Genomic DNA, 112,826 nt, shown 5'->3' on the forward strand with positions numbered 1-112,826 from the left:
TATACACACTTTCCAGGCGTGCTCCTTCAGCCACTCGGACACCTCACCATATTGTCATCCCGTTGTTGTCGGGACGGGCGCTAATGTAAGGAAAAGCCGAACTGCCGTCAACTCACTTTTTCAGTAATGTCGTGCGTTTAGACAAACTTCAGGCAACCTGATTCCTAAATGCACGGAAACCGTCTTTTTTATCAGCAACGCGGATGACGATGAAATTTGTTATGCTGGCAATCCAGTTGAAAATGAAAATAAAACAGCGCAATAAAAGGCAGGAATGACTATGGATATTATTTTCTATCACCCCACTTTTGATACGGCTTACTGGATTAAAGCACTTTCAGCGGCGCTGCCGGGCGCACGGGTACGTGAGTGGAAACGCGGCGATAACGACCATGCTGACTATGCGCTGGTCTGGCACCCGCCGGTAGAAATGCTGCAGGGCCGCGAGCTGAAAGCCGTATTTGCCCTGGGCGCTGGCGTGGATTCGATCCTCAGTAAACTGAAAGCCCACCCGGAAATGCTGCCGGAACATGTTCCGCTGTTCCGCCTGGAAGACACCGGCATGGGTCAGCAAATGCAGGAGTATGCAGTGAGCCAGGTGCTGCACTGGTTCCGCCGTTTTGATGACTATCAGGCGTTGAAACAGCAGGCCCGCTGGGAGCCGCTGCCTGAGTACCCCCGCGAGACCTTCACGATTGGTCTTCTCGGGGCCGGCGTACTGGGATCGAAAGTGGCCGAAGCCCTTGCCCCGTGGGGGTTCCCGCTGCGCTGCTGGAGCCGCAGCCGCAAGGATTATCCGGGCGTTGTCAGCTTTGCAGGAACACAGGAGCTGCCAACGTTCCTGAAAGACACCCGCGTGTTGATAAACCTGTTGCCAAATACTGCTGAAACCGTGGGCATCATCAACGGCGAACTGCTGAACCAGCTGGCAGACCAGAGCTACGTCATGAACCTCGCGCGTGGCGTTCACCTTGTGGAAGCCGATCTGATTAAAGCTCTGGACAGCGGTAAGCTGAAAGGTGCAATGCTCGATGTCTACAGCCGTGAACCGTTGCCAGAAGAAAGCCCGCTGTGGGCGCACCCGCGGGTGGCGATGACGCCGCACATCGCGGCGGTCACGCGGCCTGCCGAAGCCGTGGCGTACATTTCTCACACCATCAGCGAGATTGAAAAAGGAAAAACCGTCACCGGGCAGGTCGACAGACAGCGTGGATACTGACAGTAACCCGGCGTTAGCCGGGTTTTTGCTAATATTCGCCGCTGATAACTGCTATCCTTTGAAAAAATAGCCGAGGAGAGAAAGATGTATCCCGTTGACCTGCATATGCACACCGTCGCCAGCACTCACGCCTACAGCACCCTTCATGACTACATCGCGCAAGCAAAGCGTAAAGGCATCAAGCTGTTTGCCATTACCGATCACGGTCCTGATATGGCTGATGCACCGCACTACTGGCACTTTGTGAATATGCGTATTTGGCCACGCCTGGTAGACGGCGTCGGGATACTGCGCGGCATCGAAGCGAACATTAAGAATACTGACGGTGAAATTGACTGCACCGGCCCGATGCTGACCTCGCTGGATTTAATTATTGCCGGCTTCCATGAGCCGGTTTTTGCGCCGCAGGACAAAGAGACCAACACCGCGGCGATGATTGCCACCATTGCCAGCGGCAATGTGCATATCATCAGCCATCCGGGAAACCCGAAGTACCCTGTTGATATCGAGGCGGTTGCGCAGGCTGCGGCGAAACACCGCGTGGCGCTGGAGATAAACAACTCCTCTTTCGTTCACTCCCGCAAGGGAAGTGAAGCTAACTGCCGCAACATTGCTGCGGCGGTACGGGATGCTGGCGGCATGGTAGCCCTGGGATCCGATTCACACACGGCGTTTACCCTCGGCGATTTCAGCGAGTGCCTGAAGGTGCTGAATGACGTTGGGTTCCCGGAGGAGCGGATCCTGAACGTCACCCCGCGCCGCATGCTTGATTTTCTGGAATCGCGCGGAATGGCGCCGATCGATGAATTTGTCGACCTTTAATTACGTAACGGAATAAAAAAATGAATGAGTTTTCCATCCTCTGCCGCGTGCTGGGTACGCTCTATTATCGTCAGCCGCAGGATCCGCTGCTGGTTCCGCTCTTCACGCTGATTCGTGAAGGGAAGCTGGCGCAGAACTGGCCGCTGGAACAGGATGCGTTACTGGAGCGGCTGCAGAAAAGCTGCGATATGCAGCAGATTTCAACCGACTACAATGCCCTGTTTGTGGGCGACGAGTGTCGCGTTTCGCCGTATCGCTCTGCGTGGCAGGAAGGCGCAACGGAAGCGGAAGTGCGCGCCTTTTTATCCGAGCGCGGTATGCCGCTGACGGATACCCCGGCCGACCACATCGGGACGCTGCTGCTGGCGGCCTCCTGGATTGAAGATCATGCGGGTGACGATGAAAATGACGCCATCCAGACCCTGTTTGAAGAATACCTGCTGCCGTGGTGTGGCACCTTCCTCGGTAAAGTGGAAGCGCACGCGACGTCTCCGTTCTGGCGAACACTGGCCCCGCTGACCCGTGACGCTATTGCCGCGATGTGGGATGAACTGGAAGAAGAGAACGAAGAGTGATCTGAATCACATAAGTTCTGCAACGATACATTTCAGCTTGCACATAATGTGCTCATGATCGCATTTTCATGGCGCGCTTCTGCTAATATGCGCGCCATGAACATATTACTCTGCATTGCACTTACAACAGGCATTCTCTCCGGGCTGTGGGGATGGGTGGCCGTGTCTCTTGGTTTGCTGAGCTGGGCCGGTTTCCTGGGCTGCACTGCCTATTTCGCCTGCCCTCAGGGCGGCCTGAAAGGGCTGTTTATCTCAGGCTGTACGTTGATGAGCGGTGTTGTCTGGGCGATGGTGATCATGAAGGGCAGCGCGCTGGCACCGCACCTCGAGATTCTGGGGTATGTCATGACGGGCGTGGTGGCCTTTTTGATGTGCGTTCAGGCGAAACATCTTCTGCTGTCGTTTGTCCCGGGTACCTTTATGGGCGCCTGCGCAACCTTTGCAGGGCAGGGTGACTGGCAGCTGGTGGTGCCATCGCTGGTGCTGGGCTTACTGTTTGGTTATGCGATGAAAAACAGCGGCCTCTGGCTGGCTGCCCGGCGGGAGCGAACGCAAAACGCCACGGCACTCAGTGAATAAAAAAAAGGCGAGATAACGTTCTCGCCTTTTTTATGCGCGTCGGATCAGGATTCCGGCGGAACGGACATTTCGCGGTATTTTACCAGAACCGGGTTTTTCGCTTCGGCCTTGTTCTGCAGATCCCACAGTCCGCGGTCGATCCCGTCGTTAATCAGGAAGATGACCCCCGTTTCGATGGCGGACATCAGACACATCATCACCGGTTCGTTAGAGGTATAGCCAATTTCACCCTCAAGCAAGCGCTGGTAGTCGATGAAGCGGAACACCCCAGCCTGCACCTCATACGAGAGGATGGTTTTGCTGGTGGTGACCGACGACAGCACCTCCCCGGTACTGACGTTGACCACGCGCAGGTTCACCGCTATTTGATCAAGTTGATACTGGGTATCTGCCCCAATACCAAAATAGCGCGCACCCACGCCGCCGGATTTAACGTTGGTTTCATAACCGATTATCGAGCCTTCGATCATGACGTTGGCCGCCGCCAGCGATTGCAGCGGCATACGGTTGTTATTCGCCACGGTGCCATTTTCCTGCGCGGCACGAATGATTTTACGCTCGTTCAGCAGGTTCTGTAGCCCCTGACGTTCCAGCGGAATAAACCAGCGTGAATCCTTCAGAGCGGTGACCAGCATCGCGGTGGCGCTTTGCGGCACAGCCGTAGAGAAGTTACTGGCCGGATAAGGCTTAAACTGTCCCGTTTCATCCTGAATATTGTAAACCGAGACGAATATCTTTCCGGTAGGCGACGGGAGATGCGTTAAATCACGATAGCTCTGGGCCCGAGGCATTAATGTCGGTTTTGCACCTTCTTTTGGCGGAGCAGTTAAACATCCGCTTAATAAGCACACTGCAACAATTAACAGGAAGCGCTGCATGGTCGTTGTCCTTATTTCGTGGTTGTTTAGAAATCAGCGGCGTTATTTTGTAAACCGGACACCTGGATGGTGGATGTTTTCCCCGTTTTACGATCCGTCACGTTGAGCTGAAGCTGTCCGTCTTTATTGGCAATATCGACAATAAAGTCATTCGTCACCATTCGCCCGGGTTTACCGGTATTAATATTGGTGAGTAAGCCGCCTAAAATCTGTGATTGAATCGCCTGGGTGAAGTTGTCCAGCGCGGAGGGCGTATCAACGCTGTAGTCCTCATAGCTGGGGTCTTTGTACGAGTTTTGAGCCTGAGCTTCGTTGAGCAGAAACGCCCCGTTGTTAGGGTTGCCACCAAAGTTAGGGTTACGAAACTGGAACGTCATATTCCCGGCCCAGCTTACAGGTGTAATAAGCATTAACGAAACCACTGCATATGCAATACGCATGACAGCCTCCGAATAGTGGGTGACTAGAATTCGTCTTTTGCTAAATCGCGGGTGCTTAATAGCGCTTTATCTATTTGCAGGCGATTAATAGCGTCTTCAGTTTGTGCCAGTGCTAAGTCAACGTTTTTATCGAAGTCTATTCTGGTGGGAAATAAAAATGTCTGGTAAATAACGTCCTGATTGGCCGTTATGGTTATCCAGCTTCCCCATCGCGCACTGGGCCGTTCGTTAATCGTGATATTTCCAGGATACGACGTGTCCCATTTATCGCTAAAAGCACGGTAAAAATTGTGCCCGACGGACGAGACGGTGTGGTCAGTTAACAGCCCGGGAACTTCAACCTCTACGGCCTGGAGGTTCCCGGCAGCGAGCAGAATGCCCGCTGCGGCAATCCAACTCAACGTGCGTTTCATATTATTAACGCCTGAGGTTATCGTTTGCCCATGACACCGCCTGGGTCCGGTTTTTAACGGCTATCTTCTTGAAAAGATTATAAAGATGCGTCTTTACCGTATTTTCGCTGATAAATAACGAACGGGCGATTTCAATATTGGAGGCGCCTATGCGCAACTTGTTGAGGATCTCTTTCTCACGGTGAGTAAGAAGGGCAGATTCTGAACTGTTGTAGCGATAGTTTCCGGAATGGGTGATGAGATAGCTGGCAAGCTTCTGCGAAAAATAACATTCACCGCGCAATATCCCCTGCAGCCCTTCAACGACACGGCCTTCCTCTTCAGTGACGTAAAAAACGCCATTGATATGCGGCCAGCTTTCAATGTCTCTGAACGGATACTCATCAGGGGTATTCAATAACAGCACGCGGATATTATTGTTTTTCCTGCTTAAGTTATCTTGCCAGTAATGGATAAGCTTTTTATCTGCTTCCATCATATCGAGAAGAATAATGCTGCCTGAGGCAATATCATCAAAAGAGCGTTGAATATTGTGCAGTTTACCGTTCAGTGCAAGCGATTGCTTTAAATGCTGTAATAAAGCAGTCGCTTGTAAAGAAGGCTTGGTGATCAACAGTAATGTATGACCCTGTAAACTATGGACTTCATTAAACATGATGAAACCCCACTTTTTAGGACACCTGGCAGCTGCCCTCTTAATTAAAAGAGGGCACCAGAAGTACTGACAGATGTTGCACTGCTGTGTGTAGAATCAGACCATAACCTCCAGCAGGAGGTAAATATAAAACGAATTGCTTACTTCTGATTTCAATCTAGCTATTACGAATTTTAAAGCAAGTGTTAATGGTGTAACAAGATGTAAAAATCAATATTAATTTGTGAAAATCGAAGCGAGGAATTGCGGGGATTTGATAGGAAAGTTGTACAGATAAATAATTGTGGACAGTTTTTAAAAATCATACAAATAAATGTATACCGATGATTTTAATACGATATATTTTTTCCCTCTCTCTTCTGTAAAGGTATGAGTCACCAAAAAAATCTACGCCATAAAAATCCATGGGAATCGTCTTAAGAAAACGCGCTTTGTGTCACGACGTGAACAGGAATGTGTTCAGCGAAGCGGTAAAAAGGCCTCGGATAAGGCTCGGTGGCTGTTTTGCTAGCGGTATGCAGGGCTGAAAGAAAACGCGCAATTAAAGCTTACGTTATCTGAGTGCAGCGCTTTTTGGCTTTAATTAATACTTTGAGGTGATGCCTTAAATAAAAATAAGCCGCGCGGGTGAGATATTTAAAATGTTTCGGCGGACATACTCATCACCGTAACGACGCGTTAACAAAATGATGAATGAGTTAACACGAGGTCACATCACTGTTGATATATAGCCAGGTCCAGGGTGACAACATGAAAAACAGCTCGTTATTTATGATGTTTACATTACTGGGAGTGCCTGGGTTTGTCACCGCGGCAGGTTCAGATTTAGCACATGCTGAATATAACTTCGCGGTGAATGAATTAAGTCGTTCCTCATTAAATCAGGCAGCCATTATTGGTCAGCAGGGCGTAAATAATGACGCTCAGGTTCGGCAGGGCGGTTCTAAATTACTGTCTGTTGTCTCCCAGGAGGGGACAGGAAACCGAGCGAGAGTTGATCAATCAGGGACTTATAACTTTGCCTATATCGCGCAGAGTGGCAGTTCGAACGATGCGAGTATTACGCAAGGGGCATTTGGTAACACGGCGATGATTATCCAGAAAGGCTCGGGTAATAAAGCCAATATTACGCAGTACGGTACGCAGAAAACCGCAGTTGTAGTGCAAAGACAGTCGCAAATGGCCATTCGCGTTATTCAACGCTAGCTGTTTCGCGGCGACTTTAATCAATCCGATGGGGGTTTACCATGAAATTTATCAAAGTGGCAGCACTTGCAGCAATCGTCGTTTCAGGTAGTGCTATGGCAGGTCTTATTAATCAAGGCGGCTGGGGTCATGGTGGCGGTCATAATAATAATGGTCCTGATTCAACCCTGAGCATTTACCAGTACGGCGGCGGTAACTCAGCTCTTGCACTGCAATCAGACGCCCGGGATTCCTCCCTGAGCATCAGCCAGAGCGGTGGCGGTAACGGCGCGGATGTCGGACAAGGTTCCGATGACAGCACCATTACCCTGACCCAGAACGGTTTCGGTAACAGCGCAACGCTCGATCAGTGGAATGGTAAAGACTCCACAATGACCGTGAGCCAGTTTGGTGGTGGTAACGGTGCGGCGGTTGATCAAACGGCTTCCGGCTCTACTGTGACTGTTCAGCAGGTTGGCTTCGGTAACAACGCGACAGCGCATCAGTATTAAGACAAACTTCAGTTCGACATAAAACAGGGCCTGCGCCCTGTTTTTTTTCGGGAGTTCATCATGCATACCTTAGTCCTCCTTGCTGCGCTCTCCAGCCAAATTACCTTCAAAACCTCGCAAGAGGGCGAGATGACCACCATCATTCCGCAGGTCACCCTGACGCACGCCTGTCTTTGTCAGGTACATATTGATTTTAGCCGCCATGGACTGGGGGGCAACAGCACCTCGACGCAGCGAAATACCTTAAATATTCCCGCCAATCAGCCGATAGATCTTTCACGCCTGAGCGTTAATATTCACGCCCTCGACTCGGTAACGCTTGTAGTGACTGTCTCCGACGGCGAATCGTTACATTTAACGCAACGCTGGCCGTCCTCTGAGTGATGACGTCATAATATTCATCAAATCAATAATTTGTGTGAGATGGCGCCACCCGGGAGTTATTACTATGATCATGAGAGCGGCGCTACGTGGCCGCAAGGGATCAGAGTGACGTTTTGGCTGTACCAAGGAACATATCAACCCCTCAAGGACGATTTATCATTGAGGAGCTACCGATGGCTGCGTCCATTTCCCGATTCATCTCTGGCATTGCTTTTATCTGTACCGCTGCGCTAACTCCCGCGATGGCGGCCACCACGGCGCAGGGCGGCGTGATCCACTTCCGCGGGCAGATCGTGGAAGACCCTTGCGTGGTAAACCCTCAACATCAGAAATTTGCGTTAACCTGCCCTCAAAACGGGCGGATGCAAACAACGCACATCAGTTATCAGGATGCCCTGGATGGACATCACACGTCTGCAAATACGGTGCAGGTCAGCATGAAGTACCTGGATCCAGAGAAGAAATTAGCGGTCGTTGAACTCGACTACCGTTGAGTCTTTCTTGCCCCCATCTCAGGCCGGGGGCCATTCAAATCCCTTTTTCATTGAATTCCCTCTGCTATACACTGAACCGAAAGGTGGAGAGCAGGGGGAAATATGAAACCACAAATAGAGATCGTCCAGGGCGATATCACCACGCTACGGGTTGACGTGATCGTCAACGCGGCAAATCCATCGTTAATGGGGGGCGGGGGTGTTGATGGTGCCATCCATCGGGCTGCCGGACCGCAGCTGCTTGAAGCCTGTAAGGTGGTGCGCCAGCAGCAGGGCGAGTGCCCGCCGGGGCATGCTGTCATTACGCTCGCGGGCGATTTGAACGCCAAAGCCGTCATCCACGCCGTGGGGCCTGTCTGGCACGGTGGAGACCGCAACGAGGCCAGCATACTGGAAGAGACCTACCGCAACTGCCTGCGCCTCGCGGCTGATAATGGCTATAACACCATGGCGTTTCCGGCCATCAGTACGGGCGTGTACGGCTATCCGAAAGCCGAGGCCGCCAGGATAGCCGTGAACACGGTTTACCACTATCTCTCGCTCAAGCCTGTGCCGGAGAAGGTCATTTTTGTCTGTTTTGATGAAGAGACGGCGCGTCTGTATGGGCAGATGCTGATCCAGCGCGAGCAGGAGTTAGGTATCGGATAAAAAAAGCGGCGCCAGATGGGCGCCGCTCTGCTATCAGGCTTTAACCTGCGGTTTGCCGGAGAAGAGGAAACGCAACAGCGGGATCCGCAGGTGGATCTCGTACAGCACAATCGCAATCCCTATCACAAAGACCAGCCCGGTAAAGAAGCCCACCGTATTCGAGGCAATGTGCGGGGTGATAAACGCCCCGAAGAACAGCGTTAACGGGTGATGCACCAGATAAATAAACAATGACGCATTGACGAAATAAGTGACGCGGCTGGATTTAAAATTCAGCAGGCGATGGCCCAGGGCGAATACCACGTTCACCATCCACAGCCCCATGAGCGTGGTAATCACGCTCTCGGTTTCATACATCCACGCGTCGCCGCTGCCGTAGCGTTGGTTCAGCAGATAGGCTGCAAACGCCAGCGCCGCGCCCGCCGCACACCACGGAGAAGGGGTCGTGAAGAGCGATTTCAGCTGCGGATAGATAAACGCCAGCGCCCCAATCAGGAAGAAGGGGAGGTAGAACAGCGTTTGCATAACGACGAAATTAAACAGCCCGTCGCTCAGAATCGGTGGGTAGACGATAAACAACGTGCGTCTGATGGCGGCATAGATTATGCCCAGCACCAGAAAGAGCAGCGACAGTTTGCCGAGGGTAATGTTGGCAAAGAACGCATCGGATTTTTCGCTGACGTGGCGGCGCAGCCGGGAAAAGATCACCAGACTCACCGTAGTGAGCACGACCAGCACCAGCAGGAACCAGAGGTGAGAAACAAGTTCCCAGACCAGGGTGTTGTACTTCTCATACAGCGAAAGCGTAGGCCAGTTTGCCGCCTTACCGTTGACATACTGCAGCATAATAAATTGCGGCAGCGTAAGCAGGGGAATGGCGGTTAACATCGGGATGCCCACGCGCTCCACGCGCACCTTCCACCAGCGCTTAAGCGGATAGCGCAGGAAAAGCATGTAGGAGAAGTAGCCCGAGATGACGAAAAACACCTGCATACGGAAGGCGTGAATAAAGTCATTAAACAGCGTAAGCCACCAGGAAGGTGCAAGGCTGTTAACGTGCCAGGTGTGGCTCGAGTAAATCAGTGAAATATGGAACGGGATCCCTAAGAGCATCAACCATGCCCGGATCGAGTCGAGGAAATATTCGCGTTGTACGGGTGTTGTGCTCATATAACTTTGTGCATTCTCAGACTTTTCGCCTTATCCCTAAGACTCATAATGGTTACATTCGGAGCCAACCCTACACCAAGACCGACACCCTGTCTCCAGGATAAGCACGCAAAGTGAAAAGCGGGTTCTTTCATTTGCTTAATCCATGAGCCAGCGAGCTGAACAAAGCAGTGATAATGTTGTCGGATTGCCTGAGTTTCCATTAAAATGGATCGGATCGATATAAGCACACAAAGGGGGAAGTGCTTACTTATTATGAAACATAAACAACAAATGATGAAAATGCGTTGGTTGGGTGCTGCAGTGGTGTTATCACTGTATACCTCATCGGCTCTGGCCTTTAACATCGATGACGTCGCAAAACAGGCAAAATCGATGGCGGGGAAGAGCTACGAAGCGCCGAAAAGTAACTTGCCCTCCGTTTTCCGCGACATGAAATACGCGGACTATCAGCAGATCCAGTTCAACCATGACAAAGCGTACTGGAACAACATTAAAACCCCGTTCAAGCTTGAGTTTTATCACCAGGGTATGTATTTCGACACCCCTGTTGCCATCAATGAAGTGACGGCGACCGCGGTCCGTAAAATCAAGTACAGCCCGGATTATTTCAATTTTGGCGACGTACAGCACGACAAAGACACGGTGAAAGACCTCGGCTTCGCAGGCTTCAAGGTGCTTTACCCGATCAACAGCAAAGATAAAAACGACGAAATCGTCAGCATGCTGGGCGCCAGCTACTTCCGCGTGATTGGCGCAGGGCAGGTGTACGGGCTTTCCGCGCGTGGCCTGGCCATTGATACGGCATTGCCATCCGGTGAAGAGTTCCCGCGTTTTCGCGAGTTCTGGATCGAACGTCCTAAACCTACGGACAAACGTCTGACGATTTATGCGCTGCTGGACTCCCCTCGTGCGACCGGCGCTTATCGCTTCGTGATCATGCCGGGCCGTGACACGGTTGTTGACGTGCAGTCCAAAGTGTACCTGCGCGATAAAGTAGGCAAGCTGGGCGTGGCACCGCTGACCAGCATGTTCCTGTTCGGCCCTAACCAGCCGTCTCCGGCAACCAACTTCCGCCCTGAGCTGCACGACTCCAACGGTCTCTCCATCCATGCCGGTAACGGCGAATGGATCTGGCGTCCGCTGAACAACCCGAAACATCTGGCCGTCAGCAGTTTCGCTATGGAAAACCCGCAGGGCTTCGGTCTGCTGCAGCGTGGCCGTCAGTTCTCTCGCTTTGAGGATCTGGACGACCGTTACGACCTGCGCCCAAGCGCCTGGGTAACGCCGAAAGGTGACTGGGGCAAAGGCAAAGTCGAGCTGGTTGAAATTCCAACCAACGATGAAACCAACGACAACATCGTCGCTTACTGGACGCCGGATCAGCTGCCGGAAGCCGGTAAAGAGATGAACTTCAAGTACGCGATTACCTTCAGCCGTGACGAAGATAAACTGCACGCGCCGGACAATGCGTATGTGATGCAGACGCGTCGCTCTACGGGCGATGTGAAGCAATCTAACCTTATCCGTCAGCCGGACGGCACCGTCGCGTTTGTGGTGGATTTCACCGGCCAGGACATGAAAAAACTGTCCCCGGATACCGCAGTGACCGCCCAGGCCAGCATCGGTGATAACGGTGAGATTGTGGAAAATGCTGTGCGTTATAACCCGGTAACCAAAGGGTGGCGTTTAACCCTGCGTGTGAAAGTGAAAGATCCGAAACAGACCACTGAAATGCGTGCTGCGCTGGTCAGTGAAGATCAGCCACTGAGCGAAACCTGGAGCTATCAGCTACCTGCCAATGAATAATACAACTGAATATATTGATGCGATGCCGCTGACGGATATTGAAAAAGCGGCACTGCCCAGGAGCGACATTCAGGCGGTGCATGCCGCCCTGGATGGTGAACATCGTCACTTTACCCGTGAGGATGATTCACCGCTCGGGTCAGTCAAAATGCGTCTGGAGCGTACGTGGCCGGACTCGCTGGCAGAAGGGCAGCTGATTAAGGACGATGAAGGGCGCGACCAGCTTCAGGCAATGCCAAAAGCAACGCGTTCCTCAATGTTCCCCGATCCCTGGCGCACCAACCCGGTGGGCCGCTTCTGGGATCGCCTGCGCGGGCGTGAAGTTACGCCGCGCTATCTGTCCCGTTTGACCAAAGAAGAGCAGGCCTCTGAGCAGAAATGGCGTACCGTGGGTACGCTGCGTCGCTATACCTTACTGCTGCTGACGCTGGCGCAGACGGTCGTTGCGACGTGGTACATGAAGACCATCCTGCCTTATCAGGGCTGGGCGCTGATTAACCCTGCTGACATGATAGGCCAGGATATCTGGGTCTCCTTTATGCAGCTGCTGCCGTATATTCTGCAGAGCGGCATCCTCCTGCTGTTCGCCGTGCTGTTCTGCTGGGTATCGGCCGGGTTCTGGACCGCGCTGATGGGCTTCCTGCAGCTGCTGATGGGCCGCGACAAATACAGCATTTCCGCGTCGACGGTCGGGGATGAACCCCTGAATCCCGAGCATCGTACCGCGTTGATTATGCCTATCTGTAACGAGGACGTTGACCGCGTATTCGCGGGTCTTCGCGCCACCTGGGAGTCCGTTAAGGCGACCGGTAACGCGGCGCATTTCGACGTCTACATTCTTAGCGACAGCTACAATCCCGATATCTGCGTGGCAGAGCAAAAAGCCTGGATGGAGCTGATTGCGGAAGTGCAGGGCGAAGGGCAGATCTTCTATCGCCGTCGTCGTCGTCGCGTGAAGCGTAAAAGCGGTAACATCGATGACTTCTGCCGTCGCTGGGGCAACCAGTACAGCTACATGGTGGTTCTGGATGCTGACTCGGTGATGAGCGGCGACTGTCTGAGCGGCCTGGTTCGCCTGATGGAAGCTAACCCGAATGCCGGGATTATTCAGTCCTCGCCAAAAGCGTCCGGGATGGACACGCTGTACGCACGCTGCCAGCAGTTTGCGACGCGCGTTTACGGGCCGCTGTTTACCGCGGGTCTGCACTTCTGGCAGCTGGGTGAATCCCACTACTGGGGTCACAACGCCATTATCCGCGTGAAGCCGTTTATCGAGCACTGTGCGCTTGCGCCGCTGCCGGGCGAAGGCTCCTTCGCAGGCTCTATCCTGTCGCATGACTTTGTTGAAGCCGCGCTGATGCGCCGTGCAGGGTGGGGCGTCTGGATCGCCTACGATCTGCCAGGCTCCTACGAAGAATTGCCGCCGAACCTGCTGGATGAACTGAAGCGTGACCGCCGCTGGTGTCACGGTAACCTGATGAACTTCCGCCTGTTCCTGGTGAAAGGGATGCACCCGGTTCACCGTGCGGTCTTCCTGACGGGCGTGATGTCTTATCTGTCTGCACCGCTGTGGTTTATGTTTCTGGCGCTGTCGACGGCGCTGCAGGTTGTCCACGCGCTGACGGAACCGCAATACTTCCTGCAACCGCGCCAGCTGTTCCCGGTGTGGCCGCAGTGGCGTCCGGAACTGGCGATTGCGCTGTTTGCGTCGACCATGGTGCTGCTGTTCCTGCCAAAACTGCTCAGTATTGTGCTGATCTGGTGTAAAGGCTCTAAAGAGTACGGTGGTTTCTGTCGCGTGACGCTGTCGCTGCTGCTGGAAGTGCTGTTCTCCGTCCTGCTGGCACCGGTACGTATGCTCTTCCACACCGTGTTTGTGGTGAGCGCGTTCCTGGGCTGGGAAGTGGTCTGGAACTCGCCGCAGCGTGACGATGACTCCACGCCGTGGAGCGAAGCCTTTATGCGTCACGGTTCGCAGCTGCTGCTGGGGCTGGTGTGGGCGGCCGGGATGGCGTGGCTGGATCTGCGTTTCCTGTTCTGGCTGGCCCCGATTGTCTTCTCCCTGATCCTGTCGCCGTTTGTGTCGGTTATCTCCAGCCGCTCAACGGTTGGCCTGCGCACTAAACGCTGGAAGCTGTTCCTGATCCCAGAAGAGTATTCCCCGCCGCAGGTGCTGGTGGATACCGACCGTTATCTCGAGCTGAACCGCAGCCGCTCGCTGGCAGATGGCTTTATGCACGCGGTGTTTAACCCGTCGTTTAACGCCCTGGCCACCGCAATGGCTACTGCGCGTCATCGTGCCAGCCATGTGCTGGAGATTGCCCGCGATCGTCACGTTGAGCAGGCGCTGAACGAGACGCCGGAGAAACTCAACCGCGACCGTCGTCTGGTACTGCTGAGCGATCCGGTAACAATGGCGCGCCTGCACTACCGCGTCTGGTCTGCGCCGGAGAGATACTCGTCGTGGGTGAGCCACTATAATGAGCTGAAACTGAATCCGCTGGCACTGAAGGCGAAGTAACGCTTCTTTGCCCGGCGGCGCGACGCTTGCACGGGCCTACACATAAACGTAGGGCGGGTAAGCGAAGCGTCACCCACTAAATAAAATACCGGCTTAATCGCCGGTATTTTTTATGAGGTAAGGCATGAAAATAATCGCAGTGGTGGTCATGGCGATGCTGCTCAGCGGCTGCGGCAGCATCATCAGCCGTACCATTCCCGGGCAGGGCCACGGGAATCAGTACTACCCCGGCGTCCAGTGGGATGTTCGCGACTCAGCGTGGCGTTACCTTACGGTGCTCGATCTGCCGTTCTCGCTGATCTTCGACACGCTGCTGCTGCCCATTGACGCCAGCCACGGCCCATACGAATAAGCGTTAATTAACGCTCGTCCCACTCATCCGCTGCGGCCTGGCCCTCTTCGGTATCCAGCGGCGGTTCGAGCTGAAACTCACCTTCATCCCATTCGTGCAGCGTATTCTCTTCAAGCCACTCCTGACGCAGTTCGATTTCATCGTAGTCGCCGTCAAAGACAGCCTGTGCACCTTCACCACTCAACACCGGCAAACATTCTCCGTCCTGGCCATCATCGGCAAAGAACTCGGCCTGCCACATAATATCGCCATCCTGCAGCACATATTTTTGAATGTTGAGCTGTTGCACGTCAGCATCTTCTTCCTCAAGGCCGGGTTTATCGGCGAGGAACTCTTCGCGAGCGGCATCAATAGCTTCTTCCAGCGTGGCGTACATGGTCATCGGTGTCTCCCTGTTTTTCGATAAGGTATTCAGGGAAAGAATAGCTGAATATGAGATTTTGCAAGTATGAATGCGTAAATAAGCCGTCACGCTTCTGACTTATTCGCGGGTGTGCGTAACGCCCGTGACAGGCTGAACCACGAGTACACGGCGTTAAACAGCACGACGCATGCCGTCACGATAAAGACGGTACGGAATCCGAAAGTGGCAGAGACCCCCGCGCCGACAAGCGGCCCGGTGACGTTGCCGATATCGCGAAATGACTGGTTATAGCTGAATATCCGCCCGGAAATTTGGTTGGTGGAGTTATAGACCAGCAGGGTTTGTACCGCAGGAAGCAATGCGCCATCCGCCGCGCCCAGTAAAAAGCGCAGTACGCCCAGCTGCCACGGGGACTGTACCATCGACATCGGGATCAGTAGCAGGACAGAAATCACCAGGGCGCAGATCAGGATCTTCTCCGGCCCAACCCGATCGCCCAGCTTGCCAAGCCGCGGCGCGCTCAGAAGCGCTGCCACACCAGGTACCGAGGCGATAAGCCCGCTGATAAACGCGATATTACTGACATTACCGGCAAGTTCACGTACGTAGAGCGTGAGGATGGGGGCGATCGACCCGGTTGCCACCTGGATAATCATGGTGGTGACGAACAGACTTAATACCAGCCTGGGGTTTTTTAACGACCCCAGCACATCCCGGGCGTGGAGCATCTCTTTTTTGGGCACGGGGGTGAAGTTTTCGCGAATACAGGCAAGCGTAACGATAAAGCAGAGGAACAGGACGCTGGCGGTAATAAAGAATACCGGACGCAGGCCGTAGGTGTCCGCCAGCAGGCCGCCCGCAAGCGGCCCCAGCAGTGCGCCGCTCACGCCGCCGGTCGACAGCGTACCTAACGCCCAGCCGCTTTTATGGCGGGGGATCTGTGTGGCAATCAACGCATTGGCATTCGGGACAAAGCCGCCCAGCAGGCCAAGCAAGGCGCGCAATATCAGGAACTGCCAGACGTTCTGCGCCACCCCCATCAGCAGCATAATGATCGCCATCCCAAGCGCGGAGCGCAGCAGCATGATCTTTCGCCCCTTACGGTCGGCAAGACCGCCCCAGAACGGCGACGCAATGGCGGAAAACAGAAAGGTAATACTGAATACCAGCCCGGACCACATATTGAGCTCGCTGTGGCCCGTCACCCCCAGCTGTTCAACGTAAAGGGGGAGGAAGGGCATCACGAGGCTAAAGGCCGCACCGGTAAGAAAACAGCCAAACCAGGCAACCGCGAGGTTACGTTTCCAGTTTATGGGGGCATCTGAGGGTGACATAACGTTCCGCATGATGAGGTGCAGCGCACCGTGAGCAGTAGGGTAATAAGCCTGCTAATTATGCGCCTGGGTTAGGGTTGTCGCAATGTCGGGGAGCGTTTAAAGCTAAAACAGGTGCGGCCAGAGGCTGGCCGCATCAGCATTAATAGCGAGAAGGTACGCCTTCGGGGCGCGTTTTAAAGCGGCGATGCAGCCACATGTACTGCTCCGGGGCGAGCATGATGCACTTCTCGACCACGCCGTTCATCCAGCGAGCGGTGGTTTCCGCGTCGTCCAGTGGGGGAGCCATTTCTGGCTCCAGCATAATCAACTGATAGCCTGAACCGTCCGGCTTGCGGCGGGGCACAAACGGAACAATTGCCGCTTTCGACATTCGCGCCAGCATCCAGGTACCACTGGTGGTTGCAGCCTGCTCAACGGCGAAAAAGGGTACGAACACGCTGGCTTGACGACCGTAGTCGTGATCGGGGGCATACCAGATCACTTCGCCTGCTTTTAAGGCGCGGATCATGCCCTTGAGATCTTTTCGGTCAATCATGCTTTTATTGGAACGCATGCGGCCCCAGGTCTGCAGTAGATCAATCACCGGGTTATCATTCGGACGGTATACGCCAATGCCCGGGGCCTGCATGCCAAACATCCGCGCGCCAATCTCGAGCGTCAGGAAATGGATGCCGATCAGCAGCACGCCGGTCTGATTAGCCTGAAGGGTATGAACCGGCTCCATGCCGGTGCCGGCCACTTCCGTCCAGCGCGCCATGCGTTTATCGGACCAGAACCACGCCATGCCCGTCTCCATCAGGCCCATGCCGACGGATTCGAAATTCTTCACGACCATCTCATGACGTTCGGCTTCGCTCATCTGCGGGAAACACAGTTCCAGGTTGCGCCAGGCGATCCGCGCGCGGCGTTTCATCAGATGCCGGGCGAGATGCCCCAGCCCTTTCCCCAAACGGAAAATGACAGGATAAGGAAGTTGTACGATAAGCCACAACAAGCCAATGCCTAGCCAGGTTAACCAATAACGGGGGTGTAGGAGGGCGGCAGTAAATTTGGGTAACTGGGTCATGTCTGTCCTGTGTTCTAACGTCCTGAGTGGCCATTGTCTCATTTTTTGAGGCATAGCCAAAATATCTGTCATCGAAACGCGCACGAATGCAGCAAATGTTAAGCCTGATTAATCAGACAGGGAGAAATGTAGCGTAAATTGTATGGATGTAAATTGTTATTGTTTGCTATATCATGCCGACCGAATTTTATTTCTCTAACGATTGCAGGACTTGTACACCATGCCAGTGTTACACAACCGCGTGTCGAATGAGATGTTGAAAGCGCGTATGTTGGCCGAGACCGAACCGCGTACCACCATCTCATTCTATAAATACTTCACCATCGTCGATCCGCAAGCGACCCGTGACGCCCTTTACCAGGCCTTCACGGCGCTGAACGTTTTCGGCCGCGTCTACCTGGCGCGTGAAGGGATCAATGCCCAGATTAGCGTGCCGGAAAGCAACGTGAGCGTCTTTCGCGAGCTGCTTTACGGCTTTGATCCAGCGCTCAACGGGCTGCGCCTGAACATTGCCCTCGACGATGACGGTAAATCCTTCTGGGTACTGCGCATGAAGGTGCGCGAACGCATCGTGGCTGACGGGATCGACGATCCGAGCTTCAACGCCAGCGATGTGGGCGACTATCTCAAAGCGGCTGAAGTGAATGCGATGCTGGACGACCCGGATGCGGTGTTCATCGATATGCGTAACCACTACGAATACGAAGTGGGGCATTTTGAGAACGCGATGGAGATCCCGGCCGACACGTTCCGCGAGCAGCTGCCGAAAGCCGTTGAGATGATGCAGGAACATAAAGATAAAAAAATCGTGATGTACTGCACCGGCGGGATCCGCTGTGAAAAAGCCAGCGCGTGGATGAAACACAACGGTTTTAATAAGGTCTGGCACATTGAGGGCGGCATCATCGAGTATGCCCGCCGCGCCCGCGAGCAGGGGCTGCCGGTACGCTTTATCGGAAAAAACTTCGTGTTTGATGAGCGCATGGGCGAGCGTATCTCCGAGGATGTCATCGCGCAATGTCATCAGTGCGGTGCGCCGTGCGATACCCACACCAACTGCAAAAACGATGGCTGCCATCTGCTGTTTATTCAGTGTCCGGCCTGTGCCGAGAAGTTTAACGGCTGTTGCAGCGAGGTGTGCAGTGAAGAGAGCGTGCTACCTGAAGAGGAACAGCGTCGGCTGCGCGCGGGTCGTGAAAATGGCAATAAGATTTTTAACAAATCCCGCGGTCGTTTAAATACCAAACTGGGCATTCCTGACCCCGAATAACCGTCACGCCCGGCATAGCGAGAGCCTGCCGGGCGTCATTATTACGACTTCTGCTGAACGCCTTCCACAGAAATAATCAGGTCCACGTCCTGAGACGCCGGGCCTAAATCCGTCGTGATATTAAAATCTTTCAAACGAATTTTACCGGTTGCTTCAAAACCAGCGCGTTTACCACCCCAGGGATCGTCACCCTGGCCGATTAATTTCGCATCAAGGGTGACCGGTTTGGTCACGCCATTGAGAGTAAGGTTGCCGGTAATATCCAGCTTGTCGCCATCCTTTTTCACTTCAGTCGACGCGAATGTTGCCTGCGGGAATTTCGAGACGTTCAAAAACTCCGCGCTGCGCAGATGTTTATCACGTTCCGCGTGGTTGGTATCGACGCTGTTGGTATTAATGGTCACGTTCACTTTATCAGAGGCCGGGTTTTTCTCGTCAAAGGTAAAGGTACCGTCGAAATCATTAAAGCTGCCGTACAGCCAGCTATAACCCAGGTGCTGAATGCGGAAATTGACGAAGGCGTGCTGGCCTTCTTTATCAATTTTGTAATCAGCGGCCACGGCGGAACCCGTGGTGAATAACAGGGAACCTAATGCGATACCCAGCAGGCGTTTTTTCATTTTATGCTCCAGAGTCAACTGACGATCGGCCAAGCATGCGCTTAAGCGTGTCGTCTTTATCGATGAAATGGTGTTTAAGGGCAGCAAGCCCATGCAGGACGGACAGAATAACCACGCTCCACGCCAGCCATAGATGAATAATGCCCGCGATATCTGCCTGTGAACCCGCATCGGCCAGGGTAGCCGGAACGTCAAACAGGCCAAACACGCTGATGGGTTTGCCATCTGCTGTGGAAATTAAATAGCCGCTAATCAAAATGGCCAGCAGCAGCGCGTAGAGCGTAATGTGCGCGGCGGTTGCGCTCAGTCGTGTGAATTTGCTGTGGCTGTCGGGTGCCGGTGGTGGCGGGGAGATATGTCGCCAGATAATCCGTACCACCAATCCCATCATCAGCAGTACGCCAATGCTTTTATGCAATTCAGGCGCCTGGTGATACCAGCCGTCATAATAGCTTAACGTGACCATCCAGAGACCCAGCCCGAACATGGCATACACCGCCAGAGCGAATATCCAGTGTAAAAGCATGGATATCATTCCGTAGCGATGGGGAGAGTTACGCAATTGCATGAAAATTACCATTCTGAATAATTTGAACAATAAAAATGAACGGCTGGAAAAGATTATGCAACTTAAAAAATGAGATAATGATATTTATTTAATTTATTTCAGGTAATTTGAATGTCTTCTTTGAATGTATTTCAGTAGCTTCGTTCAATATTTTATGGAGAATATTGGAGGGAGATGGATTAACTCAATTAACCTAAAGTAATGTCAATATTTGTAAGCCCGCGCATTCAGTAAAACATCACATAAATAAAATCGATCAGCGCCAGCAGCGACCACAGCAGGATATAGAGCATGAAATGCTCACGGATATTATTAATAAGATAGCTAACGATCCTGCGCATCATTCCCCGCGAGTAAGCAAAGTCACAGGCCCCGGACATCCGGAGCCTGCGGGATATTATCGGTCAAAACGGGCGAGCGAGAAGGGAGTGAGATCAAACTGCGGCGTAATACCCTGGGCAAACTGGGCAGCAATTTCACCGAGAACAGAGGCAAACTTAAAGCCATGCCCGCTCAGGCCGGTGATGAGCAAGGTATTGTCATGGCCCGGCAGGCGATCGATGATGAAATCTTCATCCGGCGTGTTGTCGTAAGTGCAGGCTGCGCCGTAAAGCAAGCCACCGACACCCGGCAGAATATTGCGCAGGAACATAAAGGCTTCTGAACCATCCTGCGGGTAAGCGCCAAAAGGTTTGCGCTCATCCGGTGAGGCGATGGTCTGCCCGCCGTTATGCTTGCCGATTTTCAGCGCGTCCTTTTCAGAAGGGAAGCCGTAGAACTGGTCGCCGTTAGGCAATTCGCCGGTAAACGCCGGGAATTTATTCTGGCTGCTGTAGCGGCCGTCGGACTGGAACCATGAGAAGACTTTACGCACCGGCTGAATGGGCAGGTCCGGCAGCAGTTTGGTCACCCACGTCCCTGCGCTGACAAGCAGGCGCGCGCCGTCGTAGTCGCCTTCAGGCGTCGTCACGGTCACGCCATCAGCATGATGGGTAATACCGGTTACCGGGCAGTTAAACAGTTGCCCACAGCCTGCTTTTGCGGCCAGGTCGATCCAGGTCTTGATGGCGGTTTCACAATGCAGGACGCCGGAGTGCGCTTCATAAAGCCCGATATAGTCCTCCGGCACGGTGATTTCCGGCCAGCGGCTCATCACGCCCTGCGCATCCAGACGCTCAACCTCAAGGTGAAAAGCTTTCGCGCTCTGTTCCACCGAGGCGAGAAACGCAGAGTGGGCCGGGCCCAGGTTCACGACGCCGGTGCGCTCAAAAATGCGCTCTTCCGTCTGCTTCGCCAGTTCGTCCCACAGCGTCTGGGCACGCAGAACCAGCGGCACATAGCGCTCGCCTTCGCCGTAGGCATGGCGGATAAGGCGGGTATCGCCATGATGGCTACCTTCTGAATGCGGGGGAAGGTGGGCATCAATCATCAGCACCTTCAGGCCTGCCTGCGTGGCGTAATAACCTGCGGCCGATCCAACGGAGCCGCTACCAATAATGATCAGGTCGTATTTCATGGTCATCCCGTTAACTAACGCTTTGTTAGCAGAGTAATTAACATCGGCAGGTTATACAAGGGAGAAATAAATAAGGCACCCCGAGGGTGCCTGTTGAGTGAAAAGTGGGCATAAAATTAATGTCGTTTATACTCATTTTCCTGGTAGTCGCCAGATTCTATTTTGGCAATACCTGCCTCTAAAATAGAAATAAACTGACGGGCGACGTCTGTTGTAAGCCACAGCGTCTGTCCAACTTCCGCTTCTTCACGGTTGAGTTGACTTGGGGTCTGGTAGTGCAAACGCAGCATCAGCGCGTCGTAGCTGTCTACGGTGCTGATATCCCAGCCGACAAGCGGATGGGTCTGGATGACTTCACTATTCTTTTCCATTATAACCCCCTAAATGCGTGTTAGAAGACAACGGCTTTGAGGTTCAATGCATGTTTTTCTGAAAGCATCTTCAGTATATCAATAGATAAGGGTTCTTATGGGAAAAATAAATAGGTAGCAACACATTTTTCTGCATTTTAGGATTGTTCGAGCAATAAAACGCCATCTTGTTCACGATTTTTTAAGAAGATGCTGAATTAATCTGAACTAAAAATAAATGGGATGAAAAAAAGCCGGGGCGACCCGGCAAAAAACACAATGAGGGAGCAAGTGTTAATCGGTGATAAACCAGTCGTCAGCGCTTTCCCAGGTTTCCTGTAAAATTTCAGTGATACGCTCTTTATCTTCTTTAGCACCACCGATAACCGACAGGTTGTTCGCGGTCGCATAACGCACCGTTACGGGATTATCGTGATCGGGAAAATTTTCGTGAATACGACGGGATAGCTCGCCTGCCAGTGCATCAAGCGCGCCGGCAGGCAGAACGGTGGTTTTGGCAATGGTGACTTCAATACGCATAAATGCCCCCTGTGTAATATACTGTGCATTTATACAGGTATATTAGTGTTTTGACAACACGGGGGCGGGGTTTTTTAGCGTTTGACGGTCCACTGTACGGTTTCACCGGCGAGGAAGGGGATCAGCGTGTCATCCGTAAGCGCGATCGCCTCTTCAACCTGGCTCGCTTTGCGATCCAGCTCAATGAAGGTCTCATTGACCGGCAGGCCGTAGAAACGGGGGCCGTTCAGGGAGCAGAACGCCTCGAAATGCTCAAGGGCATTCATCTCTTCAAATACGGTGGCATAGCTCGCCAGGGCGGTAGGGGCGTTAAAACAGCCTGCGCAGCCGCAGCTTGCCTCTTTACGGTGGCGGGCATGCGGCGCGGAGTCGGTGCCGAGGAATGCGCGGGAGAACCCGCTGGCAACCAGCTCACGCAGCGCCTGCTGGTGGATGTTGCGCTTGAGGATCGGCAGGCAATAGAGGTGAGGGCGCACGCCACCGACCAGCATGTGGTTGCGGTTGAACATCAGATGCTGAGGCGTGATGGTAGCGGCAATCAGCTCATTGCCGTCGCGGACATACTCTGCCGCATCTTTGGTGGTGATATGCTCAAACACCACTTTCAGCGCGGGCAGGCGCTGGCGAAGCGGCTCCATCACCGTCTCGATGAACCGGGCCTCGCGGTCGAAAATATCGATATCCGCATGGGTCACTTCACCGTGCACCAGCAGCGGCATGCCCAGCTTCTGCATGCGTTCCAGCACCGGCATGATGGCATCAATGCTGGTCACGCCGTGGCTGGAGTTGGTGGTGGCATTCGCCGGGTAAAGTTTAGCGGCCGTGAACACCCCTTCGTTAAACCCGCGCTCCACTTCGTTCGGATCGAGAGAATCCGTGAGATAGCAGGTCATCAATGGCGTGAAATCATGTCCTGCCGGGACCGCATCCAGAATGCGCTGGCGATAGGCGATGGCTGCATCGACGGTGGTGACGGGCGGAACCAGGTTTGGCATGACAATCGCGCGGCCATAAATTTCGCTGGTATAGGGCACGACGGTTTTGAGCATATCGCCATCACGCAGATGGATATGCCAGTCGTCAGGGCGGCGGATTTTAAGAACCTGGGATTGTGCAGTCATGGAAGCTCCGGCTTGAAAAGGATCAGTCATAAGAGGGCTGTTTTTGCCGGACACAAATCATAAGCGGAAACGTTTTCGTTTGCACACTTTTCCGTAAAAAAAAGGGCGCCTGAGCGCCCTGATGTTAATCGGTGAAAGGAATAATAATTTCGCCGGGTTTTACCTCAATGCCCTTGGCATACTTTTTAGCAAGCGACTCGCCCTTGCTCTTGTCTTCGCTGAGAACGTAGGCCGGCTGCTGGTTGAAGTAGTTGCGCAGCGACTGATTCAGGTAAGGCATGAGCGTCTGCAGTACCGGCTTCATCTTTTCCGGTGAGACAACCGCATCGACCACTTCCATCTCCTGAAGGAAAATGGCCCCTTTCTCTTTATTAAAGACCGGCAGCGCCTTCAGTTTGAGTTTGATATTGGCTTTCTGATTACCAAAGAGGGAGGTCATGTCCAGACTGGCGTCACCGGTAAGCGTGACTTTATTCGGCTCTTCACGTCCGATCTGGCTGACGAGATTGCTGAGGACGATGTGTGCGTCGGCAAGGCCCGGCACGCCAATGTCTTTGGAAAAGTTGTTATGTTTTTCCAGCGCCTGATTGATTTCCTGCTCACTGACGGTGTATTGGGTAAGCTGATTGCAGCCTACCAGCAAACCACTGACGATCAACGCAGCGGCAATAACAATTTTCTTCATAGTGTTCCTCAACGAAAAATCGGCGCTTCTGTCCTGTGGCGTCAGTATGTCAGTGTAAAATGGCAGAAACCAGCAGAAAAAACTGATAAGCGCGGCGGGAGGGGCCTCCCGCCGACGTGAGGTATTACGCGCCAGGCTCGAGCATGCCGCGCGCGCTGCGCTTCTGGCTGAACTGCCACCACAGGGCAATGAAGGTGATAAACCCCACCACGCCGAGCATGACCCAGGGCAGTTCCGGCTGGCTCATCGCTTTGCCCGCATCGAACAGCCAGCCACCGCCCGCATAGCCCAGCGCGCCACCCAGCGCCAGGCCCAGACGGCTGAACCCCATATAGCTGCCGCGCGCCCGTGCATCCGCCAGCGAGGCGCTAAGGGTTTCACGGGCCGGTTCGGCGATAACAGAGCCGATGTAGAACGTGCAGATAAGCGTAAACAGCTGCTGAAGCGAGCTCACTAAACCGATGGGCATCATGCTCAGCGTCATGATCAGCAGACCCGCCATCAGGCGGTGCTCAAGACGAAAGCGCCGTTCACTCCAGCGGGCAATCGGATAGAGCAGCGTGAGCGACAGGCAGGCTTCAATGGCGTACATCCATTTGACCGCGGTCGGCGTACCGGCGATGTCATTCACCATGATCGGTAGCATCAGCATCACCTGAACCGCCAGCATGTAGTAGCCGGTCAGGGTTAATACATAGGTCACAAAACGTTTATCGTTCAGCACGCGCCCAAGCCCTTCGCGCACCGGCGCTTTCACCGTCGACAGTTTCCACGCGGGCAGATACAGCCCGTTAAACAGCGCACACAGGATAAAGAGCACGGCACCGGTCGCGCAGACCAGACGGAAGTCATACTGCAACAACCAGCTTCCCAGCAGCGCACCCACAACCGCGCCGGCGCTGTCCTGCATCATCAGAATGGAGAAGAAACGCCCCCGGTGCTGCGGACGAATTAACTTCACCACCAGCGCGGTACGCGGCGGGTCGAACAACGTGCCGCCAATGCCGGAGAGGAAGCATGAGAACCACAGCACCCACGGCTCATGGGCGATGGCCATCGTGGCAAAGCCTGCCGCACGTAGCAGCATGCCGGTGACGATCATCGGTTTTGCGCCAAAGCGGTCGGCGATTGCGCCGCCAAACACGCCTAACCCTTGCTGAACAAGCTGGCGTAATCCCAGCGCAATACCGACCATTAATGCCGCCCAGCCCATTTGATCGACAAAACGGATCGATATCAGGGGAAACACGACAAAAAAGCCGAGCACGACCAGCATGTTATCGACGAGCAGGAAATATTTACCCAGGCTCCTGGCCTGTGATACGCGGGACATTTTCCCTCCAGGGAAAATAAGAAGGTGAGCACGCTAACATTCTGCGGTGTCGCCGCGCGTTTTCCCACCCCCGGGCGTGACAATATTTTTTTATCAAAAAGGTGCTTTGATAGAGAGTTCTCATCGAAAGTTGTGAAAAGAGGTGAAAATGGTATGTCACTGTTTTCACAGACGGCACTGCCGCAGGTATAGTAAAGCTAACAGGTAGAGCAGAAGCGACGGGAAGGAGTGGTATCGATGTTTGGCTATCGCAGTAATGTGCCAAAAGTGCGTCTGACAACGGACAGGCTGGTTGTTCGTCTGGTGCACGAGCGTGATGCCTGGCGTCTGGCGGATTATTACGCCGAGAATCGCCAGTTTTTAAAACCCTGGGAACCCGTTCGGGATGAAAGCCATTGCTACCCTTCCGGCTGGCAGGCGCGGCTCAGTATGATCGCGGAATTTCACAAGCAGGGGAGCGCATTTTATTTCGCGCTGCTGGATCCTGATGAAAAAGAGATTATCGGCATCGCCAACTTCTCTAACGTGGTGCGCGGGTCGTTTCACGCCTGCTATCTCGGCTACTCCATCGGCCAGAAATGGCAGGGGCAGGGTCTGATGTACGAAGCGTTAACGGCGGCAATCCGGTATATGCAGCGCACGCAGCATATCCATCGCATTATGGCGAACTACATGCCCCACAATCAGCGCAGCGGTAGCCTGCTGGCGCGGTTAGGGTTTGAAAAAGAAGGGTACGCCAAAGACTATTTGTTGATCGACGGTGAGTGGCAGGATCACGTCCTGACGGCGCTCACGGCTCAGGACTGGACGGCGGGTCGTTAAGGAGAAAAGATGAAATATCAGTTGAACGGTGCCGAAGCGCGCGTCATTGGATGCTTGCTGGAAAAACAGGTTACCACCCCGGAACAGTATCCGCTGTCGGTCAATGCCGTGACCATGGCCTGCAATCAGAAGACCAACCGTGAACCGGTGATGAATCTCGGGGAACATGAGGTGCAGGATTGCCTGGATGCGCTGGTCAAGCGCCACTACCTGCGAACGGTGAGTGGTTTCGGCAACCGCGTGACCAAATATGAGCAGCGCTTTTGCAACTCAGAATTTGGCGATTTGAAACTGAGCGCGGCAGAAGTGGCGGTGATTACCACGCTGTTGCTGCGCGGGGCGCAAACGCCTGGGGAACTGCGCACGCGCGCAGCGCGGATGCATGAGTTCCGCGATATGCAAGAGGTTGAGCAGACGCTCGAAGGGCTGGCCTCACGTGAAGACGGGCCATATGTGGTACGCCTGCCGCGTGAGCCGGGCAAGCGTGAAAGCCGCTATATGCACCTGTTTAGCGGAGAGGTGGATACGTCAACGGCAGCGGCAGAGCCTGACCTGGCAGCGGCGGATAACGGCCTGGCGGCGCGAGTGGCGGTGCTGGAAGACGAGGTCGCCGGGTTGAAACAGCGTCTGGATGCACTGCTGGCACATTTGGGGGATTAACGGTGGCAAAATTACGTGTAGGGGTAGTGGGGCTTGGCGGTATAGCCCAGAAGGCCTGGCTGCCGGTACTGAGCGTGGCGGCGGACTGGACGCTGCAGGGAGCGTGGTCGCCCACGCGTGAGAAAGCCGAGCGTATCTGCGAAACCTGGCGAATGCCCTGTGCGAGCTCTCTGCAGGATCTGGCTCGCGAGTGCGATGCGGTGTTTGTGCATACCTCGACAGCAAGCCACTATCAGGTGGTCAGCGAGCTGCTCAACGCCGGCGTTCACGTCTGTGTCGATAAACCGCTGGCCGAAAACCTACAGGATGCCGAACGCCTGATTGAACTGGCGGCACGCAAAAACCTGACGCTGATGGTCGGTTTCAATCGCCGGTTCGCGCCGCTCTATCAGCAACTGAAAGCGCAGCCCGGCACGCTGGCGTCATTACGTATGGACAAGCACCGAACCGACAGCGTCGGGCCTCAGGATCTGCGTTTTACCCTGCTGGACGATTATCTTCATGTGGTGGACACCGCGCTGTGGCTGACAAACGGTAACGCGCAGCTGAAAAGCGGGACCCTGCTGACGAACGACCAGGGGCATATGCTTTATGCCGAGCATCATTTCGCCGCGGAGCATCTGCAGGTGACGACCAGCATGCATCGCCGCGCCGGCAGTCAGCGCGAATCCATTCAGGCCGTGGCCGATGGGGCGCTGTATGACATTACCGACATGCGCGAATGGCGCGAAGAGAAGGGCAGCGGCGTGGTGACGCTGCCTGTTCCCGGCTGGCAAAGTACGCTGGAGCAGCGCGGGTTTGCCGGTTGCGCGCGCCACTTCATTACCTGCGTGCAAAATCAGACGGTTCCGGAAACGTCGGGCGAGCAGGCCATCATGGCGCAGCGTATCGTGGAAAAGCTCTGGCGTGACGCCATGAGTGAATAATTGTCTGTAACATCTGCCGATAGTAATTCCCTTAAATCCGGGTAGACTACTCGCTTCATCAACGCCTGCACTGCAGGCGTTTTGCCGTATGGTTGTGGAAATTCACGTTAATGAACTTATTAAAATCGCTGGCGGCAGTCAGCTCGATGACCATGTTTTCTCGCGTGCTGGGCTTTGCACGCGATGCCATTGTGGCACGGGTTTTTGGCGCAGGGATGGCAACTGACGCCTTTTTCGTCGCATTCAAGTTACCGAACCTGCTGCGCCGTATTTTTGCAGAAGGGGCTTTCTCGCAGGCGTTCGTGCCAATCCTTGCGGAATACAAAAGCAAGCAGGGCGAAGATGCCACGCGCGTCTTCGTGGCCTACGTCTCGGGCCTGTTAACGCTGGCGCTCGCCGTGGTTACGGTTGTTGGGATGCTGGCGGCACCGTGGGTGATCATGGTAACTGCCCCCGGTTTTGCCGATACGGCCGATAAATTTGCCCTGACCAGCCAACTGCTGCGCATTACCTTTCCTTATATCCTGCTGATCTCGCTCGCCTCGCTGGTGGGGGCCATCCTTAACACCTGGAACCGGTTTTCCGTTCCGGCGTTTGCGCCGACGTTCCTTAACGTCAGCATGATCGGGTTTGCTCTGTTCGCGGCGCCGCACTTCAACCCGCCGGTGCTGGCGCTGGCCTGGGCCGTGACCGTAGGCGGCGTGCTTCAGCTTGCCTACCAGCTTCCGCATCTCAAAAAGATTGGCATGCTGGTCCTGCCGCGCGTCAGTTTCAAGGATGCCGGAGCGATGCGGGTGATCAAGCAGATGGGGCCGGCGATTCTCGGCGTTTCCGTCAGCCAGATCTCCCTTATCATCAACACCATTTTCGCCTCTTTCCTGGTCTCCGGCTCGGTTTCGTGGATGTACTACGCAGACCGTCTGATGGAGTTCCCGTCTGGAGTCCTGGGCGTGGCGCTGGGGACCATCCTGCTGCCGTCGCTGTCGAAAAGTTTTGCCAGCGGCAACCATGATGAATATTGCCGTTTAATGGACTGGGGCCTGCGTCTTTGCTTCCTGCTGGCGCTGCCAAGCGCGGTGGCGCTCGGCATTCTGGCGAAACCGCTCACCGTGTCGCTGTTCCAGTACGGCAAGTTTACCGCGTTTGACGCCGCCATGACCCAGCGGGCGCTGGTGGCCTACTCGGTCGGCCTGATGGGGCTGATTGTGGTGAAAGTTCTGGCGCCGGGGTTCTATTCACGTCAGGACATCAAAACGCCGGTGAAAATTGCCATCGTGACGCTGATTATGACCCAGCTGATGAACCTGGCCTTCATTGGCCCGCTGAAGCATGCCGGGCTGTCGCTATCGATTGGTCTGGCGGCCTGTCTGAACGCCGGCCTGCTCTACTGGCAGCTGCGTAAGCAGGATATCTTTACCCCGCAGCCCGGCTGGATGCGCTTCCTGATCCGTCTGGTCATTGCGGTACTGGTGATGGCGGCGGCGCTGATCGGCATGCTGTATGTGATGCCTGAGTGGTCGCAGGGGACCATGCCATTGCGTCTCATGCGCTTGATGGCCGTCGTGGCAGTCGGCGTAGTGGCTTACTTCGCCACGCTTGCGGTGCTGGGATTCAAAGTCAAAGAGTTCGCCCGCCGCACGGTATAAACGCAAAAAGGGGAGTTCACCGAAAGGTGCTCCCCATTTGATGATGTGGCGCTAACGCGTCAAATCGAAATCTTTTTCCCGCCCGTTACGCGCGCGCTGGATGCCTGACCATCTGCACCATACAGACCTGTCTCTTTATGCGGTTTTAAAACCTCAAGCGCCTGCTGATTACGAATAATCTGCCCTTCCAGCAGCCAGCCATTGTGCTGGTTGAGATCGCGAAGGTGCTGGGTTTTTTCAGTAATGGTCTGCCAGCGCTCAAGGATCTCATCGTTGGCGCTGCGCTGAGGATCTTGCTCTGCACGACGTTGCTGCTCGAGATAGTCCAGCGTCGCCAGCAGCGAACTTTTATCTTCGGTAATGCGTTGTAACGCACTGCCGTTGACCTGTCCGGAAGACAGGTGCTGCTGTTCTGCGTCCATAACCGTTTTCAGGTCATTCAGGACAACCGTCATTTGATCCAGTATTTCTGACAGTCGACTCATACGGTTAGTTACTCTGCAGGAAACTCTGTGCATCCTGAATCAGCGCATCAGCAATTTTGCTGGTGTCCATTTTCAGTTCGCCGTTACGGATCGCCGTTTTCAACGCTTCAACACGTTCCATGTTGATGTCGTTGCTGCCGGGCTGCATCAGTTTGGCCTGAGCGTCGCTGAGGGTCACGCTGGTGCTGTGGGCCGTGGACGGTTTTTCCAGACGCGCTTTCTGTGGCGTAGCGTCATTCGTTTCGCGAGGCTGTACAGTGCTAACCGGCTTCAGGGCTGATGTACGATCAATGCTCATAGTGGTGTCCTCATCGAGGGTTCGCGGCGTTTGCGCCTGACATCATCATTTGTTGATTATTTATCGGCAGTCGCCGCGAAATCTTTAAAAGATTATAGGTTAATCAGAATATTCCCATCAGAACCGACGGTTCCACTGACCACCTGGCCCGAGGACATTCTTACCCGGGCATTTTGCGCCACGGCCGCATTGTTCAATGCCTTCCCTTCACTGTTGATGCTAAAGCCGTCACCGTTAGCCACAACCATCACCTGCTGACCCGCCTTCACCCGCCACGCCTGACGGATCATCGAGAGCTGGATTGGCTGGCCTGGGGCAACGTCCCGCAGGCTTACGGCGTCCTGCGCCTGGTTAATATCCAGCATCGTTCGCGGAGGCAACTGGTCAAGACGGCCGCGTTTTAACGTCACGCTGCTGGCCTGCAGCTGGCTTCCCCGAACAATCGGCTGAGCGGCGACAACATAATTCCCCGTCGCCTGAACCGCAACCTGCAAATAGCGTTTTTCATTCGGACAGCGGGCCTGCACGTTCACATTGCCCCACAGCTTTGCGCTGCCGGTCACGCTGAAAGAGGGGGTTTCGCAGGACGGCAGAAGGTTGGGCGGCATGCGTACGCTGACGGTCACTTCATCGCTAAAACCGGCCAGCTGCTGGGCAAAATAAGCGTTGAGCTGTGCCTGCAAATCTTCTGCCTGCGCCAGTGGGCTTAAAAACAGTAAGGTTGCCGCCAGGCCTTTCGTTAACGTCCGCATCGCAAGTTCCACCGTGTCCAGAGTTTGAAGGATTTTACCCGCAGTGGATTTCCATCAACGCAATAAATAGCGACGCATTTTGCGCTTATTCCTTCGATAGGGGTGACGGGTTGAGATTTAAGCTGTGAACTGAAATTTTCCCATCAGCGGAGGAGACATGCTCGATAAACTCGATGCCGCGCTACGTTTTCAGCAGGAAGCGCTCAATTTACGCGCCCAGCGGCAGGAAATCTTAGCCGCCAATATTGCCAACGCCGATACCCCAGGGTACCAGGCGCGCGATATTGATTTTTCCAGTGAGCTTAAAAAAGTGATGGAGCGTGGACGTGCCGAAGGAACGGGTGTGGCACTTGCCATGACATCCTCACGCCACATTCCCGCTCAGGCAATGACCGCACCGACAGCCGATTTACTTTACCGCATTCCCGATCAGCCCTCGCTTGACGGTAACACCGTCGACATGGACCGGGAGCGCACACAGTTTGCCGACAACAGCCTGAAGTACCAGATGGGCCTGACCGTTCTCGGCGGGCAGATCAAAGGCATGATGAACGTCCTGCAGGGGGGCAACTGATAAATGGCCTTGCTGAACATTTTTGATATCGCCGGATCGGCGCTAACGGCGCAGTCCAAACGCCTTAACGTCGCGGCCAGTAACCTGGCGAACGCCGACAGCGTGGCCGGTCCTGACGGACAGCCTTATCGTGCGAAACAGGTGGTCTTTCAGGTGGATGCTGCACCGGGCGCGGCGACGGGCGGCGTGAAAGTTTCTGATGTGGTGGAGAGCCAGGTACCGGACAAGCTGGTGTATGAGCCGGGTAATCCGCTCGCGGACGCCAACGGGTACGTGAAAATGCCGAACGTGGACGTCGTGGGTGAAATGGTGAACTCCATGTCCGCCTCGCGCAGCTATCAGGCAAACGTCGAAGTGCTTAATACCGTGAAGAGCATGATGCTCAAAACACTCACTCTCGGCCAGTAAAGGAGACACGAATGTCCATTGCCGTAAATGTGAATGACCCGACAAACTCGGGTGTCGGCGGCACCAGCAGTGCCACGGGCTCCAGCTCCCTGACGGGAAGCAACGCCAGCGATCTGCAAAGCAGCTTTCTGACGCTGCTGGTGGCCCAGCTGAAAAACCAGGACCCGACCAACCCAATGCAGAACAACGAACTGACCACGCAGCTTGCGCAGATCAGCACCGTTAGCGGCATTGAAAAGCTCAACACCACGCTTGGCTCGGTCTCCGGGCAAATCGACAGCAGCCAGTCGCTGCAGGCGGCGAACCTGATTGGCCACGGGGTGATGATCCCGGGCACGACGATCCTCGCGGGCAGCTCCACAACCGATGGCAACACCACCACGTCCACCACGCCGTTTGGGGTTGAACTCCAGCAGCCGGCGGACAAAGTGACGGCGACCATCACCGATGCCAACGGCGCGGTGGTTCGCACCATTGATATTGGTGAACTGAAAGCGGGCGTCCATACCTTCACCTGGGATGGCAGCATGACGGACGGCACCACGGCACCAAACGGTTCGTATAAGGTCGCGATCAGCGCCAGCAACGGAACCACCCAGCTGGTCGCCCAGCCGCTGCAGTTCGCGCTGGTTCAGGGCGTGATCAGAGGTAGCGACGGCAACAAACTGGATTTGGGTACCTCGGGTACCACCACGCTCGACGAAGTTCGGCAGATTATCTAAGCCTTAACACTTATCAGGAGTAAGTCATGGCCTTTTCTCAAGCGGTCAGCGGCCTGAATGCTGCGGCCACCAACCTGGACGTCATTGGCAACAACATCGCCAACTCCGCGACCTATGGTTTTAAATCCGGCTCCGCCTCATTCGCCGACATGTTTGCCGGTTCCAAAGTCGGCCTGGGTGTGAAAGTTGCTGGCATCACTCAGGACTTCACCGACGGCACCACCACCAATACCGGTCGCGGTCTGGACGTGGCGATCAGCCAGAACGGTTTCTTCCGCATGGTGGATGCAAACGGTTCTGTCTTCTATAGCCGTAACGGCCAGTTCAAACTGGATGAAAACCGTAATCTGGTGAACATGCAGGGCCTGCAGCTGACCGGCTACCCGGTGGCGGGTACACCACCAACCGTGCAGACCGGTGCGAACCCGCAGGCGATCAGCATTCCGACCACGCTGATGGCGGCGAAGTCCACCACCACGGCGTCCCAGCAGATCAACCTCAACTCCACCGATACCGCGCCAACTACCGCGTTCGATGCGACTAACCCGGATACCTATAACAAAAAAGGGACCGTCACTGTTTTTGACAGCCAGGGTAATGCGCACAACATGAACCTGTATTACGTCAAGGACGCGACGCCGGCTAACTCCTGGAAAGTGTATGCCCAGGACGGAAGCGTGGCGGGCAGCCCGGTCTCTCTGGCGACCACGCTGACCTTTAACGCCAGCGGCGTACTGACCGGCGGCGGCAATGTCAATATCACCACGGCGACGGTGACCGGCGCAACCCCGGCCACGTTCGCGATGAGCTTCGCAAACTCCATGCAGCAAAACACCGGTGCAAACAACATCGTGGCGACCAACCAGAACGGCTATAAGCCGGGCGATCTGGTGAGCTACCAGATCAACGATGACGGCTCCGTGGTGGGTAACTACTCCAACGAACAGACTCAGGTACTGGGTCAGATCGTGCTGGCAAACTTCGCCAACAACGAAGGGCTGAAGTCAGAAGGGGACAACGTCTGGTCTGCAACGCAGTCTTCCGGCGTGGCGCTGCTGGGTACGGCGGGTTCCGGTAACTTCGGTACGCTGACGAACGGCGCGCTGGAAGCCTCGAACGTGGATCTGAGTAAAGAGCTGGTGAACATGATCGTCGCGCAACGTAACTACCAGTCGAACGCGCAGACCATCAAAACCCAGGATCAGATCCTCAACACGCTGGTTAACCTGCGTTAAGCGGCTAACAGGAACGCGCAATGGATCACGCAATATATACGGCGATGGGCGCGGCAAGCCAGACGCTCAATCAGCAGGCCGTTACCGCCAGCAACCTGGCCAACGCCTCCACGCCCGGCTTTCGTGCGCAGCTGAATGCGCTGCGCGCGGTGCCGGTAGAAGGGCTTTCTCTGCCGACGCGTACGCTGGTCACAGCCTCCACGCCCGGTGCGGATATGACGCCGGGCCAGATGGACTACACCTCGCGTCCGCTCGACGTGGCGCTGCAGCAGGATGGCTGGCTGGCCGTGCAGACGGCAGACGGCAGCGAAGGGTATACCCGCAACGGTAATATCCAGGTGAGCGCGACCGGGCAGTTGACCATCCAGGGGCATCCGGTCATGGGCGAAGCCGGTCCGCTGACCGTGCCTGAAGGCTCAGAGCTGACCATCGCGGCAGACGGGACGATCTCGGCGTTAAACCCGGGCGACCCGGCGAACACCGTTGCGCCCGTCGGACGTCTGAAGCTGGTTAAAGCCGACGCACGGGAAGTACAGCGTGGCGATGACGGGATGTTCCGTCTGACCCAGGCGACCCAGGCGACGCGCGGTGCGACGCTACAGGCCGACCCGAGCATCCGCGTCATGTCGGGCGTGCTGGAAGGCAGTAACGTCAAGCCGGTCGAAGCCATGACCGATATGATCGCCAGCGCGCGTCGCTTTGAAATGCAGATGAAGATCATCAGCAGCGTCGATGAAAACGCGAACAAAGCTAACCAACTTCTGGCAATGAGTTAACAGGACTTCCTATGATCAGTTCTTTATGGATCGCGAAAACCGGCCTCGACGCACAGCAAACCAATATGGACGTGATTGCCAACAACCTGGCAAACGTCAGCACCAATGGGTTTAAGCGTCAGCGCGCGGTATTCGAAGATTTGCTTTACCAAACCATTCGCCAGCCGGGTGCGCAGTCTTCTGAGCAAACGACGCTGCCGTCCGGTTTGCAGATTGGTACCGGCGTACGCCCGGTTGCCACCGAGCGTCTGCACAGCCAGGGCAACCTGTCCCAGACCAACAACAGCAAAGATGTGGCGATCAAAGGCCAGGGTTTCTTCCAGATCCAATTGCCTGACGGAACCTCGGCGTATACCCGCGACGGCTCCTTCCAGGTGGATCAGAACGGCCAGCTGGTCACGGCGGGCGGTTTCCAGGTGCAGCCTGCGATTACCATCCCGGCCAACGCCCTGAGCATCACCATTGGCCGTGACGGCGTGGTGAGCGTGACCCAGCAGGGCCAGGCGGCCCCGGTTCAGGTTGGGCAGCTCAACCTGACCACCTTCATGAACGATACCGGTCTGGAAAGCATTGGTGAGAACCTCTACACCGAGACGCAATCCTCCGGTACGCCAAATGAAAGTACGCCAGGCCTCAACGGCGCGGGTCTGCTGTACCAGGGCTATGTCGAAACCTCTAACGTCAACGTTGCGGAAGAGCTGGTGAATATGATCCAGGTCCAGCGCGCGTATGAAATTAACAGTAAAGCAGTGTCGACGACCGACCAGATGCTGCAAAAACTGACGCAACTCTAAGGGGTCGCCCGGTGCGGTGAACGCCGCGCCGGTGCCCTTTTTTCAAAGATGAAGGCAATGCAAAAAAACGCGGCGTTTCGTTATCCAATACTGACCGTTCTGGCCGTCACCCTCAGCGGGTGTGCCTGGATCCCGTCTAAACCGTTGGTGCAGGGTGCGACTACCGCCCAACCCGTTCCTGGCCCCGCGCCCGTTGTGAACGGCTCCATTTTCCAGACCGCGCAGCCGATTAACTACGGTTATCAGCCGCTGTTTGAAGACCGTCGCCCGCGTAATATCGGCGATACCTTGACCATTGTGCTGCAGGAAAACGTCAGCGCGAGCAAAAGCTCGTCTGCCAATGCCAGCCGCGATGGCAAAACCAATTTTGGCTTCGATACCGTTCCTCGCTACCTGCAGGGCCTGTTTGGCAATGCGCGTGCCGATGTCGAGGCGTCTGGCGGCAATACCTTTAATGGTAAAGGTGGCGCGAACGCCAGCAATACCTTCAGCGGTACGCTGACGGTCACGGTTGACCAGGTTCTGGTTAACGGCAATTTACACGTTGTGGGTGAAAAGCAGATCGCGATCAATCAGGGCACTGAGTTCATCCGCTTCTCCGGTGTGGTTAACCCTCGCACCATCAGTGGCACCAATACCGTGCCGTCCACTCAGGTGGCGGATGCGCGCATTGAGTACGTCGGCAACGGCTACATCAACGAAGCGCAAAACATGGGCTGGCTGCAGCGCTTCTTCCTTAACTTATCGCCGATGTAAGCGAGGTGACCTATGTATAAATTCCTCTTCGCCATGGTGTTGGCTCTGGGCGCGACCTGCGCCCACGCCGACCGCATTCGCGATCTCACAAGCGTACAGGGCGTGCGAGAAAACTCACTGATCGGCTATGGCCTGGTCGTGGGGCTGGACGGGACGGGCGACCAGACCACCCAGACGCCTTTTACCACCCAGAGCCTGAACAACATGCTCTCCCAGCTCGGTATTACCGTGCCGACTGGCACCAACATGCAGCTGAAAAACGTGGCGGCGGTAATGGTGACCGCCTCCTTCCCGGCGTTTGCGCGCCAGGGGCAGACCATCGATGTCGTGGTTTCGTCGATGGGTAACGCCAAGAGCCTGCGCGGCGGTACGCTGCTGATGACCCCGCTTAAAGGTGTCGACAGCCAGGTGTATGCGCTGGCGCAGGGGAACATCCTGGTCGGCGGGGCGGGTGCATCGGCGGGCGGCAGCAGCGTGCAGGTTAACCAGCTTAACGGCGGGCGTATCACCAACGGGGCAATCATCGAACGTGAACTGCCGACCCAGTTTGGCTCCGGCAACACCATTAACCTGCAGCTGAACAACGAAGATTTCACGATGGCGCAGCAGATTGCGGACACCATCAACCGCAGCCGCGGCTACGGCAGCGCCACCGCGCTGGATGCCCGTACCGTGCAGATCCGCACCTCGACGGGCAACAGCAACCAGGTACGCATGCTGGCAGACATCCAGAATATGGAAGTCAACGTGCCGGTACAGGATGCAAAAGTGATTATCAACTCGCGCACCGGGTCGGTGGTTATGAACCGCGAAGTGTCGCTGGACAGCTGTGCCGTGGCGCAGGGCAACCTTTCGGTCACGGTTAACCGCAGCGCCAACGTCAGCCAGCCGGACACGCCGTTTGGCGGTGGTCAGACGGTGGTGACGCCGCAAACGCAAATCGATCTCCGCCAGAGCGGCGGTTCGCTGCAGAGCGTGCGCTCCAGTGCCAACCTCAACAGCGTGGTACGCGCCCTCAATGCGCTCGGCGCGACGCCGATGGATCTGATGTCCATTCTGCAATCGATGCAAAGTGCAGGCTGTCTGCGTGCCAAACTGGAAATCATCTGATGCTGACCGATAGCAAACTGCTGAGCAGTGCCGCCTGGGATGCCCAGTCGCTTAACGAGCTGAAAACCAGCGCCGGGAAAGATCCGGCGGGCAATATCCGTCCGGTGGCTCGTCAGGTCGAAGGGATGTTCGTGCAGATGATGTTGAAAAGCATGCGTGAGACCCTGCCGAAAGACGGGCTTTTCAGCAGCGACTCAACGCGTCTGTACACCAGCATGTATGACCAGCAGATTGCGCAGCAGATGACGTCCGGAAAAGGACTCGGTCTGGCCGACATGATTGTCAAACAGACCGAAGCCGCGCAGGGCATTCAGCCGGAGAACCCGCCGCAGGTGCCGATGAAGTTCGACCTGGAAACGGTGACCAGTTATCAGAATCAGGCCATGACGCAGATGGTGCGCAAGGCGATTCCGAAGCCAACGCCGACCAGCGATGAGCCGCTCACCGGCGACAGCAAAGACTTCCTGGCGCAGCTTTCACTGCCCGCACGCCTTGCAAGCCAGCAGAGCGGCGTGCCTCATCACCTGATTCTGGCGCAGGCCGCGCTGGAGTCCGGCTGGGGGCAGCGGCAGATCCGTAAGGAAAATGGCGAGCCGAGCTTTAACATCTTTGGCGTGAAGGCAACCTCCAGCTGGAAGGGGCCAACAACGGAGATCACCACCACCGAGTACGAGAACGGTGCGGCGGTGAAGGTGAAAGCCAAATTCCGCGTCTACAGCTCCTACCTTGAAGCCCTGTCGGACTATGTGGGCCTGCTGAGCCGAAATCCGCGCTATACCGCCGTGACTCAGGCCGCCACGCCAGAGCAGGGGGCACAGGCGTTGCAGAATGCCGGCTACGCGACCGATCCGAACTACGCGCGCAAGCTCACCAGCATGATCCAGCAGCTGAAATCGATGGGTGAGAAGGTCAGCAAGGCCTATAGCACAGATATCGAAAATCTGTTCTGAAAGTTCTCAAGTCCCGGTGGAGGCTGCCGATAACCTTCATCAGGACGCGTGTCTGAAAGTCTAAAAGGAACCCCCATGTCCAGTTTGATTAACAGCGCCATGAGTGGCCTCAGTGCTGCACAGGCGGCACTTAATACCGTCAGTAACAATATTTCAAGCTACAACGTGGCAGGGTATACCCGCCAGACCACTATTCTGGGCGCCTCGAACAGCACCCTGACCGGCGGTGGCTGGGTGGGTAACGGGGTTTATGTCTCCGGCGTACAGCGTGAGTATGATTCGTTTATTACTAACCAGCTGCGTGCGGCGCAAAACCAGAGCAGCGGCCTGACGACGCGCTATCAGCAGATGTCGAAAATTGACGACGTGCTCTCGGATACCACCAACTCCATTTCCACCACGCTGCAGGATTTCTTTAAAAGCCTGCAGACGCTGGTCAGCAACGCGGAAGATCCGGCTGCGCGCCAGACGGTCCTCGGCAAGGCTGACGGGCTGGTAAACCAGTTCAAGGTTAATGATCAATACCTGCGTGACCAGGATTCTCAGGTCAACACGGCGATTTCGACCAGCGTCGATCAGATCAATAACTACGCGAAGCAAATCGCGAACCTCAACGATCAGATTTCTCGTCTGACCGGCGTGGGCGCAGGGGCGTCGCCAAACAACCTGCTCGATCAGCGTGACCAGCTGGTCAGCGAGCTGAATAAAATTGTTGGGGTGGAAGTCTCTGTTCAGGACGGCGGCACCTACAACGTTTCGTTCGGCAACGGTTACAGCCTGGTTCAGGGCAGTAAAACGAACCAGCTGGCAGCAGTCGCATCAAGTGCTGATCCTACGCGTACCACGGTGGCGTATGTCGATGACGTGGCGGGCAACGTTGAAATTCCTGAAAAATTGCTCAACACCGGTTCGCTGGGCGGGCTGTTAACGTTCCGTTCAGAAGACCTGGACAACGCGCGTAACACCCTCAACCAGCTGGCGCTGGCCTTTGCGGACGCGATGAACACCCAGCACGAAGCGGGTTTTGATGCTAACGGCGATGCCGGCGGCGCGCTGTTTAACATGGGTTCCCCTGCTGTGGTGACCAACAGCAAAAACTCACTACCAGGCGCAACGATGACCGCCAGCGTAACGGACAGTTCAAAGGTGCAGGCGACGGACTACAAGTTCGAATTCAACGGCACGGACTGGACGGTAACGCGACTTTCTGACAAGACCTCTTTCACCGCGACACCGGATGCCAGCGGTAAGATGACCTTTGATGGCCTGACCGTGAACGTCAGCGGCACTGCTGCAAACAAAGACAGCTTTACCGTGAAGCCGGTCGTGAACACCATCGTCAATATGAGTCTGGCGATCAGCGATGAATCTAAGCTTGCCATGGCTTCTGCGGCCGACGGCGGCGAAAGCGATAACCGTAACGGTAAGGCGCTGGTTGACCTGCAAAACAGCAAAGTGGTGGGCGGTAACAAGACGTTCAACGATGCCTATGCGGCGCTGGTCAGTACCGTGGGCAGCACGACGGCCTCGCTGAAAACCAGCAGCCAGACCAAAGCCAATGTCGCGACACAGTTGAGCAACCAGCAGCAGTCTATCTCTGGCGTCAACCTCGACGAAGAGTACGGCAACCTTCAGCGCTACCAGCAGTACTACCTGGCAAATGCCCAGGTGCTGCAAACGGCCAGTACGCTATTTGATGCGTTAATCAATATTCGCTAACGACGAGGTAATCCATGCGTATTAGCACCCAAATGATGTACGAGCAGAACATGCGCGGCATCACCGATTCTCAAAGTCGCTGGCTGGGCTATGGCGAACAGATGTCTACAGGCAAGCGCGTGAACGGCCCGTCCGACGATCCGATCGCGGCCTCACAGGCGGTTGTGCTGTCTCAGGCACAGTCGCAGAACAGCCAGTTCGCGCTAGCGCGTACGTTTGCCACGCAAAAAGTCTCTCTGGAAGAGAACGTGCTGGGCCAGGTCACCACGGCGATCCAGTCCGCGCAGGAGAAAATTGTCTATGCGGGCAACGGTTCATTAAGTGACACCGACCGGGCGTCAGTGGCAACCGATTTAAAGGGCATCCGCGATCAGCTGATGAACCTGGCAAACAGCACCGACGGTAACGGGCGCTATATTTTTGCCGGTTATAAGACCGACAACGTGCCGTTTGATCAGACCAATGGCGACTATAACGGCGGATCTGAGGCCATCTCTCAGCAGGTCGACTCTGCGCGTAATATGCAGATCAGCCATACCGGTACCGAAGTTTTTGACAGCTTTACCAGTAACGCGAAGCCGGAACCCGATGGCAGTACGCCTGAAACGAACCTGTTCAAAATTCTGGATAAGGCTATCGCCGCGCTGAACACCCCGACCGATGGCGACCAGACCAAAATGGATGCGATCTCGGACAGCATTGACCAGGCGAACCGTGGCCTGAGCAACGCGCTGGACAACGTGCTGACCGTGCGTGCCGATCTGGGGACCAAGCTGACGGAACTTGATAAACTGGATGCGCTTGGCGATGATCGCGCGCTGGGGCAAACGCAGCAGATGAGCGACCTGGTGGATGTGGACTGGAATGCCGCGATCTCCTCGTACACCATGCAGCAGGCGGCTCTCCAGGCCTCTTATAAAGCGTTTACCGATATGCAGGGCATGTCCCTGTTCCAGCTGAACAGATAATAGTCTGACCGATTAGAGCACGTTCTGAAACTGGGCGTGTTTTGACTGCCCAATCCTGATTCGGATTGGGCATTTTTTTTATGCCGCTTTCGCCGGCGAAGCCGCTGTACGCGCGCTTTCAATCAGACGGATAGCCAGCGCAATGGCTCCGCTCACCGTTGCCAGGGCGACCACACCAGACCAGCCCGCCAGGGTATAGACCTGACTCCCCAGCGCTGAGCCAAGCGCCATGCCGATGAAGATCACCGTAAACAGCAGGGCGTTAAGCCGTCCGCGCGCCTGCGGTTCAAGGCTGTAAACCAGGTTCTGATGGGCCACCAGGCTCGACTGCAGGCCCAGATCGAAGCCGATGGCAGAAACGGCAATCAGGATGAGCTGGCCGTAAACCCCAAGGGCAGGCATCAAAAACATCAGCGCAAATGACACGGTCACCAGGGCAGCGCCCAGCTGTGTGACTTTTCCGGCCCCGAGTTTATCCGCCAGTCCGCCTGCTAGCGGTGCAGCTAATGCGCCTGCGGCACCGGCAATCCCAAATCCTCCGGCGACGGCGCTGCCAAGATGGAAGCGTTCGAGCAGCATGACCGCAAGCGTTGACCAGAAGGCGCTGAAGGCAATCGACAGGAAGCCCTGCGCCAGCGCTGCCCGGCGCAGCGCCGGATAGCGGCCCCACAGGTGCGCCATCGAGCGCATCAGTGCGGGGTAGCCGAGCGTGGAGTGAACCGCAAAGCGGGGCAGTACCGCCCACATCATAATGCCTACAAAGGCGATGCTTGCGGCAGCCAGCTGGTACATGACCCGCCAGCCGAAGGCTTCACCGACGGCACCGCTCACTGTCCGGGAGAGTAGGATCCCCAGCAGCAGGCCGGTCATCACCGTGCCGACCGTTTTACCCTGTTTTCCCTCCGGGGCGAGGATCGCCGCGGCAGGGACAATATCCTGTGCCATAGTGGCGGCCATGCCAATCAGCAGGCTGGCGAGCAGCAGGGAATGCAGTTGCCCGGTCAGGCTACAGCCCAGCAGGAAAAGGGCCAGGGCTGCGCTTTTGATTAAAATTAACGACCGGCGATCGTGACGGTCGCCCAGGGGTAACAGGAATAAAATCCCCAGCGCATAGCCCGCCTGGGTCAGGGTGGGGACCAGGCCCATTCCCTCAATGCTCAGATGCAGGTCCGCGCCGATCAGCGGCAGTAAGGGTTGTGCGTAGTAAATGGCGGCCACGCTAAAGCCCGCACCCAGAGCCAGCATGAAAATTACCCAGCGATTCACCGCATGGGAGGCAGTCGTTGTGTTCATAAGTTATTCCTCATTCATCGTGTGCGGCTATTTTTTATCAGCACGGCTTGCGACGGTAGACGGCCCGGTGGTAAAACGCTTATACGTTGAACGTATGGCAGATAAAAATATGAAGCGGGTAGAGCGTATAGATCGGGTTGAGTTAATGCGCACCTTTGTGCGAATCGTCGAAGCGGGGTCTCTCTCGGCGGCCGCGCGTCAGCTCTCGACAACCCAGGCTACCGTCAGCCGACGGCTACAGTCCCTTGAGACGCTGCTGGGCGTGCGCCTGCTGGTGAGAACCACGCATACGACCCGGCTCACCGACGACGGCGAACGCTGCTATCAGCATGCCCGACGGGTGATTGATAGTTGGCTGGCGCTGGAGGATGAGGTCGGGCAAAACGAGGATGAGCCGGTCGGGGTTTTGCGCGTGCGGGCCCCGCATGCCTTTGGTCAGGATCAGCTTCTGAAGCCCCTGACGACGTTTTTGCAGCGCTACCCGCAGCTCTCCGTCGAATGGTTGCTGAATGATAAATCGGTCGACTTTTTAGGGGACAACCTCGACTGTGCTATCCGTGTCGGGGCCGAGGTGGATCCCGCCACGGTCTCGGTTTTGCTGGCGGAAGTGCCGCGCTGCGTGGTGGCCGCACCCTCGCTGCTGGCTCAGTTTCCGCCGGTCTCATCTCCGGACGATCTGCAGCATCTTCCTTGGGTGGCCATCAGTACCTTCTATCAGCGCCACGTAGAGCTGTATGACGATAAATCCGATCGCCCGGCGCGCATTGCCATTACGCCGCGCCTGAGTACGGACAGCCTGTACGTGGCGCGTAATACCGCATTAACAGGGCTGGGCGTTGCGGTTGTCTCAAGCTGGACGGTTCAGGAAGATATTAAGGAAGGGCGGTTGGTGCATCTGCTGCCGGAGTGGCAACCGGCGGCGCTGCCGGTTCATCTGGTTTACCCCTGGTCTCGTTATTACCCGGCGCGCTTGCGGCGTTTTCTGGAGATGATCCGACAGGTGATGCCAGACATTGCCGGCATGACAAAGCCTGCGCAGTAGCAATAAAAAAGCCGACCCGAGGGTCGGCTTTTCGCTTTAACGCGCGTTAGTCAACTGACTGTGGGCGGGTTGCTGGGGCAGTCGCCTGGTGCGTAGCACTGTGACCACCTGCAGAACCTTTCCCGTCAAAGTTGAAATCAGGACGAACCCAGTCGCTCTGGCGCGGCGCTTCCGGCACATATTCCGGTGCAGGAGCACGCGTCATCGGCGCGGTGGCCACGTGGGCTGGCGTCACGGCAGCGGCAACCGGCTCGGGTTTCACCTCTGGCGCTTTCTCTTCCACGGTTTCGGCTTCACGCACAGGCTCGACGTCAAGTTCGACGTCCTGAACCACATCTTCAGTAACGGTTTCGACAACCACGTCAGCGGTTTCTTCGACAGTGGCCGCTGGCTCAGCGTCTTGTGCGACGTCTTGTGCGACAACCGCGTCTTCTTCAGCAATGAACTGCGGTGCGGCTTCAACCGGTGCAGCAATCACTTCAGGGTGCGTGGTTTCAACATCAACGGTCTGAGGCGCTGTTTCAACGGCCTGTGGTTCAACGACCTGAGGCTCAACTTCCTGAGGCTCAACGACCTGAGGTTCGACAACGGCAGCCGCTTGCACCGCAACATCTTCAACGGTGGCGACAGGTGCGATAACCTCTTCGGTGACAGCCTGTTCTTCAACAGCCTGCTCCGGACGGGCAACCGGATAGCGGATCCACACTTTACCTGAAGCCATTTCCGGCGATGCGCAGGCTACGGTCAGCGGCATCGGTGATTGCGTTGGGTAACGCTCATCACGATAGCGACGACGACGCTGACCGCTCACACGCAGATGGCGTGGAGAACGACGGGAGCGACGCGGCATACCGGCGTTATCACGGCCTTCAGTGTTATCGTCCTGCTCAACGTTGGTGTCGACCACGGCAGGCAGGTCAACTTTCGCCAGCTGCGTACCGGTTTCGATTTCAGTGGTTTCCACTGCGCTAACCACAGCCTCTTCCGCCTGTACGGCACCCACACGTACTTTTTGTGAGAGCTGGCGTGGCTTGCGACGCGGCATAACCTGAGTGCGTTCTTCCTGCTCGGATTCCTGCTGCTCAACCGGTGCTTCGCGGTTCAGGCTTTTAACTTCCTGCTGCGCCTGGCGTTTCTCGTCGTTACGACGACGGCTGCGCTCACGGCGAGGTTGCTGCTCGTCACGCTGTTTGGACTTGTCAGACTCGTCACCTGCCGGCTGGCGAATTTCACGATCTTCCACGTTCTGCTGTGGCTTCTCGCGACGGTTGCGACGGTTGTCTTCGCGTGGTTCACGACCTTCGTTGTTATCGGCACGATTGTCACGACGCTCGTTGCGGTCATTGCGTTCGTTACGATCATTACGCTCGTTACGGTCACTGCGGTCATTACGATCGCGGCGGTTGTTCTGACGCTTACGACGATCCTGCTGACGTTCTGGCTTAGCTTGCTTCGGCGCTTCTTTTGGTTGCTCCGGCTGAGCTTCTTCGCCAGCAAACATTTTCTTCAACGCACCGATGATACGGCTCAGAAGACCCGGCTGTTCCGGCTGGGCTTTCGCCTCTTCTGGCGCGGTTTTTTGCACAGCAGGTTTAGCGGCCGGTTTTTCCATTGCGGCTTCCGGCGGCGCTTCCGGCATGATGAAGGTCGCTAACGCAGGCTGCTCAGGCAGTTTACGCTCGGCGGGTTCTTCATCGGATGGCAGGGCCATCTCTTCTTCATGCAGCTTAGGCAGCAGGTAGCTGAGTGTTGACGTCTCTTCACCTTTGCGAACGCGCAGGACGTGGTAGTGCGGGGTTTGCATCTGATCGTTTGGCACGATGATGCAACGTACGCCGCCCTGACGCGCTTCAATGGCGCTAACCGCGGCACGTTTTTCGTTCAGCAGGTAGGAGGCAATTGGCACGGGAACAATCGCGTGAACCTCCTGGGTGTTCTCTTTCAGCGCTTCTTCTTCAATCAGACGCAGAATGGAGAGAGACAGGGATTCGTTATCACGTACGGTGCCGGTACCGGAACAGCGCGGGCAGACGTGGTGGCTTGATTCACCCAGCGACGGGCTGAGGCGCTGGCGTGACATCTCCAGCAGGCCAAAGCGAGAAATATGGCTAATCTGGATACGCGCACGGTCCTGACGCACCGCTTCACGCAGACGGTTTTCAACCGCGCGCTGGTGACGAACCGGGGTCATGTCGATGAAGTCGATAACGATCAGGCCACCCAGGTCGCGCAGGCGGAGCTGGCGGGCGATTTCATCAGCGGCTTCAAGGTTAGTGTTGAACGCGGTCTCTTCGATATCACCGCCGCGCGTAGCACGTGCGGAGTTAATGTCGATAGCGGTCAGCGCTTCGGTGGTATCGATAACGATAGAGCCGCCGGATGGCAGACGCACTTCACGCTGGAAGGCAGACTCAATCTGCGACTCAATCTGATAATGGCTGAACAGCGGGATTTCACCGGTGTACAGTTTGATTTTGCTGGTGAAATCCGGACGACCCAGCGCGGCAATGTGCTGGCGAGCCAGCTCAAGCACTTTCGGGTTATCAATCAGAATTTCGCCGATGTCCTGACGCAGGTAGTCACGGAAGGCACGCACGATAACGTTGCTTTCCTGGTGGATCAGGAATGGAGCAGGGCGGCTTTCAGCTGCTTTCTGGATGGCTTCCCAGTGCTTAAGACGGAAGCTCAGGTCCCACTGCAGCGCTTCGGCAGATTTGCCCACGCCTGCGGTACGAACGATAAGTCCCATACCGTCTGGCAGCTCAAGGCTTGCCAGCGCTTCCTTCAGCTCGGTACGGTCATCACCTTCGATGCGGCGTGAGATACCACCCGCACGCGGGTTGTTTGGCATCAGAACCAGATAGCTCCCCGCCAGGCTGATAAAGGTGGTCAGCGCGGCGCCTTTATTGCCACGTTCTTCTTTATCAATCTGAACGATAACTTCCTGGCCTTCGCGCAGAACATCTTTGATGTTCGGACGACCATGGGAGTTGTAGTTGGCAGGGAAGTATTCGCGGGCAATTTCTTTGAGAGGGAGGAAACCGTGACGCTCAGCACCGTAATCGACAAATGCAGCTTCAAGGCTGGGTTCAATGCGGGTGATCTTGCCTTTGTAAATGTTCGCTTTTTTCTGTTCGTGTCCAGGACTTTCGATATCCAGATCGTACAGGCGCTGCCCATCCACGAGGGCGACACGCAACTCTTCTTGCTGAGTTGCGTTGATTAACATTCTTTTCATCGTAACTTACTCATTATTCTTACATTGACGACTAAGCTGCGGGCAAGGTGACGCTTTCCTGGGTATGAACCGATGGCCTCGTGTCTATTCACGTCGCCAACCTCACGGTTGTCGCTCGCTTAAGAGGCGCAGAGTGTCGGTTGCCTGTATTTCATACGGAAACACAGCGCAATTATCAGGGGAATTGCCTGGGTAAAACTCTCCAGAGAACAATCCTTATACCGGGAAGTACTGCAACCCGCAGCCCGCTAACTGCCTGAAAGATCAATACGTCTTACGCCATTGCTGCGTGGATGATCGGTCAGACAAAATGGGTTATTCCGTTGACATCCTTTCATAACCTGGATTTAACACGGAAAACGGCTTCATTATTCCATTGCTCGCCGGGTTATAGCAAGATGACTTTTACCAATTATCACCCGGTTACTCACAGTTTCTCCACTTCAATGTCGTGATTGGTTTAATAACCACCAAATCGATTGCGCGAAACGAAGGGCAGTCCGGGTAAAAGTAAATATAAGCATAGAAAAATGAGTGGCGCTAATGCCAGACGATATTTAGAATCGCCAACCATGAAAACAGAGACTCCAGCCGTAAAAATGGTTGCTATCGCCGAAGATGACGCGGGGCAACGTATCGATAACTTTTTGCGTACCCAGCTTAAGGGTGTACCAAAGAGCATGATTTATCGCATCCTGCGTAAGGGCGAGGTGCGGGTTAACAAAAAGCGCGTGAAGCCAGAGTATAAGCTCGAAGCAGGGGATGAAATTCGTATCCCGCCGGTCCGCGTGGCGGAACGTGAAGAAGAGGTTGTTTCCCCTAAGCTGCAGAAAGTGGCCGCGCTAAGCGATGTGATCCTCTATGAAGATGACCATATTCTGGTGCTGAATAAACCGTCGGGTACGGCGGTGCATGGCGGCAGCGGCCTGAGCTTTGGCGTGATTGAAGGACTGCGTGCGCTGCGTCCTGAGGCCCGTTTCCTTGAACTGGTGCACCGCCTTGACCGCGACACCTCCGGCGTACTGTTGGTGGCGAAAAAACGTTCTGCGCTGCGTTCTCTGCACGAACAACTGCGTGAGAAAGGGATGCAGAAAGACTATCTGGCGCTGGTGCGCGGCCAGTGGCAATCGCATGTAAAAGTGGTGCAGGCACCGCTGCTGAAAAATATTCTGCAAAGCGGCGAGCGCATCGTGCGCGTGAACCAGGAAGGCAAGCCGTCTGAGACGCGCTTTAAAGTTGAAGAGCGCTATGAGTTTGCGACCCTGGTTCGCTGCAGCCCGGTCACAGGCCGTACCCATCAGATCCGCGTGCATACACAGTATGCCGGGCATCCGATCGCGTTTGACGACCGCTATGGCGATCGTGAATTCGATAAGCAACTGGCCGGTACAGGGCTGTCTCGTCTGTTCCTGCATGCGGCTGCGCTGAAGTTTACCCATCCGAACACGGGTGAGGTTATTCGCATTGAAGCGCCGCTGGACGAGCAGTTAAAACGTTGCCTGAAAGTGCTGCGCGGTTGATTACGTGCCGGGTGGCGCTGCGCTTACCCGGCCTACATGTTTTTCTTTCTCTCCCTGTGGGAGAGGGCCGGGGTGAGGGCATCAGGCCGCAACGGTTACACCGTCAGCGGATTATACTCTTCGCGCCTTAACATCTGGCACAGCGCAATCAGCGGTAATCCCACCAGCGTGTTAGGGTCACGGCCGTCCAGCTTATCGAACAGCGCAATACCCAGTCCTTCACTTTTAAAGCTTCCCGCGCAGTTAAGCGGCCTTTCACGACGCACGTAATCCACAATCTCCTGCTCGCTGAGGTGGCGGAAATGCACGTCGAAAGGCTCGCATTCGGTTTGCAGGTGTCCTGAGGCCGAGTTGTAGAGAGCAAGCCCCGTATAAAAGGTCACAATGGTGCCGCGGGCGCGCATCAGCTGCTGGCAGGCTTTTTCTTCGGTATGGGGCTTTCCGGTGAATTCACCGTCCAGTACACAAACCTGATCGGAGCCTATAATCAAATGAGCAGGATAACGTGCGGCTAGCGACTGGGCCTTCATCTGAGCCAGACGGGTAACCAGATGACGCGGCGTTTCGCCGGGTTGAGGTGTTTCATCAACGTCCGGTGCGGCACATTCAAAAGGGATCCCCAGTTTTTCCAGCAACATTCGGCGGTAGGGTGAAGTGGATGCGAGAACGAGATTTGGCATATTTTTTTCACCAGATATAGCGTATCGATGCCAGCCATTTTAAACTACAGGCCGCAATGTGTGCGAATAATTGGCAAAAGGCAGCTCTGGTTGCCTTTTTCTTTGACTCTATGACGTTACAAAGTTAATATGCGCGCCCTATGCAAAAGGTAAAATTACCCCTGACTCTTGATCCGGTTCGTACGGCTCAAAAACGCCTCGATTATGAAGGAATCTATTCTTCCGATCAGGCAGAGCGTATTGCCGAATCCGTAGTCAGTGTGGACAGTGATGTAGAATGCTCCATGTCGTTCGCTATCGACAACCAGCGCCTTGCCGTTTTAACCGGTGATGCAAAGGTGACGGTAACGCTCGAATGCCAGCGTTGCGGGAAACCGTTTGTACAGCATGTTCACACAACGTATTGTTTTAGCCCGGTGCGTTCCGACGAACAGGCTGAAGCACTCCCGGAAGCGTATGAGCCGATTGAGGTTAACGAATTCGGTGAAATCGATCTTCTGGCGCTGGTTGAAGATGAAATCATCCTCACCTTGCCAGTCGTTCCGGTGCATGATTCTGAACACTGTGAAGTGTCCGAGGCGGACATGGTCTTTGGGGAACTGCCTGATGAAGCGCAAAAACCAAACCCATTTGCCGTATTAGCCAGCTTAAAGCGTAAGTAATTGAGGAGTAAGGTCCATGGCCGTACAACAGAATAAACCAACCCGTTCCAAACGTGGCATGCGTCGTTCCCATGACGCGCTGACTGCAGTTACCAGCCTGTCTGTAGACAAGACTTCTGGTGAGAAACACCTGCGTCACCACATCACCGCTGACGGTTTCTACCGCGGCCGCAAGGTTATCACTAAGTAATCACGCGTTTGCGTGATTAGGCTTAGTGAGGATTTCCCCGTGCAAACGGGGAATGTACCTAACCAGGCTGCGACGATACCTTGACACGTCTAACCCTGGCGTTAGATGTCATGGGGGGAGATTTTGGCCCTTCCGTGACAGTGCCTGCAGCTTTGCAGGCACTGAACTCTAATTCGCAACTCACACTTCTTTTAGTCGGCAATCCCGACACAATCACGCCATTACTTGCAAAAGCTGACTTTGAACAACGTTCACGTCTGCAGATTATTCCTGCGCAGTCAGTTATTGCCAGTGATGCACGGCCATCGCAGGCCATCCGCAATAGCCGCGGTAGCTCTATGCGCATCGCGCTGGAGTTGGTGAAAGAAGGTCGAGCGCAGGCCTGCGTCAGTGCGGGGAATACCGGCGCGCTGATGGGGCTGGCGAAATTATTGCTCAAGCCTATCGAGGGTATTGAGCGCCCGGCGCTGGTCACGGTGTTACCGCATCAGCAGAAGGGCAAGACGGTGGTACTCGATTTGGGTGCCAACGTTGATTGTGATAGTAGAATGCTGGCGCAATTTGCCGTGATGGGCTCGGTGCTGGCAGAAGACGTGGTCGGGATCCGTAATCCCCGCGTGGCGTTACTCAATATTGGTGAAGAAGAGACCAAAGGCCTGGACAGCATTCGCGATGCCGCAGAATTGCTTAAACAGGTACCGTCCATCAACTATATTGGTTATCTCGAAGCCAATGAGTTATTGACGGGAAAAACGGATGTATTGGTGTGTGATGGCTTCACCGGGAACGTAACGCTGAAGACCATGGAAGGGGTTGTAAGAATGTTTCTTTCCCTGCTGAAATCGCAGGGAGAGGGTAAAAAAAGGTCCTGGTGGCTCATTTTATTAAAGCGTTGGTTACAAAAAAGCCTGACGCGGCGATTCAGTCACCTCAACCCCGACCAGTATAATGGCGCCTGTCTGTTAGGATTGCGCGGCATCGTGATCAAGAGTCACGGTGCGGCTAATCAGCGAGCATTTTCCGTCGCGATTGAACAGGCAGTGCAGGCGGTGCAGCGACAAGTCCCTCAGCGGATTGCCGCTCGCCTGGGATCTGTATTAGCTAAAAGTGACTGAGCGTACATGTATACGAAGATTTTAGGTACCGGCAGCTATCTGCCACAAAACGTGCGAACCAACGCCGATCTCGAAAAAATGGTAGATACGTCTGACGAGTGGATTGTCACGCGCACAGGTATCCGTGAACGTCGTATCGCCGCGCCAGACGAAACCGTTTCGACCATGGGCTTTGAAGCCGCACAGCGTGCCATTGAGATGGCGGGCATTGATAAAGAGCAGATTGGTTTGATCGTGGTTGCCACGACCTCCGCCACGCACGCGTTCCCAAGCGCAGCGTGTCAGGTGCAGAACATGCTCGGTATTAAAGGTTGCCCGGCATTTGACGTGGCGGCCGCCTGCGCAGGTTTCACCTATGCGCTGAGTATTGCCGATCAGTATGTAAAATCCGGCTCCGTCAAATATGCGCTGGTGATCGGTGCAGACGTGCTGGCGCGGACCTGCGATCCTGCAGATCGCGGCACGATCATTATTTTTGGCGACGGAGCAGGCGCAGTTCTGCTTGGGCAGTCTGAAGAACCGGGTATCATCTCCACGCACCTGCATGCAGATGGCCGCTACGGTGAATTGCTGACCCTGCCTAACGCCGATCGCGTCAATCCGGATAGCTCCATTTACCTGACGATGGCGGGTAATGAAGTATTCAAGGTGGCAGTGACCGAGCTGGCGCACATTGTTGATGAGACGCTGGAAGCGAACAATCTTGAACGCTCCGCGCTCGACTGGCTGGTTCCGCATCAGGCGAATCTGCGCATCATCAGTGCGACCGCGAAAAAGCTGGGTATGTCGATGGATAACGTTGTGGTGACGCTCGATCGTCACGGCAATACCTCTGCGGCATCGGTACCGTGCGCATTTGATGAAGCGGTACGCGATGGACGAATCAAACGGGGCCAGCTGGTCCTGCTTGAAGCCTTCGGTGGTGGGTTCACCTGGGGTTCCGCGCTGGTTCGTTTCTAGGATAAGGATAAAAAATGACGCAATTTGCTTTTGTGTTCCCGGGTCAGGGCTCACAAGCCGTTGGGATGTTGTCTGAAATGGCAGCGACCTATCCGGTCATTGAAGAGACTTTTCGTGAAGCTTCCGATGCGCTGGGTTATGATCTTTGGGCATTGACCCAGCAGGGCCCGGCCGAAGAGCTGAACAAAACCTGGCAAACTCAGCCAGCGCTGCTGACAGCGTCCGTTGCGCTGTGGCGCGTATGGCAGCAGCAGGGCGGCAAAGCACCAGCTCTGCTTGCGGGTCATAGCCTGGGTGAATACTCTGCGCTGGTCTGCGCCGGTGTGATCGCGTTCGCTGACGCGGTGCGTCTGGTAGAGCTGCGTGGCAAGTTCATGCAGGAAGCGGTGCCGGAAGGCACGGGCGGCATGTCTGCCATCATCGGTCTGGACGATGCGGCTATTGCGAAAGCCTGTGAAGAATCTGCAGATGGTCAGGTCGTTTCACCGGTGAACTTCAACTCGCCAGGCCAGGTGGTTATCGCCGGTCATAAAGAAGCAGTTGAACGTGCGGGTGCCGCCTGCAAAGCGGCGGGCGCAAAACGTGCGCTGCCTCTGCCTGTTAGCGTGCCGTCCCACTGTGCGCTGATGAAGCCTGCTGCCGATAAACTGGCGGTTGAGCTGGAAAAAATCACCTTTAACGCACCGACGATTTCCGTTGTGAACAACGTCGATGTGAAATGCGAAACGGCGCCGGACGCTATCCGTAACGCGCTGGTTCGTCAGCTTTATAGCCCGGTACAGTGGACCAAAACCGTTGAGTTTATGGCTTCCCAGGGTGTTGAGCATCTGTATGAAGTCGGTCCTGGTAAGGTCCTCACCGGTCTGACAAAACGTATTGTTGACACCCTGACTGCTTCGGCGATTAACGAGCCGGAAGCACTGTCAGCGGCACTCTCGCAATAAAAGAGGAATACCATGAGTTTTGAAGGAAAAATCGCTCTCGTGACCGGCGCAAGCCGCGGTATCGGGCGCGCTATTGCTGAAACACTGGTTGCGCGCGGCGCGAAGGTGATTGGTACAGCAACCAGCGAGAATGGCGCTCAGGCCATCAGTGACTATCTGGGTGCGAACGGTAAAGGTCTGGTGCTGAATGTGACCGAACCTGCATCTATCGAATCTGTTCTGGAAAATATTCGCGCAGAATTTGGTGAAGTGGATATTCTGGTAAATAATGCCGGGATCACTCGCGACAACCTGCTGATGCGAATGAAAGATGATGAGTGGAACGATATTATCGAAACCAATCTTTCATCTGTATTCCGTCTGTCAAAAGCGGTAATGCGCGCTATGATGAAGAAGCGTCATGGTCGTATTATCACTGTTGGTTCCGTGGTTGGTACCATGGGAAATGCTGGTCAGGCTAACTACGCTGCGGCGAAAGCGGGTCTGATTGGTTTCAGTAAGTCGCTGGCGCGTGAAGTCGCGTCCCGCGGTATTACTGTAAACGTTGTTGCTCCGGGTTTTATTGAAACGGACATGACGCGTGCGCTGACTGATGAGCAGCGTGCGGGTACGCTGGCAGCAGTTCCGGCGGGTCGTCTTGGCGACCCTAAAGAAATCGCCAGCGCGGTTGCATTTTTAGCCTCTGACGAAGCGAGTTACATCACTGGTGAGACTCTCCACGTCAATGGCGGAATGTACATGGTTTAACCACGATAAAAAAATTTGCGTTATTAGGTCGAATGGCCTCAAAATAACGTAAAATCGTGGTAAGACCTGCCGGGATTTAGTTGCAAATTTTTCAACATTTTATACACTACGAAAACCATCGCGAAAGCGAGTTTTGATAGGAAATTTAAGAGTATGAGCACTATCGAAGAACGCGTTAAGAAAATTATCGGCGAACAGCTGGGCGTTAAGCAGGAAGAAGTTGTGAACTCCGCTTCCTTCGTTGAAGACCTGGGCGCAGATTCTCTTGACACCGTTGAGCTGGTAATGGCTCTGGAAGAAGAGTTTGATACTGAGATTCCGGACGAAGAAGCTGAGAAGATCACCACCGTTCAGGCTGCCATTGATTACATCAACGGTCACCAGGCGTAAGTGAACATCTCCAGGCGGTCATTCGACCGCCTGAGTTTTATCTTTTTTAGTCCCACGAATCTCTTTTTTTATCCCTCCCTGGAGGACAAACGTGTCTAAGCGTCGTGTAGTTGTGACCGGACTTGGCATGTTGTCTCCTGTCGGCAATACCGTAGAGTCCACCTGGAAAGCTCTCCTTGCCGGTCAGAGCGGCATCAGCCTAATCGACCATTTCGATACTAGCGCCTACGCAACGAAATTTGCTGGCTTAGTAAAGGATTTTAACTGTGAAGAGATCATCTCGCGCAAAGAACAGCGCAAGATGGATGCCTTCATTCAATATGGAATTGTCGCTGGCGTTCAGGCCATGCAGGATTCTGGCCTTGAAATTACGGAAGAGAACGCAACCCGTATTGGCGCCGCTATCGGCTCCGGTATTGGCGGTCTTGGCCTGATTGAGGAAAACCATACATCGCTGATGAATGGTGGCCCACGTAAGATCAGCCCATTCTTCGTTCCGTCAACGATTGTTAACATGGTGGCAGGTCACCTGACCATCATGTTCGGTCTTCGTGGTCCAAGCATTTCTATCGCCACCGCCTGTACCTCCGGCGTGCATAACATCGGCCAGGCCGCACGTATCATCGCTTACGGTGATGCAGATGCGATGGTTGCTGGCGGTGCAGAAAAAGCCAGTACCCCACTGGGTGTAGGCGGCTTCGGTGCGGCGCGTGCGCTTTCAACCCGCAACGATAACCCTCAGGCGGCGAGCCGTCCGTGGGATAAAGACCGTGATGGTTTTGTGCTGGGCGACGGTGCAGGCATGATCGTGCTGGAAGAGTACGAACATGCTAAAAAACGTGGCGCGAAAATCTATGCTGAAATCGTTGGTTTCGGTATGAGTAGCGATGCTTACCACATGACGTCTCCTCCAGAGAACGGTGCAGGTGCTGCGCTGGCGATGGAAAACGCGCTTCGCGATGCAGGTATTACCCCTGCACAGATCGGCTACGTGAACGCCCACGGGACGTCTACGCCAGCTGGCGATAAAGCAGAAGCCCAGGCGGTTAAGTCCATCTTCGGCGACGCGGCCAGCCGCGTGATGGTGAGCTCCACCAAATCCATGACCGGCCACCTCCTGGGTGCGGCAGGCGCGGTAGAGTCTATTTACTCTATCCTTGCGCTGCGCGACCAGGCCGTACCGCCAACCATCAACCTGGATAACCCGGATGAAGGTTGCGATCTGGACTTCGTTCCACACGAAGCGCGCCAGGTCAGCGGTATGGAGTACACCCTGTGTAACTCCTTCGGCTTCGGGGGCACCAACGGCTCTCTGATCTTCAAAAAGGTCTGAGTCTGTTTGCCGCAAGGCACTAAAAAAGGTCCGCTTGTCGGGCCTTTTTTATTAAGGGAAATCCCCTTGTCTGGCGACAGGCATCCTGCCAGACTGAGCCTCCATGCATAAGGAGCCACCATGTTTTTAATCAATGGCCTTGAGCAGAATCAGCTGCCCGCAAGCGACAGGGCGACGCAGTTTGGTGACGGCTGTTTCACCACGGCGCGAATTGTTAACGGCGCTGTGAGCCTGCTTGATGCGCATATTCGTCGCCTGCAAAGTGCCTGTGAAACGCTGCTGATCCCCTTTACGCAGTGGGATATTCTCGAAAGCGAGATGCGCCAGCTGGCCTTCGCAAAACCGAGTGGCGTACTGAAAGTGATCATCAGCCGCGGCAGCGGTGGCCGGGGTTACAGCGGTTCTGCCTGCCATCATCCCACGCGCATCCTCTCCCTGTCAGATTACCCCGCGCATTATGAGCGCTGGCGGCATGAGGGCGTTACGCTGACGCTCAGCCCCGTTCGCCTGGGCCGTAACCCGATGCTGGCAGGGATAAAACATCTCAACCGTCTTGAACAGGTGCTCATCCGTACTCATCTTGAGCAGACGGACGCCGATGACGCGCTGGTCCTTGACAGCGAAGGGTTCATTACGGAATGCTGTGCGGCTAATTTATTCTGGCGGCAGGGCAGTGATGTCTTCACGCCTTCACTGGAACAGGCGGGCGTCAAGGGTATTATGCGGCAGTTTTGTTTACAGCTTTTGGCACGCTCCGGCTATAACGTTGTCGAAGCCAGCGTGAAGGAAGCGGCGCTGCTGTCTGCCGATGAGGTCGTTATATGTAACGCCCTGATGCCGGTTGTGCCCGTTCGGGCCTACGATCGGCAGCGCTGGTCGTCCCGTGAGCTGTTTCAGTTTTTAGCCCCGTTATGTGAGCAAACCAGAAAGTCATGAAGAAAATGTTGCGCTTTGTCCTCCTCCTCATCGTTGTGCTGGGTATCGCTGGCGGCGCGGGAGTGTGGAAAGTTCGCCAACTGGCGGACAGTAAAATCCTGATTAAAGACGAGACGATTTTTACCCTGAAAGCCGGTACCGGTCGTCTGGCCCTGGGTGAACAGCTTTACGCTGACAAAATTATCAACCGTCCGCGCGTTTTCCAGTGGCTGCTGCGCGTTGAGCCGGAGCTTGCCCACTTTAAGGCCGGAACTTATCGTTTCACCCCCGGGATGACCGTGCGGGAGATGCTTCAGCTGCTGGAGAGCGGTAAAGAGGCCCAGTTCCCGCTGCGTTTTGTTGAAGGGATGCGCCTGAGTGATTATCTCAAACAGCTGCGTGACGCGCCGTACATCAAGCACACGCTGAAAGATGACCGTTATGAGACGGTGGCCGAGGTGTTGAAATTCGACCATCCGGAATGGGTGGAAGGCTGGTTCTGGCCGGATACCTGGATGTACACGGCAGGGACGACTGACGAGGCGATCCTGAAACGTGCGCACAAAAAAATGGTTGCGGCGGTTGAGTCGGCCTGGAGCGGCCGAGCGGATGGCCTGCCTTATAAAGATCAAAACCAGTTCGTGACGATGGCCTCGATCATTGAGAAAGAGACTGCCGTAGCGGCTGAGCGCGACAAAGTGGCCTCGGTGTTTATCAACCGCCTGCGCATCGGGATGCGTCTGCAAACTGACCCGACAGTCATCTATGGAATGGGCGAGCGCTACACCGGCAAAATTTCCAAAAAAGATCTTGAGACCCCGACGGCGTATAATACCTACCAGATTAGCGGTTTGCCGCCAGGTCCGATTGCCACGCCGGGCGAAGCATCGCTTCGCGCCGCGGCACATCCGGCCAAAACGCCGTATCTCTATTTTGTGGCTGATGGAAAAGGCGGTCATACCTTTAACACGAACCTTGCCAGCCATAATCGTTCCGTTCAGGACTATCTGAAGGCACTTAAGGAAAAAAATGCGCAGTAAATACATTGTCATTGAGGGACTCGAAGGGGCGGGGAAAACCACGGCCCGTAACGTGGTGGTTGATACCCTGAATACGCTTGGTGTGGCGGATATCGTCTTCACCCGTGAGCCTGGGGGAACGCAGCTGGCAGAAAAACTGCGCAGCCTGGTGCTGGACATCAAATCCGTGGGCGACGAGGTAATCAATGATAAAGCCGAAGTGCTGATGTTCTACGCGGCACGCGTACAGCTGGTGGAGACGGTGATTAAGCCTGCCCTGGCGGACGGAAAATGGGTCATTGGCGATCGTCACGATCTCTCGACGCAGGCCTATCAGGGCGGCGGTCGCGGCATTGACCAGACGATGTTAGCCACCCTGCGCGACGCGGTACTGGGCGATTTCCGTCCCGACCTGACGCTGTATCTTGACGTTACGCCGGAGGTGGGCCTCAAACGCGCCCGCGCCCGCGGCGAGCTGGACCGCATTGAGCAAGAGTCCTTCGACTTCTTTAACCGTACGCGCGCGCGCTATCTTGAACTGGCCGGGCAGGATAAGACGATCCGTACCATTGATGCAACGCAATCTCTGGACGACGTAACGCGTGCTATCCAACAAACGGTGACCACCTGGCTACAGGAGCAGCAGGCATGAAATGGTACCCATGGCTGCGCCCGCATTTTGAACAGCTGATTAGCAGCTATCAGGCAGGGCGGGGGCATCATGCGTTACTGATTCAGGCTTTACCTGGTATGGGTGATGATGCGCTAATTTACGCCATTACTCGCTTTCTGATGTGTCAAAAGCCGCAAGGGCATAAAAGCTGCGGCCAGTGTCGTGGCTGCCAGCTGATGCAGGCTGGCACGCATCCTGATTACTACACCCTGGAGCCTGAGAAGGGCAAAAACACGCTCGGTATTGATGCGGTGCGCGACGTCAGCGAAAAACTGTATGAGCACGCGCGGCTGGGCGGGGCAAAAGTGGTCTGGCTGAAGGATGCGGCGATCCTCACCGAGGCGGCGGCCAACGCTCTGCTCAAAACGCTGGAAGAGCCGCCGGAAAAAACCTGGTTCTTGCTGTCTTGCCGCGAGCCGGGCAGGCTGCTGGCAACGTTACGTAGCCGATGCCGTCTTCATCACCTCGCGGCCCCTCAGGAAGCCTGGTCGCTGGCCTGGCTGGAGCGAGAAGTGACAACGTCACAGAATGCCATGCTCTCCGCGCTGCGTTTGTGCAGCGGCGCGCCCGCAGCGGCACTGGCCCTGTTGCAACCGGATGTCTGGTCGCAGCGCGAGGCGCTATGCCGTGCCGTTGCGTCTGCCATAGACAGCGGTGACTGGCTGAGTTTACTGCCTGCGCTGAATGGCGATCAGGCCGCCGAACGCCTGCAGTGGCTGGCGACGCTTTTGCTGGACGCGCTGAAAATTCAGCAGGGAGCCACGCTTCTGACCAACCCCGATGTCTGGCCACTGGTGAACACGCTGGCCAATGGTCTTTCAGGCACTACGCTGCAGGCTATCCTTCATGATATCTGCCAGAGCCGCGAACATCTTTTAACCGTCACTGGCATCAATCGCGAACTGCTATTGACCGACCAGTTACTGCGTATTGAACACTACCTGCAACCCGGCATCACGCCGCCGGTTTCCCATCTCTGAGAGAGACATTATGTTTTTAGTCGACTCACACTGCCATCTTGATGGCCTGGATTATCAATCTCTGCATAAAGACGTGGATGACGTGCTAGCGAAAGCCGCCGCCCGCGATGTGAAATTTTGTCTGGCCGTCGCGACCACCTTACCGGGCTATCGTGCCATGCGCGACCTGGTCGGCGTTCGCGATAACGTGGTCTTCTCCTGCGGCGTTCATCCGCTTAATCAGGATGAAGAGTACGACGTAGAGGATTTACGCCGACTGGCGGCAGAAGAGGGCGTGGTCGCGATGGGGGAGACCGGGCTTGATTATTTTTACACGCCTGAAACTAAACCCCGTCAGCAGGCCTCGTTTCGCAACCACATCCGCGTGGGCCGCGAGCTGAACAAGCCGGTTATCGTTCACACCCGTGATGCGCGCGCAGACACCCTGGCGATCCTCAGGGAAGAAAAGGTGACGGATTGCGGTGGCGTACTACACTGTTTCACTGAAGACAGAGAAACGGCGGGTAAACTGCTTGATTTAGGATTTTATATTTCGTTTTCCGGGATTGTGACGTTCCGTAATGCTGAGCAGCTGCGTGACGCTGCACGTTATGTCCCGCTCGATCGCATCCTGGTGGAAACAGATTCTCCTTATCTGGCCCCGGTACCGCATCGAGGGAAAGAGAACCAGCCGGCGATGACGCGAGATGTGGCTGAGTACATGGCCGTTCTGAAGGGAGTCAGTATCGATGAACTGGCTCGCACCACGACGGAAAACTTTGCCAGCCTGTTCCACATCGACCCCGCCCGCCTGCAATCTCTCTGATACACCTGTTTTTTTTAGGCTCGTAATTAATAAGCAAAGCGAGTAAAGTTCACCGCCTAATTTGGGGCGGTGATGGTGTTTTTAGACACATCCAGAAACGCTTTTTGTAAATTACTGAAAGTTTTTTGACCGTCTTAAGCCGAAACGTGATAGCCGTCAAACAAACTCAGAGGGAATTATTTTACTCTGTGTAATAAATAAAGGGCGCTTAGATGTCCTGTCCACGGCGCGGTACTCCCCCCGGGCCAATGCGTGAAAGCGTAAAAAAAGCACAAATACTCAGGAGCACTCTCAATTATGTTTAAGAATGCATTTGCTAACCTGCAAAAGGTCGGTAAATCGCTGATGCTGCCAGTATCCGTACTGCCTATCGCAGGTATCCTGCTGGGCGTCGGTTCTGCAAACTTCAGCTGGCTGCCAGCCGTAGTGTCCCACGTGATGGCAGAAGCAGGCGGTTCTGTTTTTGCTAACATGCCGCTGATCTTCGCTATCGGTGTTGCGCTGGGCTTCACCAATAACGATGGTGTATCCGCTCTGGCCGCCGTTGTTGCTTACGGCATCATGGTGAAAACCATGGCGGTGGTTGCACCGCTGGTACTGCATTTACCTGCAGAAGAGATCGCTGCCAAACACCTGGCCGATACCGGCGTGCTCGGCGGTATTATTTCCGGTGCGATTGCAGCGTATATGTTTAACCGCTTCTATCGCATCAAGCTCCCTGAGTATCTGGGCTTCTTCGCGGGCAAGCGTTTCGTTCCGATTATCTCTGGTCTGGCCGCGATCTTCACTGGCGTGATTCTGTCCTTCATCTGGCCACCAATCGGTACTGCTATTCAGACTTTCTCTCAGTGGGCGGCTTACCAGAACCCGGTCGTGGCGTTCGGTATTTACGGCTTCATTGAGCGTTGCCTGGTGCCATTTGGTCTGCACCACATCTGGAACGTTCCATTCCAGATGCAGATTGGTGAATACACCAACGCTGCGGGCCAGGTGTTCCACGGTGATATCCCACGTTACATGGCGGGCGACCCAACTGCAGGTAAACTGTCTGGTGGCTTCCTGTTCAAAATGTACGGCCTGCCGGCGGCTGCGATTGCTATCTGGCACTCTGCGAAACCAGAGAACCGTGCAAAAGTGGGCGGTATCATGATCTCCGCGGCGCTGACCTCGTTCCTGACCGGTATCACCGAGCCGATCGAGTTCTCCTTCATGTTCGTTGCGCCGATTCTGTACATCATTCACGCGATTCTGGCGGGTCTGGCGTTCCCAATCTGTATCCTGCTGGGTATGCGTGACGGTACGTCCTTCTCTCACGGCCTGATCGACTTTATCGTTCTGTCCGGTAACAGCAGCAAGCTGTGGCTGTTCCCAATCGTGGGTATCTGCTACGCGCTCGTTTACTACACCATCTTCCGCGTGCTGATCAAAGCGCTGGACCTGAAAACCCCAGGTCGCGAAGATGCAACGGAAGACAGCAAAGCTGGCGCGACCAGCGAGATGGCTCCGGCTCTGATTGCAGCGTTCGGCGGTAAAGACAACATCACTAACCTGGACGCGTGTATCACTCGTCTGCGTGTGAGCGTTGCTGACGTAGCGAAAGTTGACCAGCCGGGTCTGAAAAAACTGGGTGCAGCGGGCGTGGTTGTTGCAGGTTCGGGTGTTCAGGCGATCTTCGGAACGAAATCCGATAACCTGAAAACCGAAATGGATGAGTACATCCGCAACCACTAAGTTGTGACCGGGGAGACTAAGGCAGCCGAATGGCTGCCTTTTTTATTGGCTTAGCCTGGGCGGGGAAGAGTAGATATAAAAAAGGGAGCCAGCAGGACTAATACCAGTCTGCGAAGCTCGGTGGAAGGAGCCGTTCACCTCAATACTCGCAGAATATACTGCGTTCGGGACCTGTGAACGGGATAAGGGGGCCACCGCGGCCCCCTTATCAATCCCCGCGGCCCCGCGAGAAATCGGTGCTTCGCACTGCGCTCACCTCCCGACCGGCTGCCTGCGGTCGGCTCGACTCGACGTCCTGTCTCGTTTCGCCTCTGGCCGCCATCCATGGCGTCCACCCCTTGTCCTCCGGCCTCCGGCTCGCCGATTTCAGCGGGGACTCAACACCAGTGCCATATTCAGGCGGCTAAGAAGGTTGAAGGGTTAAAGAAGTGGCGAAAAGTTGCGTTGAGCAGGTGGCAGAAATGCTTTGGTGAAAGGAAAAAGCCACTGCTGTAACACAGTGACTTTTAAGACTATCTACTTAGAAACTGTAACTTCCGCTCACGGAGAAGTTACGAGGCGCGCCATACACGCCGTATGTCCCCAGGTAGTCGTAGTACTCTTTGTCGAAGACGTTGTTCAGGTTGCCCTGGATGGCAAAGTTCTTTGTGACCTGATAGCGGGTGAACAGATCCACCACCGTGTAACCATCCTGCGTGATCTGGCTGATGCCGTTCTGCCCTGGGGTTTCAAAGTCATACCAGGTTTTGTTCTGCCACCGCGCGCCGCCGCCGACCGTCAATTCTGGCAGCATAGGCAGCTGGTAGCGGGTAAACAGCTTCAGCGTGGTGCGTGCCTGCTGTGGATTCACCGCGTTGCCGTCTTCATCTTCCGCGATATAGCGGCTGCCGCCGAAGGTCAGCTGCCAGTTATCGGTTAATGCACCGTTCAGTTCGAACTCCACGCCTTTACTCACGGTTCCGTCTACCGATTTATAGGCTGACTGGCCGCCGGAGCCAGGAATGGTCACGCCGGTATTGACTGCCACATTATCCTGCTCAATGCGGAACACTGACAGGCTGGCAGTCAGACGGGTGTTAAACCAGTCTCCCTTCACGCCGGCTTCGTAACTTTTGCCCGTGGTAGGATCGATAAAGTTGCTGTTGATGTCACGCTGGCCTGAAGGCTGGAAGATAGACGTATAGCTGGTATAAACCGACCAGGTATCATCGATATCGTAGATCAGCCCGGCGTACGGCGTGACGTCATGGAACTTCGCATCGCGGATTTCGTCCGGCTTGCGCTCCAGGTTGTATTTGGCGCTCCATTCGGTGTAACGCGCGCCGAGGATCAGGTGAAGCGGGTCAGCCAGCGACAGACGCGTTGCGGCATAGACCGACTTCTGGCGGATCACATCGCGCTGGTAAAGCGCGAAGCCAGACCAGGTCGGATCGGCCAGATTACCGTTGTAATCGTAGATGCTGCCGACATCCATCAGGCCGTAGTTATCGTTCACCGGATATGAGTTGTCGTAATTGTTGCGCTGGCGGCTGTAGCTGCCTCCCAGCATCAACTCATGCTGACGTCCCAGCAGGTCGTACCCACCGCGCACGAAAGCATCCACGGAATCCTGCTTACGCTCGCCCCGGTTCCAGCCGCCCCAGGCGCCCTGGAAGCTGGACGCATCGTACAGGCCGGTGGTTTTATCCGGATAACCATCGATATACATCAGCTTGCTGTCGAAGTTGGTCTCCGCATGCATGGCGTTAACCTTTGCTTCCCAGCCGTTATCGAAGCGTTGGGTCAGGTTAGCAAAGATTTTGGTGGAATCCTGATTCGAGTAGGTCCAGTCTGCAGCGGTGTTGAAGCCACGACGGAAATCCGTTTTGCTGCCGTCGCTGAACAGCGAAGGGAAACCGCCCCATGTTGGGCTGTCTTCTTCACTTTCCTGATAGTCATAACCCAGAGAGAGGGTGGTGGAGTCGGTCAGATCGGCATCAACCACGCCGTAGATGAATTTTTTGCGATAGTGGTTGCGCTCCACCCAGGAGTCGTTGTCCTGGTAGCCGGTGATGACGCGGCCACGCACGTTGCCGGATTCAGTCAAAGGTGCCTGCAGGTCAAGCACGTAGCGCTGCTTGTCCCAACTGCCGTAAGTGGCCGAGGCCGAACCTTTAAATTCTTTGCTGTCGGCGTGCTTGCGCACCATATTGACGTAAGCTGACGGGTTGCCCGTTCCGCTCATCAGGCCTGCCGCACCGCGCACCACTTCAATTTTATCGAAGATGGCCGTATCGCCCGCCGTATCGCCAAAGTTCCAGCGGTTATCAAGAAACGTCGGCATATCTTCGTAGGCGAAGTTGCTGATAAAGAAACCGCGCGCGTAATAGTTTGTCCGGCTGGTATCGATACGCGAAGCGCTCACGCCGGTGGTGTTATCCAGCACCTGACCGATAGTGTTCAGCTCCTGATCCTGCATACGCTGCTGGCTGATCACACTGACCGACTGCGGAATATCGCGAGGAACTAACAGCAGTTTGGTGCCGGTGGTGGTGGTTTTTACGCTGTAGTCCTGATCCTGTTCAGCGGACGGATCCTGTGCGTTATCGAATCCACCGTCTACTACCACGGTGTCTTCAGAAGAGGAGGCGGCGAAACTTACGGCTGGCGTCAATGCCATAGCAATGCAGGCTGCCAGCAACGACGGTGCGGCGGCAGGCTGGCGTTGCCCATCCCTGGTGTGATTAATGAAAGACATTATCAAACCCTTAATGAATGGTGAAAGTGGGTCGCGTCAGTCTCGCAAGCACGGGCTGACGTCGTTTTCTATGTTAAAAATGCGCATGAAAATGCAAATGCGAAATATACGCATTGTGATTAACGCTGTAAACAGATGTTTCGGAGGCAAATGAAATAATGTTTCAGACGTTTCTCGCCGGGGAGCGGTCATACTTCATGCAGCTGCGGTACATTAAGGAAAGAAATCGCGGGAGAAGGTTGAAAGGACAGGAGAAAGTCGCTCATACTCATCAACTGTAACGCACAGTATGAGACACAAAATGTGTGATTAGCGGATGCACCACGCCAGAGTAAACAAATAAGGACAAGGTCATGGCCGAAGAAACGATTTTCAGTAAAATTATCCGCCGCGAGATCCCGTCGGATATCGTCTATCAGGACGATCTGGTGACGGCGTTCCGGGACATTTCACCGCAGGCCCCAACGCATATCCTCATTATTCCCAATATTCTGATTCCTACCGTAAATGACGTCAAAACCGAGCACGAAGTGGCATTAGGCCGTATGCTTACGGTGGCCGCGAAAATCGCAGAGCAAGAGGGGATTGCCCAGGACGGATACCGTCTGATCATGAACTGCAATCGTCATGGCGGCCAGGAAGTTTATCATATCCATATGCATCTGCTGGGTGGACGTCCACTCGGCCCGATGCTGGCACATAAAGGTCTTTGATATGTTAAGAGGGCGTATTGCAGCGCTGATTATCGCAGTGCTGATAGCGGGGTGCAGCGCGCGTCCGGCGATCCCGGTCAGCGATGAACAGTCGCTGGTCATGGAGGCCTCGGTGCTTGCCGCAGGCATCACGGCGGAGCAGCCTGCGCTGACCATCAGCGAAATCCAGTCTTCTGCCTCCTCTACGCTCTTTAACGAAAGACACGAGCCGGTGACGGTGCATTACCGTTTTTACTGGTATGACGTTAGAGGTCTTGAAATGCACCCGCTCGAAGCGCCGCGCAGTGTGACCATTCCGGCGGGATCGTCGGTGACGCTCTATGGCAGCGCCAACTCATTGGGTGCGCATAAGGTGAGACTTTATCTTTACTTGTAAGGGGTAAACCTTGATTAAAAATATAAGCCGCTATGCGCTTGTGACCGCATTTGCACTTTTTCTTGCCGGTTGTGTAACGCGAACCGAAGAACCCGCGCCCGTGGACGAGGCGAAACCGGGAACTGAACAGCCGACGCCGCCAACGCAGCCGGTGCCAACGGTGCCATCTGTGCCAACTATTCCGGCGCAGCCAGGCCCGATTGAACACCCGGATCAAACCTCTCAGCCAACGCCGCGCGTGCGCCACTATGACTGGAACGGCGCGATGCAGCCGATGGTCGGCAAAATGCTGCAGGCTCAGGGCGTGACGGCGGGCAGCGTGCTGCTGGTAGATAGCGTGAACAACCGTACTAACGGCTCGCTGAATGCGGGTGAAGCGACGGAAACCCTGCGCAACGCTTTAGCCAACAACGGTAAATTTACGCTGGTCTCCTCGCAGCAGCTGGCGGTGGCGAAGCAGCAGCTTGGCCTGTCACCGCAGGACAGCCTTGGCTCGCGCAGCAAAGCGATCGGGATTGCCCGTAACGTTGGCGCACAGTATGTCCTGTATTCCAGCGCCACCGGCAACGTCAATACCCCGGCCCTGCAAATGCAGCTGATGCTGGTTCAGACAGGCGAGATTATCTGGTCTGGTAAAGGTGCCGTTTCGCAACAATAAGCCGACGCGTGAGGAAATTCTGACGCGTTATTTTCCTCAATACCGTCTTGTCGCGCCGCAGGCCCCTTCGGGGCTTGGCGGCGCGAGTTGCATGATTGAGCAGGGCGAACATCGTCTGGTTCTGCGCCAGCATCACGATGCCTCTGCGCCCGCCGCCCATTTTCGTCGTCAGTATCTTACCCTGAAACGCCTTCCGGCCGGACTCGTACCCGAACCCTGTTTTTTCAGCGAGGGCTGGATGGCCGTGGAGTATCTTGCGGGCGAGATCAAAACCACGCTACCGGATACCCCAACGCTTGCTGCTCTGCTGTATCATCTGCATCGTCAGCGACGGCTGGGCTGGCGCATCGCGCTTATGCCGCTGCTTGAACAATACTGGCAGCAGGCCGCGCCCGCGCGCAGAACGCCATACTGGCTGGCTCAGCTTAAAAAACGCCGTGCAAGAGGTGAGCCGCAGCCGTTGCGGCTCGCGCCGCTGCACATGGATGTTCACGCGGGCAATATCGTTCACACGGCGGCAGGGGAAAGGCTCATCGACTGGGAATATGCCGGAGATGGGGATGTCGCGCTGGAGCTGGCTGCCGTCTGGACACCGGACAAGGCCGCGCGGGACGCGCTCATTGCGGCCTATGCCGAACAGGCGCAGATGGACCCCCGGACGCTGGCGCGCCAGGTCAGCCGCTGGCGGCCATGGGTATTGATGCTGATGGCGGGCTGGTTTGAGGTGCGCCTTGCGCAGACGGGCGACAAACAATTTATTACGCTGGCAGATGATGCCTGGCGTCAGTTAAACACTAAAGGATAAGAGAGGTTCGTGTGGGTCCAGTGATGTTGGATGTCGAAGGGTTTGAGCTGGATGCGGAGGAGCGCGAGATCCTGGCGCATCCGCTGGTGGGCGGCCTGATTCTGTTTACCCGCAACTATCACGATCCGGCGCAGTTGCGCGAACTGGTGCGCCAGATCCGAGCGGCATCGCGTAACCGGCTGGTGGTGGCGGTCGATCAGGAAGGAGGGCGCGTACAGCGCTTCCGCGAGGGATTCACCCGCTTACCGGCTGCACAGTCTTTTGCTGCGCTGCTTGGCACCGAAGCGGGCGGGAAACTGGCGCAGGACGCCGGTTGGCTGATGGCAAGCGAAATGATTGCCATGGATATCGACATTAGCTTTGCGCCGGTGCTGGATGTGGGGCATATCAGCGCCGCTATCGGCGAACGCTCGTACCATGAGGACCCGCGCATTGCCCTGGCAATGGCCACACAGTTTATTGACGGTATGCACGACGCGGGCATGAAAACCACCGGCAAACACTTCCCGGGACACGGCGCGGTAACGGCTGACTCACACAAAGAGACGCCACGCGATCCTCGCCCTGAAGCGGAGATCCGCGCCAAAGATATGTCCATCTTCCGCTCGCTCATCACTGACAATAAGCTGGATGCGATTATGCCTGCGCATGTGATCTACAGCGATGTCGATCCGCGCCCGGCGAGCGGTTCCCCGCACTGGCTGAAAACCGTCCTGCGTCAGGAGTTGGGCTTCAACGGCGTGATTTTCTCGGATGATTTGTCCATGGAAGGGGCGGCAATCATGGGCAGCTATGCGGAACGCGGGCAGGCTTCACTGGATGCAGGTTGCGATATGATCCTGGTCTGTAATAATCGTAAAGGAGCGGTCAGCGTGCTGGATAACCTGTCGCCGATCAATGCCGAACGTGTTACACAATTGTATCATAAAGGTTCATTTAGCCGTCAGGAGTTGATGGACTCGGCGCGCTGGAAGACGGTCAACGCGCAACTTGAAGCGCTCAACGAGCGCTGGCAGGCCCATAAAGCAGGCCTGTAATCACTCCCGTAAGGCGTAGCAAGGTGGGAAGACAATGATCATCTATTTACACGGTTTTGACTCAAACAGCCCAGGTAACCATGAGAAGGTACTGCAGCTGCAGTTTATCGATCCGGACGTCCGGCTGATTAGCTACAGTACCCGCCACCCTAAACATGATATGCAGCATTTGCTCAAGGAAGTGGACAAAATGCTGCAACTCAACGTTGACGAGCGTCCGCTGATTTGCGGCGTCGGGCTGGGAGGCTACTGGGCAGAGCGCATTGGATTTTTGTGCGATATTCGTCAGGTCATTTTCAATCCAAACCTGTTCCCGAACGAGAACATGGAAGGCAAGATTGACCGCCCGGAGGAATACGTCGATATCGCGACGAAATGCGTCAGTAATTTCCGTGAAAAGAATCGCGATCGTTGTCTGGCGATCCTCTCGCGTCATGACGAAGCGCTGGACAGCCAGCGTTCAGCGGAGATGTTGCATCACTTCTATGAGATCGTCTGGGACGATGAACAAACCCACAAGTTCAAAAACATCTCCCCGCATCTGCAGCGCATAAAAGCCTTCAAAACGCTGGGCTAACCAGCCCTCTAAAAGCCTCAGGCCCGGTCGCGAAAGCGTGCCGGGCTTTCTTTTTTGTCAGACTTGTCTACTTTTAAGCCATCAAAACTTGATGCATATCAATTTTGGTATGACCAATGCGCCTGACGTGTTATCCTCAATGCACTTGAATGGTTTCAGTGCTGTAACCTGTTGTTAATTAAGGGTTATTTTCATAACTTTTAATTAACAATTGGTTAATAATTTAGGGGGTCGCGTTGACTACACCATTGAAAAAAATAGTGATTGTAGGCGGTGGTGCTGGCGGGCTGGAGCTGGCGACGCAGCTGGGCAAAAAGCTGGGTCGCGGTAAGAAAGCCAAAATTACGCTGGTAGATCGTAACCACAGCCATCTGTGGAAACCGCTGCTGCACGAAGTGGCGACCGGTTCGCTAGATGAGGGCGTGGATGCGCTGAGCTATCTGGCACACGCGCGTAATCATCATTTCCAGTTCCAGCTGGGATCCGTGGTGGATATCAACCGTGAGAGCAAAACCATTACGCTGGCTGAGCTGCGCGACGACAAAGGCGAACTACTGGTTCCTGAGCGCAAGCTGCCGTATGACACACTGGTCATGGCGCTGGGCAGTACATCGAACGACTTCAATACGCCGGGCGTGAAAGATCACTGCATCTTCCTGGACAACCCGCATCAGGCGCGTCGTTTCCATCAGGAAATGCTCAATCTGTTCCTGAAATACACCAATAACCTGGGTGCCAACGGCAAGGTTAACATCGCGATTGTGGGCGGGGGCGCGACGGGCGTTGAGCTGTCTGCTGAACTGCACAACGCGGTGAAACAGCTGCACAGCTACGGCTACAAAGGCCTGACGAACGATGCGCTGAACGTGACGCTGGTTGAGGCGGGCGAACGCATTCTGCCGGCGCTGCCGCCGCGCATTTCCGGCGCAGCGCACAGCGAGCTGACCAAACTCGGCGTACGCGTGCTGACGCAAACCATGGTCACCAGCGCCGATGCGGGCGGCCTGCACACCAAAGACGGCGAGTACATCGAAGCGGATCTGATGGTCTGGGCGGCAGGGATTAAAGCGCCTGATTTCATGAAAGATATCGGCGGGCTGGAAACGAACCGTATTAATCAGCTGGTGACGGAGCCTACGCTGCAAACCACGCGCGATCCGGACATTTACGCCATCGGCGACTGTGCCTCCTGCGCGCGCCCGGAAGGCGGGTTCGTTCCTCCGCGTGCTCAGGCCGCGCACCAGATGGCAAGCCTGGTGCTGCACAACATCCTGGCGCAGCGTAAAGGCAAACCGATGAAGGCGTATGTCTACAAAGACCACGGCTCTCTGGTGTCGCTCTCTAACTTCTCGACCGTCGGCAGTCTGATGGGTAACCTGATGCGTGGCTCGATGATGGTAGAAGGGCGCATTGCGCGCTTTGTGTATATCTCACTTTACCGTATGCACCAGATTGCGCTGCACGGCTACTTCAAAACCGGCCTGATGATGCTGGTTGGACGCATCAACCGGGTTATTCGCCCGCGTCTGAAGCTGCACTAATCGTATTATCCCTCCGGGTCCTCCGGAGGGATTTTTTAGCATATCATGCTGTCCAGTGCCCTTCAGGCGCTTAAGAGTTCTCCTAAATCCGATATATCCCTCCTGCACACCGCGTTTTTACGCCTTTGTCTTATTGGCGAGTCCAGCCATTGATTGCAAAATTGTTACCAATAGCAACAAAGGAGGATGTCCCGTGAATAAATCAATGTTGGCGGGTATAGGGATTGGCGTAGCGGCTGCGTTAGGTGTGGCTGCGGTTGCCAGTCTCAACGTGTTTGAACGTGGCCCGCAGTATGCGCAAGTGGTTTCCGCAACGCCCATTAAAGAGACGGTCAAAACGCCCCGTCAGGAGTGCCGCAACGTTGCGGTTACCCACCGTCGTCCCGTACAGGATGAAAACCGTATTGCCGGTTCTGTTCTCGGCGCGGTTGCAGGCGGCGTGATTGGCCATCAGTTTGGTGGCGGTCGCGGTAAAGACGTGGCTACCGTTGTCGGCGCGTTGGGCGGTGGCTATGCAGGGAATCAGGTGCAGGGTGCGATGCAGGATAACGACACCTACACCACAACCCAGCAGCGCTGTAAAACTGTCTATGACAAATCCGAGAAAATGCTGGGTTACGATGTCACCTACAAAATCGGCGACCAGCAGGGCAAAATCCGCATGGATAAAGACCCCGGCACCCAGATCCCGCTGGACGGAAATGGTCAGCTGATCCTGAACAACAAAGCGTAAAAAAGATCTTCTCTGAACTTAGCTCCTCACGCGCTCAGGCTGAGGAGCTTTTTTTTGGCACGATATTCATTAAGCCATCTGCCACAACACCCGCACGGCCAGGCATATTAATACCCGGGGTCGGTTGCCCCGTAGCATCCTTGAACTCGTTGACGACGTGGGAAAGAAGAAAACAGAAAGGGCGGAGAACCGCCCTTAAGATTACAGCTTGAGAAGTTCAGGCCACAGGCGCAGCGTGGTCTGGGTGATGCTTTGCAGTTTTTCCAGGCCAGCGCCTTCGCGGGCGCTGATCGACATGCCCTGCAGAATGCAGCTTAAGTATTGCGCCAGCGCCTGCGGGCGGCAATGCGCGGGGATCTCGCCGCGCTGCTGGCGCTGGGCAAGGAACGTGCTCAGCGTCTCCTCTTGCATCGCATGGCGCGATTTCACCGTATTGGCGATCTCTGTAGACGAGGCCGCGAGGGTGGCAGAGGTGTTGATCATAAAACACCCGGCAGGGGTCTCTTTGCTGGTGAAGCAGGTGGCGATGGCAGTGAAGTAATCCCGCAGCGCCTGCTCAACGGATTTTTCTTCACAGAACAGCTGCGCTTCGTACTTCGCCGCAAAACGGGAGATGTATCGATCCAGAACCGCCCGGAACAGCCCCTCTTTATTCGTAAACTCCGCGTACAGCGTCGGCGCTTTGGCTCCGGTAGCTTCCACCAGGTCCGAAAGCGACGTTGCCTCGTACCCGTGCTGCCAGAAGAGCGTCATGGCCTTATCCAGCGCCGCATCCCTGTCGAACACTTTTGGTCGGCCACGGCTTTTCTTCGCACAACTCGTGACATCGGTTGTCATTGCCGTTGGTCCTCTGTTGATTTGTTGAATGACCATTATAAAAATAAACCACAGCCGGGACCAGCGCTGTTTGCTTAAAAATAAATTAATCCTATCGATATGAATAATAACGGAATTTAAATTTATTTAATGGTCGTTATAAAAATGGGTTGACGTGTGACCAGGATCACATCTATCATTTAACTATCGATCGTTAAGTAAATAACTTGCGACATCAATTCATCTGCCTAAAGGTATAAAAACATGAAAAACGTTAAAACCCTCATCGCTGCCGCTGTTCTGAGTTCACTCTCTTTCGCAAGCTTCGCCGCTGTTGAAGTGCAATCCACCCCTGCTGACCAGCAGAAAGTGGGCACCATCTCCGCGAATGCCGGGACTAACCTGGGTTCACTGGAAGATCAGCTGGCGCAAAAAGCGGATGAAATGGGTGCAAAATCTTTCCGCATCACCTCAGTGACCGGTCCTAACACCCTCCACGGTACTGCGGTCATCTACAAATAAGCCTGGCTAAACCCTCATTTATGCCACTGCTATAAAAAACGCCCTGCATATGCAGGGCGTTTTTCGTTGGGTCTTACATCGACTGTTGCGCAATATTGTGGTGCCGCGTGACGTCAGTCGGCATGCCTGAACGTACCTCCATGGCTCTCGCCATCACGGCCTCATCGGTGCTGGCATTCGTTTTAAAACTCACCATCGCAGCATTCAGATTGATGGGCAGGGTTTGCGGATCGTCACCTATGTTTTTCGATAACGGCTGATGGATTTCGACCAGCCGCACGCCGCCAGGCTCCTCAGAAACCTTAATCGGCGTATTAATGATATTCACTTTGGTGCCCGGCGTGATCTTGCTATAAAGCGTCTTGATGTCGTCATCGCGAAGGCGAATACAGCCGGAGCTGACGCGCATCCCAATACCGAAATCCGCATTGGTTCCATGCAACAGATAGACACCGCCGTAGGCGGCGAGGCGGATCGCGTGATGTCCCATGGGGTTATCGGGCCCTGCCGGCACAACCGCCGGAAGCTCGATACCCTGCGCTTTGTAGCGGGCGCGAATATTGGCCGTTGGCGTCCACGTCGGGTTTGCCCGTTTATCGGAGACGGTGGTCACCATCGTTGGGGTGAGCGTGTCGCCGCCCAGCTGCCCAATGCCGATAGGATAGACGGTCACTTCGTTTTTACCCGGTGGATAATAGTAAAGCCGAAGCTCAGCAAGGTTGATCACGATCCCCTCGCGCGGCGCATCCGGCAGCAGCGTCTGGAGCGGGATCGTCAGCACGCTGCCGGCACGAGGCACATAAGGATCTACGCCGGGGTTAGCCTGAAGCAGCGCCAGGAACCCAACGTTATATTTTTTAGCAATCGCCTCAAGCGAACCGCCATTATTTTCCACGACGTGAAAACGATTTTCCCCGACAAGTTTGCTGCCAGGAGGCGGGAGAGGCCAGGTGTTTGCCCGGGCGGGTAACGCAATGGCTACCGTTGCGATCAGCGCAGACAACGTAATCCAGCGGATAAGACGCGAAGAGATCATCATCACCATAATCCATATAAATGATAAGGTTATTATTTTATAAGCTGTGAATCATAATTATGGGCAATGGGTGTGTCGGGAAGATCGGGCGAAGTGCAAAGAGTTTGTAAATTGTCGCTCCCGGCAGCGTTGCGCTACCGGGAGCCTGTGATGCCGGTCAGGCGATGGCGTTCTCTTCAAGCTGACGCATAAAGTTACGGACCCACTCCATGCGGTTCTTACGCTCGGCCAGCTCCTGCGTAAAGCGCAGACGCGTTGGGCCATCCAGACGGAAATGCTGAGGCTGTTTTTGCAGCAGGCCGATCAGCCACATCGGATCGACATGGTTTTTCTCGGCAAACTCAATCATCCCGCCTTTCTCATTGCCCTCCAGCTTGCGAATGCCCAGCTTTTGCGCCTGCTGACGCAGACGGGCGATGTCCAGCAGGTTGCGCGCGGCGTCCGGCAGCAGGCCAAAGCGGTCGATCAGCTCGACTTTGATCTCTTCCAGCTCGCCTTCATTTTTCGCGCTGGCAATACGTTTGTAGAACGACAGGCGGGTATTCACGTCCGGAATAAAATCATCCGGCAGCAGGGACGGCATCCGCAGCTCGACTTCGGCTTGCTGGCTGGTTAAATCTTCCAGCGACGGTTCCCGACCGGCCTTCAGCGCATCGACGGCGTTTTCCAGCAGCTCCATATACAGCGAGAAGCCGATGGTTTCCATCGATCCGCTCTGATCTTCGCCCAGCAGTTCGCCCGCCCCGCGGATCTCGAGGTCGTGCGTTGCCAGCGCGAACCCGGCGCCGAGATCTTCCAGCGAGGCGATGGCTTCCAGACGCTTTTGCGCGTCGGTGGTCATCGCCTTCGGATGCGGCGTCAGCAGCCATGCGTAGGCCTGATGGTGCGAACGGCCTACGCGGCCACGTAACTGGTGAAGCTGCGCCAGGCCAAAGTGATCCGCCCGTTCAATGATGATGGTATTGGCGGTAGGAATGTCGATGCCGGTTTCAATAATGGTGGTACAGACCAGCACGTTAAAGCGCTGGTGGTGGAAATCGTTCATCACGCGTTCCAGCTCGCGCTCGCGCATCTGCCCGTGGCCGATGGCAATACGCGCCTCCGGCACCAGCTCCGCCAGCCTGTCGGCGGCTTTCTGAATATTTTCCACGTCGTTGTAGAGGTAATACACCTGGCCGCCGCGCAACACTTCGCGCAGGATCGCCTCGCGGACCACCAGATTATCGTACTCCCGCACGAAGGTTTTCACCGCCAGACGGCGCGCCGGAGGGGTGGCGATAATCGACAGATCGCGCATGCCGCTCATCGCCATATTCAGCGTACGCGGGATCGGCGTTGCGGTCAGGGTCAGAATATCGACGTCCGCGCGCATCGCTTTGATCCGCTCTTTGTGACGCACCCCGAAGCGGTGTTCTTCGTCGACGATCAGCAGGCCCAAATCTTTCCACTTCACGTCGCTTTGCAGCAGCTTGTGCGTGCCGATCAGAATGTCGATCTTGCCTTCGCTTGCCTGCTCCAGAATGCTCGTCTGCTCTTTGGCACTGCGAAAACGAGACAGCATTTCGATACGCACCGGCCAGTTGGCAAAGCGGTCGCGGAAGTTGTCGAAGTGCTGCTGGGCCAGAAGGGTGGTAGGGACCAGCACCGCCACCTGCTTGTTGTTCTCTACGGCGAGGAAGGCCGCGCGCATCGCCACTTCCGTTTTGCCGAAGCCCACGTCGCCGCAGACCAGCCGGTCCATCGCCAGCGGCTGGCACATATCGCTCAGCACGGCGTTAATGGCCTGCGCCTGATCCGGCGTGGTTTCGAACGGGAAGCTGTCACAGAACAGCTGATACTGCTCTTTGTCATGCTTAAAGGCATAGCCCTCTTTGGCCGCACGCTGGGCGTAGATATCCAGCAGTTCAGCCGCCACGTCGCGAACTTTTTCCGCCGCTTTCTGGCGCGCTCGCGCCCAGGCATCGCCGCCCAGCTTATGCAGCGGGGCGTTATCTTCCGCACCGCCCGCATAGCGGCTGATCAGATGCAGGGACGATACCGGCACGTACAGTTTGGCGTCGTTGGCATAGGTCAGCATCAGGTATTCACCTTTGATGCCGCCCGCCTCCAGCGTCGTCATCCCCTGATAGCGCCCGACACCGTGCTCAAGGTGAACAATCGGCTGACCCGGGTGCAGCTCCGCCAGGTTACGGATCAATGTGTCCGGGTTGATGGTACGGCGGCTGTCCTGGCGGCGGCGCGCAACGCGCTCTCCGAGCAGGTCGCTTTCGCAGATCAGGGCGCGGTTGTTAAGCGTATCAATAAACCCGTGCTCGGCCGCGCCGATCATCAGATAACGGCCATTGCCGGTGGCTTCATCGAGTCGCAAAATGCGCTTTGGTGCCACCTTAATGCGGCTCAGTAGTTCGCCCAGCGCCTCGCGACGGCCTTCGCTCTCAACCGAGAACACCACCGGGCCGGTAAAGGACTCGAGGAACTTACGTAAATTATCGAGCGGCGATTTCTGCTGCGCCTGCACGGCGAGATCCGGCAGCGTCTTAAACGCGAGGTTCGTGTTGGCCGCTTTTTTCGCAAGCGAATCGGTTTTGAGCTGCATCCGTGGCCAGCGTTTTAGCTCGGCATTCAATTCATCGGTGCGTAGCCACAGCTTCTCGGGCGGCAGCAACGGGCGCATAGGATCCACACCGCGGTTTTCGAAACGGGCGCGGGTCTCGCTTTCAAACCGGCTGGCGCTGGCCTCAATATCGCCCGTATTCACGATCAGCGTGTTTTTCGGGAAGTAGCTAAACAGCGGCGGCAGCGGCTCGCTGAAGAACAGCGGCTGCCAGTATTCGATCCCGGCGGGCAGCGTGCCTTTACTGACCTGCTGATAAATATGTTCGGCGTCGCGCTTAACCTCGAACGTGTCTCGCCACTGGCTGCGGAACAACTCAATGGCGGTTTTATCCGTCGGGAATTCATGCGCCGGGAGCAGGTTAATCGCCTCAACTTCTTCCAGCGTGCGCTGGGTGTCGGCGTCGAATACGCGCAGGCTGTCGATTTCATCATCGAAAAAGTCCAGACGGTATGGCTGCTCGCTGCCCATGGGGTAGAGGTCAAGCAGCGCGCCGCGGGTGGCGTATTCCCCATGCTCCATGACCTGATCAACATGGCGATACCCGGCGTTGTCCAGCTGCGCGCGAAGGGCGTCGCGGGAGAGGCGCTGACCTTTTTTCATCATCAGGGCGTGGCCGTGAAGATAGCTGTGCGGGCAGACGCGCTGCATCAGCGTATTCACCGGCACAATCAGCACGCCGCGTTGCATGGTCGGAAGCTGATACAGCGTCGACAGGCGCGAAGAGATAATCTCCTGATGCGGCGAGAAGCTGTCATACGGCAGCGTTTCCCAGTCGGCCAGGCTAAACACCAGGCTGTCGGTGAACTGCCGGATTTCGTCATGCAGGCGCAGGGCATTTTGCATATCCGGCGCAACCAGGACTACTGGCCCCGGATGGCGCTCAGTGATTTCTGCCACCAGCGTGGCGCACGCCGCGCCCGTGAGTTCGCCCAGTTGGCGTTGGTCGCCCGCGTTGACAGGCAAGGAATAACGATCGTGTTCAGGCATGGCTTTGTCAGAGTCTCTTATGGATATACCAACAGTATTGGGGCATATCACTGATACGCAATGTCTTTATTATCCTCGATCGTTTTGCATAAGCAAATTGTAACCGCACGGGGTGCAAATTCGCCCCCGGAGAGGGGGCGAGAAGGGTATTAACGGGTGGCTGGCGCAGGGGAAAGCCGCGCGGGCGGGGAGAAGAACAGATCGCCAAAGAGCGCGGTGGAGAGCTTACGCACGCCCAGCCCCACCAGCGTGCAGGCGAGCAGGCTGGCAAAAGGATAGACCACAATCAGCGTCAGTTCGGCCCACACCGGCCAGTGACCCGCGTTCATCTCACCGATCAGAACCAGACTCAGTGCCTCGATCAAAATGCGGTGGGTGGTGTAAATCGCAATGGTGTTCGAGCCGACCACGTTGAGCAGGTTGTCGGGATGAACGGCATAGCGCTGTTCGACGCTGTAAAAGAGCTTCAGGATGACCAGGATCGACAGCAGCGAGAGGAACAGAGGGACGTTTGCAAACCACAGCACCACGGAGACCATAGCAAACGCCGCGATCGCCAGCCCGTAACGGCGCAGCTCCAGGCCCTTCATCCACGCCATCAGCTGCGCGCCGTACCACGCGCCCAGGCTGTAGTAAATCATGTTGCGCACCACGCTGTTCATGCCCCACCACGGCAGCGGCAGGAAGTTAATCGCCACGCTTGCCAGGGCGAGCAGGGCGAGCACCGGAAGCTTCCAGCGGCTCAGCAATTTACACAGCGTGAAATAGACCACCAGAGCGTACAGATACCACAGGCTGGTGCTGGCGGTCAGCATGCCGTGCAGGAAGCCCGATATCGAATCGGCATAGGCGGCGTTTGACGAGGTAGCGAGTTCACGCTCCGGCGCCAGCCAGGCATTCAGGTGGCTCAGCGCCTGCCACTGCAGCACGCCCCACAGCGCCAGCACCCAGACAATGCTCCAGATGCGCTTGTCGAGGCTGGTGCGCCAGTCCACTTCATCGATATAGCGGCGAATGAGATACCCGGAAATAAAGAAAAATACTGGCATACGGAAGGGCGCGAGATAAAGATTAAAATAGACCCAGCATTTGGCGATAAGGCCAGACAAGGGATGCTGAAGCCCGCTCAGGTGAGGATAAAAGGTGATGACCGAGTGATAGATCACCACCAGGCAGATGCACAGCCCCTTTATCTGGTTTATCCATAATGCTTTTTGTTTCATTGTTCGCGACTACCTTAATTGCCATAAACGAAGGCTCGATTGTGGTTAAGCGCTACTGGGATGTAATGGGTAAGAGTCTGTATCAGTACGTTTTTCGGAAAAGGTGGAGGAGGGCAGAAGGGCGTTCTACAACTAGCACTATGATTTATCTGAATTTTTCAGAAAAATGATTACCAAAGCTTACGGTTTCAGTCATTTACGCTTAGCGGATTCGCTTATATACTCGTGGGCCTGCTATCAGCAACCAGACGGATTTCATGTATCAACCTGTCGCACTTTTCATAGGCTTACGTTACATGCGTGGGCGCGCCGCGGACCGCTTCGGTCGCTTTGTCTCCTGGCTTTCGACTATTGGCATTACGCTTGGCGTGATGGCACTGGTGACGGTGCTTTCCGTCATGAACGGCTTCGAGCGCGAGCTGCAAAACAACATCCTGGGGCTGATGCCGCAGGCCGTTCTCTCGTCGACCAACGGCTCCGTTAACCCCCAGCAGCTGCCGGAAAGCGCGGCGATGCTGCAGGGTGTGACGCGCGTTGCGCCATTAACCACCGGTGATGTGGTGCTGCAAAGCGCTCGCAGCGTGGCGGTAGGCGTGATGCTGGGGATTGACCCGGCACAAAAAGACCCACTCACCCCTTACCTGGTTAACGTCAAACAGACCGATCTCGAAGCCGGTAAATACAACATTATCCTCGGCGAGCAGCTTGCCGGGCAGCTTGGCGTCAACCGCGGCGACCAGCTGCGCGTGATGGTGCCTTCTGCCAGCCAGTTTACGCCGATGGGGCGCCTGCCGAGCCAGCGTCTGTTTAACGTCATCGGGACCTTTGCCGCCAACAGCGAAGTGGATGGTTACCAGATGCTGGTGAACATCCAGGATGCCTCGCGCCTGATGCGCTACCCGACGGGCAATATCACCGGCTGGCGCTTGTGGCTCGATGCGCCGCTGAAGGTGGACACCCTCAGCCAGCAAACGCTGCCCGAAGGGACGAAGTGGCAGGACTGGCGCGACCGTAAAGGCGAGCTATTCCAGGCCGTGCGCATGGAAAAGAACATGATGGGGCTGCTGCTGAGCCTGATCGTCGCCGTGGCGGCGTTTAACATCATCACCTCGCTGGGTCTGATGGTGATGGAGAAACAGGGCGAAGTCGCGATTCTGCAAACCCAGGGGCTTACCCCACGCCAGATTATGGCGGTGTTTATGGTGCAAGGGGCCAGCGCCGGCATCATCGGGGCGCTGCTGGGCGCCGTGCTGGGGGCACTCCTTGCCAGCCAGCTGAATAATTTAATGCCGATTCTTGGCGCACTGCTTGATGGCGCGGCGTTGCCGGTGGCTATCGAGCCGTTGCAGGTGGTTGGCATTGCGCTGGCCGCGATGGCCATTGCGCTGCTCTCTACGCTTTATCCTTCCTGGCGCGCTGCCGCCACTCAACCCGCTGAGGCTTTACGTTATGAATAAGATCCTGTTGCAATGCGACAACCTGTCCAAACGCTATCAGGAAGGCACTGTGCAGACCGACGTGCTGCACAATGTGAGCTTCAGCGTGGGCGAAGGCGAAATGATGGCGATTGTCGGCAGCTCCGGCTCCGGTAAAAGTACCTTGCTGCATCTGCTGGGCGGGCTGGATACCCCTACCGAGGGGGATGTGATTTTTTCAGGCCAGCCGCTGAGCAAAATGTCCTCTACCGCGAAAGCGGAGCTACGCAACCGTGAGCTGGGCTTTATCTACCAGTTCCACCACCTGCTGCCGGATTTCACGGCGCTGGAAAATGTGGCGATGCCGCTGCTGATTGGCAAAAAGAAAGCGGCAGAAATCAACGCGCGTGCCAGCGATATGCTGAACGCGGTAGGGCTGGGGCACCGTGGTAATCACAGGCCGTCCGAGCTTTCCGGCGGTGAGCGCCAGCGTGTGGCGATTGCCCGCGCGCTGGTCAATAACCCGCGTCTGGTGCTGGCGGATGAACCGACGGGCAACCTTGATGCGCGTAATGCAGACAGCATCTTCCAGCTCCTGGGCGAACTCAACGCCTCGCAGGGGACCGCGTTTCTGGTGGTCACGCACGATTTGCAGCTGGCGAAGCGGATGGGCCGTCAGCTTGAAATGCGCGACGGTCATCTGAACGCTGAACTGACCCTGATGGGAGCGGAGTAATGGCTTCACCGTTATCCTTACTGATCGGTTTACGCTTTAGCCGCGGTCGTCGTCGCGGCGGCATGGTATCGCTGATTTCCGTGATTTCTACCGTGGGCATCGCGCTGGGCGTGGCGGTGCTTATCGTCGGCCTCAGCGCGATGAACGGCTTTGAGCGCGAGCTGAATAACCGCATTTTGGCCGTGGTCCCGCACGGCGAGATCGAGCCGGTTAACCAGCCATGGAACAACTGGAGCGATGCGCTCGCCAGAATGGAAAAAGTGCCGGGCGTTGCAGCGGCGGCCCCTTACATCAACTTCACCGGGCTGGTGGAGAGCGGGGTTAACCTGCGCGCCATTCAGGTGAAGGGCGTTAACCCGGCGCAGGAAGCGCGGCTGAGCGCGCTGCCCAGCTATGTCCAGAACGGCGCGTGGTCCAGTTTCAGGGCAGGTGAACAGCAGATTATCATCGGTAAAGGCGTCGCCGATGCGCTTAAGGTCAAGCAGGGCGACTGGATCTCCATCATGATTCCCAACGCCAGCGCGGACCATAAGCTGCAACAGCCTAAACGTATCCGTCTGCATGTGACCGGCATTCTCCAGCTCAGCGGTCAGCTGGACCACAGCTTTGCCATGGTGCCGATGGACGATGCTCGCCAGTATCTGGACATGGGCGACAGCGTGACGGGGATCGCCATTAAGGTGTACGACGTCTTTAACGCCAATAAACTGGTACGGGATGCCGGCGAAGTCACCAATAACTATGTCTATATCAAAAGCTGGATAGGCACTTACGGGTATATGTACCGTGATATCCAGATGATCCGCGCCATTATGTATCTGGCGATGGTGCTGGTGATCGGTGTGGCGTGCTTTAACATCGTCTCGACGCTGGTCATGGCGGTTAAAGACAAGAGCGGCGACATTGCCGTGCTGCGAACGCTCGGGGCAAAAGACGGTCTTATTCGCGCCATCTTTGTCTGGTATGGTTTGATGGCAGGGCTGTTTGGCAGCCTGTGCGGTGCGGCGATCGGGGTGGTGGTTTCTCTGCAACTGACGCCAATCATCAACGGCATTGAAAAGCTTATTGGTCACCAGTTCCTGTCGGGTGATATCTATTTTATTGACTTCCTGCCGTCTGAATTGCACTGGCTGGACGTTATTTATGTGCTGGTTACAGCACTTTTACTGAGTCTGCTGGCAAGCTGGTATCCGGCGCGTCGCGCTAGCCGAATTGATCCGGCGAGGGTATTAAGTGGCCAGTAATTACGTCATGGTCTGGTGAGCTTTGCCGCCAGATCAAAAGAGGAATGCGTTATGTATTATGGATTTGATATTGGCGGCACTAAAATTGCGCTGGGCGTGTTTGATAAAGACCTCAAGCTACAGTGGGAAACCCGTGTTCCCACCCCGCGCGAAAGTTACGACGACTTTTTAACAGCCATTGCCGCGCTGGTGGCGCAAGCGGATACCCGCTTTGGCGTCAAAGGCAGCGTCGGCATTGGTATCCCGGGGATGCCCGAAACGGACGACGGTACGCTGTATGCCGCCAACGTCCCCGCCGCCAGCGGCAGAACGCTGCGCACCGATCTCTCTGCTCTCCTTGAACGCGACGTGCGTGTAGACAATGATGCCAACTGTTTTGCCCTCTCCGAAGCCTGGGATGACGAGTTTCGCCGTTACCCACTGGTGATGGGGCTGATCCTCGGCACGGGCGTTGGCGGGGGGATCATCATCAATGGCAAACCCATAACCGGGCGCAGCTACATCACCGGCGAATTCGGGCATATCCGTCTGCCGGTGGATGCGCTAGACGTTGTGGGGCGTGATTTTCCGCTCACGCGCTGCGGCTGCGGCCAGCATGGCTGCATTGAGAACTATCTCTCGGGCCGCGGGTTTGCATGGCTGTATGAACACTTCTATCATCAGAAACTTGAAGCCCCCCAGATCATAACCTTGTGGGAGCAGGGTGATGCGCAGGCGCGGGAGCACGTCGAGCGCTACCTCGACCTGCTGGCGGTGTGTCTTGGCAATATCCTGACCATTGTCGATCCGGATCTGCTGGTGATTGGGGGAGGGCTGTCAAACTTTACCGCGATTACGGAACAGTTGTCCGGGCGACTGCCCCGACATTTATTGCCGGTCGCCCGCGTGCCGCGCATCGAGCGCGCACGGCACGGGGACGCAGGAGGCATGCGCGGAGCCGCATTCCTTCATCTCACCGATTAGTTTATGAGGTTACTATGCTGTCGCGTCGCTTAGGTCGACTCAGCCGTTTTCGCAAAAATAAACGCCGCTTACGTGAACGCTTGCGCCAGCGGATCTTTTTCAGAGACAGGATGATGCCAGAAGCGATGGATAAACCCAGAGTGGTGGTGCTGACCGGGGCGGGGATCTCCGCCGAATCCGGGATCCGAACCTTCCGCGCGGCGGACGGGCTGTGGGAAGAGCACCGTGTAGAAGATGTGGCGACGCCGGAAGGCTTCGCCCGCGATCCGGAATTAGTGCAGGCATTTTACAATGCCCGCCGCCGCCAGCTTCAGCAGCCGGAAATTGTACCGAACGCGGCGCATGTTGCGCTGGCGAAGCTGGAAGAGGCGCTGGGCGATCGTTTTCTGCTGGTGACGCAGAATATCGATAACCTGCACGAACGCGCCGGTAACAAGAACATCATTCACATGCACGGTGAATTACTCAAGGTGCGCTGCGCCTGGAGCGGCCAGGTGCTGGACTGGAAAGAGGACGTGCTGGACGATGACAAATGTCACTGCTGCCAGTTCCCGTCGCGACTGCGCCCGCATGTGGTCTGGTTCGGTGAAATGCCGCTGGGGATGGATGAGATCTACAGCGCGCTGGCGATGGCGGACGTGTTTATCGCCATCGGCACCTCCGGGCATGTTTATCCGGCAGCCGGATTTGTTCACGAAGCCCGGTTGCAGGGCGCGCATACGGTAGAACTGAATCTTGAACCCAGCCAGGTTGGCAGTGAGTTTGAGGAGAAGCACTACGGCCTTGCGAGTGAAGTGGTACCGGCGTTTGTAGACAAGCTACTCAAAGGGTTATAATAAAACGGGCAACCTTGCGTTGCCCGTTTTTGTTTGATTATCGACCCGCTTTCAGCTTCTGATAATACTCTTCGTAAAGGCGGCTCGCGTCGCCCACATCGTTCTGCCACTCTCCTTTGCTGATGGTGTCGGCATCCGGATAAAGTGATTTGTCATTTGCGACTTCCGGCTTCAGCAGCTTGCGTGCGGCCAGGTTTGGCGTTGGATAGCCAATGGTCTCAGCAACCTGTTTCGCCACGTCCGGGCGCAGCAGGAAGTTAATGAGCTTCAGGGCACCCTCAACGTTTTTCGAATTAGATGGTATCGCCAGGCTGTCCATCCAGAAGATCCCACCCTCTTCAGGCCAGACTACCTCCAGCGGCGTACCGGCCTGACGGGCGACGTACGCTGAGCCGTTCCAGACCATCCCCAGATTCACTTCGCCTTCCATATACGGGTTAGCCGGGTTATCTGAGTTAAACGCCGCGACGTTAGGCATCAGCTTTTTCAGCTCGTTGTAGGCGGCTTCAATCTCTTTCGGGTCGGTAGTGTTGCCGGAGTAGCCGAGTTTGCGCAGGGCAACCTGGAACACTTCGCGCGCGTCATCGGTCAGAAGCAGGCTGCTCTTGTATTCCGGTTTCCACAGATCCGCCCAGCGGGTCACGCTTTTGGGATCAAGCTCATCGCTGTTTACCCCGATGGCCGTTGCACCCCAGATGTAAGGGATCGAGTAATCGTTGTTCGGGTCAAACGGCTTATTAAGCATCTGCGGATCGAGGTTTGAAAAATTGCTTAGCTTCGTTTTGTCGATCTTCTGGATCATGCCCTCTTTGCGCATCTTATCGACGAAATAGGTCGAAGGAACCACCAGATCGTACGCACCCTCTTTATACGTTTTGAGCTTGGCGTACATGGTTTCGTTCGACTCATAGGTCGAGTAGATCACCTTGATGCCGGTCTCTTTAGTGAACTGCTCCAGCAGGCCTGGCGGCACATACTCGGTCCAGTTGTAGAAATAGAGCGTTTTGCTGTCATCAGCGTGCGCCGCACCCATTCCGAGCACCAGCGCCGCAGCGGCGAGCATTTTTTTCATTTCATTGTCCCCTGAGATTTTGTTTTATCACGCGCAATAAGCTGGCTGGCAATCACCAGGACCAGCGAGAGCACCAGCAGGATAGTCGCCAGCGCGTTCACCTCCGGTGAAACACCGACTTTCACCATTGAATAGATCTTCAACGGCAATATTTCATAGCTCGGCCCCGTCACGAAGGAGGAGACTACCACGTCGTCCATCGACAGGGTAAAGCTGAGCAGCCACCCGGCCGCAACGGCAGGCATCGCCAGCGGCAGGATGATTTTACGCAGGATTGTCATCTCGCTGGCACCCAGGTCTTTAGCCGCCTCCAGCATGCGCACGTCGAAGCCTTTCAGGCGCGCAAAGACGGTCACCACCACAAACGGCAGGCAGAAGGTGATGTGCGAGAACAGCAAAGACCAGAAGCCCAGCTGCACGCCCAACAGCATAAACAGTACCAGCAGCGAAATCGCCATGACGATGTCCGGCGACATCATCACCACAAACAGCATGCCGCTGACGAACGGCTTGCCGCGAAAACGGTAGCGATAAAGCGCCACGGCGGTGAGTGAGCCAATCAGCGTTGAGAAGGTGGCGGAAAAAATCGCCATCGTCAGCGAGTGCTGGGCGGCCTGTAACAGGCTGTCATTGTTCAACAGCAGGCTGTACCAGTTGGTGGTAAACCCCTTCCAGCCGATCCCGAAGCGCGAGCTGTTAAACGAATTCACGATCAAAATAATAATCGGAATATAGAGATAAGCATATATGGCGGTCATAAACCCGCCGCGAAGCAGTCGACCGATCATTCCAGCTCCACCCTTTTATTCAGCATACGCGACGCGCGCCAGTAGACCAGCAGCATCAGGCCCATCACCACCGTCAGCGTAATACTCGTTGCCGAGCCAAACGGCCAGTCGCGGATATTAAGGAACTGGCTCTTAATCACGTTACCAATCAGCAGGTTTTTTGCCCCGCCCATCAGGTCAGAGACGAAGAACAGGCCCATCGCGGGCAGCATCACCAGCAGGCAGCCGGCGACAATGCCCGGCATGGTCAGCGGAATGATGATGCGGATAAAGGTCTGCAGCTTACCGGCACCGAGATCCTTCGCCGCTTCCAGCAGAGGCTTATCCAGCTTTTCAATGCTTGAGTAGAGCGGCATCACCATAAACGGCAGCAGGATGTAGACCAGGCCGATGATGACCGCGCCCGGCGTATACATGATGCGGACAGGGGTATCGATCACCCCCAGCCACAGCAGGAACTCGTTGAGATAGCCTTTGGTGCTGAGGAAAATTTTCAGCCCGTAAATGCGGATCAACGAGTTCGTCCAGAACGGAACAATCAGTAAAAACAGCAGCAGAGGCCGCACCTTTTGCGGCAGCCGGGCCAGGAACCAGGCGAACGGGTAGCCCAGCACCAGACAGGCAACGGTGGCGATCAGCGCCATGTTGAGCGAGTGAAGGAGCACGTCAAAATAGAGCGGATCGAGCAGACGCGCGTAGTTATCCAGCGTAAAGACCAGCGTGACGAAGTGAGTATCGTCGCGGGTCAGGAAGCTGGTGGCGATAATCATCAGGTTGGGTAAAAAGACGAACAGCACAAGCCAACCGACGATCGTGGCAATCACCACCTTCTGGAATTTACTTGTGTTCTTCATCAGCCAGTACAACCTCCCAGCTTTCTACCCAGTTGATGACCATTTTCTGATCGAGGGAGTGGTCGAAGTCAGGATCGTCCTCGTTAAAGAACTCGCTGACCATCACCATCTTGCCGTTTTCCAGTTCCACCACGGATTCGAGCGTCATTCCTTTATAGTTGCGCTCGCGGATATAGCCAATTAAGCCTTCCGCCTCGGTGTTGTCGTGGATCTCATCGACGCGCAGGTCTTCAGGGCGCAGCAGGACGTTGAGCTTTTGGCCCCGCTCGACGGGGAAATTCACGGTGATATTGCACTCACGACCTTCCACACTGGCGCGTACACGCTGGTCGTCGAGACGTTCAATGACGGTTGCATCAAAGATATTGATTTCGCCAATAAAGCTGGCGACAAACAGGTTTTTCGGCTCTTCGTAGATCTCACGTGGGGTACCGTCCTGCTCAATTTTGCCTGCGCGCATCACCACGATGCGGTCGGACATGGTCAGCGCCTCTTCCTGATCGTGAGTGACAAAAACGAAGGTAATGCCGAGCTTTCGCTGCAGGGCTTTCAGCTCGTTCTGCATCTGCTTACGCAGCTTGTAATCCAGCGCGGACAGAGATTCATCCAGCAGAAGCAGGCGCGGTTTATTGACCACCGCCCGGGCAATGGCAACGCGCTGCTGCTGGCCGCCGGAGAGCTGGTGGGGTTTACGCTGGGCAAACTCTTCCAGCTGAACCATTTTCAGGGCCTCGTTGACGCGAGGAGGGATTTCGCCAGCGGGCGTTTTTTGCATCCGCAGGCCAAACGCCACGTTTTCGAACACGGTCATATGCGGGAATAACGCATAGCTTTGAAAGACGGTATTAACGTGACGATCTTCGGCAGGAACCTCGGTGATATCCTGGTTCTCAAGGTGAATATGGCCGCTATCGACGCTTTCCAGCCCGGCGATAAGGCGCAGGACGGTGGTTTTGCCACAGCCAGAAGGGCCGAGCAGCGTGAGAAACTCACCGTCTTTGATGGTCAGATTGAGATCGGAAATGACATCTTTACCATCGAAACTTTTACGAATTCGTTCCAGCTTCACCAGCGGTGAAAGGGAACGGGGTTGTGTTTTCAATTTTTGCGCTGTCCCATATGAACGCTTCAGGCAGCAGACCGAAGCGGGGTTTGTGTGTAACCACCTTGGTGACTCGTAATGAGGGCGGACATTCTACGGCAAACCCATTGAATCGCCAATCCTTCTCACTGATCCATAAGCTACATTTATTAACGTATAACGATACAAACGTAAAAAGTTCTCGTTTGCGGGATAAAAGTGACCTGACGCAATATTTGGGTTTTGATGCTTATTGATAATGTTGTCACAAAAAGTGAGGGTGACTGCATGGATAAATTACTTGAACGTTTTTTACAGTACGTTTCGCTGGATACCCAATCTAAACCGGGTGTCCGACAGGTGCCCAGCACCGAAGGCCAGTGGAAGCTATTAAACCTGCTGAAAGAGCAGCTTGAGGCGCAGGGGCTGGTCAACGTCACGCTCAGCGAGAAAGGCACCGTGATGGGCACGTTGCCAGCGAACATCGACGGGGATATCCCGGCGATTGGTTTTATCTCCCATGTCGATACCTCACCTGATTTTAGCGGTAAACATGTCAATCCGCAGATTGTCGAAAACTACCGCGGCGGGGACATTGCGCTGGGAATCGGCGATGAAGTGTTATCCCCGGTCATGTTCCCGGTGCTGCATCAGCTGTTGGGGCAGACCCTGATCACCACCGACGGCAAAACGCTGCTGGGGGCGGATGATAAAGCCGGTATCGCCGAAATCATGACGGCTCTGGCGGTGCTGAAGGAAAAAAACATTCCCCACGGTGATATTCGCGTGGCGTTCACGCCGGATGAAGAGGTCGGAAAAGGGGCCAAACATTTCGACGTCGAAGCCTTTAACGCCCAGTGGGCCTATACCGTCGACGGTGGCGGCGTGGGCGAAATGGAGTATGAGAACTTCAACGCGGCCTCGGTCACCATCAAAATCGTCGGTAACAACGTTCATCCCGGCTCCGCCAAAGGGGTGATGGTCAATGCGCTGTCGCTTGCCGCACGCATTCATGCCGAGGTTCCGGCAGAAGAAAGCCCGGAGATGACGGAAGGTTATGAGGGGTTCTATCACCTGACCAGCATCAAGGGTACCGTGGACAGCGCGCAGATGCACTACATCGTACGCGACTTTGACCGTAAAGCCTTTGAAGCCCGCAAGCGTAAGATGATGGAAATCGCTAAAAAGGTCGGCAAAGGGCTGCACCCTGATTGCTATATTGAGCTGATCATCGAAGACAGCTATTACAACATGCACGACAAGGTGATGGAGCACCCGCATATTCTCGACATCGCCCAGCAGGCGATGCGTGATTGCGACATTGAGCCGAATCTTAAACCGATTCGCGGCGGCACCGATGGCTCACAGCTTTCCTTCATGGGACTACCGTGTCCAAACCTGTTTACCGGGGGCTACAATTACCACGGCAAGCACGAGTTCGTCACGCTGGAAGGGATGGAAAAAGCGGTGCAGGTGATTGTGCGGATCGCGGAGTTGACTGCGAAACGGTAGGTGCTTTTAGCCGGGTGGCGGCTACGCCTTACCCGGCCTACGTTTATGGATTTTGTAGGCCCGGTAAGCGCAGCGCCACCGGGCTTTCAGGCAAGGAGCGCTCATGTCAAACTACCGTCGTCATTACGTCCCCGGCGGAACCTGGTTTTTCACCGTTAACCTGCAAAACCGCCAGAGCGATCTGCTCACCCGCCATATCCAAAGTCTGCGTGCTGCCACGGCAACGGTTAAACGTTCTAAACCCTTTCACATCAACGCCTGGGTCATCCTCCCGGAACACATGCACTGTATCTGGACCTTACCGGAAGGGGACTGCGACTTTTCCGGCCGCTGGCGCGACATTAAAAAGACCTTCAGCCGCAACATTGAGATGCGTCACATCTGGCAACCCCGTTTCTGGGAGCACACCCTGCGTAATGAGGAAGATTACCGGCGGCATATGGATTACATCTACATCAACCCGGTAAAGCATGGCTATGTCCGGCAGGTCGCCGACTGGCCGTTTTCAACCTTTCATCGTGATGTCGCCGAAGGGCTATATCCGGTGGACTGGGCGGGAGTGACAGACGATTTTATGGCGGGGGAGCGGAAGTGAAAAAAGCCGGGGGGCGGCTACGCCTTACCCGGCCTACAAAAGTACTACCCTGTAGGCCCGGTAAGCGCAGCGCCACCGGGCATAATCGCGACTCAGTCCTCAAAGAACCAATACCCGCTGTTCACCAGCGCGGACAGCATCGCAAGGAAGGAGGGATCTTCAAGCGCGTCACCGAAGATATCCGCCGTTAACACCATATGGCTGGCGATCGCCTCCAGGGCCGGACGGTGCGGGGAATCCAGCTTCTCGCCGTTGACGAAAACGTCCTCACCAATGCGCAGTACGCGTAAACCTCCCAGGCGAACCAGCTTGTCACCCTGTTGCAGCGCATCGTAAATTTCATCGGCCTGATACGGCGGCTCCGGCGGTGCGACGTCCAGCTCATGACGGGACTGGCTGACAAATTCGCCAAACCACTGCCTGAAATGTTCCGGCTCGTTGATCAGATCCAGCATCATGCCGCGCAGCTTATCCAGCTCCTCGGGCAGAATATCCGCCGGATGTTCACGCGCAGGCACATCCGGATCGCTGTAACGGTAGCTGCCCAGCTCGCGCTGTAAAACGTAGTCGGCAAAACCGCTGATCATCTCGCGACCGCTTGGCGCGCGGAACCCGACGGAATAGTTGAGCGAGTTTTCCAGGGAATAACCCTCATGCGGGAATCCCGGCGGAATATAGAGGATATCGCCCGGCTCCAGCTCTTCGTCGATGATGGCCTCGAACGGGTCCACCTGAAGCAGGTCGGGATGCGGACAATGCTGTTTCATCGGCACTTTCTCACCCACGCGCCAGCGGCGACGGCCAGTCCCCTGGATGATAAACACGTCATACTGATCCAGATGCGGACCTACGCCGCCTCCCGGCACCGAGAAGGAGATCATCAGATCGTCCATTCGCCAGTCGGGCAGGGCGCGGAACGGACGCATTAACGCCGCAGTCGGTTCGTGCCAGTTGTTTACCGCCTGAACCAGTAACGACCAGTTGTTTTCACCCAGGTGATCGTAGCTTTCGAAAGGACCATGGCTGACCTGCCATTTTCCGTCCTGATGGCTCACCAGACGGCTGTCCACTTCGTTTTCCATGGCCAGACCGGCCAGTTCGTCAGGGGAGATAGGGTCGACAAAATTGCTGATCCCGCGTTTCAGAACGACCGGGCGTTTTTGCCAGTAACGTTCGATAAACTCGGGCCAGTTAAGCGTTAAGTGATAATCCATGTTTTTTATTCCGCAGGCTCTTACTGAGACGGATTATAACGGAAGGACGGGAGCCTGCGTGCGAGATCATCGCTTTTTTCACATAACGGCTTAACTATTATCCGATGTGGGCTGCTGACGGCCAAAAATCACTTCCATTCGCGCGCCGCCGAGCAGGCTATCGCCGGTGTCTATCTTGCCATCGTATTGATCGACAATTTCGCGCGCGACGGATAATCCCACGCCCTGGCCGGGTCTCAGGGTGTCGGCCCGCTGTCCGCGATCGAAAACGAGGTCGCGTTTGTTATGGGGAATGCCCGGGCCATCGTCCTCGACGATAATATGCAGTTCGTTATCCGTCTGGCGGGCGGAGACCTCTACAAACTCCAGACAATACTTGCAGGCGTTATCGAGCAGGTTGCCCATCACTTCCATGAAGTCATTTTTCTCACCGACGAAGCTGATCTCCGGCGAGATATCCAGGCTGATGTCCACCCCTTTACGCTGGTAAACCTTGTTCAGCGCCGACGTCAGGTTATCCAGCAGCGGAGCGACCGGGTGCAGTTCTCGGCTGAGCAACGCGCTGCCGGAGCGCATGCTGGCCCGGTGCAGGTAGTAGCCAATTTGCTGGGAGATACGGCTGATTTGCTCCAGCATCACCGGCTCGGCTTCGTCGACGCTAAGCTTTTCGCCGCGCATCGACCGCAGCGTACTCTGCATCACCGCCAGCGGCGTTTTCAGACTGTGGGTGAGGTCGGTGAGCGTGGTGCGGTATTTATCATAGCGTTCCCGCTCGCTTTTCAGCAGACGGTTGAGGTTACGCACCAGGCTGGTCAGTTCGCGCGTGGTTTCGGGGTTAAGCTTCTCACGATGATGCTCTTCCAGTTCGTGGACCTCTTTCGCCAGCGACTCAATTGGGCGCAGGCTCCACCACGCGGCAATCCATAGAAGCGGGATCACCAGCAGCAGGTTGGCCGCCAGAACGTACACGAACCAGCTCCAGACCTTATAAGAGCGTTTAAGCTCAACCGGGATAGTGTCGATCACCACGATAGTCAGCTGTGGCATATTCATGGTGGCAGGATAGAGATTAATGGCGACGGAGTGGGTCATTTCTGTGCCGTCGTCATCCTCGCGGATCTCATTCAGTTTTTGCTGCAAAGAACGATCGTCGCGCAGCAACACGCTGGAGGCGTTAAGGTCGGCCTCAATCTCATGAAAACCGTTTGTCTTGAGCCATTCCGGGCGAATACGCTTTTTCAGCCATGGGACATCGCGCTGGGCCCACAGCAGTTTGCCTTTTTCGTTATAAATCATTGCCAGCGTCGGGCTTTGCTGGTTCAGGTGTTCGGGCATATCCACGGTGATGTGGTTATCTTCCCACTTCGCCAGGGTGTAAAACAGGTTACTTTCGCCACGCAGCAGGCGGAAGGTCGTTTTATCAAAGCTCACACTATAGCCGACCAGCGCCACCATCCCATAAGAGAGGGAGAGCACCAGCACCACGGCAGCGGTGGCCAGCAGAAAGCGAACCCGCAGAGAGAGGGGGAAAAGATGGCGTACGATCCCTTTCATTTAGCGTAATTCGAACAGATAGCCCTGACCACGCACCGTCGTGATCACATCCTGCGGATACTGTGCCTGAATTTTTTTGCGTAAACGTCCCATCAGCACGTCGATGGTGTGGCTTTCACGCAGCTCCGCATCGGGATAAAGCTGGAGCATTAAGGAATCTTTGCTGACGACCTTGCCGTTGTTGCGGATCAGCGTTTCCATAATCGTGTATTCAAACGCGGTGAGTTTAATCACCTCATCGTTAATCGAGAATTCACGGCGGGAGAGGTCAACCTGGAACGGCGGAAGGGAGATAACCTGTGAAGCCAAACCGCTGTTGCGGCGCAGCAGCGCCTGCATACGTGCGGCCACCTCTTCAATATGAAACGGCTTGGTGACGTAATCGTCCGCGCCTGCGCTGAGGACTTCTACTTTATCCTGCCACCCTTCACGGGCGGTCAGCACCAGCACCGGCAGGGAGACGTCATGGCTGCGCCAGCGACGGATCAGCGACAGGCCGTCCTCATCGGGCAAACCTAAATCGACGATGGCGATATCCGGCAGGTGTTCATTGAGATAATAATCCGCTTCTTTCGCATCTTCGGCATCGTCCACCTGATGTCCCATCTCCTGAAGCTGTACTTTCAGGTGGTGGCGTAGCAATGCGTTATCCTCAACAACCAATACGCGCATCATCTGTTCTCCCTAAATTAATGGTATGAATAGTTTAACGCCGATTATGTTGTTTTGGGGATAAACATTGAATAAACCAGTGAAAAGCAACCCCCTTTTCAGGCGAAAAGGGGGAAGGGAGATTACTTCAGCTCGTCAACCATGGTGGTTGCGCGGCCAATGTAATTGGCAGGAGTCATCGCTTTCAGGCGGGTTTTCTCTTCTTCCGGCAGTGCCAGACCGTCAATAAACTGTTTCATGCCTTCTGCATCCACACGTTTACCACGCGTCAGCTCTTTCAGTTTCTCATACGGTTTTTCAATGCCGTAGCGGCGCATAACGGTCTGAATCGGCTCTGCCAGCACTTCCCAGTTGTGATCCAGCTCGTCCAGCAGACGGTCGCGGTTCACTTCCAGCTTGCTCACACCCTTCAGGGTAGACTGATAGGCGATCAGCGCGTAGCCGATACCCACGCCGAGATTACGCAGCACCGTGGAGTCGGTCAGGTCGCGCTGCCAGCGGGAAACCGGCAGTTTGCTCGCCATGTGCTGCAGTACGGCGTTAGACAGGCCCAGGTTGCCCTCGGAGTTTTCGAAGTCAATCGGGTTAACCTTGTGCGGCATGGTGGAAGAGCCAATTTCACCGGCGATGGTTTTCTGCTTGAAGTGGTTAAGCGCGATATAGCCCCACACGTCGCGATCGAAGTCGATCAGAATGGTGTTAAAGCGCGCGATGCAGTCGAACAGCTCGGCGATGTAATCGTGCGGCTCAATCTGGGTGGTGTACGGGTTCCACTGAATGCCCAGAGAGGTCACGAACTCTTCGCTGAACTGATGCCAGTTCACTTCCGGGTAGGCGGCGATGTGGGCGTTATAGTTACCTACCGCGCCGTTGATTTTACCGAGGATCTCAACCTGTTCCAGCTGGCGATACTGGCGTTCCATACGGTACGCCACGTTGGCCATCTCTTTACCCATGGTAGAGGGGGTAGCTGGCTGGCCGTGAGTGCGGGAAAGCAGCGGAATGTCGCGGTACTCTACGGTCAGTGCTTTTACCGCATCGATGATTTTGCGCCAGTAAGGCAGCACCACGTCTTTGCGCGCGGTGGAAAGCATCAGCGCGTGTGACAGGTTATTGATGTCTTCAGAGGTGCAGGCAAAGTGGATGAATTCCGACACCGCCTGCAGCGCAGGGACGCTTGCCACTTTTTCTTTCAGGAAATACTCAACCGCTTTAACGTCGTGGTTGGTGGTGCGTTCAATGGTTTTAATGCGCGCGGCATCTTCTTCGCTGAAGTCAGCGACGATTTTATCGAGGTAATCGTTTGCCTGGGCGTCAAAAGCAGGAACTTCCTTGATTGCTGCCTGAGCGGCCAGCTTTTGCAGCCAGCGCACTTCTACCTGTACGCGGAACTTCAGCAGACCGTATTCGCTGAAGATCCCGCGCAGCGCGCTGACTTTATCGCCGTAGCGTCCGTCGACAGGGGAAACGGCGGTCAGTGAGGATAATTCCATAATTCGCAACTCCGGGAGGTTAACAATGAGCAAGAATTTGTTTTGCCTGAGTCGTCAGGCGTTGACGAGAAAACATTAACTGCAGGCGGCCACCGCCAACCTGATGCCACAGCACGGCGGCACGAATGCCAGCCAGCAGCGAAGCGCGAACTTTCGCCTGCACCTGTGGGCTTTGCAGAACGGCAGGGGAGCCGGTGACCTGAATACGCGGCCCCAGCGGGCTGATCACGTCGACATAAATACCGGCCATGGCGCTCAGCAGGGTTTCAGACTGCAGATCAAAGTGATCAAGCTGGCGTTGAAGCCCGGCGATGCGATCGCCAAGGGTATCCAGCGCACCTTTCGCGGCGCTGAGCTTACGCTCCAGCACCATCAGGCTTAAGGTGTAGCGGGTCAGTTCGGCGTTTAAACCCTGGCGACTGCTGGCGTTGAGCACGCCGAGTAAGGTTTCAAGACCGAGGCGAAGGTTCGTCTCACTGCCGCCGAAAACCCCCAGCGTGGAGCCGGGGTTGAGGTCGATAACGCTGTTAAGTGAAACGTGCAGGGCGTCAGCGTCGCAATGACCCTGATGCGCTAACTGTTGCACCAGACGGGCTGACTGGCAAATTCCTGCCAGCGCCAGGGTGATGTCGTAATAGTTCTTCGCCACACGTTCTCCTTTATGTGTGCAATCGTGTTAAACAGCGGGCAGCGGCAGGCGCTGTTCAATGATCCCACCGCCAAGGCAAATTTCACCGCTGTAAAACACCGCGGACTGGCCCGGCGTGACGGCGGCAACCAGCTCGTCGAAACGCACGTCAATGCGATCGTCGTCGAGCGCGGTGACGGTGCAGGGAATATCGGTCTGACGGTAGCGCGTTTTCACCGTGCAGCGCAGGGTGCCTTTTACCGGCTCGCGATCGACCCAGTGCAGCTGCTGCGCAATCAGCCCTACGGACATCAGGCGCGGATGGTCATGGCCCTGAGCGACAATCAGAATATTGTTTTCGACATCTTTGTCGACCACGTACCACGGATCTTCGCTTCCCTCTTTGGTGCCGCCAATACCCAGCCCTTTACGCTGACCAAGGGTATGGTACATCAGCCCCTGATGCTGACCGATTTCATCGCCGTCAACGGTGACGATTTTGCCCGGCTGTGCAGGGAGATAGCGCCCGAGGAATTCACGGAATTTACGCTCGCCGATAAAGCAGATGCCGGTCGAGTCCTTTTTCTTAGCGGTGATCAGGTCCAGCGCTTCGGCGATTTTACGCACTTCCGGCTTTTCCAGCTCGCCAACCGGGAACAGGCTTTGGGCAATCTGTTCGTGGCTTAGCGTATAAAGAAAGTAGCTCTGATCTTTATTGCCATCCAGACCGCGCAGCAGCTGGCTTTTGCCATTCACATCTGCACGACGCACGTAGTGGCCGGTCGCAATATAATCTGCGCCCAGGTCTTCAGCGGCGAATTCCAGGAAGGCTTTGAATTTGATCTCTTTGTTGCACAGAATATCCGGGTTTGGCGTGCGGCCCGCCTTATACTCTTCGAGGAAGAGTTCAAAGACGTTGTCCCAGTATTCTGCGGCAAAGTTAACGGTGTGTAGCTCAATGCCGAGCTTATCGCACACGGCCTGCGCATCGGCAAGATCCGCAGCAGCGGTGCAATATTCCTCGCCATCGTCTTCCTCCCAGTTCTTCATGAACAGGCCCTCCACCTTATAACCCTGCTGTTGCAACAGGTAGGCGGAAACGGAGGAATCGACACCGCCGGACATGCCGACGATCACTTTTTTCTGGCTGTTATCTGACATGGAATACTCACGACATTGAACTTCAAGGCGGCGTATTCTATCACGCCACCCCACCATTGACACCCTCTGTAAACGGCCAGTTAAACTCGCCGATAACCTCAAGCGGCAGGCGCGCGGCGGACTGCCAGCAGCGGATGCTTTCGGCAACCAGCGGGGAGCGCAGGTTTGGCGCGTTCAGGATCTCATCGGCAGTGACCCACAGGCAGCGATCGATATCGTCATCGTGCGGTTCAGTAGCGCATGTTTCGTTAAGTTCGACAGCGAATAAGAAACGCAGGAAAGGGGTATGGTCCGGGGCAATCCACTGGTGCATACGGATGAAATGCTGCGGTTCGGCGTGGATCCCGGTCTCTTCCCACAGCTCGCGTCTGGCAGCCTGTACCAGCGTTTCGTCGGCTTCAAGATGCCCGGCAGGCTGGTTCCACAGCGCCTTGCCGTTGATGGTCTCTTCAACGACCAGGAATTTGCCCTGCGCGTGCACCACGCAGGCGACCGTAACATGCGGTTTAAACATCATTTCTCCTTAAGGGGCAATGTCTCGCCATGCGCCGTTTGCCAGGGAATCCAGCGTGTAGCGACCCATGGCGTAGCGGATCAGGCGCAGCGTAGGGAAGCCAACGTGGGCCGTCATGCGGCGCACCTGACGGTTACGGCCTTCATAAAGGGTGATTTTGAGCCAACTGGTCGGAATCGATTTGCGCTCGCGAATGGGCGGATTGCGCGGCCATAACCACTCGGGTTCGCTGACAAGTTCAACTCCGGCCGGAAGCGTGGGGCCATCGTTTAACGTCACGCCCGTGCGCAGTTTCGCCAGGGCGTCTTCATCCGGTTCGCCCTCAACCTGCACAAAATAGATTTTTCCGGTACGTTTCCCCGGCTGGGTGAGCGTCGCCTGAAGCGCGCCATCATTGGTTAAGACCAGTAAGCCTTCGCTATCGCGATCGAGACGACCGGCGGCGTAAACCCCCTGGACGGGGATGTAATCTTTGAGCGTGCTGCGTCCGGCTTCGTCAGTAAACTGCGGCAAAACATCGTAGGGTTTATTGAACAGAATCACCCGCGTTGGCTGGGTTTTCTTTGGGCTTCTGGTGGCTTGTTGTGAGCTGAATCGCTCAACCCGGTGTTTTCTAAAAGAAGTTTTCTTCATGGTATTTTCAGGCTGTATCAATTGCCGCATTATAGCCTAATAACGAAGACCTTTCATGGCGTCGGACAATCAGGTACTATCGGAAGGCTCATTACAATTTATTAACATAAGATCAGTAACAACCAGAAGCGCTCGAAGGAGAGGTTAATGGAAAGCAAAGTAGTTGTTCCGGCGGAAGGTAAAAAGATCACCCTGCAAAACGGCAAGATTAACGTTCCTCACAATCCAATTATCCCGTTCATCGAAGGTGACGGTATCGGTGTAGACGTTACCCCGGCAATGCTGAAAGTGGTTGATGCCGCTGTTGAGAAAGCCTACAAAGGCGAGCGTAAAATTTCCTGGATGGAAATTTACACCGGTGAAAAATCAACGCATGTTTATGGCCAGGATGTCTGGCTGCCAGCCGAAACGCTGGACCTGATCCGCGACTACCGCGTAGCCATTAAAGGCCCACTGACCACCCCGGTCGGCGGCGGTATTCGTTCCCTGAACGTCGCACTGCGTCAGGAGCTTGACCTGTACGTGTGTCTGCGTCCGGTCCGTTACTATCAGGGCACCCCAAGCCCGGTTAAACATCCTGAACTCACCGACATGGTTATCTTCCGCGAAAACTCAGAAGATATTTATGCGGGCATCGAGTGGAAAGCGGACTCTGCTGATGCAGAAAAAGTGATTAAATTCCTGCGCGAAGAGATGGGCGTGAAGAAAATTCGCTTCCCGGAACATTGCGGTATCGGCATCAAGCCGTGCTCCGAAGAAGGGACCAAGCGTCTGGTTCGCGCAGCCATTGACTATGCTATTACCAACGACCGTGACTCCGTGACCCTGGTTCATAAGGGTAACATCATGAAATTCACCGAAGGCGCGTTCAAAGACTGGGGCTACCAGCTGGCGAGCGAAGAGTTCGGCGGTGAGCTGATCGACGGCGGCCCATGGCAGAAAATCAAAAACCCGAACACTGGTAAAGAGATCATCATTAAAGATGTGATCGCCGATGCGTTCCTGCAGCAGATCCTGCTGCGTCCTGCCGAGTACGACGTTATCGCCTGTATGAACCTCAACGGTGACTACATCTCCGATGCGCTGGCTGCTCAGGTTGGCGGTATCGGTATTGCGCCAGGCGCAAACATCGGTGACGAGTGCGCGCTGTTCGAAGCGACCCACGGTACTGCACCAAAATATGCAGGCCAGGACAAAGTGAACCCAGGCTCTATCATCCTGTCCGCAGAAATGATGCTGCGTCACATGGAATGGTTTGAAGCCGCAGACCTGATTGTTAAAGGTATGGAAGGCGCGATTAACGCGAAAACCGTCACCTATGACTTCGAACGTCTGATGGAAGGCGCTAAGCTGCTGAAATGTTCAGAGTTTGGCGACGCGATTATCGCGAACATGTAATCCAGAGTATGGGTTAAAGAAGAACGGGAGCCGATGGGTTCCCGTTTTTTTATTAGTGTTCGGATAATTATCAAAACCGCTCATTCAAGCCAGGCCAAACACATCAACATAGTCCTTAAAAAAACAAAGCCATTCAACTTAACTGACCGGCATTAGGCCGGCGGGCTCCTTTCGCTTATCGCGCATCAGACCATTTAAATTAAGAGTTAACGATAGGTCATGGTAAATGACGCCGTGGCGCTCACCGAGCCTGATTGTGCATTCGCTGAGGTCATGTAATACGCCGCCTTGAAGGGAATATTGACGACCTCCCCTGGCGAGGCCGCCGTGCCATATTTGATAAGTTTGCCGAACTGAACGGGCGCATCGTTATATTTCAGCTGAATGCCCAGACCTTTTGCTGTCGAGTTGCTATTTAACCCCAGTACGCCGTTGGCAGGATCGGCAAGCGGGCTGACGTTATCCAGCGTTACATTTACTGCGGTCTGTTCACTACAGATAAGCGGTATGGAAAACGTCACCGAATTTTGGGTGCTGCCCACGCCGTTAAACTTCGGCAACAGCGCAATCCCCATATTTATATTCAGATTTTTATCTTCGATCTGACAGGATGCGGTGCTGATATTCATTGGCGAAAATATATACTTATAAAGCTGCAGGCGTTGAATGTTATTACTGACCGGCGTGCTGTATTCCATACTTAGCGTCAACGCGGGTATAGAGCCCGTTACTGGGGTGGTGCTGGTTTTGATCAGCTCAAAGGTATCTGTGAAGGTTGATACCCCATCCTGTAGGATCCCTCGCCTCCAGCTCGCGTTATTCAGGTTCATTCTGGAGACAAACTCGCTGGTTCCGGTGGTGCTGGAAAAGTTCTTCCATCGTATGCCGATACCCGGGACCTCCGTCGCCCGCACGTTGGCCAGGGGGGAGGTGCCATAATCCGCATTTGCTCCAGAGAGTTGAATAAACCATGAGCCATCGTATCCAATTTGCTGCCCTTCAGGGTCACATTTTATGGGATTACGGGTGGTTAGCGTTGCTAATACCGTCCCTACGGGCGCATCCCGCTGAACGACAATATTATGATCGAAGTTGACCGCTATATCGTTTGCAGAACACAGCGCAAAGGCATTCATAGAGATAGCGCTAACCATAGCAGCCGTCGCGATTTTAAATACGGTGGACATCATATGTTCCTTCATTTTAGGCGAGGCGTAAGCCTTCTCTCGCAAAAGTAATAATGCGAATCAATGCATTCAGAAAGTTAACGACATGTCGCGGTAGTACGATGAATTTTACCCGGTAATGCGTTCAAGGTTATTTTGGCGCGGCAGGTTATTGGTCCCCACTGTACCGTCATGCCATCACCGTCGTTCAGGCCACTCATGTAGACTTCGCCGTCATTCCCCACAATGCTCATCGCATCGCTTTCGTTGAGCTTTACCATCGCGCCAAAGGGTACAGGCGAGTTCCGATACATCAGCGTTATCAAGGCACGGACTCCCGTTCGTGCCTTGAACGTAGCGCGTACCACGGCGCCGCGCGTAGGAACAACCTTGACCACGGACTCGGTAACATCCACATCTGCTCCCAGTGAACCGGTGTCAATCGCAATACGGTTTTCCTGATAGGCACTGGCATAGGGCACCACTGCGTATCCGCGCCAGTCCGTTTTCACGCCGGGGTTATTGCGAACTCTCACGCCGGACGCACCCTGCGCTTCCAGTAACACAACGGTATCTCCCAGCGGCTGAGAGAATGTCACGCCATGGTTATGGCCGACGATCCCACCCTGCAGGCCGAAATTCATCTGGCTGTTCTGTCGGCTGTGGTTGTAGCCCGCGCTCACGGTGCCGTAGCCGCCCTTATAGGTACCACTCAGAGAGCTTCTCGATTCCCCGCCCGACGAGGTATAGCCCTGCTGGACCAGGTAGCTCAGGTTATTATCGGCGAGCGCGGTGCCGCTCAGTCCGACCTGGTGCGTCTCAGCGCCGTTCTTTTGCATATTCACGCTGTAGCTGGCCCAGCTTTGCGGCAGCCATTTGCTCAGCGGCACCTGCAGACTAAAGGCTACAATCTGATCTTTACGGTCTTTGCCCGGCGTTTCACTGTAGGTGTAGCCGAGCGAGTAATTAATATCGCTAATACTGGTGTTAAAACCGGTGCTGACGTTGCGTTCATAGCCCCGCTTGCTCCAGTAGTCTTGTTGGTATGCCGAAATATAAAAGTTACCCCAGGTTTGTAGCGACTGGCTAAGGTTGAGCTGCAGGCGGCTCCGCTTGTTGTAGCGCTGGCTGCTAAATTCATTCACTTCCTGAAAGGTATAAAATCCCTCTGTAGAGTAGCGATAGCTGGCGAGCGTCACGGTGGTGTCGGTTGTGGCCACCGTTTTAGAATATTGCACGCGATAGGACTGTCCCCGACTGCGGCGTTTTTTCTCATCAACGAGTTGGCTATCGGCAACGGTTATGTCGGCCGACAGTGAGCCTATATCGCCAAAGCTTAAGCCGGTACCCAGGACCCCGGACGCATAGTTACTCGCTCCCAGGAGGCCGCCGTACAGCGTGAGATTATTGGAGAGGCCATAGGCCATCGTGCCCAGACCGAATAAGGGCGTTTGGGCACCACTCTTCGTGGTTCGGTACTCTCCTCCGCTCAACGCATACTTTACGCGTCCTTCCCGCAACATGACGGGAACCGCAGAGAAAGGCTGCACAAAATGCTGGACGCTGCCGTCGGCTTCGGTGACGGTTACGTCCAGATCGCCGCTCGCCGACGTAGGATAGAGATCGCGAATTTCAAAGCTGCCGGGCGCCACGTAGGTTTGATAAACCGTGTAACCGTTTTGCTTCACGGTAACCGTAGCATTGGTGCGGGCTATCCCCCGAATGATAGGGGCGAAGCCGCGCAAGCTTTCCGGTAGCATCGTGTCGTCAGAAAAAATCTGCGCGCCGCGAAACATGACGCTGTCAAACACGTCGGCGGGAGTGCTGGTTTCCCCCAGTTGAAACTGCGCTCTCAAAAACTGGACGTCGCGGCTCAGGGTGGTATTCAGCGACGAAAATGACTGTTTTCCGTTGTTCTTCGTCGCGGTGCTGTAGTTACGCAGACGCCACGGCCCAGCGTTAATGCCGCTTTGCAGGTTGGTGTAAAACTGATCCTGGGTTTCACCGTCCCTGCTCCAGTTGCGCGATCCATTGATGCTGTAATTGACCAGCAGTGCAGAAATGCCCTGGTTCCAGAGCGACGTGTCAACGGTGCCGCGCGCGCGCGCGTTAAGCGCCGACTGAGGAATAGAGATATCCAGTCTCTGCTTGTCAAAATTCAGCCGGGTAGTGGCATCCGGTATAAATGCGCCGGGATCGGTAATAATGGCCTCGGCCGGAAGCATGGCTAATTCAGGAAATGCATCAACCCTGGTGCCGAGTGATTCCAGCATTCCACGGTTAAGCTCAGGCGCCAACCCGACTCTGTTTACAGGTATAAAAGAGATATTTTCCGTTCGAATATAATTTTCATTAAGCCATATTTCTACCCTGTAGGTACCGGGTAACTGCTCTCCACGCTCGAAGCGTGCCAGATCGATGCCCTGGGACGTCGAGTTTGTTTTTTCAAGCGCATCGGCCATGAAATAAAGATCGCCTGCGGCTGCGGGAAACACGCCCAAAATAAAAGTCGCTATCGCCGAGAGTCGACTTGCGCGGTGTGGCAACGAACCAGAGAAAAATGTATTTCGAGAATAAGAAAAAGTATTCACCTTGCTTACCTGCGAGAGTGACATAGCGCGTTGATAATATTTTTCATTTCAGCGTTTGGCGCTTTTCTGTCGTGACGCCACCAAAATCATTTATGGCTTTCCAGCTAACCTGTTTTCCACTGCCAACCACCGTTTCGGAACTAAAGGGTGAGATCATTGGAGGCTGGGTAATAGTTTTATTGCCAACCTTTAATGAATAAAGCGAAACATAGAACGGCGTCGGATTATTAATCACCAGACGTTCGCCGTTGGGCTTAAACGTTAATTGAGTCCATGCCTCATCTGCTTTTTCTGACGCCAGGGCCGCAGGTCGGAAAAAAAGCTTCATCCGCGTCTTAACGGCAATCAGCAGTCGATTTTCATCTGATCGGGTCATTGAAGGAATAGACTTAACGTTAAGCCAAAAAACAGACTCGCGATTTTCAGGGAGCACTTTCTCGCCTGTATAAATGACTCGCAGCGCATTTTCATGGCCACCATCGAGGCGGAAAAGCGGCGGTGTCACAATAAAAGGAACCTGCTCTTTCGAGTTCTCACTTAACTCAACCCATGACTGAATTAAATAGGGTACAGCATCCTGACTATTGCTCACAGGGAGTGAGGCTTCGTTTTCAGTCTCATTATAAACTAAGCGAGTTCCGCCGACGGTAATGCTGGCCTGACCCATCATGGAGAACAAGCAAGCGCTTAATAATACAATCGTTCGAATAAGTTGACTCATCCTTCTTCCCCGACATTTCAGCAAGAGACAACAGGGCGCACCTAAGGTACGCCCGGCGTATTACTGATAGGTAATGGTAAAATCTGACGTTGCGTTTGCAGTACCCGCAACCACGGCAGCCTGCGTCGCCTTATATTTCGCCACGAAAGTCATCTTATTACTGTTAGCGGCTTCTTCGCCTGCGCTAGTGTCAAGCGTGATGCTCCTGGATTGGGTAGCCAGCGGAATCGCGGTGATGCCATCTTCTTCATAAAACGCAACGCCAACGCCTTTCGCCGTTTGACCGCTGTTCAGCGCAAGAATATTGGTGTCCGAACTGTCCGCATTACCATCAAACTTGATGGAGGCAGAAGTCACGGCCGCAGGGCAGTTGTTTAACACAATGCTGAAGCGGGTTGCGGCAGCAACGGCCCCGGCCGCGTTGAACGAGCTTTTCGGGATTTTGCCGAGATTGACGGTTTGATTTGCCGTATTGGTATCAATCGTACAGGCCGAATCCAGAATGGTACCGGTAAAATTGATCTGTCCATCGGCTGCGACGGCTGCAAAAGTAATTCCAGAAACGGCTGCAGCCGCGACCATATTTCGAAAGACACTACTTAACTTCATTTGCATAGCTATATATCCTCAGGATTGAAGGTATCTGCGCAAAATTAAATTTTGCGCAGGAAGGGCGGAACAAGGCCGCAAAATAAGAGTTTTTCGTTCGAGGCAATGAATGATGATTATTTATCTATTAGCACCTCAGGTTTTGCGTTGATAAAAGTAAAATAAGCTGTTTCATCTCCAGTCCATTGCCTAATGCCAGACGATTTCGCACGTAGTAATTCTTATTGGTTTCATATTTATTTCTTATCCGATACTGGCTCGTCGATTGATCATAAACCCTCAGTAGAAAATCTAAATGATCGTCTGACAGCCGCATCGATAGCCTCTGGTAAAGCACGTCTTTTAATACGCATGGACTTTCTGTTGTCCAATATTTAGAGGCGCGCTCGCACAATTGCTTAAGATCTTTAAGCGTGGTGACGAGTCGGAAAAATTTTAAAAAAACGTTCTCCGTATTATCCTCTGGCGCAATAAAATAGGTTAGTCGTAATAACCCTCTTGCCGCGAGTCGGTAATAGAGCCATCGGATGTTCTCGCTATTCTCTCCTATCGTATCGATAAGAATGTAGGACTTGTCCAGGATGGTCGCGCTTACTAAAAATTCCAACCGGTTGTCAAAGTAGAATACTTCCCCCCTGGCTGAGGTCAACGAAGTAACTGCCTGCCTCATTGGGAAGTTTCGTGAAAAAACTAATAGCGCCGTCAAAATTCATTCCTTATGTAATTTTTCATTGTCATTGTGAAGAAGGTTTGAAAATATATATGCGCTCTAAAGATTCGCAGTCTATTTTGTACGCTTTCCCATACATTCTTGTAAAAGGGTATCGTTCAAAGCCCACGGTATTAAACGCGTTCTGGATTTTTTTCATCATGGACAACAAATAGGATTTCGAGCACCGAAGTCCATAATCGTCAAAAACGTGTACGATAATGTCATTATCGTAGACAATTTCACTATCCATCCCCGCCAGGAGATACTCGAACAGTCTCGCTTTCGTCGTACCGAATCTTTTAATACGTCCATTCTTGGTATTGATAAGCGTTCTTGTTGAAAGCCGATACTCAAGATGTTGGAAAATCGTGTATCCATACAGAAGCTCGTCAGAGACAAAAGGCACAAAGACTCCTTAGAAGTTTATCTTTCCCATTTCCATGTCGGCGCCTTCTCCATTCGAAAGGTTTTCGGTGTTCATCTGATGCAATGAAATGTTATTAAAATGGAGAAAATGTGACAATGGGACTAATTTATCAAAGCAAAACACTGCAAGAGGTATTGGGTGCGACACAAAAATCCATTTAGTGAGATTTTTTAAGTTTAAAAACACAAGTGTTGCATTGATGTTTCTGGGTATCGCATCGTAAAACATAAAATTTACAAAATTATATTTAACTAAAATTCACATATAAATAGCAAAAAGACCTGCAAAAAATAAACAACATTTTTAAATCAATAAGTTACAAAGGTAACCTAATTCTGTTAAACCTAGTCTTAATAGGGTTAATTTAGGATTTTTCATGACATTTTTTGCGATTTTTCCAAGCGCAAACTGACAAAAGTTGAAATTTATTTACATTTTAAAATGCTTTAAGTGCTTCGTAATGCAATAAAAATCATTAAAATCAATAACATGTTAAGAAAGCCCGTCCCGGATCAATTTTCTCAACTCGAATTAACAATAATGACCGATGCGTTTTACAGGCAAAAGCAGGCCAGGCATGTCATCATTTTTGCCTGCAGATCACCGGAGGACGAGTGAAAGGAAGTAAATATTCGGCAGCATAATGCTTTCGCCTGGCACCACCTTATGGGACGAATAAAGTTTATGTGACACTCGTACTGCTCCAGAATGAAATCAGAGCAATAAGTGCAGTCTGGTCTTTCACGGTGATGACATGGAATGGTTTGAATCCGCAGACCGGATTGTTTAAGACATGAAAAGCACAATTGTTGCAAACATGTCATCCAGATTCTGGGTTATGAATAACGGGAGCCGTTGGGTTCCCGTTTTTTTTATGTCGAACAGACTCGCCAGGGGCAGGGGGCATTCTCTATACTCGACTGCTGGCTTGCACCATTACTCACGCTCACATAAGAGACATGCTATGAACAACGACATTCCACTGAAATATTATGACATTACCGATGAATACGCGACGGAAACGGCCGAACCGGTTAATGAAGAGGAGCGTACGCCGCTGGCACACTATTTTCAGCTGTTGATCACGCGCCTCACGGACAGTGGTGAGATCAGCGAAGAGGCGCAAAAAGAGATGGCTGAGCAGGCCGGTATCAAGGCCAGCCGCATCGACGATATCGCTAACTTCCTGAATACCTGGGGCAACGAGTAGGCCATCAATAACCGGTAGGTGAAATGGACGCATCAGACCTGGACGCGCTTTACGAGTCGACCAACTGCCACACGCTGGCGCTGTGGCAAGAGCACGCTGACACCGGCGGCCCGATACCTGCGTACTACGCACCGCATAAATTTGCCCTGGCAACGGGGTTTCAGCCGCCGATGTCGGCGGAAATCGCCGGGCTTTTCACTGCGCTGCATACGCTCACGCACCACGATCCGCGTGCGGATCTTCAGCCCGTGGACGGTTTCCATTTTACCTTTTTACCGTTGACGTTACCGCTTTATGAGGCTGATCAACACCTTCCGTCCCACGTCGAGGCGCTCACCCACGCATGGGCACCTTATGACGGGCAATCCATAAGGATCAACGAATTAAGGCTGGTGGCCTTACCGGGACAACTGCTGCTGGCCGGCATACCTAATCCGACGGCAGTGGCCTGGCGTAAGGCTTTTTGTGAGGCAGTTCTTAACACGCCGTGGAGAGACGAACTGCTCGCCAGACATGAAAATGTGCCCCTGCCAGCGCCGTTCTGGCATACCACGCTGCTGCGCTATCAGGCTGCTCGTATGCCGGAATATCTCAGGGTGTTTTTCCTGCAGAATCGGACGCAGCGCTACGGGGACGTGGCGGGAAAACTCCAGCTGGTGCGTATCAATTACAACTGGACGGCGCGCTGGCCCGTCGGGGCCACTTCAGCGTGATGTGCTCCTCAGCCGTTTTGATAATTCTTCAATGGTCAGGGATTTTGAGAAATACCACCCCTGAATCAGGGCGCTGGGATAGCGCCCGGCGATAAAGCGATACTGCGCCTCATTTTCCACCCCTTCAAACACCAGCGTCTTATTGAGCTTTGAAAGCGCGTCGCTGAAAATAACAAAAATGTCCCGCTTGTAATGCTCGTTAATACCATCCACCAGCGATTTATCGATTTTGATCTCGTCGTACTCAAGGTCCGACAGCCTGGCGAGATTCGAATTTTGTACCCCAAAATCGTCTATTGAAATATTCATGCCCGCTGAATGTAGCGCCTTGCAAAACTCCTCCAGAATACCCGCGTGGGACACCGCATTTTCAGACAGCTCGATTTTGATTAACGCCAGCGGGATAGCATTCAGCTGGCACTCACGGCGGATCAGATCGATAAATTGCCTGTCTTCAATTTCCGTCCGGCCCACGTTGAGGGAGATCATCAGCTGATGCTGGCGGGCAAGTGGCGCAATTTCGCAGAGAGATTTTTTGATCATGTTGCGGTAGTAGGTGTTATACAGCCCGATCTTTTTAATCAACGGAATAAAGAGTTCAGGCGAAACGTCCGTATGCGCGTTGTCCCGCCAGCGAGATAACACTTCTACACCCACGGTTTTATGACTGCTGATTTGCACGACCGGCTGGTAGTGCACATCGATGGTGTTGTTCTTCACCGCCCTGACCAGCGTCCGCTCAAGCGAGGATCGGTCTTCATACAGCCGAATCGAAAACAGCGTCAGGGAGAGCCAGATAAAATAGAAAACCACGCACAGGAGAATAAAGACCGCAACGGACAAGGAAGCCAGACCGGCATCATGATGTTTCACCGTCACGCAGAGATCCCATCTCGTGCTGCACTGCGTCTCGCTCAGCGTAAATAACGATGACCGTAACCAGCTGCGCTGATCCGATGGCGCGGTAGAGAAGAAGATTCTGCCGAAATCTTTGGTTGTGGAACTGAGCGAATAGGTTGCGGTGACGGGACTGAATTTATCGTAGGCGTGCTGCGAGGTAAAAATAATCACATTGTGATAAATCGCCGCGTTGCCGGTGAAAAAATCAGGCTGCGAGAATTGCGCCAGGGTAAAGCCGTTGGGGGTGGTATGAAGTTCGGCTGGAAGCGCAACCGGAGAGGGCAGCTTGCCCCAGAAAGCCGTGCAGATGACGTGCCCGTCTTTAATTATGCCAATGTCATCAAAATAGCGGCTGTTGAGTTTTATTTTCCTGAAGCTGTCCAGGCTCGCGTTATCGCACCCCTGCGAGGACGTGCGCTTGAGCGTGCTCGCCACGCTCAGGGTTAAGCTTTCAGAGTAGCGTAAAAACGTATGGGCAATTTCATGCTGCTTACTCTGCTGCTGTTCGACGATAACTGCATTAACAGCGTAGAGAGACAGCAGAACCAGCAGTGTTGAAACGATCGCAACGGCAATGATCTTGTTCATTTTCCTGTGTCCTGTCAGCTCCCTGAGGCCGAAATTTTAACACAGGGCTGAACAGGGACAAGCCTGATGATCCTGGTGGGGAGCGTTGGCTTTTGCCTGGCGGGTGAGGGAGGGGCTGCGCCACGCGATGCGTCAGGCAAAAAAAAGCCCACTAAAAAGTGGGCAAGAAATACTGGAAGCAATGTGAGCAATGTCGTACTGAATACCTGAGTGTTTTGCTCAACTATTCAGTATTGAGAAAGATAATCTTTCTCAACTGAAGATGCAACCCCACGTTTCTTGTGGAGCACGAATTTATTTGATAGCTCATTAAACAGGCAGTCAACCACTGTGATGCATATCACAAATTTCCTTTCTGAAATCCTGTGCTATGCTTTTCCGTGTTGTTGATTTAACGACAAAAACCATACGGAGAGGAAAGCTATGGGAATTTTATCCTGGATTATCTTTGGTCTGATTGCGGGTATCCTGGCGAAGTGGATTATGCCGGGCAAAGATGGCGGTGGCTTTATCGTCACCATAATACTGGGTATTATCGGCGCGGTGGTTGGCGGCTGGATCAGCACCCTGTTCGGATTCGGTAAAGTGGACGGATTCAACTTCGGCAGTTTTGCCGTCGCGGTGATTGGTGCGCTGGTTGTTCTGTTTATCTACAGAAAAATCAAAAGCTAAGTTCAAGATGCGTTGAAAAAGGCTGCCTGATGGCGGCCTTTTTTATGCGCGGGCGTTACCACCAGCCAAGCTGCGTTCCGGCAACGGCGACGACAGCCACCAGCAGCATAATAATTGTTGTCTTTCTCATTTATGCCCCCGGCGCGGCGTAACCACCGACAAAAAACCATGCCAGAAAAACTAACGCCGTGATAAAGATCACGACCGGGAAGAGGATTCCGATTCTCATGCTATCACCTGTTTCGGTTTATCAAACGCCCCAGAGTGTACGGGGTTAATCCATCATGAGAAAGCCTGTTTTGCTTTTCCCTTTTTTATCCTGATACATCGCGATATCCGCCGCACGCAATGCGCTGTCGGCATCGGTTTTGGCTGGATCGACGGCAATCACCCCAAGACTCGCACCGGGATAAACGATATCTACGTTATCCAGCCGGTACTCACCGGCAATACAGGCGCTCAGTCGGGTTTTAAGCGGGGTTATCTGCGCGTGTTCATCGTCAATGTCGCAAACGCTCAGACAGGCCACCATAAACTCATCGCCCCCCAGCCTGCCGATAATATCGTCCTGGGTTTGTGCCGCCGTCAGGCGTTTACCCACTTCAATCAGGAACCGATCGCCGGTTTCGTGTCCATAACGGTCGTTAATGCATTTGAAATCATCGAGGTCGATAAAGGCAATAATGACGTGGCGCTTCAGGTGCCGCGCCAGCGAGAACAGGGTGTTGAGGTTCTCAAATATCGCGCGTCGGTTGGGTAACCCGGTGAGGGCATCCGTGTAGGAGTGCGCAATCAGCGCCGCGTTGGTTTCCCGTAACTGGGAAAGGAGGGACTCTTTCTGGATGTACTGGGCAATCAATCCTGCAAACAGTCTCAGCACCTGCTCGGCGCGATCGCTGAGCTGCTTTTTCTGCGTGCTGGTCGCGCACAGCGTACCGTACAGCGAGCCATCAGCAAGATAGATCGGGATACTGGCGTAGGTGGTTATCCCCAATGCCTTCGCCGCGTCGCAGTCGGCCCAGCGCACAGCCACCTCGTTACTGAAAATCGCATTGCTGTCCAGCGCCCGCTTGCACAGCGTATCGCCCCAGGGAACGCTCAGTCCTTCGGGGATCTGCATCTGCTTGCTGTTGCGGGCGTACAGAATATGCTGCAGGCGCGCGCTGATATCGACTTTCGTCAGGTAGGTCGACTCCATGTCGGTCACAATCTCCAGCATTTCCAGCAGCTGGCGAACAAGGCTTTCAAGAGATTGCTCGGTTGAGAGGGTTTCAGAGACCCGGGCAAGGATAGTATCCGACATGACGTAGATAGACTCCCATGCAGAAGACGTCCGCATCTGCATGTTATGCTGAAATTTTAGACTTCAGCCATAGTAAAACATGAATATAAGAAATTTTATATATTCAGAAAGGGGGGGGCGAAAAGAAAAAAAGCCCCGATGGTGAACCGGGGCAAAACATCTTGATTACGGAATGATGTTCTCTGGTCATATCGAGAACAGGCATGAGATTACGCATCAAAAGTGCAGTTATGATGGAGAAATCATGGAGAAAGCGCGGCCGACCCGTTACCCTAACGTTCATGAAATTCAGGAGGATGAAAATGAAGAGATATTTGCTACTGGCTCTGGCCTTGCCCCTTGCCGCGTGTACCACCCATTCCACACCGCCCGACGCGCCGAAACCGCCGCAGACCATCGGCATGGCCAATCCCGCCTCTGTCTATTGCCTGGAAAAAGGGGGAGAGCAGATCCCCGTTCAGAGCCCGCAGGGTGTGCGCACCGAGTGTAAACTGCCCAGTGGCGAGGTGATTGAGGAGTGGGAGCTCTTCCGTCGCGATCATCCGCAACCTGCCAGGTGACAGCGGTATTAAGAGTACGCTACACTTCCCTTTAGGATTATTCTTAGCCAGTTTCTGGCCCTTATGACCACGAGAGAAGTATGTTTCAGCTAAAACCGGGCAGCCTCGCGATAATCATCGGTGCCCGCACGACGGCAGGGCGTCGTAATATCGGTAAGTCTGTAGAGTTGTTTGGCCTGTGCCAGCCGGGCCAGCGTTTTGTGAACCCGGTAAACGGCGTGATGACGCAGTTACCCACTACCTCAGAACGCGCGCTTTGGCTGGTTACGGGCGATGTTTACGCCTTCGATAACCAGCACGGCTTTGCGTTCGTGCGCCCGGAACATCTCATGCCGCTTACTCCGGATAACGCCCTGCAAACGCAGGATGAGCAGGCGCTTACGCGTTCATAAATGACGCAGCCAGTCCGCCAGCACCAGGGCGTGATTCTGCGTTTTATCTTTTGCGCCGTAGAGCAAGGTAACGGTCTGTTTTTTTGCCCGTTCAGCAAGGCGCTGGCCTTCATCCCGATGGTGCGCCAGCTCCTCTTTGTATGCCTTGCTAAAGGCCGTAAAGTCGATCGTTTCACTGTGAAACGCCTTGCGTAACTCGCCTGATGGGGCGAGCGTCTTACACCACTCGTTACAGTCGAGGTCGGTTTTTTTCACCCCGCGTGGCCACAGCCTGTCCACCAGCACCCGGTAGCCATCTCCCGCACTGGCCTGCTCATACACGCGTTTAATCTGGATCATTTTCCCTCCTTAATGCCGCAATGTGTTCGCGGGTTCACTATAGCACCTCAGGTATGCCCACCCAATTTAAGGTATTGTGAGAACTGCAAAAGATCGGTAGTCTGAGGTTCCTTATGTTATCGAATACTCCACAGGCGTAAGGAATCCCCCCATGGAACATCTTCCGGTTAAAACGACGCTGCGCATTGCGCTGGTCGGCGATTACAATCCCGAGGTTATTGCGCACCAGGCCATCCCGCTGGCTATTGACGACGCTGCCGCTGTTCTGGAGCTCACGGCGGACTACGACTGGATTGCGACGACCGAGCTGACCAGTCCCGAAGATCTGGTTGGCTACGATGCCATCTGGCTGGTGCCTGCAAGCCCTTATAAAAACACGCAGGCGGCCTTTATTGCCGCGCGCTATGCGCGTGAAAACAGCGTTCCCTTCCTGGGCACCTGCGGCGGGTTCCAGCATGCGCTGATTGAATATGCGCGTAACGTGCTGGGCTGGGATGATGCGAGCCATGCCGAGACCGACGCGGAAGGGCGATGGGTTATCGCGCCGCTGGCCTGTTCTCTGGTTGAGCAAACCGACGTCATCGAACTGCGCAGTAATACCCTGATTGCCAAAGCCTATGGCAAAGACGAGATCCGCGAGGGATATCACTGTAATTATGGCGTGTCGGCGGAATTTGCGCAGGAGCTGGAGAGCGGGGCTATGCGCGTCACGGGCTGGGATGAAAATGGCGAGGTTCGCGCAGCCGAGCTTGTGGCGCATCCTTTCTATGTAATCACCCTGTTCCAGCACGAGCGTGCTGCGCTTGAGGGACGTCCGGTTGTGCTGGTGCAGGCGATGCTGCGCGCCGCACGGGAATAAAAAACAGGCAGACCACCGGGTCTGCCTGAGTTGTTAGCGGGGCGCGATGACCCGGTCACGCCCGGCAAACACGCCGCACACGGCCATCACTACGGCGGCCAGCGCACAGGCCAGCAGTGGGATGTGCCAGTCTCCCGCCGTATCATGAATTTTCCCCATCAGCGGCGGGCCGGATGCCGCAAGCAGATAGCCAATCGACTGCGCCATTCCCGACAGCGCCGCCGCCTGGTGCGCAGAGCTGGCGCGCAGGCCGATAAACGTCAGGCCAAGGATCATCGTGGCCCCGGAGCCAAAACCAAACACCAGCGTCCACACCACCGCCATATCAGGCGCAAACCAGAAGCCTGCCGCACTGACGGCGCACATCAGGGCCACCAGCCCGGCGATCCCGCGCTGGTCGCGCAGTCGATGGAGGATCAACGGCACGGCAAGCCCGGGTACGGCGGTCGCCAGTTGAAGCAGTCCATGCATGGAGCCCGCCTGGGTTTCGCTATAGCCGTGGCTAATCAGGATCGCCGGCAGCCAGCCGATAATGACATAGTAAATCAACGAGTTGATGCCTAAAAACAGCGTCACCTGCCAGGCCAGCCCCGAACGCCAGATGGCGCGGTTGTGCAGCGCACCGGCCCCTGTCACCGTGGCGGCAGGCGCCTGACGCCACTGGGGTAACCACAGCAACAGCGCCGCCAGCGGAAAGATTATCAGCATCAGCAACGCGCCGTGCCAGCCCGCGCCACCTAACGCCAGGGGCACAATCAGCGCAGAGCCTAGCGCAGCAGAGGCCCCCATCGTCAGGGAGTAGGCGCCGGTCAGTTTCGCAACCTGGCCCGGAAAATCACGCTTGATAAGCCCCGGCAGGAGCACGTTACCCAGCGCGATACCGCAGCCGATCACCGCCGTACCGACGAACAGCAGCGTGGCGGACGGCATGGAACGCACGCCAATCCCCGCGCAGATCAACAGCATGGCGATGAACAGGCTGCGCTCCATGCCGATGCGCCGGGCTACGCCTGCAGCAAGCGGTGATATCAGCGCGAACGCCAGTAAAGGCAGGGTCGT

Annotated in this window: 116 protein-coding genes (1 of these 116 running past the window's edge); 67 read left to right on the forward strand and 49 right to left on the reverse strand. The window is 55.0% G+C overall.

Annotated elements, in window-relative coordinates:
* The first annotated feature begins 280 nt into the window (after positions 1 to 280).
* From ghrA to QLG21_RS20490, 4 genes are all read left to right on the forward strand, one after another.
* Positions 281 to 1,219, forward strand: a complete 939-nt coding sequence (gene ghrA, locus QLG21_RS20475; protein ID WP_282485116.1) for a glyoxylate/hydroxypyruvate reductase GhrA — start codon at positions 281 to 283, stop codon at positions 1,217 to 1,219.
* An 84-nt stretch (positions 1,220 to 1,303) separates the two neighbouring features.
* Positions 1,304 to 2,041 (forward strand): phosphatase, encoded by a 738-nt coding sequence (locus QLG21_RS20480; protein WP_006174623.1) that lies wholly within the window; start codon positions 1,304 to 1,306, stop codon positions 2,039 to 2,041.
* A gap of 20 nt (positions 2,042 to 2,061) precedes the next feature.
* The gene (locus QLG21_RS20485; RefSeq protein ID WP_137903817.1) at positions 2,062 to 2,616 is read left to right on the forward strand and encodes a molecular chaperone; all 555 of its coding nucleotides are present in this window, start codon (positions 2,062 to 2,064) and stop codon (positions 2,614 to 2,616) included.
* A gap of 96 nt (positions 2,617 to 2,712) precedes the next feature.
* A complete protein-coding gene (locus QLG21_RS20490) occupies positions 2,713 to 3,195 on the forward strand; it encodes a DUF1097 domain-containing protein (protein WP_072208775.1) in 483 nt (160 codons plus the stop codon).
* A 44-nt stretch (positions 3,196 to 3,239) separates the two neighbouring features.
* On the opposite strand, the gene csgG is transcribed toward QLG21_RS20490, so the two are convergent.
* From csgG to csgD, 4 genes are read right to left on the reverse strand one after another with little or no spacing between them, the layout of a single operon-like run.
* Positions 3,240 to 4,073, reverse strand: coding sequence for a curli production assembly/transport protein CsgG (csgG, locus tag QLG21_RS20495; RefSeq protein WP_282485117.1), 834 nt, complete (start codon positions 4,071 to 4,073; stop codon positions 3,240 to 3,242).
* 26 nt (positions 4,074 to 4,099) lie between these two features.
* Entirely contained in the window at positions 4,100 to 4,513 is a 414-nt protein-coding gene (gene csgF / locus QLG21_RS20500) for a curli production assembly/transport protein CsgF (protein WP_042319506.1), read from the reverse strand.
* A gap of 23 nt (positions 4,514 to 4,536) precedes the next feature.
* Positions 4,537 to 4,926: a curli production assembly/transport protein CsgE gene (gene csgE / locus QLG21_RS20505; RefSeq protein ID WP_137903814.1), complete on the reverse strand. Its 390-nt coding sequence runs from the start codon at positions 4,924 to 4,926 to the stop codon at positions 4,537 to 4,539.
* Positions 4,927 to 4,930: 4 nt separating this feature from the next.
* Positions 4,931 to 5,581, reverse strand: a complete 651-nt coding sequence (gene csgD, locus QLG21_RS20510) for a biofilm master transcriptional regulator CsgD (protein WP_006174629.1) — start codon at positions 5,579 to 5,581, stop codon at positions 4,931 to 4,933.
* 750 nt (positions 5,582 to 6,331) lie between these two features.
* On the opposite strand from csgD, the gene csgB reads away from it, so the two are divergent.
* The 5 genes from csgB (at position 6,332) to ymdB (ending at position 8,804) form a co-directional block, all read left to right on the forward strand.
* The gene (csgB, locus tag QLG21_RS20515; protein ID WP_006174631.1) at positions 6,332 to 6,787 is read left to right on the forward strand and encodes a curli minor subunit CsgB; all 456 of its coding nucleotides are present in this window, start codon (positions 6,332 to 6,334) and stop codon (positions 6,785 to 6,787) included.
* 41 nt (positions 6,788 to 6,828) lie between these two features.
* Positions 6,829 to 7,278, forward strand: coding sequence for a curli major subunit CsgA (gene csgA / locus QLG21_RS20520; protein ID WP_006174632.1), 450 nt, complete (start codon positions 6,829 to 6,831; stop codon positions 7,276 to 7,278).
* A 60-nt stretch (positions 7,279 to 7,338) separates the two neighbouring features.
* Entirely contained in the window at positions 7,339 to 7,662 is a 324-nt protein-coding gene (gene csgC, locus QLG21_RS20525) for a curli assembly chaperone CsgC (RefSeq protein ID WP_058609166.1), read from the forward strand.
* A gap of 173 nt (positions 7,663 to 7,835) precedes the next feature.
* Positions 7,836 to 8,156, forward strand: a complete 321-nt coding sequence (locus QLG21_RS20530) for a hypothetical protein (RefSeq protein WP_006174634.1) — start codon at positions 7,836 to 7,838, stop codon at positions 8,154 to 8,156.
* 102 nt (positions 8,157 to 8,258) lie between these two features.
* Positions 8,259 to 8,804 (forward strand): O-acetyl-ADP-ribose deacetylase, encoded by a 546-nt coding sequence (ymdB, locus tag QLG21_RS20535; protein ID WP_137903813.1) that lies wholly within the window; start codon positions 8,259 to 8,261, stop codon positions 8,802 to 8,804.
* A gap of 33 nt (positions 8,805 to 8,837) precedes the next feature.
* Here ymdB and mdoC read toward each other — a convergent pair whose 3' ends face one another.
* A complete protein-coding gene (gene mdoC, locus QLG21_RS20540; RefSeq protein ID WP_088207519.1) occupies positions 8,838 to 9,974 on the reverse strand; it encodes a glucans biosynthesis protein MdoC in 1,137 nt (378 codons plus the stop codon).
* A 273-nt stretch (positions 9,975 to 10,247) separates the two neighbouring features.
* Between mdoC and mdoG the strand changes: the two genes are divergently transcribed.
* The 3 genes from mdoG to QLG21_RS20555 all read left to right on the forward strand — a co-directional run bounded on the left by mdoG (position 10,248) and on the right by QLG21_RS20555 (position 14,656).
* Entirely contained in the window at positions 10,248 to 11,783 is a 1,536-nt protein-coding gene (gene mdoG, locus QLG21_RS20545; RefSeq protein ID WP_167519807.1) for a glucans biosynthesis protein MdoG, read from the forward strand.
* Complete coding sequence (mdoH, locus tag QLG21_RS20550; RefSeq protein ID WP_058609164.1) at positions 11,776 to 14,304, forward strand: glucans biosynthesis glucosyltransferase MdoH; 2,529 nt, start codon at positions 11,776 to 11,778, stop codon at positions 14,302 to 14,304. The genes mdoG and mdoH overlap by 8 nt, the downstream gene beginning before the upstream one ends.
* A gap of 124 nt (positions 14,305 to 14,428) precedes the next feature.
* The gene (locus tag QLG21_RS20555) at positions 14,429 to 14,656 is read left to right on the forward strand and encodes a YceK/YidQ family lipoprotein (RefSeq protein ID WP_006174640.1); all 228 of its coding nucleotides are present in this window, start codon (positions 14,429 to 14,431) and stop codon (positions 14,654 to 14,656) included.
* A gap of 7 nt (positions 14,657 to 14,663) precedes the next feature.
* Here the strand turns inward: QLG21_RS20555 and QLG21_RS20560 are convergent, their stop codons facing one another.
* From QLG21_RS20560 to QLG21_RS20570, 3 genes are all read right to left on the reverse strand, one after another.
* Complete coding sequence (locus QLG21_RS20560) at positions 14,664 to 15,038, reverse strand: MysB family protein (RefSeq protein WP_006174641.1); 375 nt, start codon at positions 15,036 to 15,038, stop codon at positions 14,664 to 14,666.
* Between the two features lie 86 nt (positions 15,039 to 15,124).
* Positions 15,125 to 16,354, reverse strand: coding sequence for a multidrug efflux MFS transporter MdtG (gene mdtG, locus QLG21_RS20565; protein WP_101737918.1), 1,230 nt, complete (start codon positions 16,352 to 16,354; stop codon positions 15,125 to 15,127).
* Positions 16,355 to 16,496: 142 nt separating this feature from the next.
* Positions 16,497 to 17,423 carry a Kdo(2)-lipid IV(A) acyltransferase gene (locus QLG21_RS20570; protein ID WP_042319518.1) on the reverse strand — a complete coding sequence of 309 codons (927 nt, stop codon included), beginning with the start codon at positions 17,421 to 17,423 and terminating at the stop codon, positions 16,497 to 16,499.
* Between the two features lie 220 nt (positions 17,424 to 17,643).
* On the opposite strand from QLG21_RS20570, the gene QLG21_RS20575 reads away from it, so the two are divergent.
* Complete coding sequence (locus tag QLG21_RS20575) at positions 17,644 to 18,693, forward strand: rhodanese-related sulfurtransferase (RefSeq protein ID WP_282485118.1); 1,050 nt, start codon at positions 17,644 to 17,646, stop codon at positions 18,691 to 18,693.
* 41 nt (positions 18,694 to 18,734) lie between these two features.
* On the opposite strand, the gene QLG21_RS20580 is transcribed toward QLG21_RS20575, so the two are convergent.
* From QLG21_RS20580 to mdtH, 9 genes are all read right to left on the reverse strand, one after another.
* A complete protein-coding gene (locus tag QLG21_RS20580; RefSeq protein WP_006174645.1) occupies positions 18,735 to 19,313 on the reverse strand; it encodes a YceI family protein in 579 nt (192 codons plus the stop codon).
* Between the two features lies 1 nt (position 19,314).
* On the reverse strand, positions 19,315 to 19,881 hold the full coding sequence (locus tag QLG21_RS20585) for a cytochrome b (RefSeq protein WP_042319521.1): 567 nt from the start codon (positions 19,879 to 19,881) through the stop codon (positions 19,315 to 19,317).
* A gap of 227 nt (positions 19,882 to 20,108) precedes the next feature.
* Positions 20,109 to 20,222 (reverse strand): YceO family protein, encoded by a 114-nt coding sequence (locus tag QLG21_RS20590; protein WP_042320499.1) that lies wholly within the window; start codon positions 20,220 to 20,222, stop codon positions 20,109 to 20,111.
* A 56-nt stretch (positions 20,223 to 20,278) separates the two neighbouring features.
* Positions 20,279 to 21,397: an N-methyl-L-tryptophan oxidase gene (solA, locus tag QLG21_RS20595; RefSeq protein ID WP_282485119.1), complete on the reverse strand. Its 1,119-nt coding sequence runs from the start codon at positions 21,395 to 21,397 to the stop codon at positions 20,279 to 20,281.
* Positions 21,398 to 21,513: 116 nt separating this feature from the next.
* Positions 21,514 to 21,768, reverse strand: a complete 255-nt coding sequence (gene bssS / locus QLG21_RS20600; protein WP_006174649.1) for a biofilm formation regulator BssS — start codon at positions 21,766 to 21,768, stop codon at positions 21,514 to 21,516.
* Between the two features lie 273 nt (positions 21,769 to 22,041).
* Positions 22,042 to 22,287, reverse strand: a complete 246-nt coding sequence (dinI, locus tag QLG21_RS20605; RefSeq protein WP_137903807.1) for a DNA damage-inducible protein I — start codon at positions 22,285 to 22,287, stop codon at positions 22,042 to 22,044.
* A gap of 74 nt (positions 22,288 to 22,361) precedes the next feature.
* Positions 22,362 to 23,408 (reverse strand): dihydroorotase, encoded by a 1,047-nt coding sequence (gene pyrC, locus QLG21_RS20610; protein WP_282485120.1) that lies wholly within the window; start codon positions 23,406 to 23,408, stop codon positions 22,362 to 22,364.
* A gap of 124 nt (positions 23,409 to 23,532) precedes the next feature.
* A complete protein-coding gene (locus QLG21_RS20615; RefSeq protein ID WP_137903805.1) occupies positions 23,533 to 24,093 on the reverse strand; it encodes a lipoprotein in 561 nt (186 codons plus the stop codon).
* A 124-nt stretch (positions 24,094 to 24,217) separates the two neighbouring features.
* Complete coding sequence (mdtH, locus tag QLG21_RS20620; protein WP_282485121.1) at positions 24,218 to 25,426, reverse strand: multidrug efflux MFS transporter MdtH; 1,209 nt, start codon at positions 25,424 to 25,426, stop codon at positions 24,218 to 24,220.
* A gap of 237 nt (positions 25,427 to 25,663) precedes the next feature.
* On the opposite strand from mdtH, the gene rimJ reads away from it, so the two are divergent.
* The 4 genes from rimJ to murJ all read left to right on the forward strand — a co-directional run bounded on the left by rimJ (position 25,664) and on the right by murJ (position 29,480).
* Positions 25,664 to 26,248: a ribosomal protein S5-alanine N-acetyltransferase gene (rimJ, locus tag QLG21_RS20625; protein WP_006174655.1), complete on the forward strand. Its 585-nt coding sequence runs from the start codon at positions 25,664 to 25,666 to the stop codon at positions 26,246 to 26,248.
* Between the two features lie 9 nt (positions 26,249 to 26,257).
* Positions 26,258 to 26,908, forward strand: a complete 651-nt coding sequence (locus tag QLG21_RS20630; RefSeq protein WP_006174656.1) for a YceH family protein — start codon at positions 26,258 to 26,260, stop codon at positions 26,906 to 26,908.
* Between the two features lie 2 nt (positions 26,909 to 26,910).
* Complete coding sequence (locus QLG21_RS20635; RefSeq protein ID WP_058609157.1) at positions 26,911 to 27,834, forward strand: Gfo/Idh/MocA family oxidoreductase; 924 nt, start codon at positions 26,911 to 26,913, stop codon at positions 27,832 to 27,834.
* 110 nt (positions 27,835 to 27,944) lie between these two features.
* Positions 27,945 to 29,480 carry a murein biosynthesis integral membrane protein MurJ gene (gene murJ, locus QLG21_RS20640; protein WP_088207511.1) on the forward strand — a complete coding sequence of 512 codons (1,536 nt, stop codon included), beginning with the start codon at positions 27,945 to 27,947 and terminating at the stop codon, positions 29,478 to 29,480.
* Positions 29,481 to 29,539: 59 nt separating this feature from the next.
* On the opposite strand, the gene flgN is transcribed toward murJ, so the two are convergent.
* From flgN to flgA, 3 genes are all read right to left on the reverse strand, one after another.
* The gene (gene flgN, locus QLG21_RS20645; RefSeq protein WP_006174659.1) at positions 29,540 to 29,965 is read right to left on the reverse strand and encodes a flagella biosynthesis chaperone FlgN; all 426 of its coding nucleotides are present in this window, start codon (positions 29,963 to 29,965) and stop codon (positions 29,540 to 29,542) included.
* Positions 29,966 to 29,969: 4 nt separating this feature from the next.
* The gene (gene flgM / locus QLG21_RS20650) at positions 29,970 to 30,263 is read right to left on the reverse strand and encodes a flagellar biosynthesis anti-sigma factor FlgM (protein WP_006174660.1); all 294 of its coding nucleotides are present in this window, start codon (positions 30,261 to 30,263) and stop codon (positions 29,970 to 29,972) included.
* Positions 30,264 to 30,355: 92 nt separating this feature from the next.
* Positions 30,356 to 31,015, reverse strand: coding sequence for a flagellar basal body P-ring formation chaperone FlgA (gene flgA, locus QLG21_RS20655; protein ID WP_137903803.1), 660 nt, complete (start codon positions 31,013 to 31,015; stop codon positions 30,356 to 30,358).
* Between the two features lie 157 nt (positions 31,016 to 31,172).
* Between flgA and flgB the strand changes: the two genes are divergently transcribed.
* From flgB to flgL, 11 genes are all read left to right on the forward strand, one after another.
* Positions 31,173 to 31,589, forward strand: a complete 417-nt coding sequence (flgB, locus tag QLG21_RS20660; protein ID WP_006174662.1) for a flagellar basal body rod protein FlgB — start codon at positions 31,173 to 31,175, stop codon at positions 31,587 to 31,589.
* Between the two features lie 3 nt (positions 31,590 to 31,592).
* Positions 31,593 to 31,997, forward strand: coding sequence for a flagellar basal body rod protein FlgC (gene flgC, locus QLG21_RS20665; protein WP_137903802.1), 405 nt, complete (start codon positions 31,593 to 31,595; stop codon positions 31,995 to 31,997).
* 11 nt (positions 31,998 to 32,008) lie between these two features.
* Positions 32,009 to 32,719 (forward strand): flagellar hook assembly protein FlgD, encoded by a 711-nt coding sequence (gene flgD / locus QLG21_RS20670; protein WP_006174664.1) that lies wholly within the window; start codon positions 32,009 to 32,011, stop codon positions 32,717 to 32,719.
* A 26-nt stretch (positions 32,720 to 32,745) separates the two neighbouring features.
* Positions 32,746 to 33,954 carry a flagellar hook protein FlgE gene (flgE, locus tag QLG21_RS20675; protein ID WP_137903801.1) on the forward strand — a complete coding sequence of 403 codons (1,209 nt, stop codon included), beginning with the start codon at positions 32,746 to 32,748 and terminating at the stop codon, positions 33,952 to 33,954.
* A 20-nt stretch (positions 33,955 to 33,974) separates the two neighbouring features.
* Entirely contained in the window at positions 33,975 to 34,730 is a 756-nt protein-coding gene (locus QLG21_RS20680) for a flagellar basal body rod protein FlgF (protein ID WP_058609154.1), read from the forward strand.
* A gap of 11 nt (positions 34,731 to 34,741) precedes the next feature.
* Positions 34,742 to 35,524: a flagellar basal-body rod protein FlgG gene (flgG, locus tag QLG21_RS20685; protein ID WP_006174667.1), complete on the forward strand. Its 783-nt coding sequence runs from the start codon at positions 34,742 to 34,744 to the stop codon at positions 35,522 to 35,524.
* A gap of 57 nt (positions 35,525 to 35,581) precedes the next feature.
* Complete coding sequence (gene flgH, locus QLG21_RS20690; RefSeq protein WP_058609153.1) at positions 35,582 to 36,280, forward strand: flagellar basal body L-ring protein FlgH; 699 nt, start codon at positions 35,582 to 35,584, stop codon at positions 36,278 to 36,280.
* A 12-nt stretch (positions 36,281 to 36,292) separates the two neighbouring features.
* Positions 36,293 to 37,390: a flagellar basal body P-ring protein FlgI gene (locus QLG21_RS20695; protein WP_058609152.1), complete on the forward strand. Its 1,098-nt coding sequence runs from the start codon at positions 36,293 to 36,295 to the stop codon at positions 37,388 to 37,390.
* Positions 37,390 to 38,340, forward strand: a complete 951-nt coding sequence (gene flgJ, locus QLG21_RS20700) for a flagellar assembly peptidoglycan hydrolase FlgJ (protein WP_137903800.1) — start codon at positions 37,390 to 37,392, stop codon at positions 38,338 to 38,340. Before QLG21_RS20695 ends, flgJ begins: the two co-directional genes overlap by 1 nt.
* Before the next feature lie 75 nt (positions 38,341 to 38,415).
* On the forward strand, positions 38,416 to 40,059 hold the full coding sequence (gene flgK / locus QLG21_RS20705) for a flagellar hook-associated protein FlgK (protein WP_137903799.1): 1,644 nt from the start codon (positions 38,416 to 38,418) through the stop codon (positions 40,057 to 40,059).
* 14 nt (positions 40,060 to 40,073) lie between these two features.
* A complete protein-coding gene (flgL, locus tag QLG21_RS20710; RefSeq protein WP_282485122.1) occupies positions 40,074 to 41,027 on the forward strand; it encodes a flagellar hook-associated protein FlgL in 954 nt (317 codons plus the stop codon).
* 78 nt (positions 41,028 to 41,105) lie between these two features.
* Here flgL and QLG21_RS20715 read toward each other — a convergent pair whose 3' ends face one another.
* On the reverse strand, positions 41,106 to 42,320 hold the full coding sequence (locus QLG21_RS20715) for an MFS transporter (RefSeq protein WP_282485123.1): 1,215 nt from the start codon (positions 42,318 to 42,320) through the stop codon (positions 41,106 to 41,108).
* Between the two features lie 109 nt (positions 42,321 to 42,429).
* Here QLG21_RS20715 and QLG21_RS20720 point away from each other — a divergent pair, with 109 nt between their 5' ends.
* Positions 42,430 to 43,362, forward strand: a complete 933-nt coding sequence (locus QLG21_RS20720) for a LysR family transcriptional regulator (protein WP_171007426.1) — start codon at positions 42,430 to 42,432, stop codon at positions 43,360 to 43,362.
* 46 nt (positions 43,363 to 43,408) lie between these two features.
* Here QLG21_RS20720 and rne read toward each other — a convergent pair whose 3' ends face one another.
* Positions 43,409 to 46,600, reverse strand: a complete 3,192-nt coding sequence (gene rne, locus QLG21_RS20725) for a ribonuclease E (protein WP_282485124.1) — start codon at positions 46,598 to 46,600, stop codon at positions 43,409 to 43,411.
* A gap of 572 nt (positions 46,601 to 47,172) precedes the next feature.
* Between rne and rluC the strand changes: the two genes are divergently transcribed.
* Positions 47,173 to 48,120, forward strand: a complete 948-nt coding sequence (rluC, locus tag QLG21_RS20730; protein ID WP_006174676.1) for a 23S rRNA pseudouridine(955/2504/2580) synthase RluC — start codon at positions 47,173 to 47,175, stop codon at positions 48,118 to 48,120.
* A 95-nt stretch (positions 48,121 to 48,215) separates the two neighbouring features.
* Here the strand turns inward: rluC and QLG21_RS20735 are convergent, their stop codons facing one another.
* Positions 48,216 to 48,800 carry a nucleoside triphosphate pyrophosphatase gene (locus QLG21_RS20735; RefSeq protein WP_282485125.1) on the reverse strand — a complete coding sequence of 195 codons (585 nt, stop codon included), beginning with the start codon at positions 48,798 to 48,800 and terminating at the stop codon, positions 48,216 to 48,218.
* 140 nt (positions 48,801 to 48,940) lie between these two features.
* Here QLG21_RS20735 and yceD point away from each other — a divergent pair, with 140 nt between their 5' ends.
* The 14 genes from yceD (at position 48,941) to ptsG (ending at position 61,264) form a co-directional block, all read left to right on the forward strand.
* Positions 48,941 to 49,462 (forward strand): 23S rRNA accumulation protein YceD, encoded by a 522-nt coding sequence (gene yceD, locus QLG21_RS20740; protein ID WP_006174678.1) that lies wholly within the window; start codon positions 48,941 to 48,943, stop codon positions 49,460 to 49,462.
* A 16-nt stretch (positions 49,463 to 49,478) separates the two neighbouring features.
* Positions 49,479 to 49,652 carry a 50S ribosomal protein L32 gene (gene rpmF / locus QLG21_RS20745; RefSeq protein ID WP_003857964.1) on the forward strand — a complete coding sequence of 58 codons (174 nt, stop codon included), beginning with the start codon at positions 49,479 to 49,481 and terminating at the stop codon, positions 49,650 to 49,652.
* Between the two features lie 80 nt (positions 49,653 to 49,732).
* Positions 49,733 to 50,767, forward strand: coding sequence for a phosphate acyltransferase PlsX (gene plsX, locus QLG21_RS20750; protein WP_071599697.1), 1,035 nt, complete (start codon positions 49,733 to 49,735; stop codon positions 50,765 to 50,767).
* A 6-nt stretch (positions 50,768 to 50,773) separates the two neighbouring features.
* Positions 50,774 to 51,727 (forward strand): beta-ketoacyl-ACP synthase III, encoded by a 954-nt coding sequence (locus tag QLG21_RS20755; protein ID WP_058609147.1) that lies wholly within the window; start codon positions 50,774 to 50,776, stop codon positions 51,725 to 51,727.
* Positions 51,728 to 51,741: 14 nt separating this feature from the next.
* The gene (fabD, locus tag QLG21_RS20760; protein WP_282485126.1) at positions 51,742 to 52,671 is read left to right on the forward strand and encodes an ACP S-malonyltransferase; all 930 of its coding nucleotides are present in this window, start codon (positions 51,742 to 51,744) and stop codon (positions 52,669 to 52,671) included.
* Between the two features lie 12 nt (positions 52,672 to 52,683).
* Complete coding sequence (gene fabG, locus QLG21_RS20765; protein ID WP_058609145.1) at positions 52,684 to 53,418, forward strand: 3-oxoacyl-ACP reductase FabG; 735 nt, start codon at positions 52,684 to 52,686, stop codon at positions 53,416 to 53,418.
* 153 nt (positions 53,419 to 53,571) lie between these two features.
* Positions 53,572 to 53,808: an acyl carrier protein gene (acpP, locus tag QLG21_RS20770; protein ID WP_003857954.1), complete on the forward strand. Its 237-nt coding sequence runs from the start codon at positions 53,572 to 53,574 to the stop codon at positions 53,806 to 53,808.
* A gap of 91 nt (positions 53,809 to 53,899) precedes the next feature.
* Entirely contained in the window at positions 53,900 to 55,141 is a 1,242-nt protein-coding gene (gene fabF / locus QLG21_RS20775) for a beta-ketoacyl-ACP synthase II (RefSeq protein WP_042319542.1), read from the forward strand.
* A 120-nt stretch (positions 55,142 to 55,261) separates the two neighbouring features.
* Positions 55,262 to 56,077, forward strand: a complete 816-nt coding sequence (gene pabC / locus QLG21_RS20780) for an aminodeoxychorismate lyase (protein ID WP_153681521.1) — start codon at positions 55,262 to 55,264, stop codon at positions 56,075 to 56,077.
* The gene (gene yceG / locus QLG21_RS20785; RefSeq protein ID WP_202561978.1) at positions 56,074 to 57,096 is read left to right on the forward strand and encodes a cell division protein YceG; all 1,023 of its coding nucleotides are present in this window, start codon (positions 56,074 to 56,076) and stop codon (positions 57,094 to 57,096) included. The genes pabC and yceG overlap by 4 nt, the downstream gene beginning before the upstream one ends.
* Positions 57,086 to 57,727, forward strand: coding sequence for a dTMP kinase (gene tmk / locus QLG21_RS20790; protein ID WP_006174687.1), 642 nt, complete (start codon positions 57,086 to 57,088; stop codon positions 57,725 to 57,727). The genes yceG and tmk overlap by 11 nt, the downstream gene beginning before the upstream one ends.
* Positions 57,724 to 58,728 (forward strand): DNA polymerase III subunit delta', encoded by a 1,005-nt coding sequence (gene holB, locus QLG21_RS20795; RefSeq protein ID WP_282485127.1) that lies wholly within the window; start codon positions 57,724 to 57,726, stop codon positions 58,726 to 58,728. Before tmk ends, holB begins: the two co-directional genes overlap by 4 nt.
* A 10-nt stretch (positions 58,729 to 58,738) precedes the next feature.
* Positions 58,739 to 59,533, forward strand: a complete 795-nt coding sequence (locus QLG21_RS20800; RefSeq protein WP_006174690.1) for a metal-dependent hydrolase — start codon at positions 58,739 to 58,741, stop codon at positions 59,531 to 59,533.
* A 297-nt stretch (positions 59,534 to 59,830) separates the two neighbouring features.
* The gene (gene ptsG, locus QLG21_RS20805; RefSeq protein ID WP_153688593.1) at positions 59,831 to 61,264 is read left to right on the forward strand and encodes a PTS glucose transporter subunit IIBC; all 1,434 of its coding nucleotides are present in this window, start codon (positions 59,831 to 59,833) and stop codon (positions 61,262 to 61,264) included.
* A 520-nt stretch (positions 61,265 to 61,784) separates the two neighbouring features.
* Here ptsG and fhuE read toward each other — a convergent pair.
* A complete protein-coding gene (gene fhuE / locus QLG21_RS20810; protein ID WP_282485128.1) occupies positions 61,785 to 64,001 on the reverse strand; it encodes a ferric-rhodotorulic acid/ferric-coprogen receptor FhuE in 2,217 nt (738 codons plus the stop codon).
* Positions 64,002 to 64,354: 353 nt separating this feature from the next.
* On the opposite strand from fhuE, the gene hinT reads away from it, so the two are divergent.
* The 8 genes from hinT to QLG21_RS20850 all read left to right on the forward strand — a co-directional run bounded on the left by hinT (position 64,355) and on the right by QLG21_RS20850 (position 70,441).
* A complete protein-coding gene (gene hinT, locus QLG21_RS20815; RefSeq protein ID WP_006174700.1) occupies positions 64,355 to 64,714 on the forward strand; it encodes a purine nucleoside phosphoramidase in 360 nt (119 codons plus the stop codon).
* Between the two features lies 1 nt (position 64,715).
* On the forward strand, positions 64,716 to 65,090 hold the full coding sequence (locus QLG21_RS20820; RefSeq protein ID WP_006174701.1) for a YcfL family protein: 375 nt from the start codon (positions 64,716 to 64,718) through the stop codon (positions 65,088 to 65,090).
* 13 nt (positions 65,091 to 65,103) lie between these two features.
* A complete protein-coding gene (gene lpoB, locus QLG21_RS20825) occupies positions 65,104 to 65,748 on the forward strand; it encodes a penicillin-binding protein activator LpoB (protein WP_088207906.1) in 645 nt (214 codons plus the stop codon).
* Entirely contained in the window at positions 65,729 to 66,553 is an 825-nt protein-coding gene (gene thiK, locus QLG21_RS20830; RefSeq protein ID WP_282485129.1) for a thiamine kinase, read from the forward strand. The genes lpoB and thiK overlap by 20 nt, the downstream gene beginning before the upstream one ends.
* Positions 66,554 to 66,564: 11 nt before the next feature.
* A complete protein-coding gene (nagZ, locus tag QLG21_RS20835) occupies positions 66,565 to 67,590 on the forward strand; it encodes a beta-N-acetylhexosaminidase (protein ID WP_088207498.1) in 1,026 nt (341 codons plus the stop codon).
* A 34-nt stretch (positions 67,591 to 67,624) separates the two neighbouring features.
* Entirely contained in the window at positions 67,625 to 68,167 is a 543-nt protein-coding gene (ycfP, locus tag QLG21_RS20840) for an alpha/beta hydrolase YcfP (protein ID WP_006174705.1), read from the forward strand.
* A gap of 236 nt (positions 68,168 to 68,403) precedes the next feature.
* A complete protein-coding gene (locus tag QLG21_RS20845; protein WP_042319553.1) occupies positions 68,404 to 69,708 on the forward strand; it encodes an NAD(P)/FAD-dependent oxidoreductase in 1,305 nt (434 codons plus the stop codon).
* 193 nt (positions 69,709 to 69,901) lie between these two features.
* Positions 69,902 to 70,441 carry a glycine zipper 2TM domain-containing protein gene (locus QLG21_RS20850; protein WP_042319556.1) on the forward strand — a complete coding sequence of 180 codons (540 nt, stop codon included), beginning with the start codon at positions 69,902 to 69,904 and terminating at the stop codon, positions 70,439 to 70,441.
* A 201-nt stretch (positions 70,442 to 70,642) separates the two neighbouring features.
* On the opposite strand, the gene comR is transcribed toward QLG21_RS20850, so the two are convergent.
* On the reverse strand, positions 70,643 to 71,278 hold the full coding sequence (comR, locus tag QLG21_RS20855) for a TetR family copper-responsive transcriptional repressor ComR (protein ID WP_042319562.1): 636 nt from the start codon (positions 71,276 to 71,278) through the stop codon (positions 70,643 to 70,645).
* Positions 71,279 to 71,521: 243 nt separating this feature from the next.
* Between comR and bhsA the strand changes: the two genes are divergently transcribed.
* Positions 71,522 to 71,779, forward strand: coding sequence for a multiple stress resistance protein BhsA (bhsA, locus tag QLG21_RS20860; protein WP_006174713.1), 258 nt, complete (start codon positions 71,522 to 71,524; stop codon positions 71,777 to 71,779).
* 73 nt (positions 71,780 to 71,852) lie between these two features.
* Here the strand turns inward: bhsA and QLG21_RS20865 are convergent, their stop codons facing one another.
* From QLG21_RS20865 to QLG21_RS20875, 3 genes are all read right to left on the reverse strand, one after another.
* Positions 71,853 to 72,818 carry a L,D-transpeptidase family protein gene (locus tag QLG21_RS20865; RefSeq protein WP_282485130.1) on the reverse strand — a complete coding sequence of 322 codons (966 nt, stop codon included), beginning with the start codon at positions 72,816 to 72,818 and terminating at the stop codon, positions 71,853 to 71,855.
* 154 nt (positions 72,819 to 72,972) lie between these two features.
* Positions 72,973 to 76,419 (reverse strand): transcription-repair coupling factor, encoded by a 3,447-nt coding sequence (mfd, locus tag QLG21_RS20870; RefSeq protein WP_282485131.1) that lies wholly within the window; start codon positions 76,417 to 76,419, stop codon positions 72,973 to 72,975.
* Between the two features lie 149 nt (positions 76,420 to 76,568).
* Positions 76,569 to 77,642 (reverse strand): acyltransferase family protein, encoded by a 1,074-nt coding sequence (locus tag QLG21_RS20875; protein ID WP_101737900.1) that lies wholly within the window; start codon positions 77,640 to 77,642, stop codon positions 76,569 to 76,571.
* Positions 77,643 to 77,899: 257 nt separating this feature from the next.
* On the opposite strand from QLG21_RS20875, the gene lolC reads away from it, so the two are divergent.
* From lolC to cobB, 5 genes are read left to right on the forward strand one after another with little or no spacing between them, the layout of a single operon-like run.
* Positions 77,900 to 79,099, forward strand: a complete 1,200-nt coding sequence (lolC, locus tag QLG21_RS20880; RefSeq protein ID WP_282485132.1) for a lipoprotein-releasing ABC transporter permease subunit LolC — start codon at positions 77,900 to 77,902, stop codon at positions 79,097 to 79,099.
* Positions 79,092 to 79,793, forward strand: coding sequence for a lipoprotein-releasing ABC transporter ATP-binding protein LolD (lolD, locus tag QLG21_RS20885; protein WP_058609129.1), 702 nt, complete (start codon positions 79,092 to 79,094; stop codon positions 79,791 to 79,793). The genes lolC and lolD overlap by 8 nt, the downstream gene beginning before the upstream one ends.
* On the forward strand, positions 79,793 to 81,037 hold the full coding sequence (gene lolE / locus QLG21_RS20890) for a lipoprotein-releasing ABC transporter permease subunit LolE (protein WP_282485133.1): 1,245 nt from the start codon (positions 79,793 to 79,795) through the stop codon (positions 81,035 to 81,037). Before lolD ends, lolE begins: the two co-directional genes overlap by 1 nt.
* 51 nt (positions 81,038 to 81,088) lie before the next feature.
* Positions 81,089 to 82,000 carry an N-acetylglucosamine kinase gene (gene nagK, locus QLG21_RS20895; RefSeq protein ID WP_282485134.1) on the forward strand — a complete coding sequence of 304 codons (912 nt, stop codon included), beginning with the start codon at positions 81,089 to 81,091 and terminating at the stop codon, positions 81,998 to 82,000.
* Positions 82,001 to 82,014: 14 nt separating this feature from the next.
* The gene (cobB, locus tag QLG21_RS20900; protein ID WP_282485135.1) at positions 82,015 to 82,836 is read left to right on the forward strand and encodes a Sir2 family NAD+-dependent deacetylase; all 822 of its coding nucleotides are present in this window, start codon (positions 82,015 to 82,017) and stop codon (positions 82,834 to 82,836) included.
* A 37-nt stretch (positions 82,837 to 82,873) separates the two neighbouring features.
* Here cobB and potD read toward each other — a convergent pair whose 3' ends face one another.
* From potD to potA, 4 genes are read right to left on the reverse strand one after another with little or no spacing between them, the layout of a single operon-like run.
* A complete protein-coding gene (gene potD, locus QLG21_RS20905) occupies positions 82,874 to 83,908 on the reverse strand; it encodes a spermidine/putrescine ABC transporter substrate-binding protein PotD (RefSeq protein ID WP_058609126.1) in 1,035 nt (344 codons plus the stop codon).
* A complete protein-coding gene (gene potC, locus QLG21_RS20910; protein WP_006174735.1) occupies positions 83,905 to 84,696 on the reverse strand; it encodes a spermidine/putrescine ABC transporter permease PotC in 792 nt (263 codons plus the stop codon). Before potC ends, potD begins: the two co-directional genes overlap by 4 nt.
* Entirely contained in the window at positions 84,693 to 85,550 is an 858-nt protein-coding gene (potB, locus tag QLG21_RS20915; RefSeq protein WP_088207490.1) for a spermidine/putrescine ABC transporter permease PotB, read from the reverse strand. The genes potC and potB overlap by 4 nt, the downstream gene beginning before the upstream one ends.
* On the reverse strand, positions 85,534 to 86,682 hold the full coding sequence (gene potA / locus QLG21_RS20920) for a spermidine/putrescine ABC transporter ATP-binding protein PotA (protein WP_282485156.1): 1,149 nt from the start codon (positions 86,680 to 86,682) through the stop codon (positions 85,534 to 85,536). The genes potB and potA overlap by 17 nt, the downstream gene beginning before the upstream one ends.
* A gap of 237 nt (positions 86,683 to 86,919) precedes the next feature.
* Between potA and pepT the strand changes: the two genes are divergently transcribed.
* Together pepT and QLG21_RS20930 are read left to right on the forward strand one after the other, a co-directional pair.
* Positions 86,920 to 88,143, forward strand: coding sequence for a peptidase T (pepT, locus tag QLG21_RS20925; RefSeq protein ID WP_282485136.1), 1,224 nt, complete (start codon positions 86,920 to 86,922; stop codon positions 88,141 to 88,143).
* Positions 88,144 to 88,246: 103 nt separating this feature from the next.
* Complete coding sequence (locus QLG21_RS20930; RefSeq protein WP_137903917.1) at positions 88,247 to 88,738, forward strand: transposase; 492 nt, start codon at positions 88,247 to 88,249, stop codon at positions 88,736 to 88,738.
* Positions 88,739 to 88,830: 92 nt separating this feature from the next.
* Here QLG21_RS20930 and QLG21_RS20935 read toward each other — a convergent pair whose 3' ends face one another.
* The 8 genes from QLG21_RS20935 to rluE form a co-directional block, all read right to left on the reverse strand.
* Entirely contained in the window at positions 88,831 to 89,952 is a 1,122-nt protein-coding gene (locus QLG21_RS20935) for a cupin domain-containing protein (protein ID WP_137903916.1), read from the reverse strand.
* Positions 89,953 to 90,042: 90 nt separating this feature from the next.
* On the reverse strand, positions 90,043 to 91,506 hold the full coding sequence (gene phoQ, locus QLG21_RS20940) for a two-component system sensor histidine kinase PhoQ (protein ID WP_282485137.1): 1,464 nt from the start codon (positions 91,504 to 91,506) through the stop codon (positions 90,043 to 90,045).
* Positions 91,507 to 92,178 (reverse strand): two-component system response regulator PhoP, encoded by a 672-nt coding sequence (gene phoP / locus QLG21_RS20945; RefSeq protein WP_042320504.1) that lies wholly within the window; start codon positions 92,176 to 92,178, stop codon positions 91,507 to 91,509.
* Positions 92,179 to 92,300: 122 nt separating this feature from the next.
* The gene (gene purB / locus QLG21_RS20950) at positions 92,301 to 93,671 is read right to left on the reverse strand and encodes an adenylosuccinate lyase (RefSeq protein WP_282485138.1); all 1,371 of its coding nucleotides are present in this window, start codon (positions 93,669 to 93,671) and stop codon (positions 92,301 to 92,303) included.
* Between the two features lie 19 nt (positions 93,672 to 93,690).
* Entirely contained in the window at positions 93,691 to 94,320 is a 630-nt protein-coding gene (hflD, locus tag QLG21_RS20955; RefSeq protein ID WP_006174752.1) for a high frequency lysogenization protein HflD, read from the reverse strand.
* Positions 94,321 to 94,347: 27 nt separating this feature from the next.
* Entirely contained in the window at positions 94,348 to 95,460 is a 1,113-nt protein-coding gene (mnmA, locus tag QLG21_RS20960) for a tRNA 2-thiouridine(34) synthase MnmA (protein ID WP_282485139.1), read from the reverse strand.
* Positions 95,461 to 95,500: 40 nt separating this feature from the next.
* Positions 95,501 to 95,974: an NUDIX hydrolase gene (locus QLG21_RS20965; RefSeq protein ID WP_042319579.1), complete on the reverse strand. Its 474-nt coding sequence runs from the start codon at positions 95,972 to 95,974 to the stop codon at positions 95,501 to 95,503.
* A 9-nt stretch (positions 95,975 to 95,983) separates the two neighbouring features.
* Positions 95,984 to 96,637: a 23S rRNA pseudouridine(2457) synthase RluE gene (gene rluE / locus QLG21_RS20970; protein ID WP_088207485.1), complete on the reverse strand. Its 654-nt coding sequence runs from the start codon at positions 96,635 to 96,637 to the stop codon at positions 95,984 to 95,986.
* A gap of 117 nt (positions 96,638 to 96,754) precedes the next feature.
* On the opposite strand from rluE, the gene icd reads away from it, so the two are divergent.
* Positions 96,755 to 98,005 (forward strand): NADP-dependent isocitrate dehydrogenase, encoded by a 1,251-nt coding sequence (icd, locus tag QLG21_RS20975; protein ID WP_006174760.1) that lies wholly within the window; start codon positions 96,755 to 96,757, stop codon positions 98,003 to 98,005.
* Positions 98,006 to 98,211: 206 nt separating this feature from the next.
* On the opposite strand, the gene QLG21_RS20980 is transcribed toward icd, so the two are convergent.
* The 4 genes from QLG21_RS20980 to QLG21_RS20995 all read right to left on the reverse strand — a co-directional run bounded on the left by QLG21_RS20980 (position 98,212) and on the right by QLG21_RS20995 (position 103,098).
* Positions 98,212 to 99,195, reverse strand: coding sequence for a fimbrial protein (locus tag QLG21_RS20980; RefSeq protein ID WP_282485140.1), 984 nt, complete (start codon positions 99,193 to 99,195; stop codon positions 98,212 to 98,214).
* Between the two features lie 74 nt (positions 99,196 to 99,269).
* The gene (locus tag QLG21_RS20985; RefSeq protein WP_282485141.1) at positions 99,270 to 101,633 is read right to left on the reverse strand and encodes a fimbria/pilus outer membrane usher protein; all 2,364 of its coding nucleotides are present in this window, start codon (positions 101,631 to 101,633) and stop codon (positions 99,270 to 99,272) included.
* 172 nt (positions 101,634 to 101,805) lie between these two features.
* A complete protein-coding gene (locus QLG21_RS20990) occupies positions 101,806 to 102,483 on the reverse strand; it encodes a molecular chaperone (protein WP_282485142.1) in 678 nt (225 codons plus the stop codon).
* Between the two features lie 60 nt (positions 102,484 to 102,543).
* Positions 102,544 to 103,098 (reverse strand): fimbrial protein, encoded by a 555-nt coding sequence (locus QLG21_RS20995; RefSeq protein WP_137903911.1) that lies wholly within the window; start codon positions 103,096 to 103,098, stop codon positions 102,544 to 102,546.
* Between the two features lie 2,097 nt (positions 103,099 to 105,195).
* Here QLG21_RS20995 and QLG21_RS21000 point away from each other — a divergent pair.
* Together QLG21_RS21000 and QLG21_RS21005 are read left to right on the forward strand one after the other, a co-directional pair.
* Positions 105,196 to 105,441: a DUF2543 family protein gene (locus QLG21_RS21000; protein WP_006174784.1), complete on the forward strand. Its 246-nt coding sequence runs from the start codon at positions 105,196 to 105,198 to the stop codon at positions 105,439 to 105,441.
* 23 nt (positions 105,442 to 105,464) lie between these two features.
* The gene (locus QLG21_RS21005) at positions 105,465 to 106,154 is read left to right on the forward strand and encodes a hypothetical protein (RefSeq protein WP_282485143.1); all 690 of its coding nucleotides are present in this window, start codon (positions 105,465 to 105,467) and stop codon (positions 106,152 to 106,154) included.
* Here QLG21_RS21005 and QLG21_RS21010 read toward each other — a convergent pair.
* Entirely contained in the window at positions 106,146 to 107,642 is a 1,497-nt protein-coding gene (locus tag QLG21_RS21010; protein WP_282485144.1) for a cyclic diguanylate phosphodiesterase, read from the reverse strand. The two genes, QLG21_RS21005 and QLG21_RS21010, sit on opposite strands and share 9 nt — an antisense overlap.
* Before the next feature lie 423 nt (positions 107,643 to 108,065).
* On the opposite strand from QLG21_RS21010, the gene QLG21_RS21015 reads away from it, so the two are divergent.
* Positions 108,066 to 108,314, forward strand: coding sequence for a GlsB/YeaQ/YmgE family stress response membrane protein (locus QLG21_RS21015; RefSeq protein ID WP_137848398.1), 249 nt, complete (start codon positions 108,066 to 108,068; stop codon positions 108,312 to 108,314).
* 130 nt (positions 108,315 to 108,444) lie between these two features.
* Here the strand turns inward: QLG21_RS21015 and QLG21_RS21020 are convergent, their stop codons facing one another.
* Complete coding sequence (locus QLG21_RS21020) at positions 108,445 to 108,543, reverse strand: YoaK family small membrane protein (RefSeq protein WP_042319583.1); 99 nt, start codon at positions 108,541 to 108,543, stop codon at positions 108,445 to 108,447.
* A gap of 45 nt (positions 108,544 to 108,588) precedes the next feature.
* A complete protein-coding gene (locus QLG21_RS21025) occupies positions 108,589 to 109,617 on the reverse strand; it encodes a sensor domain-containing diguanylate cyclase (protein ID WP_282485145.1) in 1,029 nt (342 codons plus the stop codon).
* A 302-nt stretch (positions 109,618 to 109,919) separates the two neighbouring features.
* Between QLG21_RS21025 and QLG21_RS21030 the strand changes: the two genes are divergently transcribed.
* Both QLG21_RS21030 and QLG21_RS21035 read left to right on the forward strand, forming a co-directional pair.
* Positions 109,920 to 110,177, forward strand: a complete 258-nt coding sequence (locus QLG21_RS21030) for a DUF333 domain-containing protein (protein WP_042320506.1) — start codon at positions 109,920 to 109,922, stop codon at positions 110,175 to 110,177.
* 80 nt (positions 110,178 to 110,257) lie between these two features.
* On the forward strand, positions 110,258 to 110,569 hold the full coding sequence (locus QLG21_RS21035; RefSeq protein WP_006174793.1) for a hypothetical protein: 312 nt from the start codon (positions 110,258 to 110,260) through the stop codon (positions 110,567 to 110,569).
* Here QLG21_RS21035 and QLG21_RS21040 read toward each other — a convergent pair.
* Positions 110,564 to 110,908 (reverse strand): DUF488 family protein, encoded by a 345-nt coding sequence (locus tag QLG21_RS21040; RefSeq protein ID WP_282485146.1) that lies wholly within the window; start codon positions 110,906 to 110,908, stop codon positions 110,564 to 110,566. The genes QLG21_RS21035 and QLG21_RS21040 overlap by 6 nt on opposite strands.
* A 151-nt stretch (positions 110,909 to 111,059) precedes the next feature.
* Between QLG21_RS21040 and QLG21_RS21045 the strand changes: the two genes are divergently transcribed.
* Positions 111,060 to 111,767, forward strand: coding sequence for a CTP synthase (locus QLG21_RS21045; RefSeq protein ID WP_282485147.1), 708 nt, complete (start codon positions 111,060 to 111,062; stop codon positions 111,765 to 111,767).
* A 33-nt stretch (positions 111,768 to 111,800) separates the two neighbouring features.
* Here the strand turns inward: QLG21_RS21045 and QLG21_RS21050 are convergent, their stop codons facing one another.
* On the reverse strand, positions 111,801 to 112,826 hold the 3' portion of the coding sequence (locus tag QLG21_RS21050) for a CynX/NimT family MFS transporter (RefSeq protein ID WP_282485148.1). The gene runs 162 nt beyond the window's last position; the window shows 1,026 of its 1,188 coding nt (coding positions 163-1,188); the start codon falls outside the window, past its right edge; the stop codon is at positions 111,801 to 111,803.

It is taken from the genome of Enterobacter sp. V87_3 (genome assembly GCF_029967835.1).
In the GTDB taxonomy this organism is placed as follows: domain Bacteria; phylum Pseudomonadota; class Gammaproteobacteria; order Enterobacterales; family Enterobacteriaceae; genus Enterobacter; species Enterobacter cancerogenus.

Excerpts from the sequence above, each read along its gene's own strand:
- ghrA (WP_282485116.1), top strand. The coding sequence starts at position 281 with ATGGATATTATTTTCTATCACCCCACTTTTGATACGGCTTACTGGATT.
- QLG21_RS20480 (WP_006174623.1), top strand. The coding sequence starts at position 1,304 with ATGTATCCCGTTGACCTGCATATGCACACCGTCGCCAGCACTCACGCC.
- QLG21_RS20485 (WP_137903817.1), top strand. The coding sequence starts at position 2,062 with ATGAATGAGTTTTCCATCCTCTGCCGCGTGCTGGGTACGCTCTATTAT.
- QLG21_RS20490 (WP_072208775.1), top strand. The coding sequence starts at position 2,713 with ATGAACATATTACTCTGCATTGCACTTACAACAGGCATTCTCTCCGGG.
- csgG (WP_282485117.1), bottom strand. The coding sequence starts at position 4,073 with ATGCAGCGCTTCCTGTTAATTGTTGCAGTGTGCTTATTAAGCGGATGT.
- csgF (WP_042319506.1), bottom strand. The coding sequence starts at position 4,513 with ATGCGTATTGCATATGCAGTGGTTTCGTTAATGCTTATTACACCTGTA.
- csgE (WP_137903814.1), bottom strand. The coding sequence starts at position 4,926 with ATGAAACGCACGTTGAGTTGGATTGCCGCAGCGGGCATTCTGCTCGCT.
- csgD (WP_006174629.1), bottom strand. The coding sequence starts at position 5,581 with ATGTTTAATGAAGTCCATAGTTTACAGGGTCATACATTACTGTTGATC.
- csgB (WP_006174631.1), top strand. The coding sequence starts at position 6,332 with ATGAAAAACAGCTCGTTATTTATGATGTTTACATTACTGGGAGTGCCT.
- csgA (WP_006174632.1), top strand. The coding sequence starts at position 6,829 with ATGAAATTTATCAAAGTGGCAGCACTTGCAGCAATCGTCGTTTCAGGT.
- csgC (WP_058609166.1), top strand. The coding sequence starts at position 7,339 with ATGCATACCTTAGTCCTCCTTGCTGCGCTCTCCAGCCAAATTACCTTC.
- QLG21_RS20530 (WP_006174634.1), top strand. The coding sequence starts at position 7,836 with ATGGCTGCGTCCATTTCCCGATTCATCTCTGGCATTGCTTTTATCTGT.
- ymdB (WP_137903813.1), top strand. The coding sequence starts at position 8,259 with ATGAAACCACAAATAGAGATCGTCCAGGGCGATATCACCACGCTACGG.
- mdoC (WP_088207519.1), bottom strand. The coding sequence starts at position 9,974 with ATGAGCACAACACCCGTACAACGCGAATATTTCCTCGACTCGATCCGG.
- mdoG (WP_167519807.1), top strand. The coding sequence starts at position 10,248 with ATGATGAAAATGCGTTGGTTGGGTGCTGCAGTGGTGTTATCACTGTAT.
- mdoH (WP_058609164.1), top strand. The coding sequence starts at position 11,776 with ATGAATAATACAACTGAATATATTGATGCGATGCCGCTGACGGATATT.
- QLG21_RS20555 (WP_006174640.1), top strand. The coding sequence starts at position 14,429 with ATGAAAATAATCGCAGTGGTGGTCATGGCGATGCTGCTCAGCGGCTGC.
- QLG21_RS20560 (WP_006174641.1), bottom strand. The coding sequence starts at position 15,038 with ATGACCATGTACGCCACGCTGGAAGAAGCTATTGATGCCGCTCGCGAA.
- mdtG (WP_101737918.1), bottom strand. The coding sequence starts at position 16,354 with ATGTCACCCTCAGATGCCCCCATAAACTGGAAACGTAACCTCGCGGTT.
- QLG21_RS20570 (WP_042319518.1), bottom strand. The coding sequence starts at position 17,423 with ATGACCCAGTTACCCAAATTTACTGCCGCCCTCCTACACCCCCGTTAT.
- QLG21_RS20575 (WP_282485118.1), top strand. The coding sequence starts at position 17,644 with ATGCCAGTGTTACACAACCGCGTGTCGAATGAGATGTTGAAAGCGCGT.
- QLG21_RS20580 (WP_006174645.1), bottom strand. The coding sequence starts at position 19,313 with ATGAAAAAACGCCTGCTGGGTATCGCATTAGGTTCCCTGTTATTCACC.
- QLG21_RS20585 (WP_042319521.1), bottom strand. The coding sequence starts at position 19,881 with ATGCAATTGCGTAACTCTCCCCATCGCTACGGAATGATATCCATGCTT.
- QLG21_RS20590 (WP_042320499.1), bottom strand. The coding sequence starts at position 20,222 with ATGCGCAGGATCGTTAGCTATCTTATTAATAATATCCGTGAGCATTTC.
- solA (WP_282485119.1), bottom strand. The coding sequence starts at position 21,397 with ATGAAATACGACCTGATCATTATTGGTAGCGGCTCCGTTGGATCGGCC.
- bssS (WP_006174649.1), bottom strand. The coding sequence starts at position 21,768 with ATGGAAAAGAATAGTGAAGTCATCCAGACCCATCCGCTTGTCGGCTGG.
- dinI (WP_137903807.1), bottom strand. The coding sequence starts at position 22,287 with ATGCGTATTGAAGTCACCATTGCCAAAACCACCGTTCTGCCTGCCGGC.
- pyrC (WP_282485120.1), bottom strand. The coding sequence starts at position 23,408 with ATGACTGCACAATCCCAGGTTCTTAAAATCCGCCGCCCTGACGACTGG.
- QLG21_RS20615 (WP_137903805.1), bottom strand. The coding sequence starts at position 24,093 with ATGAAGAAAATTGTTATTGCCGCTGCGTTGATCGTCAGTGGTTTGCTG.
- mdtH (WP_282485121.1), bottom strand. The coding sequence starts at position 25,426 with ATGTCCCGCGTATCACAGGCCAGGAGCCTGGGTAAATATTTCCTGCTC.
- rimJ (WP_006174655.1), top strand. The coding sequence starts at position 25,664 with ATGTTTGGCTATCGCAGTAATGTGCCAAAAGTGCGTCTGACAACGGAC.
- QLG21_RS20630 (WP_006174656.1), top strand. The coding sequence starts at position 26,258 with ATGAAATATCAGTTGAACGGTGCCGAAGCGCGCGTCATTGGATGCTTG.
- murJ (WP_088207511.1), top strand. The coding sequence starts at position 27,945 with ATGAACTTATTAAAATCGCTGGCGGCAGTCAGCTCGATGACCATGTTT.
- flgN (WP_006174659.1), bottom strand. The coding sequence starts at position 29,965 with ATGAGTCGACTGTCAGAAATACTGGATCAAATGACGGTTGTCCTGAAT.
- flgM (WP_006174660.1), bottom strand. The coding sequence starts at position 30,263 with ATGAGCATTGATCGTACATCAGCCCTGAAGCCGGTTAGCACTGTACAG.
- flgA (WP_137903803.1), bottom strand. The coding sequence starts at position 31,015 with ATGCGGACGTTAACGAAAGGCCTGGCGGCAACCTTACTGTTTTTAAGC.
- flgB (WP_006174662.1), top strand. The coding sequence starts at position 31,173 with ATGCTCGATAAACTCGATGCCGCGCTACGTTTTCAGCAGGAAGCGCTC.
- flgC (WP_137903802.1), top strand. The coding sequence starts at position 31,593 with ATGGCCTTGCTGAACATTTTTGATATCGCCGGATCGGCGCTAACGGCG.
- flgD (WP_006174664.1), top strand. The coding sequence starts at position 32,009 with ATGTCCATTGCCGTAAATGTGAATGACCCGACAAACTCGGGTGTCGGC.
- flgE (WP_137903801.1), top strand. The coding sequence starts at position 32,746 with ATGGCCTTTTCTCAAGCGGTCAGCGGCCTGAATGCTGCGGCCACCAAC.
- QLG21_RS20680 (WP_058609154.1), top strand. The coding sequence starts at position 33,975 with ATGGATCACGCAATATATACGGCGATGGGCGCGGCAAGCCAGACGCTC.
- flgG (WP_006174667.1), top strand. The coding sequence starts at position 34,742 with ATGATCAGTTCTTTATGGATCGCGAAAACCGGCCTCGACGCACAGCAA.
- flgH (WP_058609153.1), top strand. The coding sequence starts at position 35,582 with ATGCAAAAAAACGCGGCGTTTCGTTATCCAATACTGACCGTTCTGGCC.
- QLG21_RS20695 (WP_058609152.1), top strand. The coding sequence starts at position 36,293 with ATGTATAAATTCCTCTTCGCCATGGTGTTGGCTCTGGGCGCGACCTGC.
- flgJ (WP_137903800.1), top strand. The coding sequence starts at position 37,390 with ATGCTGACCGATAGCAAACTGCTGAGCAGTGCCGCCTGGGATGCCCAG.
- flgK (WP_137903799.1), top strand. The coding sequence starts at position 38,416 with ATGTCCAGTTTGATTAACAGCGCCATGAGTGGCCTCAGTGCTGCACAG.
- flgL (WP_282485122.1), top strand. The coding sequence starts at position 40,074 with ATGCGTATTAGCACCCAAATGATGTACGAGCAGAACATGCGCGGCATC.
- QLG21_RS20715 (WP_282485123.1), bottom strand. The coding sequence starts at position 42,320 with ATGAACACAACGACTGCCTCCCATGCGGTGAATCGCTGGGTAATTTTC.
- QLG21_RS20720 (WP_171007426.1), top strand. The coding sequence starts at position 42,430 with ATGAAGCGGGTAGAGCGTATAGATCGGGTTGAGTTAATGCGCACCTTT.
- rne (WP_282485124.1), bottom strand. The coding sequence starts at position 46,600 with ATGAAAAGAATGTTAATCAACGCAACTCAGCAAGAAGAGTTGCGTGTC.
- rluC (WP_006174676.1), top strand. The coding sequence starts at position 47,173 with ATGAAAACAGAGACTCCAGCCGTAAAAATGGTTGCTATCGCCGAAGAT.
- QLG21_RS20735 (WP_282485125.1), bottom strand. The coding sequence starts at position 48,800 with ATGCCAAATCTCGTTCTCGCATCCACTTCACCCTACCGCCGAATGTTG.
- yceD (WP_006174678.1), top strand. The coding sequence starts at position 48,941 with ATGCAAAAGGTAAAATTACCCCTGACTCTTGATCCGGTTCGTACGGCT.
- rpmF (WP_003857964.1), top strand. The coding sequence starts at position 49,479 with ATGGCCGTACAACAGAATAAACCAACCCGTTCCAAACGTGGCATGCGT.
- QLG21_RS20755 (WP_058609147.1), top strand. The coding sequence starts at position 50,774 with ATGTATACGAAGATTTTAGGTACCGGCAGCTATCTGCCACAAAACGTG.
- fabD (WP_282485126.1), top strand. The coding sequence starts at position 51,742 with ATGACGCAATTTGCTTTTGTGTTCCCGGGTCAGGGCTCACAAGCCGTT.
- fabG (WP_058609145.1), top strand. The coding sequence starts at position 52,684 with ATGAGTTTTGAAGGAAAAATCGCTCTCGTGACCGGCGCAAGCCGCGGT.
- acpP (WP_003857954.1), top strand. The coding sequence starts at position 53,572 with ATGAGCACTATCGAAGAACGCGTTAAGAAAATTATCGGCGAACAGCTG.
- pabC (WP_153681521.1), top strand. The coding sequence starts at position 55,262 with ATGTTTTTAATCAATGGCCTTGAGCAGAATCAGCTGCCCGCAAGCGAC.
- yceG (WP_202561978.1), top strand. The coding sequence starts at position 56,074 with ATGAAGAAAATGTTGCGCTTTGTCCTCCTCCTCATCGTTGTGCTGGGT.
- tmk (WP_006174687.1), top strand. The coding sequence starts at position 57,086 with ATGCGCAGTAAATACATTGTCATTGAGGGACTCGAAGGGGCGGGGAAA.
- holB (WP_282485127.1), top strand. The coding sequence starts at position 57,724 with ATGAAATGGTACCCATGGCTGCGCCCGCATTTTGAACAGCTGATTAGC.
- QLG21_RS20800 (WP_006174690.1), top strand. The coding sequence starts at position 58,739 with ATGTTTTTAGTCGACTCACACTGCCATCTTGATGGCCTGGATTATCAA.
- ptsG (WP_153688593.1), top strand. The coding sequence starts at position 59,831 with ATGTTTAAGAATGCATTTGCTAACCTGCAAAAGGTCGGTAAATCGCTG.
- fhuE (WP_282485128.1), bottom strand. The coding sequence starts at position 64,001 with ATGTCTTTCATTAATCACACCAGGGATGGGCAACGCCAGCCTGCCGCC.
- hinT (WP_006174700.1), top strand. The coding sequence starts at position 64,355 with ATGGCCGAAGAAACGATTTTCAGTAAAATTATCCGCCGCGAGATCCCG.
- QLG21_RS20820 (WP_006174701.1), top strand. The coding sequence starts at position 64,716 with ATGTTAAGAGGGCGTATTGCAGCGCTGATTATCGCAGTGCTGATAGCG.
- ycfP (WP_006174705.1), top strand. The coding sequence starts at position 67,625 with ATGATCATCTATTTACACGGTTTTGACTCAAACAGCCCAGGTAACCAT.
- comR (WP_042319562.1), bottom strand. The coding sequence starts at position 71,278 with ATGACAACCGATGTCACGAGTTGTGCGAAGAAAAGCCGTGGCCGACCA.
- bhsA (WP_006174713.1), top strand. The coding sequence starts at position 71,522 with ATGAAAAACGTTAAAACCCTCATCGCTGCCGCTGTTCTGAGTTCACTC.
- QLG21_RS20865 (WP_282485130.1), bottom strand. The coding sequence starts at position 72,818 with ATGATGATCTCTTCGCGTCTTATCCGCTGGATTACGTTGTCTGCGCTG.
- mfd (WP_282485131.1), bottom strand. The coding sequence starts at position 76,419 with ATGCCTGAACACGATCGTTATTCCTTGCCTGTCAACGCGGGCGACCAA.
- QLG21_RS20875 (WP_101737900.1), bottom strand. The coding sequence starts at position 77,642 with ATGAAACAAAAAGCATTATGGATAAACCAGATAAAGGGGCTGTGCATC.
- lolC (WP_282485132.1), top strand. The coding sequence starts at position 77,900 with ATGTATCAACCTGTCGCACTTTTCATAGGCTTACGTTACATGCGTGGG.
- lolD (WP_058609129.1), top strand. The coding sequence starts at position 79,092 with ATGAATAAGATCCTGTTGCAATGCGACAACCTGTCCAAACGCTATCAG.
- lolE (WP_282485133.1), top strand. The coding sequence starts at position 79,793 with ATGGCTTCACCGTTATCCTTACTGATCGGTTTACGCTTTAGCCGCGGT.
- nagK (WP_282485134.1), top strand. The coding sequence starts at position 81,089 with ATGTATTATGGATTTGATATTGGCGGCACTAAAATTGCGCTGGGCGTG.
- cobB (WP_282485135.1), top strand. The coding sequence starts at position 82,015 with ATGCTGTCGCGTCGCTTAGGTCGACTCAGCCGTTTTCGCAAAAATAAA.
- potD (WP_058609126.1), bottom strand. The coding sequence starts at position 83,908 with ATGAAAAAAATGCTCGCCGCTGCGGCGCTGGTGCTCGGAATGGGTGCG.
- potC (WP_006174735.1), bottom strand. The coding sequence starts at position 84,696 with ATGATCGGTCGACTGCTTCGCGGCGGGTTTATGACCGCCATATATGCT.
- potB (WP_088207490.1), bottom strand. The coding sequence starts at position 85,550 with ATGAAGAACACAAGTAAATTCCAGAAGGTGGTGATTGCCACGATCGTC.
- pepT (WP_282485136.1), top strand. The coding sequence starts at position 86,920 with ATGGATAAATTACTTGAACGTTTTTTACAGTACGTTTCGCTGGATACC.
- QLG21_RS20930 (WP_137903917.1), top strand. The coding sequence starts at position 88,247 with ATGTCAAACTACCGTCGTCATTACGTCCCCGGCGGAACCTGGTTTTTC.
- QLG21_RS20935 (WP_137903916.1), bottom strand. The coding sequence starts at position 89,952 with ATGGATTATCACTTAACGCTTAACTGGCCCGAGTTTATCGAACGTTAC.
- phoQ (WP_282485137.1), bottom strand. The coding sequence starts at position 91,506 with ATGAAAGGGATCGTACGCCATCTTTTCCCCCTCTCTCTGCGGGTTCGC.
- phoP (WP_042320504.1), bottom strand. The coding sequence starts at position 92,178 with ATGCGCGTATTGGTTGTTGAGGATAACGCATTGCTACGCCACCACCTG.
- purB (WP_282485138.1), bottom strand. The coding sequence starts at position 93,671 with ATGGAATTATCCTCACTGACCGCCGTTTCCCCTGTCGACGGACGCTAC.
- mnmA (WP_282485139.1), bottom strand. The coding sequence starts at position 95,460 with ATGTCAGATAACAGCCAGAAAAAAGTGATCGTCGGCATGTCCGGCGGT.
- QLG21_RS20965 (WP_042319579.1), bottom strand. The coding sequence starts at position 95,974 with ATGTTTAAACCGCATGTTACGGTCGCCTGCGTGGTGCACGCGCAGGGC.
- rluE (WP_088207485.1), bottom strand. The coding sequence starts at position 96,637 with ATGCGGCAATTGATACAGCCTGAAAATACCATGAAGAAAACTTCTTTT.
- icd (WP_006174760.1), top strand. The coding sequence starts at position 96,755 with ATGGAAAGCAAAGTAGTTGTTCCGGCGGAAGGTAAAAAGATCACCCTG.
- QLG21_RS20980 (WP_282485140.1), bottom strand. The coding sequence starts at position 99,195 with ATGATGTCCACCGTATTTAAAATCGCGACGGCTGCTATGGTTAGCGCT.
- QLG21_RS20985 (WP_282485141.1), bottom strand. The coding sequence starts at position 101,633 with ATGGCCGATGCGCTTGAAAAAACAAACTCGACGTCCCAGGGCATCGAT.
- QLG21_RS20990 (WP_282485142.1), bottom strand. The coding sequence starts at position 102,483 with ATGAGTCAACTTATTCGAACGATTGTATTATTAAGCGCTTGCTTGTTC.
- QLG21_RS20995 (WP_137903911.1), bottom strand. The coding sequence starts at position 103,098 with ATGCAAATGAAGTTAAGTAGTGTCTTTCGAAATATGGTCGCGGCTGCA.
- QLG21_RS21000 (WP_006174784.1), top strand. The coding sequence starts at position 105,196 with ATGAACAACGACATTCCACTGAAATATTATGACATTACCGATGAATAC.
- QLG21_RS21005 (WP_282485143.1), top strand. The coding sequence starts at position 105,465 with ATGGACGCATCAGACCTGGACGCGCTTTACGAGTCGACCAACTGCCAC.
- QLG21_RS21010 (WP_282485144.1), bottom strand. The coding sequence starts at position 107,642 with ATGAACAAGATCATTGCCGTTGCGATCGTTTCAACACTGCTGGTTCTG.
- QLG21_RS21015 (WP_137848398.1), top strand. The coding sequence starts at position 108,066 with ATGGGAATTTTATCCTGGATTATCTTTGGTCTGATTGCGGGTATCCTG.
- QLG21_RS21020 (WP_042319583.1), bottom strand. The coding sequence starts at position 108,543 with ATGAGAATCGGAATCCTCTTCCCGGTCGTGATCTTTATCACGGCGTTA.
- QLG21_RS21025 (WP_282485145.1), bottom strand. The coding sequence starts at position 109,617 with ATGTCGGATACTATCCTTGCCCGGGTCTCTGAAACCCTCTCAACCGAG.
- QLG21_RS21030 (WP_042320506.1), top strand. The coding sequence starts at position 109,920 with ATGAAGAGATATTTGCTACTGGCTCTGGCCTTGCCCCTTGCCGCGTGT.
- QLG21_RS21035 (WP_006174793.1), top strand. The coding sequence starts at position 110,258 with ATGTTTCAGCTAAAACCGGGCAGCCTCGCGATAATCATCGGTGCCCGC.
- QLG21_RS21040 (WP_282485146.1), bottom strand. The coding sequence starts at position 110,908 with ATGATCCAGATTAAACGCGTGTATGAGCAGGCCAGTGCGGGAGATGGC.
- QLG21_RS21045 (WP_282485147.1), top strand. The coding sequence starts at position 111,060 with ATGGAACATCTTCCGGTTAAAACGACGCTGCGCATTGCGCTGGTCGGC.